Here is a 115,343-nt window from a genome sequence, read left to right on the forward strand (position 1 = left end):
GCCCGGTTACATTCCGAACCCGGAAGCTAAGCCTCACAGCGCCGATGGTACTGCAGGGGGGACCCTGTGGGAGAGTAGGACACCGCCGAACAATTATTAAAAGGTCGGATCCTGAACTTCGGTTCGGGGTCCGGCCTTTTTTTGGTTCGCTTAACGTGTCGTTCACGTCGCCCGCCCAGCATCCCAGGCATGGGAACTGCAGCCATGCTCAGGGCCGCCGGCGTCGGAGTCGGTGACGAGGTCGTCGTACCGGCCTTCGGGAACGTCGAGCTCGCCGGGGCCGTGACCCTGGTCGGCGGGCTCCCCGTGTTCGCCGACATAGATCCGCTGACCTACTGCCTCGACCCGGACGCGGTCGAAGCAGCCATAACCTCGCGTACCGCCGCGGTCGTTGTCGTACACCGCTTCGGACGGCGGGCGGACACCGGGCGGTTGCACGCGCTCGGGCAGCGGCACGGGCTGCTGGTGCTGGAGCAGGGCGAGTCCGAGACGCCGTACGACGAGATGGCGCAGCGCAGGGAACGTGCCGCGTATCTCGACGCCAGACTCAAGGGCGTACGGACGCCGGACGGCGGAGACGGGCACACCTATCAGCAGTACGTCGTGCGCGTTCCGGGGAACGGCCGGCCGGACCGGGACGCGTTCGCCCGTGCCGTACGGGCCAAGGGAGTTGAGTGCCGAGTGCCGGTGAAGACGCCTGTGCACCGGCTGCCGGAGTTCCGTCGCAGCGTCTCGTTGCCGCAGACCGAGCTGGCCGCCGACGAGACGCTCGCGCTTCCCGTGGACGCCTCGCTCACCAAGCGGGAGATGCAGCGCATCGTGTCCGCCTGCAACGCACTCGGCGGACTGCTCCAGCCCGCCTTCTGAACGGTCACCGAACGAGTTTGGGAAGTCGGGCCTGTTCGGGGTACAGTTTCTTCGTCGCTACGGAGGAAACCCCGAAAGCGACAGGCCCCTATAGCTCAGTCGGCAGAGCGTCTCCATGGTAAGGAGAAGGTCAACGGTTCGATTCCGTTTGGGGGCTCACGTAATAAAGGCCCCACCCTTCCGGGTGGGGCCTTTTCTCATGCCTCCCTGCTTCATGCCTCCGTGTGGAATCCCGGCACCCGCATCGCCAGAATCGCCATGTCGTCGGACGGGGCGTCCGACGCGAAGCGTTCCACCGCGCGCATGATGCGCGCCGCCACCGCGCCCGCCGTGAGGCCCGTGCAGGTGGTGAGGACATCGGCGAGGCCGTCGTCGCCCAGCATGCGCGTGCCCTCGCGGCGTTCGGTGACGCCGTCCGTGACGCAGAGCAGCACGTCACCGGGGTCCAGGGTGAGTGTCTCCTCGTACAGCTCCAGATCCTCCATGACGCCCAGGAGGGGCTGTGGTTCGGCCGCCGCCACCACCGTGCCGTCCTGGCGCAGGCGCAGCGGGAGCGGGTGGCCGGCGCAGACGACCTTCAGATCGGCACTGCCGTCCTGCTGCGGGCGCAACTCGCCGTAGAGGAGGGTCAGGAAGCGACTGCGGTCGCCCTCGTCGAGGATCGCGGAGTTCAGGCGCTCCAGTACGGCCGGGCCGCTCAGGCCCTCGCGGGCCAGCAGGCGCAGCGCGTGCCGGGCCAGGCCGGTGACCGCAGCCGCGTTGGGGCCCGTACCGCAGACGTCGCCGATGGCGAAGCCGTACGCGCCCTCGCCGATGGGGAAGACGTCGTAGAAGTCGCCGCCGACCTCGTTGCCCTCGCCGGCCGCGCGGTAGATGACCTCGACCTCGACGCCGTCGATGTGCGGCGTGCCGGGCGGGAGCAGGCTGCGCTGGAGGGCCTGGCTGATGGCCGTGCGCTCCGAGTACAGGCGGGCGTTGTCCAGGGCGAGGGCGGCCCGGCGGCTCAGGTCCTCGGCGAGTTCCAGGATCTCCTGGCGGAAATGCTCGTCGGTGGGCTTGCCGAGGGTCAGCATGCCGATGACGCGGTTGCGGGCCACGAGCGGCAGCACGACCGTCTCGCCGCCGACCGCGCCGGCCGTCGCCAGTGTCGGCCCGATGCCCGAGGACACCTGGCGCGTGGGGCCGCCGGACAGTCCGAGGCTGCGCATGGAGGTGCGCAGGGCGGCCTGGTGGGCGACCTCGGCGGGGGCGGTCCAGACGCGGGCGCCGGGGGTCGGGACCGGGTCCGGCGGCGGGATCTTCGACAACAACGACTTGATGCCGTCGATGAGTTCCTCGTCCTCGTGCAGGACGTAGGACAGGTACGGCTCGGAGGCCTGGTCGGCGATCGTGTACACCGCGCACCAGGTGGCCAGCGTCGGTACCGTCATCTGGGCCATCAGCGCCAGCGTCTGATCGCGGTCCAGGGTGCCGGCCAGCAGGTCGGAGGCTTCGACCAGGAAGCTGAGGGAGCCGCGGCGCAGCCGCTCCAGCTCGCCCAGGCGGGCCGACTCGACGGCCAGGGCGATCCGGTCGGCGGCGAACTGCAGGCGCAGTGCCTCCTCGTTGGAGTACCGGCCGGGTGCCTCCGCGGCGACGCCGAGGGAGCCGGTGAGGCGGCCCTCGACCTTGAGCGGGACCGTGACGACCGAGCGCATGCCGGTACCGGCCAGGAGGGGGACGGCGCCGGGTACGGCCGACAGGTCGTCGTGGACGGCGGGCATGCGCGCGGAGCCGTAGCGGCCCGGGCCGGCTTCGACGGGGACGCGGGCGAAGCGCTGGCGGGCGGAGGGCAGGCCGGTGGAGGCGCGGACCTCCAGCTCGGTCTCGTCGTCGGTGGCCAGGAGCAGGAACGCGGAGTCGGCGTCGAGCATGTCGCGGGCGCGTTCCACCGTGCGCTGCAGCAGGCCGTCGAGGTCGTCCGGGGCGGGCGAGCCGATGAACACCTCGAAGGGGTCGGTGCTCTGCCCGTCGGCGGACTGGGGCTGGTCGGTGGCCGGGACGCGCGACGGCGTCTGCAGGACGGCGCGTTCGTGGTCCCGTACCAGGAGGCAGACGGTGGAGGGCTCTCCGCCGGTGTCGCGGACCCGGAGGTGGGAGGCGTACACCCGGACGACCCGGCCGTCGGCGCCGCGGATGCCGTAGCTGCCCTCCCAGCGCGAGAGCTGGAGCGCCTCGGCGACGCCGGTGCTGGTGCCCGGGGTGTGCGGCCAGGCCGCGAGTTCGGTGAGGGGCTTGCCGATGGCCTCGGCCGCCGGGTAGCCGAAGAGTTCCTCGGCGTCCTCGTTCCAGGCGTTGACGGAGCCCTTCCGGTCGACCTGGAGGACCGCGACGCGCACCCGGCTGTCGGCCAGCGGGAGGAGGTCGGGGGGCAGGGACGGCCCGGCCGTGCGGGTGCCGACCGCGCGTTCGGGCGGGTTGAGCTGGAACCAGACGTTCTTGTGGGTGGGCGTGTAGTCCACGCCCCAGCGGGTGGCCAGGGCCGCGCACAGCTGCAGGCCGCGGCCGCCCTCCCGGTCGGGGCTGCCCATGGTGACGGAGGAGTTCTGGAGGGGGACCTCGCGTTCCGGGTACCGGTCGGAGACCTCGATGCGCACGCCGTCCTCGGTGCGCAGGCACAGCACCTCCGCGTGCGTGCCCGCGTGGACGACCGCGTTGGTCACCAGCTCGCTGGTCAGGACGACCGCGTCGTCGACGATGTCGGCGAAGCCCCAGCCCTGAAGGGTGTCGCGGACGAAGGACCGGGCGGTCGCGACCGACCGCCCGACGGGCTCGAAGCTGGCGGCCGCGCGCGCGGTGATCACAGAACTCCTCGGCCGATTGTCGATATGCACATCTGCGGGGCCGGCCGGCTCGCGCCGCTGCTGCGGCATCAGCTCACCCGTCGGCTGTGGCTCCGGGGGCTGTCCCCCGGGGATCAGTCCGGTGGTCATGGTCTGCGGCCGCCCCTCCGATGCCCGCTCGTGCTCGTGCCACCGCCCAGGCCGGTCGGGACCGGTGTGGCTGGACAGCCGCATGCAAGGTTACTTACCTTCGCCGTCCGAGCGGATGCCGGTCGCCGGTGTTTACCCCCCAGGGTGTGCGGACGATGTGCGAAGCTGCCGAACTGTTATGGCCTGGTTCGGCCGGGGTGAAACACTGGGCAAGCTTCTGATGAAGGTCGGGTCGGCCTGCGTGCGTTCCGTGCGCGGCGGGCAGCAGCCCTTGGTGTGGCCGGATCTCGTCTGGCAGAAATACGCAGCAGTAACCGGTACGCGGAAGTAACCGGTATGCCGATGACCGGCACGCCGGGCCGATGCGGCCGAGCACAGCAGTAACGGTCTACCCCTCCGGGAGGGACACAGTGGAGTCTGGCGCGGCGACGCGGGGCACGAAGACGCGCGCGAAAGGCGGACCGTCCCTGGGCAGGAGCGGCGGCACCACCGCCGTGGACACAGCTGCCCTGAACCGGCTGCTGGCCGCTCTGGTGGCGATGCGTGACGGGAACTTCCGCAAGCGGCTCACGGTGTCCGGGGACGGCGTGATCTCGGAGATCGCGGCCGTCTTCAACGAGGTCGCCGACCGGAATCTGCATCTGACCGGTGAGCTGTCGCGGGTGCGGCGCATGGTCGGGCGTGAGGGAAAACTCACGGAACGGCTGGAGACGGGGGCCTGCGAGGGCTCCTGGGCGACCGCCATCGACAACTCCAACGCGCTGGTCGACGATCTCGTCCGGCCCGTGTCGGAGGTCAGCCGGGTGCTCACGGCGGTCGCCGAGGGCGATCTGTCGCCGCGGATGGAGCTGCGGACACAGGCGCCGGACGGCGGTACGGGGCATCCGCTGCGGGGTGAGTTCCTGAAGGTCGGCCGTACCGTCAACAACCTGGTCGACCAGTTGTCGACGTTCACGGACGAGGTCACGCGCGTGGCCAGCGAGGTCGGCACCGAGGGCAAGCTCGGCGGGCAGGCCCGGGTGCGCGGAATGTCCGGTTCGTGGAAGGACCTGACCGAGTCCGTCAACACCATGGCGGACCGGCTGACCGCTCAGGTGCGGGACATCGCGCTGGTGACCACGGCGGTGGCCAAGGGTGACCTGTCGCGCAAGGTGACCGTCCATGTCGCCGGCGAGATGCTGGAGCTGAAGAACACCGTCAACACGATGGTGGACCAGCTGTCGGCCTTCTCCTCCGAGGTCACGCGGGTGGCCCGGGAGGTGGGCACCGAGGGCATCCTGGGCGGCCGGGCGCAGGTGCCCGAGGTGGCCGGTGTGTGGAAGGAGCTGACCGACTCCGTCAACACCATGGCCGGCAACCTGACCGCCCAGGTGCGCGGGATCTCACAGGTGACGACCGCGGTCGCCAACGGTGATCTGTCCCAGAAGGTGACGGTTCCGGCGCGCGGTGAGGTGGCGCAGCTCGCCGAGACGATCAACCAGATGACCGAGACGCTGCGGATCTTCGCCGACGAGGTCACGCGGGTGGCGAACGAGGTCGGAGCGGAGGGCAGGCTCGGCGGGCAGGCGAACGTGCCGGGCGCCGCCGGTACCTGGAAGGACCTGACGGACTCCGTCAACACGGTCTTCCGGAACCTGACCACGCAGGTGCGCGACATCGCCGCGGTGACGACCGCGGTGGCCAGCGGCGACCTGTCGCAGAAGGTCACCGTGGACGTGGCCGGCGAGATGCTGGAGCTGAAGAACACCGTCAACGGCATGGTGGACCAGCTGTCGGCGTTCGGTGCCGAGGTGACGCGCGTCGCGCGGGAGATCGGGGTCGAGGGTGAGCTGGGCGGGCAGGCGCAGGTGCCGGGCGCGGCCGGTACGTGGAAGGACCTGACGGACTCCGTCAACACCGCATTCCGCAACCTGACCGGCCAGGTGCGCAACATCGCCCAGGTGACCACCGCGGTGGCCAACGGCGACCTGTCCCAGAAGGTCACCGTCGACGTCTCCGGCGAGATGCTCCAGCTGAAGAACACCGTGAACCGGATGGTGGACCAGCTGTCGAGCTTCGCCGATCAGGTGACGCGGATGGCCCGGGACGTGGGTACGGAGGGCCGCCTGGGCGGTCAGGCCCGGGTGGACGGCGTCTCGGGCACGTGGAAGGAGCTGACGGACTCCGTCAACTTCATGGCCGGCAACCTGACGTCCCAGGTGCGGCAGATCGCCCAGGTGACGACGGCCGTGGCGCGCGGTGATCTGTCGCAGAAGATCGACGTCGACGCGCGGGGCGAGATCCTCGAGCTGAAGAACACGATCAACACGATGGTCGATCAGCTGTCCGCCTTCGCCGACCAGGTGACCCGGGTGGCCCGGGACGTGGGTACCGAGGGCCGGCTCGGCGGGCAGGCGCAGGTGCCCGGTGTCGCCGGTGTGTGGCGGGACCTCACCGATTCCGTGAACGGCATGGCCGGCAACCTCACCGCCCAGGTGCGCAACATCGCCCAGGTCGCCACCGCCGTGGCCCGCGGTGACCTCTCGCAGAAGATCACCGTGGACGCGCGCGGGGAGATCCTGGAGCTGAAGAACACCCTGAACACGATGGTCGACCAGCTGTCGTCGTTCGCCCAGGAGGTCACGCGGGTGGCCCGTGAGGTGGGCACCGAGGGCATGCTGGGCGGCCAGGCCGAGGTCCAGGGCGTCTCCGGCACCTGGAAGGACCTCACGCAGTCCGTGAACTTCATGGCGAACAACCTGACGATCCAGGTGCGCAACATCGCCGAGGTCACGACCGCGGTGGCCAAGGGCGACCTGTCCAAGAAGATCACCGTTGACGCGAAGGGCGAGATCCTTGAGCTCGTCACGACGGTCAACACGATGGTCGACCAGCTGTCCAGCTTCGCCGAGCAGGTGACCCGGGTGGCCCGTGAGGTGGGCACCGAGGGCATCCTGGGCGGCCAGGCGCACGTGCCGGGTGTCACCGGTATCTGGAAGGACCTCAGCAACAACGTCAACCTGATGGCCAACAACCTGACCATGCAGGTGCGGAACATCTCCCAGGTGGCGGCGGCGGTCGCCAACGGTGACCTGACGCGTCAGGTGACGATCGAGGCGCGCGGCGAGGTCGCGCAGCTCGCCGACACCATCAACACCATGGTCAAGACGCTGAGTTCGTTCGCCGACCAGGTCACCAAGGTGGCCCGTGAGGTGGGCACGGACGGCATCCTCGGCGGCCAGGCGCATGTACCGGGTGTGGCCGGTACCTGGAAGGACCTCACCGAGTCCGTGAACCAGATGGCGTCCAACCTGACCGGTCAGGTGCGCAACATCGCCATGGTCACCACGGCCATCGCCAAGGGTGACTTGACCAAGAAGATCGACATTGACGCGCGGGGCGAGATCCTCGAGCTGAAGACGACGATCAACACGATGGTCGACCAGCTGTCCAGCTTCGCCGAGGAGGTCACGCGGGTGGCCCGCGAGGTGGGCACCGAAGGGCAGCTCGGCGGTCAGGCACGCGTGCGTGACGTCGACGGCACCTGGCGGGACCTGACCGAGTCGGTGAACGAGATGGCCGGGAACCTGACCCGGCAGGTGCGTGCCATCGCGCGCGTGGCGACCGCGGTGACCCGCGGCGACCTGAACCTGAAGATCGACGTGGACGCGTCCGGTGAGATCCAGGAACTGCAGGACTACATCAACAAGATGATCGCCAACCTGCGCGACACCACGATCGCCAACAAGGAGCAGGACTGGCTCAAGGGCAACCTCGCCCGCATCTCCGCGCTCATGCAGGGCCGCCGGGACCTGGAGGACGTGGCCTCGCTGATCATGAGCGAGCTGACTCCGGTGGTGTCCGCGCAGCACGGCGCGTTCTTCCTCGCGATGCCGCTCATGGAGGGCAAGGACATCGTCGGCGGTGAGGACGACTACGAGCTGCGCATGCTGGGGTCGTACGGCTACTCGATGGGCTCCATGCCGACGTCGTTCCGGCCGGGTGAGGCGCTGATCGGGACGGCCGCCCAGGAGAAGCGGACGATCCTCGTGGACAACGCGCCCAGCGGCTATCTGAAGATCTCCTCCGGGCTCGGCGAGGCGCCGCCCGCGCAGGTGATCGTGCTGCCGGTGCTGTTCGAGGGCAAGGTGCTCGGCGTGATCGAGCTGGCCTCGTTCACCCCCTTCACGCAGATCCAGCGGGACTTCCTCAACCAGATCGCCGAGATGATCGCGACCAGCGTCAACACCATCTCGGTCAACACCAAGACCGAACAGCTGCTGAAGCAGTCGCAGGAGCTGACCGAGCAACTGCGCGAGCGTTCGGCCGAGTTGGAGAACCGGCAGAAGGCGCTGCAGGCGTCCAACGCCGAACTGGAGGAGAAGGCCGAGCTTTTGGCCCGGCAGAACCGGGACATCGAGGTGAAGAACACCGAGATCGAGGAGGCCCGGCAGGTCCTCGAGGAGCGTGCCGAGCAGCTCGCGGTGTCGATGCGCTACAAGAGCGAGTTCCTCGCGAACATGTCGCACGAGCTGCGCACCCCGCTCAACTCGCTGCTGATCCTGGCCAAGCTCCTCGCCGACAACGCCGAGGGGAACCTGTCGCCGAAGCAGGTGGAGTTCGCGGAGACCATTCACGGCGCCGGCTCCGACCTGCTCCAGCTGATCAACGACATCCTCGACCTGTCGAAGGTCGAGGCGGGCAAGATGGACGTCTCCCCGACGCGCATCGCGCTCGTCCAGCTCGTGGACTACGTGGAGGCCACCTTCCGGCCGCTGACCGCCGAGAAGGGCCTGGATCTGTCCGTACGGGTCTCGCCGGAGCTGCCGGCGACGCTGCACACCGACGAGCAGCGGCTGCTGCAGGTGCTGCGGAACCTGCTGTCGAACGCGGTGAAGTTCACCGACTCCGGGTCGGTGGAGCTGGTGATCCGGCCCGCCGGGTCGAATGTGCCGCAGTCCATCCGGGAGCAGCTGCTGGAGGCCGGTTCGCTGACCGACGCGGACGGCGAGCTGATCGCGTTCTCGGTGACGGACACGGGCATCGGCATCGCGGCCAGCAAGATGCGGGTGATCTTCGAGGCGTTCAAGCAGGCGGACGGCACGACGAGCCGCAAGTACGGCGGGACCGGTCTCGGGCTGTCGATCTCGCGGGAGATCGCGCAGCTGCTCGGCGGCGAGATCCACGCGCAGAGCGAGCCGGGCCGCGGCTCGACGTTCACGCTGTATCTGCCGCTGCACCCGAGCGAGCTGCCGCCGCAGGGCTACCAGCAGTCCGTGCCCCCGCTGGAGGCCGGTGAGCTGGTCGCCTCCCAGTCGGAGCGGTCCTCGGAGCTGTCCGCCGTGGAGATCGAGACCCCGGCCGAGGTGAAGTCGTACCGCGACACGCAGAACGGTCCCGCGGCGCTGTTCCGGCGCCGCCGCCGGAGCCTGCCGCGCGGCGAACAGCGGTCCGAGCAGTGGACGGCGATCCCCGAGCAGGAGAGCGCGCCGCAGCCGGCCCGGACGGTGCGGTTCGGCGGCGAGAAGGTGCTGATCGTCGACGACGACATCCGGAACGTGTTCGCGCTCACCAGCGTCCTGGAGCAGCACGGACTGTCGGTGCTGTACGCGGAGAACGGCCGCGAGGGCATCGAGGTGCTGGAGCAGCACGACGACGTGGCGGTCGTCCTGATGGACATCATGATGCCGGAGATGGACGGGTACGCGACGACCACGGCGATCCGCAGGATGCCGCAGTTCGCCGGGCTGCCGATCATCGCGCTGACCGCGAAGGCCATGAAGGGCGACCGGGAGAAGGCGATCGAGTCGGGCGCCTCCGACTACGTCACCAAGCCGGTCGACCCGGACCACCTGCTGGCGGTGATGCAGCAGTGGATGGGCACGGAGTGACGGCGAGGCGCGCGCTGGGCCCGACGAGCGGAGCGGACGTGGACGTCGCGGGAACCTTCGGCGTGCCCGGGGAGTTGTCGGATCACAGGGGCCGTGGACGTGTGGGAATCCCGGATTCCGGGAACCATCCGGGCTGCCGCCGCGTTTCCGTTGCGTGCACAGTGACATCGCGGTGACAGGGTGTGGCGACAGGTGGGGTGCGGCTACGATGACCGGCACAAGGACGGGCGGCGAAAGGGAGTCGTCCCCTGGGGCGGCGCCCGGTGTACCGCCGGGGCGAGGAGGGCGGGCCATGGTGCAGAAGGCCAAGATCCTCCTGGTCGATGACCGGCCGGAGAATCTGCTGGCGCTGGAGGCCATCCTCTCTGCGCTCGATCAGACGCTGGTACGGGCATCGTCCGGGGAGGAAGCGCTCAAAGCACTGCTCACGGACGATTTCGCGGTCATTCTGCTGGATGTCCAGATGCCGGGTATGGACGGTTTCGAGACCGCCGCGCACATCAAGCGGCGCGAGCGGACCCGGGACATCCCGATCATCTTCCTCACGGCGATCAACCACGGCCCGCACCACACCTTCCGGGGGTACGCGGCCGGCGCGGTGGACTACATCTCCAAGCCGTTCGACCCGTGGGTGCTGCGTGCGAAGGTCTCGGTCTTCGTCGAGCTGTACATGAAGAACTGCCAGCTGCGGGAGCAGGCGGCGCTGCTGCGTCTGCAGTTGGAGGGCGGTGGCAAGGGCGCGGTCGGCGGCAAGGAGTCCGCCGGGCTGCTCGCCGAGCTGTCCGCGCGGCTCGCGGCCGTGGAGGAGCAGGCCGAGGCGCTGTCCAAGCAGCTGGACGACGACTCGGCGGACGCGGCCGCGGTGGCCACGGCGGCCCACCTGGAGCGCAAACTCACCGGCCTGCGCCGCGCGCTCGACGCCCTGGAGCCGGGCACGGGTGCCGGTGGTGCCTCCGTACCGGCGCAGAACTGACGTGGGCGCGGGCCACAGTTGCCCATGAGCCTGCGTCAGTTCCGTGCCTCGGTAGGGGCGACACGAACGGGTGAAGCAGTGGGCACACGTGTCCGCGGTCGTCTCCCCCGGTAACCTCACACCCATGGCCTCACGTCCCTCCGCAGCCAAGAAGCCGCCCGCGAAGAAGGCGGCCGCTCCCGCGAAGGCTCCGGCGAAGAAGGCCGTCGCGAAAAAGGCACCGGTCAAGAAGGCGCCCGCCAAGAAGGCGGCGAAGAAGTCCGCGCCGCCGAAGCCGGTCCCGAGCCCCACCGGGGGCGTGTACCGGCTCGTACGCGCCGTCTGGCTCGGCCTCGCGCACGCCGTCGGCGCTGTCTTCCGCGGCATAGGGCAGGGTGCGAAGAACCTCGACCCGGCCCACCGCAAGGACGGCGTGGCGTTGCTGCTGTTCGGCATCGCGCTGATCGTCGCCGCCGGTACCTGGGCCGACCTGAAGGGCCCGGTCGGCGATCTGGTGGAGATCCTGGTCACCGGCGCCTTCGGCCGGCTCGACCTGCTGGTTCCCATACTGCTCGCGGTGATCGCCGTACGGTTCGTCCGGCACCCCGAGAAGCCGGAGGCCAACGGCCGGATCGTGATCGGCCTGTCCGCGCTCGTCGTCGGTGTGCTCGGCCAGGTCCACATCGCCTGCGGCTCGCCCGCCCGCAGCGCCGGCATGCAGGCGATAAGGGACGCCGGCGGCCTCATCGGCTGGGCGGCGGCGACCCCGCTGACGTACACGATGACCGACGTGCTCGCCGTTCCCCTGCTGGTGCTGCTGACGGTCTTCGGTCTGCTCGTGGTGACCGCCACGCCGGTCAACGCCATCCCGCAGCGGTTGCGCGCGCTCGGCGTGAGCCTGGGCGTACTGCGCGACCCGCTGGAGACGGAACTCACCGAGGACGACGAGCGCTACGCCGAACAGTGGCGCGAGGCGCTGCCCGCGCGCCCCCGCAAGCGCTCGAGCGCCCCTCGGGCGTACGACCCCGACGGCGCCGAGGCGGAGGCCCTCTCGCAGCGCCGCGGCCGCCCCCGGCGCTCCGCCGTGCCCCAGCCGGACCCGCAGCGGCAGATGGACGCCGTGGACGTCGCGGCGGCCGCAGCTGCCGCGCTCGACGGTGCCGTCCTGCACGGCATGCCGCCGTCCCCGCTCGTCGCCGACCTCACCCAGGGCGTCAGCGCCGGCGACCGCGAGGACACCACCCCGGTGCCCACGCCCACACCGGTCCCCACGCCGGCCCCCGCGCCCTCGCCGGTCCCGGCCGCGCGCCCCAAGCAGGAGAAGATCGCGTCCGGGTCCGTACCGGACCTCACCAAGAAGGCCCCCGAGGAGCCCCGGGAGCTGCCCGCGCGCGCGGAGCAGCTCCAGCTCTCCGGTGACATCACCTACGCGCTGCCCTCCCTGGACCTGCTGACCCGCGGCGGCCCCGGCAAGGCGCGCAGCGCCGCCAACGACGCCGTCGTCGCCTCGCTCACCCAGGTCTTCACCGAGTTCAAGGTCGACGCCGCCGTCACCGGCTTCACCCGCGGCCCGACGGTCACCCGCTACGAGGTCGAACTCGGCCCCGCCGTGAAGGTGGAGCGGATCACCGCGCTGACCAAGAACATCGCGTACGCGGTCGCCAGCCCCGACGTGCGGATCATCAGCCCCATCCCCGGCAAGTCCGCGGTGGGCATCGAGATCCCGAACACCGACCGGGAGATGGTCAACCTCGGCGACGTGCTGCGCCTCGCGGAGTCCGCCGAGGACGACGACCCGATGCTGGTCGCGTTCGGCAAGGACGTCGAGGGCGGGTACGTGATGCACTCGCTGGCGAAGATGCCGCACATGCTGGTCGCCGGTGCGACGGGCTCCGGCAAGTCGTCCTGCATCAACTGCCTGATCACCTCGGTCATGATGCGGGCGACCCCGGAGGACGTCCGGATGATCCTGGTCGACCCCAAGCGTGTCGAGCTGACCGCCTACGAGGGCATCCCGCACCTGATCACGCCGATCATCACCAACCCCAAGCGGGCCGCCGAGGCGCTGCAGTGGGTCGTGCGCGAGATGGACCTGCGCTACGACGACCTCGCGGCGTACGGCTACCGGCACATCGACGACTTCAACCGCGCGGTGCGCGAGGGCAAGGTCAAGCCGCCCGAGGGCAGCGAGCGGGAGCTGCAGCCGTACCCGTACCTGCTGGTGATCGTGGACGAGCTGGCCGACCTGATGATGGTCGCCCCGCGCGACGTCGAGGACGCGATCGTGCGCATCACGCAGCTCGCGCGCGCGGCCGGCATCCACCTGGTGCTCGCCACCCAGCGGCCCTCGGTCGACGTGGTCACGGGCCTGATCAAGGCCAACGTGCCCTCCCGGCTGGCCTTCGCCACCTCCTCGCTGGCCGACTCCCGGGTCATCCTCGACCAGCCCGGCGCCGAGAAGCTGATCGGCAAGGGCGACGGTCTGTTCCTGCCGATGGGCGCGAACAAGCCGACCCGTATGCAGGGCGCGTTCGTGACCGAGGAGGAGGTCGCGGTCGTCGTCCAGCACTGCAAGGACCAGATGGCGCCGGTCTTCCGGGACGACGTCACCGTGGGGACCAAGCAGAAGAAGGAGATCGACGAGGACATCGGCGACGACCTCGACCTGCTGTGCCAGGCGGCCGAGCTGGTCGTCTCCACCCAGTTCGGGTCCACGTCCATGCTCCAGCGCAAGCTGCGGGTGGGCTTCGCCAAGGCCGGGCGGCTGATGGACCTCATGGAGTCCCGCAACATCGTGGGACCGAGCGAGGGTTCCAAGGCACGTGACGTTCTCGTGAAGCCTGATGAACTGGACGGCGTGCTCGCGCTGATTCGCGGGGAGTCTGAGGGGTAACGCGAAGGGCCGTTCGGCGGAGCACGGTTACGCCGGGCGGTGGGATCGTCGTGACCCACCCGTTAGAGATAGGTGAGCAACCGTTTCCCTTTGTGGTACGTCCAGTTGAGCGAGGGAACAGGTAAGGGTCTCATCCAGGGGTACCTGCCTGTCCAGCCGCCGGAATGTCGGGCCATTCCGATGGCGTACAAAGTCAGACCGCCCGGTTGCCCCACCCTTTCGTACCCCCCCTAGACTGAGCTTCCAGCACAGGTGGCTACACGCTCGAAAGGCGCCCCCGTGTCCATCGGCAACTCCCCTGAAGACGAGCGTTCGTTCCAAGACGAGTCCCAGGAAGCCCGTCCCTCCGTGGGCCGTGCCCTTCAGCAGGCGCGGATCGCGGCCGGGCTCACCGTGGACCATGTCAGCAGTGCCACTCGTGTTCGCATCGCCATCGTGCACGCCATCGAGGCGGACGACTTCGCCCCCTGCGGCGGCGACGTGTACGCCCGCGGGCACATCCGCACGCTGGCCAAGGCCGTCCATCTCGATCCTGAGCCGCTGATCGCCCAGTATGACGCCGAGCACGGCGGCCGTCCCGCGCCCACCCCCGCCGCACCTCTGTTCGAGGCGGAGCGGATCCGTCCCGAGCGGCGCGGACCGAACTGGACCGCGGCGATGGTCGCCGCGATCGTCGTGGTGATCGGCTTCGTCGGGTTCACCGCGTTCAAGGGCGGCGGTGGCGACAGCGACGCCAAGTCGCAGGTCGCCGACGGCGCCACCCCCGCCACCAGCAAGTCCGCCTCGCCCAAGCCCAAGAAGGAGAAGCCCGCCGAGCCGACCGGCGAGCCCACCGACAGCGCCATCGCCGCCGCCCCCCAGGACAAGGTCACCGTCCAGGTCAGCGCGGCGGACGGGCGCAGCTGGATCTCGGCCAAGGACCACAACGGCCGGATGCTCTTCGACGGGCTGCTGAAGAAGGGCCAGTCCAAGACCTTCCAGGACAGCTCCAAGATCAACCTGATCCTCGGTGACGCGGGCGCGATCCAGCTCTACGTCAACGGCAAGAAGATCCAGGACAACTTCCAGCCGGGCGCGGTGCAGCGTCTCACGTACACGAAGGGCGACCCCGAGGCCGGATGAGGCGCCCTTCGGGGGAGCGGATGTGACGGGGTTGGCCAAGATCGGCCAACCCCGTCGACGTGGGGTGTCGGCGAGACAAAGTAGTCTTGAGCCCATGCCTGAACGCCGTACCGTCGCACTCGTCACTCTTGGCTGCGCTCGTAACGAGGTGGACTCCGAGGAGCTCGCAGGCCGTTTGGAGGCGGACGGCTGGCAGCTCGTCGAGGACGCCGCGGACGCCGACGTCGCCGTGGTCAACACCTGCGGCTTCGTCGAAGCCGCCAAGAAGGACTCCGTCGACGCCCTGCTGGAAGCCAACGACCTCAAGGACCACGGCAGAACCCAGGCCGTCGTGGCGGTGGGCTGCATGGCCGAGCGGTACGGCAAGGAACTGGCCGAGGCGCTGCCCGAGGCCGACGGCGTGCTCGGCTTCGACGACTACGCGGACATCTCCGACCGCCTGCAGACCATCCTGTCCGGCGGCATCCACGCCGCCCACACCCCGCGTGACCGTCGCAAGCTGCTGCCGATCAGCCCCGCCGAGCGGCAGGAATCGGCCGCCTCGGTCGCGCTGCCCGGTCACGGCCCGGCCGACCTCCCCGAGGGCGTGGCGCCCGCCTCCGGCCCGCGCGCGCCCCTGCGCCGGCGCCTGGACGGCTCCCCGGTCGCCTCGGTCAAGCTCGCCTCCGGCTGCGACCGGCGCTGCTCCTTCTGCGCCATCCCGTCCTTCCGCGGCTCCTTCATCTCGCGCCGCCCCAGCGACGTGCTGAACGAGACCCGCTGGCTGGCCGAGCAGGGCGTGAAGGAGGTCATGCTGGTCTCCGAGAACAACACCTCCTACGGCAAGGACCTGGGCGACATCCGCCTGCTGGAGTCCCTGCTGCCGGAGCTGGCCGAGGTCGACGGCATCGAGCGGGTGCGGGTGAGCTACCTGCAGCCGGCCGAGATGCGCCCGGGCCTGATCGACGTCCTGACCTCCACCCCGAAGGTCGTCCCGTACTTCGACCTGTCCTTCCAGCACTCCGCGCCGGACGTGCTGCGCGCCATGCGCCGCTTCGGCGACACCGACCGCTTCCTGGAACTGCTGGACACGATCCGCGGCAAGGCGCCCGAGGCCGGCGTGCGCTCCAACTTCATCGTCGGCTTCCCCGGCGAGAGCGAGTCCGACCTCGCCGAGCTGGAGCGCTTCCTGAACGGCGCCCGCCTGGACGCCATCGGTGTCTTCGGCTACTCCGACGAGGAGGGCACGGAGGCGGCGACGTACGACAACAAGCTGGACGAGGACGTGGTAGCCGAGCGCCTGGCCCACATCTCCCGGCTGGCCGAGGACCTGGTCTCGCAGCGCGCCGAGGAGCGCGTCGGCGAGACCGTGCACGTCCTGGTGGAGTCCGTGGACGACGAGGAGGGCGTGTACGGGCGTGCCGCACACCAGGCGCCGGAGACGGACGGCCAGGTGCTGCTCACGAGCGGCGCGGGCCTGAGTGTCGGACGTATGGTCGAGGCGAAGGTGGTCGGCACGGAAGGCGTCGACCTGGTGGCCGAGCCGCTGACCGGCTCGCTCGCGTGTAGTGAGGAGGCGGGCAGATGACCGGAGTCCCGGCATCCGCCGCGGGCGGCTCCTCCGGTGCGCAGGGCGCCCGGGGTTCCGCCGCCGCTGCCGACGGCGTTGCTTCCGAGGTCTCCGGTTCTGCTCCTGGCTCCGACGCGACGACCGACGCGAAGCCCGCGCGCGGCGGGAAGATCGCGGCCGCGGCCGTCAACCAGGCGAGCGTGTGGAACGTCGCCAATCTGCTGACGATGCTCCGGCTCCTCCTGGTGCCCGGCTTCGTGGCGCTGATGCTGGCCGACGGCGGCTACGACCCGGCCTGGCGCTCGCTGGCCTGGGCGGCCTTCGCCGTCGCCATGATCACCGACCTGTTCGACGGGCATCTGGCGCGCACCTACAACCTGGTCACCGACTTCGGGAAGATCGCCGACCCCATCGCCGACAAGGCGATCATGGGGGCGGCGCTCATCTGTCTGTCCGCCCTGGGTGATCTGCCGTGGTGGGTGACGGCCGTGATCCTCGGCCGGGAACTCGGCATCACACTGCTGCGTTTTCTGGTCATCCGCTACGGCGTGATCCCCGCCAGCCGCGGCGGCAAGCTCAAGACGCTCACCCAGGGCGTCGCCGTCGGGATGTACGTCCTGGCGCTGACCGGGTGGCTGGCCACCATGAGGTTCTGGGTGATGGCCGTGGCCGTCGTCCTCACCGTCGCCACCGGCCTCGACTACGTGAGACAAGCCATTGTGCTGCGCAGGCGGGGAATCGCCGAGCGCGCGGCAGCGTTGGAGGAGAAGGAAGCGTGAGTTCCCCGGCCACCGAACTGGTGCGACTACTGACTGTGAGGGGCGAGACCCTTGCTGTCGCCGAGTCCCTCACCGGTGGCCTGGTAGCGGCGGAGATCACGGGTGTGCCCGGAGCGTCCAAGGTGTTCCGGGGCTCGGTCACCGCCTACGCGACGGAACTCAAGCACGAGCTGCTGGGTGTCGACGCCGCCCTGCTGACGCAGCGTGGAGCGGTGGATCCGCAGGTCGCCGGCCAGATGGCGGCCGGGGTACGCAAGGCGCTGGGTGTCGACTGGGGCATCGCGACGACCGGAGTGGCCGGCCCCGATCCGCAGGACGGCAAGCCGGTCGGGACGGTGTTCGTGGCCGTCGACGGGCCGCTCACCGCCCGCCCCGGTTCTGCCGGTGGCGGAAAAGTGGAGGCCCTGCGGTTGAACGGCAGCCGTGCGGAAATTCGTATGGAGAGTGTACGGAGCGTACTCGCAGTGCTTCTGGAGCAGCTTGCGGGCGAACAGACTGGGAATGAGCGGGCACAGGATACGGAACGGAACGGGGGGTTTTGATGTTTGCAGCCCTGAGTGAACACGACATCGCTCCCCGCACGGCCGCGGCGCAAGGCGGTACGGTGGGGCGAGAAGGATGCGGCTACGCGGTCCGAGGAGGGAGCCACCGATGATTCTGCTCCGTCGCCTGCTGGGTGACGTGCTGCGTCGGCAGCGCCAACGCCAGGGCCGTACTCTGCGCGAAGTCTCCTCGTCCGCCCGAGTCTCACTCGGCTATCTCTCCGAGGTGGAGCGGGGGCAGAAGGAGGCTTCCTCCGAACTGCTCTCCGCCATCTGCGACGCGCTGGACGTACGGATGTCGGAACTCATGCGAGAGGTGAGCGACGAGCTGGCGCTCGCCGAACTGGCCCAGTCCGCCACCGAGCCTGTGCCCACGCCGGTCCGTCCGATGCTGGGTTCCGTGTCGGTGACCGGTGTGCCACCGGAACGGGTGACCATCAAGGCGCCCGCGGAGGCGGTGGACGTGGTCGCCGCGTGACGCCGGCGTGCGCGGCTTAGCCACCCGATACGAACGAAGCCCCGGTCGGCTTCCCGGAGAGACCTGGGAAGCCGGCCGGGGCTTTCGCGTTGCCGGTGCCGGGTGGTGCGGTCATGGTGGAGGAACGTGACAGGCGCCCGAGCACCGGAGGAAGCGGATGTACGTCGTGAAGAGCCCGTTGGCCGACGCCGACCTCAAGACCGTGTCCGAGGCGCTGCAGGGCGCCCTCGTCGACCTGGTGGACCTCTCACTGGTGGCCAAGCAGATCCACTGGAACGTCGTCGGTCCCCGCTTCCGGTCCATCCACCTCCAGCTCGACGAGGTCGTCGCCTCCGCCCGCACCCACTCCGACACGGTCGCCGAGCGGGCCTCGGCGCTGGGCGTCCCGCCCGACGGGCGCGCCGCGACGGTGTCCTCCGGCAGCGGCATCAAGACCACTCCGGCCGGCTGGATCAAGGACGGGGACGCGGTCGGGGCGATGGTGGACGCGCTCGGCGCGGTGATCACGCGGATGCGCGGGCGGGTGAACGCGACCGGGGACGCGGACCCGGTGTCGCAGGACATCTTCATCGGGATCACGGCGGATCTCGAGAAACATCACTGGATGTTCCAGGCGGAGCACGCCTGACGCGGCCGACTCCCAGATGACCCAGCCCATCCGCGGGACGGGACCGTCTGCGTCCGTGTGCCCTCCATGCGCCCTCTTGGTGGCCGAGGACACCGATTAGCGTCCGGCAGGAGGTGATGGCGGGCATGGTGGGGCGGATCGTGCGGACGAGGCCGGCAGTGCGCTGGGCGGTTGCTCTCGGATTCGGCGCGGCGTGGTGGTGGGCCGTGCTGCGACTCGCCCTCGGAGAGGGGGCGGGCGTGGTGGAAGGGGCCGTCGCGGCCGGTGGCTGGGGGCTGAGTCTGCTACCGGTGCACTGTGTTCCCAAGGGGAGCGCGGCCGGGGCCGTGCCGCCGGGGCGCCGGGCCGGCGCCCGGCGGACGGGGCACGTCACCACGGCATCACCACGCCTCCGTCCGGGCGGAGAATCCGACGTGTCGTAGAGCCGACGCGTCCGACGCCGGAAACAGCACCGCGTGGGCGACGTACTCCGGCTCACCGATCCGGCCCAGCGGGAGCCGCCCGCGGCGGATGCCGCAGGTGTGCATGGGCGGTCGCCGCGGTCCGTGATCAGCGACGCCGTCCGTGCAGACGCCCGCGTCCCGGTCGGCGCAGTGCACTGTCCCTCCCGCCTCGGCGAGCAGGACGGCGGAGGCCCGCACCGGTGCCGCCGGCGGCTCCGGTGACGAACGTGGGCCCGGTGAGGTCGTACGCCGTGAGGGGCATGGGGGTCGGCACGAGCATCTCGGCCGGGTCGTCCATTGGTGCGGGGTTGCCGAGGCCAGTGGGGAGGCGGTCGGTCCGCGTGGGGCGTCAGACGGTGCGGCGGGGGTAGCGGTCCCGCCATCGCTGGGGTGCTCCCGGTGCCGGGGCGGGGCCCGACTGGCAGGTGGGGCACCAGTACGTGGGCCGGTCCTGAGAGCCGTCGCCCTGGTCGGCCACCCGCACCGAGGTGTGGCAGCGCAGGCAGGGCCGGGGCGCGCGGCCGTACACGAACAGGTCGTGCCGGTGCAGACCCGTGGTCTGCCGGACCGGGCGGTCGCGGTTCATCTCCAGCAGTCTCTGGGCGAGGCCGGGCAGCTTCTCGGCGCGGTCCGCCGGGAGCGCGCCGACCGGCAGCCAGGGCGTCACGCCGAGCAGGAAGCACAGCTCGCTCTTGTAGACATTGCCGATCCCGGCCAGATTGCGTTGGTCGAGCAGGGCCTCGCCGAGCGGGCGGGCAGGGTCCGCGAGAAGGTTGGCCAGGGCGCGCTCCGGATCCCAGTCCGGGCCGAGCAGGTCGGGGCCCAGGTGGCCGACGGCCCGCTCCTCGTCGGCGGTGCGCAGCAGCTCCAGGACCTGGAGGCGGTAGCCGACGGCCATGCGGTCGGCGGTACCGAGGATGGCCCGGATCTGGTGCGCCGGTCCGCCTCGCCAGCGCTCGCCCGTGCCGTACACCTTCCACGACCCCTCCATGCGCAGATGCGTGTGCAGGGACAGGCCGCCCTCGAAGCGGGTGAGCAGGTGTTTGCCGCGCGCGATCGTGTCGATGACCCCGCGGCCGGTGAGGTCGACCGTGGCGTACTTCGGCACCCGGAAGTCGCTGCGGGTCAGTGCCTTGCCCGCGAGGGCCTCGTGCAGCCGCCTCGCGGCCTGCCAGACCGTGTCACCTTCGGGCATGCGTCAAGGGTCCCACGATGGGGTGACAGGGATGCACGGTGCCACTCACGCTCTCAGGCGCATGCCGCGCGGTGTCGCGACGAACCCCGCCGCCTCCAGGAGGGTGCCTATGGGGGAGGTCAGGGCCTGGACGCCGTTGATCCGCTCGACCGTGACCGTGCCGAGGGAGCCCGCGCGGGCGGCCGCGGCCAGAGCCTCGGCGGCCGTACGCAGACGCGGGTCGTCCGTGGCGGCGGTGTCCGGGCCGGCGGGCCAGGCCAGCAGGGTCTTGCCGCCGCGCTCCATGTACAACGTCAGCTCTCCCTCCACCAGGACGACCAGCGAGCCCGCCTTGCGGCCGGGCTTGTGCCCGGCGCCGGTCGGCGGCTCCGGCCAGGGCAGGGCCGCGCCGTAGGCGTTCGCGGGGTCGGCCGCGGCGAGGACCGCGGCACGGGTGTCGGCTGAGGGCGCACGGCCACGGCCGTAGCTCCGGTTCCCGGTCGGGCCGTAGGCGCTGGCCCCGCCTCCTCGGGGGCCGCCGTAGCCGGGGGAGGCGAAGGGGTCGGCGAGATCACGCGGGGATACGTGCTCGCCGTCGGCGGTGGGGTGGTTCGTCGGCGGCCAGCTGAAGTCGCCGTCGAGGCCGGGGTGGGCGAAGCCGCCGTCGGCTCCGTCGAAGGCGCCGGGGGGTGTATGGCCGTGCGGGGTGCCGTCGGTGCCGGTACCGCTCAGGGGGGTGAATGCGTCCGCGAGGGCCGGATCGGTGAAGGCGTCCGGGGGGCCCGGGGTGGTGAAGCCGTTCCCGGGGCCCGGGGCGGGCAGCGTCTCGCCCCGTTCGCGGGCGTTGGACACGGCGCGCAGGCGGTCCACCGCGCCATCCATGGCGAACTGGGCCGCGCCGAGTCCCTCGACCACGTAACCGCGCCTCGCCTGGCCGCTTTCCTCGAACGCCGACAGCACGCGGTACACCGCCGAGAAGCCACCCTCGACACCCTCCGCGGCGACCGCTCCCCGGGTGACCACGCCATGCCGGTCGAGGAGGGTACGGGCCAGCGCGTGCGCGCGCACGGTGGCATCCGGTTCGGTGGCAGGCAGCAGCGACCAGCGCCCGGCGACCGTCGGCGGGCCGGTCCGGGACGCGGTGCGGGCGGCGGCCGTCAGGGAGCCGTAGCGGCCGCGCGGGACGCTGCGCTTGGCGCGGTGGGCCGTCGAGCCCGCCGTACGGCCCGATCCCAGCAGGGAACGCATCGGCGCCAGGGTGTCGTTGGTGAGCCGGCCCGACCAGGCCAGGTCCCACAGCGCGTCGGCCAGTTGGGGGTCGGTGACCTCCGGGTGCGTGGTGGCCCGGACCTGGTCGGCGATCTGACGGAAGAACAGACCGTACCCGCCGGAGAGGGCGTCGAGGACGGACTGGTGCAGCGCGGTCAGCTCCAGGGGGTGCGGTGGCGGCAGCAGCAGCGGGGCCGCGTCGGCCAGATAGAGGGAGACCCAGCCGTCCTTGCCGGGCAGGGCGCCTGCGCCGGCCCACACCACCTCGCCCGCCGCGGTCAGCTCGTCGAGCATCGACGGTGTGTAGTTCGCCACGCGGGAGGGCAGGACCAGCTTCTCCAGCGCGGAGGCGGGCACGGAGGCGCCCTGCAACTGCTCGATGGCGCGCACCAGTCCGTCGACGCCCCGCAGCCCATGCCCCTTGCCGATGTGCTGCCACTGCGGCAGGAACTGGGCCAGCGCGGCCGGTGACACGGGCTCCAGCTCGTGGCGCAGCGCCGCCAGGGAACGGCGGCGCAGGCGGCGCAGTACGGCCGCGTCGCACCACTCCTGGCCGATGCCCGCCGGGTGGAACTCGCCCTGGACGACCCGGCCGTTCGCCGCGAGCCGCTGCAGGGCGCCCTCGGTGACCGCGACGCCCAGACCGAATCGGGCCGCCGCGGTGGCCGACGTGAACGGCCCGTGGGTACGGGCGTACCGCGCGAGGAGGTCACCCAGCGGGTCCTTGACCGGTTCGGTGAACGCCTCGGGGACGCCTACCGGCAGCGCCGTGCCGAGCGCGTCACGCAGCCGGCCCGCGTCCTCGACCGCCGCCCAGTGGTCGGCACCGGCGATGCGGACCTTGATGGCCCGGCGGGCGCCGGCCAGGTCCCGCGCCCACTGCGGGTCCGCGCCCCGCGCGACCAGTTCGGCGTCGGTCAGCGGACCGAGCAGCCGCAGGACGTCGGCGACGCCCTCGACGTCCTTGACCCGGCGGTCCTCGGTGAGCCACTGGAGTTCGCGCTCCAGCTCGGTCAGCACCTCCGCGTCGAGCAGTTCGCGCAGCTCCGCCTGGCCCAGCAGTTCGGCCAGCAGCCGGGAGTCCAGGGAGAGCGCGGCGGCGCGGCGCTCGGCGAGCGGGGAGTCGCCCTCGTACAGGAACTGGGCGACATACCCGAAGAGCAGGGAGCGGGCGAACGGGGACGGCTCCGGGGTGGTGACCTCGACCAGACGCACCTTGCGGGACTCGATGTCGCCCATCAGCTCGACGAGACCGGGGACGTCGAAGACGTCCTGGAGGCACTCCCGGACCGCTTCCAGAACGATCGGGAACGAGCCGAACTCGCTCGCCACCTGAAGCAGTTGCGCCGCGCGCTGGCGCTGCTGCCACAGCGGGGTGCGCTTGCCGGGGTTGCGGCGCGGCAGCAGCAGCGCGCGGGCCGCGCACTCACGGAACCGGGCGGCGAACAGGGCCGAGCCGCCGACCTGGTCCGTGACGATCTGGTCGACCTCGCCCTTGTCGAAGACGGTGTCCGCCGCGCCCACGGGGGCCTGCTCGCTGTCGTACTCGGTGCCGCTCTTCGCCGGCTCCTGGTCGAGCAGGTCCAGGCCCATCAGGTCGGCGTCGGGCAGGCGCAGCACGATGCCGTCGTCGGCGTGCATGACCTGCGCGTCCATGCCGTACCGCTCGGACAGGCGGGCGCCGAGGGCGAGGGCCCAGGGGGCGTGGACCTGGGCGCCGAACGGGGAGTGCACGACCACCCGCCAGTCGCCCAGCTCGTCGCGGAAGCGCTCCACGACGATCGTGCGGTCGTCCGGGACGTGGCCGCAGGCCTCGCGCTGCTCGTCCAGGTAGGACAGCACGTTGTCCGCCGCCCACGCGTCCAGGCCCGCGGCGAGCAGGCGCAGCCGGGCGTCGTCCTTGGACAGCGAGCCGACCTCGCGCAGGAACGCGCCCACCGCGCGGCCCAGTTCCAGCGGGCGGCCCAGCTGGTCGCCCTTCCAGAACGGCAGCCGGCCCGGCACGCCCGGCGCGGGGGAGACCAGGACCCGGTCGCGGGTGATGTCCTCGATGCGCCAGGAACTCGTGCCCAGGGTGAAGACGTCCCCCACCCGGGACTCGTAGACCATCTCCTCGTCCAGTTCGCCGACCCGGCCGCCGCCCTTCTTGGGATCGGAACCGGCGAGGAAGACGCCGAACAGGCCGCGGTCGGGGATCGTGCCGCCGGAGGTGACGGCGAGCCGCTGGGCGCCCGGGCGGCCGGTGACGGTGCCGGCCACGCGGTCCCACACCACGCGCGGGCGCAGTTCGGCGAACGCGTCGGACGGGTAGCGGCCGGCCAGCATGTCGAGGACCGCCGTGAAGGCCGACTCGGGCAGCGAGGCGAAGGGCGCCGCGCGGCGGACCACGGCGAGCAGATCGTCGAACTGCCAGGTGTCCAGGGCGGTCATCGCGACCAGTTGCTGCGCGAGCACGTCCAGCGGGTTCGCGGGCACCTTCAGGGACTCGATCGAGCCCGAGCGCATCCGCTCGGTGACCACGGCCGCCTGCACGAGGTCACCCCGGTACTTGGGGAACACCACACCGGTGGAGACGGCACCCACCTGGTGCCCCGCGCGGCCGACGCGCTGGAGCCCGGAGGCCACCGACGGCGGGGACTCGACCTGCACGACGAGATCCACGGCGCCCATGTCGATGCCCAGCTCCAGACTGGACGTGGCGACCACGGCGGGCAGCCGGCCCGCCTTCAGGTCCTCCTCGACCAGCGCGCGCTGCTCCTTGGAGACCGAGCCGTGGTGCGCGCGGGCGATCACCGGGGGAGCGCCCTGGGCCGCGCCCGAGCCGCCCATCAGCTCGGCGGGGGAGTGGTGCTCGTCCAGGGTCTCGCCGGTCGCACGCTCGTACGCGATCTCGTTGAGCCGGTTGCACAGTCGCTCCGCCAGACGCCGGGAATTGGCGAACACGATCGTGGAGCGGTGGGACTGGACCAGGTCGGCGATCCGCTCCTCCACATGCGGCCAGATCGACGGCCGCTCCCCGCCGTCGGCGGCGTCGGCCGCCGGTGAGCCGCCCAGTTCGCCCATGTCCTCGACCGGGACGACCACCGACAGGTCGAACTCCTTGCCGGACTCCGGCTGGACGATCTCCACCTTGCGGCGCGGGGACAGATAGCGGGCGATCTCGTCGACCGGGCGCACGGTCGCCGACAGGCCGATCCTGCGGGCCGGCTTCGGCAGCAGCTCGTCCAGGCGCTCAAGGGAGAGCGCCAGGTGGGCGCCGCGTTTGGTGCCCGCGACCGCGTGCACCTCGTCCAGGATCACCGTCTCCACGCCCGTCAGCGCGTCACGCGTGGCCGAGGTCAGCATCAGGAACAGCGACTCGGGGGTGGTGATGAGGATGTCCGGAGGCCGCGTGGACAGGGCACGCCGCTCGGCGGCCGGGGTGTCGCCGGAACGGATGCCGACCCGGACCTCCGGCTCGGACAGGCCCAGGCGCACGGACTCCTGGCGGATGCCGGTCAGCGGGCTGCGCAGGTTGCGCTCGACGTCGACCGCGAGGGCCTTCAGCGGGGACACGTACAGCACCCGGCAGCGCTTCTTCGGGTCGGCCGGGGGCGGGGTCGAGGCCAGCTGGTCCAGGGCGGCCAGGAACGCGGCCAGCGTCTTGCCGGAGCCGGTCGGGGCGACCACCAGCACGTCCGAGCCCTGGCGGATGGCCTGCCACGCGCCCGCCTGGGCCGCGGTGGGCGCGGAGAACGCCCCCGTGAACCATCCGCGGGTCGCTGGCGAGAAGCCATCGAGGGCTCGGTGTGCGGAGCTGACCATGCGTCCATCCTGCACCCGGCCACTGACAATCACGCTGACCTGCGCAAACGGCGCGCGTCAGGAGGGGTCGGGAGACGGCCGGGGGACGGCGGGGCGGACAATGGTCGCATGGCGGGTGCAACTGGACGGCGCGAGGACCGACCGAGCCGGGACCGACCGGTGGAGCGGGCACGGCACTGGCGGTACGAGGAACTGCCCGGAGTCGACCTGCTCCAGGCCCGGTACGTCCGCAAGACCTTCGTCCGCCACACCCACGAACACTTCGTGATCGCGGCCATCGCCGACGGCGTGGAGGTCTTCCACCACCACGGCTCCGACGTGTCCGCCGGCGCCGGTACCCTCGCCCTGGTCAACCCGGACACTCCGCACACCGGCCGCGCCGGCGTCCCCGAGGGCTGGCGCTACGGCGCGCTCTACCCGTCGCCCGAGGTCGTCGCCGCGATCGCCGCCGAGACCAGCACCGTCCGGGGCACCCCGGGCTTCGTCAGCCCCGTCCTCGACGACCCCTACACCGTTCGCCTGGTCCACCAGGTGCTCCGCGCAGCCGACGAGGGCAACGCGCTGGCCGCCGACACGCTCTTGCGGGTCGCCGTGACCCGGCTGCTGCGGCTGAACGGCGGCCCGCTGCCGCAGCGGCGGACAAGGACGGCCGGAGCCCGGATCGCCGCACACGCGCGTGCGGTGCTGGAGGAGCGGATGGCCGAGCCGCCGACCCTGGAACGGCTGGCCACCGACCTCGGGACCAGCCCCTTCGCGCTGCTCCGGGCGTTCCGCGACACCTACGGCATGCCGCCGCACACCTGGCTGACCGACGCCCGCGTGCGCCGCGCGCGGCTCCTGCTGGACGCCGGGACAGCCCCCGCCGAGGCGGCCGTCGCCGTCGGCTTCACCGACCAGCCCCACCTCAACCGGCACTTCGCCCGGATCGTCGGCGTGCCCCCGGGGGCCTACCAACGTGAGCGCAAGAACGTACAAGACCTGCGCCGAGGCCCGCCCGTACCGTCCGAGGCGTGACACAGCAGACAGCACTCGCGCACATGACCGCCGACGGAGCGGGAAAACCGGACGCGGCCGTCGTACGGGACGCCCTCGGAGTCGGCGTCGCCGTCGGCCTGTCGGGATTCGCCTTCGGGGTGACCTCGGCCGGCAGCGGACTCGGGCTGCTCCAGACCTGCGCGCTCAGCCTCCTGGTGTTCACGGGCGCCTCGCAGTTCGCCCTGGTCGGAGCACTCGCCGCCGGAGGGAACCCGTTCACCGCCGCCGCGGGAGCCTTCTTCCTGGGCGTGCGCAACGCCTTCTACGGGCTGCGGCTGTCGCAGGTGCTCGCCCTCCCGCGCGCGGTACGGCCCTTCGCCGCCCAATGGGTGATCGACGAGACGACCGCGGTCACCCTGACGCAGCCGACCCGGCGCGCCGCCCGGATCGGCTTCACCGTCACCGGGCTCAGCCTGTACCTGCTGTGGAACCTCACCACGCTGCTCGGCGCGCTGGGGGCCGAAGCCATCGGTGACACGCGCGCGTGGGGGCTGGACGCCGCCGGGCCCGCCGTGTTCCTGGCCCTGCTCGCGCCGATGCTCAAGACGGCCACCGAGCGCGCGGTCGCGGGTCTCGCGGTCCTGCTGGGCCTCGGCCTGCTATCCGTCCTGCCGGCCGGCGTGCCCGTCCTGGTGGCGGCGCTGGCGGCACCGGTCGCGCTGTTCGCCGAGGGCCGGCGCGGCGGTCGTGGACGACAGGACGTGAAGGACGCGCCGGAGACACCGGACGGACCGGAGGAGGACCGGTGAACACCTGGATCGCGATCGCCGCGACCGCCCTCGGCTGCTACGCCGTCAAGCTGGCCGGGCTGCTCGTGCCCGCGGGCGCCATGGAGCGGCCGTTCGTACGGCGGCTCGCCGCCCTGCTGCCGGTCGCCCTCCTCGCCGCGCTCACGGCGCAGCAGACCTTCGCCGACGGGCACACGCTCGTGCTGGACGCGCGGGCCGCGGGGCTCGGCGCGGCCGCCGTGGCGCTGCTGCTGCGTGCGCCGTTCCTGCTGGTCGTCGCGGCGGCCGTGGTGGTGACGGCGGGGGTGCGGGTCGTCGGCGGCTGAGGCGGGGTACCTCAGGCGACGCACGGGTCGGTTTCGGCGGAGGGCGACGCGGCTCGGGCGGCGGACGGGGTCGGTTCGGTTGGGAGCGGGAGCGGGGCGGCTCGGTTCGGTTCGGCTGGGGGACGGGTCGGGCCGGCTGCCGCGCTGGATCGGCTTGGGTCACGGGCAGGGTGGTTCAACACTGGACCGGTTTGGGTCACGGGCAGGATTGGCTCGGGCGGCGAACCGGGTCGGGCTCGGTCGGTGGACGGACCGGCTGCCGTACTGGATCGGCTCGGGTCAGGGCAGGAGTGGCTCAACGCTGGACCGGTTGGGTCACGGACAGGAGTGGCTCGGGCGGCGAACCGGGTCGGTTCGGTCGACGGCTACGGGTGGATCACCCCATGAAGCGGCCGTACGCCCTCAGCGTGCGCAGCGCCTCGATGGTCACCAAAGGGCGTGCCTCCAGCGCGGGGGCCGGTGCCCACTGGCGCCAGCGGATCGGCCAGCCCCCGTCCTCCCGCTGCTCGGCGGCCAGGTGGTCCAGCGAGCGGGCCATCTCGTCGTCCGTGAACCACGCGCGCGCGAGCGACTCCGGGCTCTTGGCGAAGTCGTGCGGGAAGTGATGCTCGCCCGGGGCGTAGCCGGGCGCGACCGGGTACGCCTCGAGATCGTCCGGGTCCAGCGCCGCGAGCCGCTGCTCCCGCACGAGGCGGCCCAGTCGGTCGGCGGCGGCCTCCGCGCGCGGGCGGTCGGGAGCCGAGTCCAGGAAGGCCACGGCGGCCTCCACCTCGTAGGGGTGGGACTTCTCCAGGGACTCCACGGCCTGCCAGCAGAAGTCGGTGGCCCGGAACAGCCAGGCGTGCCACACCTCGTTGCGGTGCAGCAGCCCGACGACCGGGCCGGTGGCCAACAGGTCGCTGGGCGGGTCGTCGAGGACCGGGAGGAACGGCGCGGTGGGATAGCCGCGCTGGCTGGGATGGATCGCCGGCAGGGCGCCGTCCGCGGTGGAGACGGAGGTCAGATAGCGGCACACACGCTCCACCCGCTGCCCGCCGCAGCGTCCGATGGCGTCCAGCACGCGCAGCGCGTGGGCGGTGTGCAGGGGCTGGCTCACGGGTCCGCGCAGATCGGGCTCGAGTGCGTGCCCGTAGCCGCCGTCCTCGTTGCGGTAGGCGTCCAGTGCCGCTTCCACCGCGTCCGGGGTGCCGTGCAGGAAGTGGTACGCGAAGAGGCGCTGCTCCAGCACGCGCGCGGTGAGCCACACGAACTGTTCGGCGCGGAACAGCGGGGAGCGCGCCGGGGGTGCAGGGGGGAGTGGGGAAGCTCCTGATTCGGCCATGCGTCAGACCGTAGGGCGGAAAGCGGTCTCGGCAAGCGGTCCCGGGCGGGGCCCACCCTCAGGGGCGGGATACTGGACTCATGCGGTTGACGGTCTTCTGGCAGCGGATGGCGGAACACTTCGGTCCGGGGTACGCGGACACCTTCGCGCGCGATCACGTCATGTCGGAGCTGGGCGGACGCACGGTGAACGAGGCGTTGGACGCCGGCTGGGAGGCCAAGGACGTGTGGCGCGTGGTCTGCACGGTCATGAACGTGCCGGGGGAGAGGCGTTGACGCAGCAGCGTTGATGCCTTGACCGAAATGCCCCGATCAATCCATGAAGATGTAGAGGATACGGCACTGATCCGTCACGAAGATCACAGGCGCGCGCCTGTTGTCGGCGCAGTCGGCGAGACTGGGCTCTGTGGCACCCACTGACGAGGACACCCAGCCGCCCGCACGGCACGCAGCACCGACCGGTACGACGCCGCCCGACCGCCCGCCGGCCCCAGGCACCGTCGTTCCGGGCGCCCGCATGCCGCGCTGGCTGCCGCGCGCCATGGTGCTCGCGCTCGCGTTGATCGCAGCGTTCCAACTCGGCAGTTGGGCCTTCCACCAGCTGACCGGACTGTTGATCAACATATTGATCGCGTTCTTCCTGGCCCTCGCGATCGAGCCCGCGGTGAGCCGGATGGCCGACCGAGGCATGCGCAGGGGGCTCGCCACATTCCTGGTCTTCCTCGGGTTGACGATCGTCACCGCCGGGTTCGTCACGTTGCTCGGCTCCATGCTCGCCGGCCAGATCATCAAGATGATCGAGGGTTTCCCGGCCTACCTTGACTCGCTGATCAACTGGATCAATCACACCTTCCACACCGAGCTGAGGCGGGTGGACATCCAGGAGGGCCTGCTCCACTCCGACTGGCTGCGCAAGTACGCGCAGAACAGCGCGGCCGGCGTCCTCGACGTCTCCACCCAGGTGCTCGGCGGACTCTTCCAGCTGCTGACGGTCACGCTGTTCTCGTTCTACTTCGCCGCCGACGGTCCCCGGCTGCGCCGTGCCCTGTGCTCCGTCCTGCCGCCCGCACGCCAGGCCGAGGTACTGCGCGCCTGGGAGATCGCCGTCGACAAGACGGGCGGCTATCTCTACTCGCGCGGCCTCATGGCGCTGATCTCCGGAATCGCGCACTACATCCTGCTGCAGGCCCTCGGTGTGCCGTACGCGCCCGTGCTCGGTGTCTGGGTGGGCCTGGTCTCGCAGTTCATCCCGACCATCGGCACGTACCTCGCGGGCGCGCTGCCGATGTTGATCGCGTTCACCGTGAACCCCTGGTACTCGGTGTGGGTGCTGGTCTTCGTCGTGATCTACCAGCAGTTCGAGAACTACGTGCTCCAGCCCAAGCTGACCGCCAAGACGGTCGACATCCACCCGGCGGTCGCCTTCGGCTCGGTCGTCGCGGGCACCGCGCTGCTGGGCGCCGTCGGCGCGCTGATCGCCATCCCCGCGGTGGCCACCCTGCAGGCCTTCCTGGGGGCGTACGTGAAGCGGTACGCCGTCACGGACGACCCCCGGGTGCAGGGGCACCGCGGCAGGGGGCCGGGCGGTCCCGGACTGCTCGTCCGCATGCGACGGCTGCGGTCCGGCAGGCCTGTCACGCCCGACGCGGAGGAGGCGCCGTAGGAACGGCGCGTCTTCCCGCGCGCGGCGCGCGCATCCCACTTGAGGCGGGTGCACGCGTCGACGTGGGGGCGCACGTGTCGATACGGCAGCGGGATACCCGGCATCAACAGGTCAGGGCCGCCCATACGCCGGCTGCCGCGACGGCCGCCGCGTAGCAACCGGTGGCCGCGGCCACGATCCGCCGGCGTGTCCGCACGCTCCAGGGCGTTCGGGACAGCAGCCGGGCCAGCAGGGGCAGGACGAGGACGGCGTGCAGGCTCACGCCGTGCAGCGGCTTGAGCGGGGCCGTCGAGTGATACGCGGCCTCCTGGTGGCCGGTCCGGGTCAGCACGACCCCGCGCGCGATCATCACCGCCCCCGAGACCAGTGCCACCATCAGCAGTGCGAACCCGGAGCGCACCGCGAGCGCCATGCCGACGGGGCCCGCCGGCCGGCGCCGGAAGGACGCGACGGCGAAGACCGTGAGCAGCGCGACCAGCACGCCGCCGCCCACCGCGAGCGTCATGGACACCGCCGTGTCGAAAGGGGTCTGCACGTTCAGGTGCGAGGGCACCCGGCGCCATGCCTGGAGCGTGATGCCGCCGACCTCCACCAGGCAGTCGACGGCGAAGACGAGCAGCAGGGCCGAACGCAGCCGCGCGTCGACCCGCAGGTACGACGTGACCCAGGTGATCGCGATCAGCGTCAGCCCGAAGGAGAGCCCGAACGTGACGGGCTTGCGCCAGGAGACGGGACCGTCCCAGGGACCGCCGTCGACGGCGAACACCACCAGGTGCAGGAGGCCGGACAGGACGAGGAACAGCCCCGTCGCGTGGCAGAGGCGGTCGACGGCACGCTGAATCTTCATGGGCCAAGGCTTCCGGGAGCGGCCCGGCGAGGTCGTCGTCCGCCCGAAGGCACCCGCGGTACGCCACCGGGAGTAGCGGTCCGAGCGCCCCGCTCCGGGCGCGAGGGGTTGCGCTTGACACGAAAATCGAACATCCATTCTTATGGAGGCTCAGGCGAGGCTTTCGGCAGGGGGTTTCGGACCGGTTTGCCGGGAAACGTCCCTCGGTTATCCACAGGCTGGACCTGCGTCGGGGCGCATTGTCAGTGGCAGGCGTTAGCGTCTTTGACGTGAAGCGATCGACTCAAGCAAACCGGGTGGAACCCATGGCAGGAACCGACCGCGAGAAGGCGCTCGACGCCGCGCTCGCGCAGATTGAACGACAATTCGGCAAGGGCGCGGTCATGCGCATGGGCGAGCGGTCGAAGGAGCCCATCGAGGTCATCCCGACCGGGTCGACCGCGCTCGACGTCGCCCTCGGCGTCGGCGGCCTGCCGCGTGGCCGTGTCGTGGAGATCTACGGACCGGAGTCCTCCGGTAAGACGACCCTGACCCTGCACGCCGTGGCGAACGCGCAGAAGGCCGGAGGCCAGGTCGCCTTCGTGGACGCCGAGCACGCTCTCGACCCCGAGTACGCGCGCAAGCTCGGCGTCGACATCGACAACCTGATCCTCTCCCAGCCGGACAACGGCGAGCAGGCCCTGGAGATCGTGGACATGCTGGTCCGCTCCGGTGCCCTCGACCTCATCGTCATCGACTCCGTCGCCGCGCTCGTCCCGCGCGCGGAGATCGAGGGCGAGATGGGTGACAGCCACGTCGGTCTGCAGGCCCGTCTGATGAGCCAGGCGCTCCGCAAGATCACCAGCGCGCTCAACCAGTCCAAGACCACCGCGATCTTCATCAACCAGCTCCGCGAGAAGATCGGCGTGATGTTCGGCTCCCCGGAGACCACGACCGGTGGCCGGGCGCTGAAGTTCTACGCCTCGGTGCGCATCGACATCCGCCGCATCGAGACCCTGAAGGACGGCACGGAGGCGGTCGGCAACCGCACCCGCTGCAAGGTCGTCAAGAACAAGGTGGCCCCGCCCTTCAAGCAGGCCGAGTTCGACATCCTCTACGGCCAGGGCATCAGCCGTGAGGGCGGTCTGATCGACATGGGCGTGGAGCACGGCTTCGTCCGCAAGGCCGGCGCCTGGTACACGTACGAGGGCGACCAGCTCGGCCAGGGCAAGGAGAACGCGCGCAACTTCCTCAAGGACAACCCCGACCTGGCCAACGAGATCGAGAAGAAGATCAAGGAGAAGCTGGGCGTGGGGGTCCGGCCGGAGGAGCCCGCCACCGAGCCCGGCGCCGACGCGGCGGTGACCACTCCGGTCGCCGACGACGCCAAGACGGCGCCCGCTTCGGCTGCCGCCAAGGCCACCAAGCCCAAGGCCGCCGCTGCCAAGAGCTGACCCGTGACACGACGAACCGACTGGGCCGAGTACGAGTACGCCACCCCCGATGCCCCCCGGGGGAGGGGCACCGGGGGTTTCCCGGACTCCGCCCCGGACGGGGACGGTGGACACCGCGACGACGGATACGGCGGGTACGCGAGTGACGGCGGCGCCTACCCGGGGGGCGCGGGCGACGAGCCGTACGGGGGTGGCTCGCCCGGCCGGGGCTCCGGAGGCACCGCCGGACCGCGGGGCGGCCGGGGGCGCGGCCGGCGGCGGCGTGGCTTCGCAGAGGCGCCCGGTGAGGACGAAGGCGCCCCCTCCTCGTCGAGGGCCGAGCAGGGGGAGTCTTCAGGGGACCCGGCTGAGCGGGCCCGGGCGATCTGCCTGCGCCTGCTCACCGGGACCCCACGCACTCGCAAGCAGCTCGCGGACGCCCTGCGCAAGCGGGAGATTCCCGAGGAGGTGGCCGAGGAGGTGCTGTCGCGGTTCGAGGAGGTCGGGCTGATCGACGACGGCGCGTTCGCGGACGCCTGGGTGGAGTCCCGGCACCACGGCCGTGGGCTGGCCCGCCGCGCGCTCGCCCGGGAACTGCGCACCAAGGGCGTCGACTCCGCGCTGATCGACGAGGCTGTGGGCCAGCTCGACTCCGAGCAGGAGGAGGCGACCGCCCGCGAACTGGTCGCCCGCAAACTGCGCGCCACCCGTGGCCTCGACCGGGACAAGCGGCTGCGCCGCCTCGCCGGCATGCTCGCCCGCAAGGGCTATCCCGAGGGCATGGCCCTCCGCGTCGTCCGCCAAGCCCTGGAGGAAGAGGGCGAGGACACGGAGTTCATCGGGGACGCGGACCTCTGAGGGGACGCGCGGACTTCTGACGGCGCCGTGCGTCCGGACCACGCCCGGCCGCCGCACGCCAGGTCGACTCCGGACGCCCGCCTCGTCTCGCGCCGATCCGGGACGGGCACTTCGCGCTGATCCCGGACGTCCGCCCGGCGCCGATCCCGGACGCCCGCCTCGCGTCGCTCCGATCCGGGACGGGCCCCTCGCGCCGACTCCCGACGCGCACCCCGTTCCGGTCCGGGACGCCCGCCTCCCGTCGACCGCGGATGCCCGCCTCCCGTCGACCGCGGACGTGCGCCTTGCGGCGATCCGGGACGGGAACCTCGCGACGAGCTGAGCCGCGTACAACAGCTCACCGGCCGGGCGCCCAGGTCTGGCATGGCCGGCCATGAACGAGACATGGGCTCCGTCCCGTCAGTGGCGGGTGGGGTTAGCCCCCGCAGGAGACGCCGGGTCACCGCAGTGCTCTCGCGCCACCGTACGGGCGAGTCTGTACGCACGCCCCGGACCACGGCACGCATCGCCGAGGCCGGCCGCGCACGGACGCAACCGACGCGTACGACAGAACAGAAGAGAGCCCGCCCCGATGATGCTGCGCTACGCCCTCCGGACAGTCCGTGCCCGCAAGGCCGGTTTTCTCGGCGCCTTCCTCGCGCTGATGTGCGCCGCGGCTCTGATCACCGCCTGCGGCACTCTCCTCGACACCGGCCTGCGCGGCACCATCCGCACCGAGCGCTATGCCGCCGCTCCCGTCATAGTCTCCGGCGACCAGTACGTCCACCGGACCACCGTCAAGCACAAAAAGGGCAGGACCAAGGCCAAACACAAGGCGAAGCCCATCGCCGAGCGCGCGTGGATCCCGGAACGGTTGAGCACCAGACTCGCGCACACCCCCGGCGTGGTCCGGGTCGTCCCGGAACTCACCTTCCTGGCCGAGCCGTTGACCCCGACCGGTACCGGCGGCCGCTGCGCCTACGGGCACGCCTGGGACTCAGCCGCGCTGACGCCGTACCGGCTGACCACGGGCAGGGCGCCCAAGGTCGCCGGTGACCTGGTCGTCGACAGCGACCTCGCCGCACGGGCCCACCTGCGGCCCGGCGACCGTCTCACCGTGCAGTCCACCCAGGCCCCGCGGAGCTACCGGATCATCGGTATCGCCACCCCGGCCACCGCCGTACGCCACCAGACGTCCCTCTTCTTCACCGCCGACGAGGCGCGCCGACTGGCCGCGCACCCCGGGCAGGTCACCGCGTTCGGTGTGCTGCCGGCCAAGAGTGCGGACCCGGAGCGGGTGCGGCAGGCTGTGGTGAAGGCGCTGCACGGCACCACCGCCCAGGTCAGCACCGGTGACGCCCGGGGACCCGTCGAGTTCCTGGACGCGGCCGCCGCCCGGGTCCGGCTGGTCAGCATGGGCGGTGCCATGGGGGGCACCTCGTTGCTCGTGGCCGCGCTCGTGGTCGTCGGCACCTTCGCGCTCACCGTCCAGCAGCGCCATCGCGAACTCGCCCTGCTCCGCGCCCTCGCCGCCACGCCCGGACAGATCCGCAAGCTGCTCGGCCGGGAGGCGCTGATCGTCGGAGCGGTGGCGGGCGCGTGCGGGGCACTGCTGGGGTTGCCGCTGGGCGCATGGCTGCACTCCCGGTTCGTCGCCCTGGGCGCCGTACCCGACACACTGGAGCACACCGTCGGCGTCTTCCCGCCGCTCGCCGCCCTCGCCGCCACCCTGCTCGGCGCCTGGGCCGCGGCCCGGATCGCCTCCCGCAGGGTCACCAGGATCCGCCCGGCCGAGGCCCTGGCCGAGGCCAGGACCGAGCGCACCCGCCCCGCCTGGGGCCGTATCGCCGCCGGGCTGCTGCTCCTCGTCGGCGGAGTCGTCCTCGTCGTCGTCCTCACCTCCCTGCGCACCGAATCGGCCTCGACACCCGTGACGTTCCTCGCCGTCGTCGTGCTGTCCACCTCCGTCGCCCTGCTCGGTCCCCTCCTGGTCAAGGCGGCCGCGCTGCTGCTCGCCGGCCCGCTCCGGCTCACCGGTCACGGCGGCCGCCTCGCCACCGCCAACCTGCGCGGCAACGCCGCCCGTATGGCCTCCGTCGTCACCCCCCTCACCCTGCTCATCGGCATGACCTGCACGGTCCTGTTCGTCCAGTCCACGCTCGGCGACGCCGCCCGCTCCCAGGCCCGCGAAGGCGTCCGAGCCGACTGGGTCGTCTCTGCCCAGGGTCCGGGCGTTCCCGGTGGGGCCGCGCAGCGGCTGCGCGCACGGCACGACACCGTGACCGAAGTGGTCCGCACGACCGTCCGCATCGGCCTCGACAAGTACCCCGCGCAGGGCGTCACCCCGGCCGGCCTCACCCGCACCTGGGACCCCGAGGTCACCGCCGGCGCCCTCGACCGGTTCGCTCCCGGCACCGTGGCCGTCAGTGAACTCGCAGCCGAGCAGCAGCACTTGGAGCCTGGGAGCACAGTGAGACTCACGCTCGGCGACGGCACACCCGTCACGCTCACCGTCGCCGCCGTCTACGCCCGTGGTCTCGGCTTCGGCGACCTAGCTTTCGCCCACGACCTCGTGGCCCGCCACGTCGACAACCCGCTTGCCTCCTCCCTCCTCGTCGTCACGACCCGCACACAGAGACAACTTGCAACTACCCTGCGTGAGTTCCCGGGGTTGCAAATTCTTTCGCCGACCGCCGCCGACGACCTCCAGGCCGACCGGCAGCAGACGAAAGCCGAGGTCAACTACCTCGCCATGGGGCTCGTCCTGGCCTTCACCGCCATCGCCGTCGTCAACACGCTTGCCATGTCGGTCGCGGAGCGTGTCCGGGAGTTCGCCCTGCTCCGTCTCGCGGGAGCCACCCGCCGACAGGTGCTGCGAATGCTGCGCACCGAGGTGCTGTCCGTCCTGCTCCTCGCCACCTCGTTGGGCAGCGCTATCGCCCTCGCCGTGCTCACCGCGTTCAGCCTCGGCATGACCGGCCACGCGGCCCCCACGGTCACGCCTCTGCTCCATGTCACCGTCGTCGCGGTCGCCGGCCTTCTCGCGCTCGTGGCCAGTGCCGTGCCGGGGCGCGTGGCGCTTCGGGTGCGGGCGGTCACGGTGGCCACGGCCAAAGAATGACACCGTGTCATGTACCCCCGTGCCAGGCGACGCTGAGCACGGGGGTTGGTCCGGCTGTCCGACGGGCTCCACCGGCTTCCCGACAGGGCTCGTCCGGTTTGCCGACAGGGCTCTCTCGGCTTCCCGACAGGGCTCCGCCGGCTTTCCGGCAGAAGTCGGCCGGCTCGGTGCACGGCACGGACCCGCCCGGTCACCAAGGACGGCGTCGGCACAGCTCCGGTGTACTGCCCGGCGCATGACCGGACCGCGCACCGCACGGCTCAGGAGGTCACCGGCTCCACCGGCAGCCCCGCCGCGCGCCACGCCTGGAAGCCGCCCACCAGATCCGTCGCCCGGTGCAGGCCCAGTTGGTGGAGGGAGACCGCGGCGAGGCTGGAGGCGTAGCCCTCGTTGCAGATCACCGCGACGCGCAGGTCGTGTCCGGTGGCCTGGGGTGCGCGGTGGCTGCCCTGCGGGTCGAGGCGCCACTCCAGTTCGTTGCGTTCGACGACGAGGGCGCCGGGGATCAGCCCGTCCCGCTCGCGCAGGGCCGCGTACCGGATGTCGACCAGCAGTGCGTCGCCGGTTTGCGCCGCCTCGTGCGCCTCCCGTGCCTCGATGCGCCGGTAGCCCGCGCGCACCCGCTCCAGCAGCTCATCGATGCCGACGGGCGGTTCACCGTTCGCACTCGGTGCCGACTCCCTGGCATCGACATCGACGGGTCGTTCACCCGTCCTGCTCACCGTCGACTCCGCGGTGTCGACGGGTCGTTCACCCGCCGCGCCCAGCGTCGACTCCGTGATTCCAGCGGGCCGTACACCCGCCGGGCTCACGACCGACCCGTCCCCGCCGACCGGACCCTCGTGCGTCGCGCTCACCGTTGACTCCTCGCTGTCCACCAGTGCCCTGCCCATCCTGCCGGTCACTGCCAGTCCTCCGGGCGTTCGACCTGCTCCAGGTGCAGTACCTGACCCGTGCGGCTGTATCGGCGGATCCGCGGCAGCGGCGGGTAGTAGGCGTGGACGGAGATCGCGTGCTGGTCGGGGGACTCGTTGAGCACCTCGTGCACATGGTGGCGGCCGAAGGCGCGGCCCTCCCCGGCGGGCAGCCGGCGTTCGCGGTCGACGCCCTCGGTGAGTTCCAGGGTCTTCCAGCCGTCGGTGGGCAGCCGGGCGGCGAGGGAGTACTCCTTGAGTTCGCCCGAGGCGGTGAGAAAGGCGCCGACCGAGTCGGCGTGGTCGTGCCAGCCGGTGCCGGTGCCGGGCGGCCAGCCGATCAGCCAGGCCTCGCTGCCGCCGGGCCCCTCCAGCCGTACCCAGGTGCGGCCTTCGGGATCGAGCGGGAGAGAGGCGATCAGCTCGGCGTCGGCCGCCGTGCGCCGTACGAAGTCGAGGAGGTCCGCCTGGGTGGGCGCCGAGCCGACGGCAGGGGACACGGACACGGAGGGGGAGGAGACAGACACGTACACCGTCCTGAGGAAGGTTCGCGGAACGGGCGCATGACGGCGCCCGGAAGGAGGGGGTGCGAATTCAGCAGGACGGGCGACACACGCAGCCCGCATAGCGGACGAGGTCCATATGGACCCTCCGCCACAGGCGCACACAGGTGTCGGTCACGATCCGGAGTACAGCACGCTGCCGTACGCCGGTCAATTCACCGTCACCATGTGGACAGAGCGTGACGGGGCTCACGGTCAGCGCGCGCCGGAACCGGCCTCCGCCTCCTGCTTCACCGCGCCGCCCAGCGCGGCCTCGGCCGCCGCGTACAGGTCGGCCGGGCGGACCCCGCTCAACGCGGTCACCAGGTGGCCGTCGGGGCGCACGAGCAGCACACTGTGCGCGGGCGCACCCGGGTAGCTCTCGGCGACCAGCAGCTCGGCGGGGTGCGGCAGCGCGGTCACGGCGGCCGCGAGCCGGGGCATCACCCCGGCGGAGACCCAGTGTTTGCGCTCCCATACCCCCGTACCCGGCGCGATCAGGACGACGAGCAGCGCGCCCCGGCCCAGCCGGTCGCGCAGTTGGACGAAGGAGCCGTCCTCAGCGGTGACCCGTACGTCCGTGACCGGTGCGCCGGGCGGGGTGTCGACCGGGATCTCCGCCTCCAGGGGCGGGGGTGCGAGCGGCGAGTCGGCGTACGTCCCCGGCGCGCCGAGCGTCCCGCGGCCCAGGTGACCGTCCGTGAGCAACCCGTCGTGGCCCCTGGCCGCGCCCGGCACGATGTGGCGCAGCCCGCCCCCACCGCGCAGCACCGGCAGCACCTGGTCGGCGGCGCGCAGCCGGGCGGCGACCACCGCGCGCCGCTCGGCCTGGTAGCTGTCGAGCAGCGCCTCGTGCGGGCCGCGGTGCCAGGCGACGGCCAGCTTCCAGGCGAGGTTGTCGGCGTCCCGCAGGCCCTCGTCCAGCCCCTGGGTGCCGAACGCGCCGAGCAGGTGGGCCGCGTCCCCGGCGAGGAAGACGCGGCCGACGCGCCACCGGCGGGCCAGCCGGTGGTGCACGGTGTGGACACCGGTGTCGAGCAGGTCGTACGCCGGCGTGGAGCCGCCGGTCCAGCCTGCGAGGGTCTCGCGGATCCGGGCCACCAGGATCTCGGGGGTGACCAGCTCCTTGCCCGGCGGCAGCAGCCAGTCCAGGCGCCACACGCCGTCCGGGAGGGGGCGGGCGATCACCTCCCCGGCCGAGGGCCCGGACTGCCGCCACGGCAGCGTCCGATGGAGCAACGCCTGACCCTCCCACGGAAGTTCCGCGCGCAGCGCGGCGACCGCGTGTCGTTCCACCGCGGTGCGGCCAGGGAAGCGGATGTCCTGGAGTTTGCGCACCGTCGAGCGGGTTCCGTCGCACCCGACCAGATAGCTGCCGCGCCACCAGGTGCCCTGAGCGCCCCGGGTGTGCGCGGTGATGCCGGAACGCTCCTGCTCGATCGAGTCGAGGCGGCTGTCCACCACCACCTTCACCAGCGGCTGGTCGTCGATGGCGGCGCGCAGGGCGTGGGTGAGGACGTGCTGGGCGATGTGCAGCGGGGCGGCGGGGGAGGCCTCGTCGAAAACGACCTCACTCATCACCTGCTTGCGCCGCAGCAACCGCCATCCGGCCCAGCGCACGCCGTGCTCACCGAGTGCGACCCCGGTCAGCCGCTCCACGAGGGCGGCTGTGTCCTCGCGCAGCACGACGGTGCGCGCCGGGCGGGGTTCGTCCTTGCCGGGGCCCTCGTCCAGGACGACGGACGGCACCTCCTGCCGGGCCAGGGCCAGGGCCAGCGTGAGCCCGACGGGCCCCGCTCCGACGATGATCACCGGGTCCATGACGCGGCGCCCCCTGCCCGTGACGATGCCCTGACGGAGACAAGTGAACAGGAAGGGGGAGCGGGGTGCACGATCACAGAACGTATGCAACCCATTGGCAGAGTTTGCGTCAAGCGACCGGAGGCAGTGGCGATCATGCCACTGCCTCCGGTCGAGTCATACGACGTGAGTGAGCGTCACTTCCTGGCGCCGCCGAAGTCGCCTACGCCCGCCGCAGTGCCCTCCGGGTCGCCTCCGGTCGCCGCCGTACCCGCGATGTCCGCCACGTCTTGGGCACCGAGCACCGCGCCGGTCGACTTCTTGCGCCGCCGCAGCCGGCCCTCCAGCCAGCTCGCGAACGACGTCAGCGAGAAGTTGATGACCACGAAGATCACGGCTACGACAGTCAGCGAGGCGATGATGTTGCCGTAGTAGCCGGCCATCGTGTTCGCCGAGGCCAACAGCTCGGGGAAGGTGAGCACCGCACCGCCGAGAGCCGTGTCCTTCACGATGACGACCAGCTGGCTGACGATCGCCGGCAGCATCGTGGTGACCGCCTGCGGCAGCAGGATGAGCCGCATCACCTGACCCTTGCGCAGACCGATCGCCACGGCCGCCTCGGACTGGCCCTTCGGCAGGGTGAGGATGCCCGCGCGGACGATCTCAGCGAGCACCGACGCGTTGTACAGCACCAGGCCGGTCACCACCGCGTAGAACGGACGGTCGTCCGAACTGACGTCGGTGTACTGGGCGAAGAGCGCGAGCCCGAAGATCATCAGGACCAGGACGGGGATCGCGCGGAAGAACTCGACCACGACCGCGGCCGGGACGCGCACCCACGCGTGGTCCGACAGCCGGGCTATGCCGAGGACGGCACCCAGGGGAAGCGCGATGACCATGGCCAGCGCCGCCGCCTTCAGGGTGTTCTGCAGACCGGGCCAGATGTACGTCGAGTACGCCTCGGTGCCGCTGAGGAACGGCTTCCACAATGACCAGGCCAGCTGGCCCTTGTCGTCGAGGGCCTTGTACACCCACCACACCACTGCCGCGAGGGCCAGCAGGAAGAGGGCGGTATAGAGGACGTTGCGCCGCTTGGCGCGGGGGCCCTGGGCGTCGTACAGGACGGAACTCATCGCTTCACCGCCATCTTCTTGCCCACCCAGCCGAGGATCAGGCCGGTCGGCAGGGTCAGGCACACGAACCCGAAGGCGATGACCGCCGAGATCACCAGCAGCTGCGCCTCGTTCTCGATCATCTCCTTCATCAGGAACGCCGCCTCCGCCACCCCGATCGCGGCGGCTACCGTCGTGTTCTTCGTCAAGGCGATCAGCACGTTGGTCAGCGGTCCGATGGCCGCGCGGAACGCCTGGGGCAGCACGATCAGGCCCAGCACCTGTGTGAAGCTGAGGCCGATGGCCCGCGCGGCCTCGGCCTGGCCGACCGGCACCGTGTTGATGCCGGAGCGGATCGCCTCACACACGAAGGCCGAGGTGTAGAGGATCAGGCCGAGCACGGCCAGCCGGAAGCCCTGGACCTTGAAGTCGTGCGCACCGAGGGTGATGCCCAGCGTCTGGCTGAGACCGAGCGAGGAGAACAGGATGATCACCGTCAGCGGGATGTTCCGCACGATGTTCACGTAGGCGGTACCGAAACCGCGCATCAGCGGTACCGGGCCCACCCGCATGGCGGCCAGCATGGTGCCCCAGACCAGGGAGCCGACGGCCGACAGCAGCGTGAGCTGCACGGTCGTCCAGAAGGCGCCCAGTACGTCGTAACGTCCTAGAAAGTCGAACACGATCTCCCGCGCTTCCGCGTGTAGGGATGCCCCGGTGCGCCGCCGTCAGGGGCGGCGCACCGGTCGGGCATTGCCTCAGCTCTTGATGTCGCCGATCTTCGGAGCGGGCTCGTTCTTGTAGTTGGCCGGGCCGAAGTTCTTCTTCACGGCCGCCTCCCAGGAACCGTCGGAGACCATCTCCTCCAGCGCCTTGTTGATCTTGGCCTTGAGGTCGCTGCCCTTCTTGACGCCGATGCCGTAGTTCTCGTTGGTCATCTTGAAGCCGCCCAGCTTGAACTTGCCCTTGAACTGGGTCTGGGAGGCGTAACCGGCGAGGATCGAGTCGTCCGTGGTGAGGGCGTCGATGGCGCCGCTCTGCAGGCCGGACAGGCACGCCGAGTAGGTCGGGTACGTCTGCAGGTTCGCCTTCGGGGCCAGCGTCTTCTTGACGTTCTGCGCCGAGGTCGAACCGGCCACGGAACACAGGTTCTTGTTGTTGAGGTCCGCTGGCGACTTGATCTTCGCCTCGTCCGCACGCAGGAGCACGTCCTGGTGGGCCAGCAGGTACGGGCCCGCGAAGTCGACCTTCTGCTGACGCTCCGGGGTGATCGAGTAGGAGGCGGCGATGAACTGGACGTCACCGCGCTGCAGCATGGTCTCGCGGTCGGCGCTCTTCGACTCCTTCCACTCGATCTGGTCCGCGCCGTAACCGAGCTTCTTGGCGACATAGGTGGCCACGTCGACGTCGAAACCGGAGTAGCCCTGCGGGGTCTTCTGGCCGATGCCCGGCTGGTCGAACTTGATGCCGACGGTGATCTTCTTGCCGCCACCGGAGGAGTTGTCGTCGTCCTTCTTGTCGCCGCCGCACGCGGTGGCGGCCACGGAGAGGGCGACGAGGACGGCCGACGCGGCGGTGACCTTGCGGAGCTTCATGCTGAACATCCTTTGAGTGGTGAGGAACGAGGTCCGTCTGGGGGAGCGACCCGGATCGTGCGGGTGCCGGGGCCCGTACCGTCAGTGGTGCAGGATCTTGGACAGGAAGTCCTTGGCCCGGTCGCTGCGCGGGTTGCTGAAGAACTGGTCGGGCGCAGCCTCTTCGACGATCCGGCCGTCCGCCATGAAGACCACGCGGTTGGCAGCCGAACGTGCGAAGCCCATCTCATGGGTGACGACGATCATCGTCATGCCCTCACGGGCGAGCTGCTGCATGACCTCGAGGACCTCGTTGATCATCTCGGGGTCGAGGGCGGAGGTCGGCTCGTCGAAGAGCATGACCTTCGGGTCCATGGCCAGCGCCCGCGCGATGGCGACACGCTGCTGCTGGCCGCCGGACAGCTGGGCGGGGTACTTGTCGGCCTGCGTGCCCACACCGACCCGGTCCAGCAGGGCCCGCGCCTTCTCCTCGGCCTGCTTCCTGTCCGCCTTGCGGACCTTGAGCTGGCCCAGCATGACGTTCTCGAGCACGGTCTTGTGCGCGAAGAGGTTGAAGGACTGGAAGACCATCCCGACGTCCGCCCGCAGCCGGGCCAGTTCGCGGCCTTCGTGCGGCAGGGGCTTGCCGTCGATCGCGATGGTGCCCGAATCGATCGTCTCCAGGCGGTTGATGGTGCGGCACAGCGTCGACTTTCCGGACCCGGAGGGCCCGATGACCACGACGACCTCGCCGCGGGCGATCGTCAGGTCGATGTCCTGGAGCACGTGCAACGCGCCGAAGTGCTTGTTGACGCTCTTCAGGACGACCAGTTCGTCTGACGTGGCCACGTCTTCCTTGGCCACCGATACATTGGTCATCGCTCTCGGGCTCCGTCCTCCTCGGGTTTCCGAGGACAGTAGTGACCGGCTGTGACCTGCGTCATCACATCTGAGGGAGATCTGAGCATCACGATCCGATAGCAATCGGACACATGTCGTAGCACTTGTGACCTGCGTGCGTATCGGCCGGATAACGGAAGCGGTGGGCAACCGGAACTCTCTTGACGCCGTCCTTGTCCATCAGCGTCACTGCCATGGTGCACGGGCGCGTGCACGTCATGACGAGACCGACGACAACCGAGACCGTACGACCGCTGAACCGGAGGGGGCCGCGATGAGACTGCTCCTCGTCGAGGACGACAACCACGTCGCCGCGGCCCTGTCCGCCGTCCTCGCGCGGCACGGCTTCGACGTCACCCACGCGCGCAGCGGCGAGGAGGCCCTGCAGGCACTGGTCCCCGAGGGCGCCGGCTTCGGCGTGGTCCTGCTCGACCTGGGCCTGCCCGACCAGGACGGCTACGAGGTCTGCGGCAAGATCCGCAAGCGCACCAGCATCCCGGTGATCATGGTCACCGCGCGCTCCGACGTCCGCTCCCGCATCCACGGGCTGAACCTGGGCGCCGACGACTACGTGGTGAAGCCGTACGACACCGGCGAACTGCTCGCCCGTATCCACGCCGTCAGCCGGCGCACCGCCCACGAGGACCCGGCCACCGTCGGCGAGAGCGCCCTGCACCTCGGTCCTGTGCGCATCGAACTGCCCACCCGGCAGGTCAGCGTGGACGGTTCGGTGGTCCAACTGACCCGCAAGGAGTTCGACCTGCTCGCGCTGCTCGCCCAGCGGCCGGGGGTGGTCTTCCGGCGGGAACAGATCATCAGCGAGGTCTGGCGCACCAGTTGGGAGGGCACCGGCCGCACCCTGGAGGTGCACGTCGCCTCGCTGCGGGCCAAACTGCGCATGCCCGCGCTGATCGAGACCGTACGCGGCGTCGGCTACCGGCTCGTCGCCCCGGCCGTCTAGCGGGGACGGGTGCGCACACGGCTCCTCCCGCTGCTCATCGTCCTGCTGGCGGCCGTCCTGCTCGCGCTCGGCATCCCGCTCGCCGTCAGCGTGGCCGCCGCCCAGCAGCAACGGGTCGTCGTCGACCGGATCGACGACACGGCACGCTTCGCCGCGCTCGCCCAGTTCGTCACCGACGCACCCGGCGGCTCCCGACGCACCACCGGCGACGAGCGCGGGGAGACCCTGCGCAGCGAACTGGAGAGCTACTACGGCGTCTACGGCATACGCGCCGGTGTCTACTACCGCAACGGCTCGGCGATGGCCAACGCACCCGGCGACTGGTTCGTACCGCGCGCGGGGGAGATGCGGGAGGCATTCGACGAGGCGCTGCTCAGCCGGCGCAGCCACGACCCCCAGCAGGTGTGGCCCTGGCAGCGCAACCAGCTGATCGTCGCGTCGCCGGTGATCCGCGACGGGGACGTCGTGGCGGTCGTCGTCACCGACTCGCCCACCGGGCAGATGCGGTCGCGGATCCTGCGCGGCTGGCTGTTCATCGGGGCCGGCGAGATAGCGGCGATGCTGCTCGCCGTCGGCGCGGCCCTGCGCCTTACCGGCTGGGTGCTCAAACCTGTGCGGGTGCTGGACGCAACCACCCATGACATCGCCACCGGACGCCTCAAGTCCCGGGTCGCGGCCGCCGGCGGACCGCCGGAACTCAGACGGCTGGCCCGCTCGTTCAACGAGATGGCGGACAACGTCGAAAACGTGCTGGAGCAGCAGCGCGCCTTTGTCGCCGACGCCTCGCACCAACTGCGCAACCCGCTTGCGGCGCTGCTGCTGCGCATCGAACTGCTCGCCCTCGAACTCCCCGAGGACAACGAGGAGATCGCCTCGGTCCGCACCGAGGGCAAGCGCCTCGCGCAGGTTCTGGACGACCTGCTCGACCTGGCGCTGGCCGAGCACGCCGAGGCCGACCTCCGGCTGACCGACATCGGCGCCCTGGCCGAGGAGCGGGTGGCCGCATGGTCACCGGTCGCCAGCGCCAAGGGCGTCCGGCTGACCGGCGACTGCCCGCCCACCACTGGGTGGGCCGACTCGATCACCCTGTCCAGCGCGCTGGACGCGGTGATCGACAACGCCGTCAAGTTCACCCCCGAGGGCGGCACGGTCGAGGTCACCGTCTCCGCCGACGGGGACACCTCCACGGTCGTCGTCACCGACACCGGCCCCGGCCTCACCGATGAGGAACTCGCGCGCGTGGGCGACCGTTTCTGGCGCAGCGGCCGCCACCAGAACGTCAAGGGTTCGGGCCTGGGCCTGTCGATCTCCCGCGCCCTGCTCGCCGCCGGCGGCGGCTCGATCGACTACGCCCACCACGAGCCGCGGGGGCTGCGGGTGACGGTCTCGGTGCCGCGGAACACGGAGAGCCGGCAGGTGTCCTAGGGCCCTGTCGGAGCCCTGTCCGAGGCGGACCGGCTACGGCTTCATCGACCGGTAGTAGCGCCGGGCGCCCGCCTGCAGGGGCAGGGGGTCGGTGTAGATGGCGGTGCGCAGGTCGACCAGTTGCGCGGAGTGGACGTGGGCGCCGATGCCGTCGCGGCTCTTGATCACCGTACGCGTCACCCACTCGGTCAGCCGGGGGTCCATGTCCGTGCGGGTCATCAGCAGGTTGGACACGGCGATCGTCGGCACCTGCGTGCCCTGCTGCACGGCCGGGTAGGCGGACTCGGGGATGTTGGTGGCCCGGTAGTAACGCGCCCCCTGCCCCTGGCTGTGCAGCTTGGTGATGAGGTCACCGTCGATCGGCACGAACGTGAAGGCGGACTGCTTCGCGAGCGCGACCAGCCCCTTCGTGGGCAGCCCGCCCGACCAGAAGAAGGCGTCGATCTTCCCCTGCCGCAGCCGTCCGGGCCCGGTGTCTATGCCGTCCGCGACCGGCGTGATGTCCTTCTGCGGGTCGATGCCGGCCGCCCTGAGCACCCGGTCGGCGATCAGCCGCACGCCGGAGTCGGGCAGTCCGGTCGCCACCCGCTTGTGCCGCAGATCCGCGACGTTCCTGATGCCCGAGCCGCGGGGCACGACGAGATGCACGTAGTCGTCGTAGAGCCGGGCCACGCCGCGCAGTCGCCCCGCTCCGCTGCCGTGCCGCAGCTGGTACGTCTCCACCGCGTCGGCCGCCGCGATGGTGAAGTCGGCCTGGCCGGTCGCCACCCGCTGGACGTTCTCCTGCGAACCGGCACTGTTGAGCAGCTTCACCTCCAGCCCTGGCATGTCCTTCGCCAGCTCCGTGCGCAGCCGCTCGCCGTACTCCTGGTAGACGCCCCGGGGCGTACCGGTGCTGAAGACGATCGTCCCGCTCGGCGGCGTCTCGCCGAAGGGCAGCAGCCACCACAGCAGCAGCCCGAGGGCCACGACACCGGCGGCCGAGCTCTGCAGCGCCCGGCGCCTGCTGATTCGGGAGAACACCTTGGACATGCGGCGATCCTGCCAGGCGACGCGCGCCGGTGACCAGGACCGGGGTCGTACCGGGATCCGGCCGCGGCCGGCGGGCGTTGTCAGTGGCGGCCGTTAGAGTCGGCGCATGAGCACTTCGCCCGCCGACCTCGTCCGTGAGTTCCACCTCGCCTTCGGCCTCGACGCCCGCAGCACGCCGAGTGAGGTGTCCCCCGCACTGGCCGCCCACCGCGGGGAGCTGCTCGCCGAGGAGGCCGCGGAGGTCGCCGAGGTCGCGGTCGAGGGCCCGCTGGACCGGCTCGCGCACGAGCTGGCGGACGTGGTCTACGTGGCGTACGGCACGGCACTGGTCCACGGCATCGACCTCGACGAGGTGATCGCCGAGATCCACCGCGCCAACATGAGCAAGCTCGGCCCGGACGGACAGGTCGTCCGCCGGGCCGACGGCAAGGTCCTCAAGGGGGAGCACTACCGGGCGCCGGACGTGTCGGCGGTACTGCGCCGCCAGGGGTGGATACCGGGCGGCGCAGCCTGACACCTGCCCCGGCGCTGTCACCGTGGTGAGGTCCGGCGCGCGAACATGGACAGCTGGAGCCGCGGGGTGCCGGACAGGTCGACCCCGCCGTACACGGCCGCTCTTATGTCGGAGTAATGGGTGGCAAATCGGTCGCAACGGCGGTAGGCGGAGGGCCTTCCGGGAGCGCCTACCCTTGAGGGCATGACCAGCAGCAGCGACCGGAGCCCCGCAGTGGACGTTCAAGCCCCCAAGAGCTACGAGATCCGCACCTACGGGTGCCAGATGAACGTCCACGATTCCGAGCGATTGTCCGGGCTGCTCGAAGAGGCCGGGTACGTGCGGGCGCCCGAGGGGTCGGACGGGGACGCCGATGTCGTCGTCTTCAACACGTGCGCCGTGCGGGAGAACGCCGACAACCGGCTGTACGGCAACCTCGGCCGGCTCGCCCCGAAGAAGGCCTCACGGCCCGGCATGCAGATCGCGGTCGGCGGCTGCCTCGCGCAGAAGGACCGCGACACCATCGTGAAGAAGGCGCCCTGGGTGGACGTCGTCTTCGGCACGCACAACATCGGCAAGCTGCCCGTCCTGCTGGAGCGCGCCCGCGTCCAGGAGGAGGCACAGGTCGAGATCGCCGAGTCGCTGGAGGCCTTCCCGTCCACCCTGCCGACCCGGCGCGAGAGCGCGTACGCGGCCTGGGTGTCGATCTCCGTCGGCTGCAACAACACCTGCACCTTCTGCATCGTCCCGGCCCTGCGCGGCAAGGAGAAGGACCGCCGTCCCGGCGACATCCTCGCCGAGGTGGAGGCGCTGGTCGCCGAGGGCGTCTGCGAGATCACGCTGCTCGGCCAGAACGTCAACGCCTACGGCTCCGACATCGGCGACCGCGAGGCCTTCAGCAAACTGCTGCGCGCCTGCGGGAAGATCGAGGGCCTGGAGCGCGTCCGCTTCACCTCGCCCCACCCGCGCGACTTCACCGACGACGTGATCGCCGCCATGGCCGAGACGCCCAACGTCATGCCGCAGCTGCACATGCCGCTGCAGTCCGGCTCGGACACCGTCCTGAAGGCGATGCGCCGGTCGTACCGGCAGGAGCGTTACCTCGGGATCATCGAGAAGGTCCGTGCCGCCATCCCGCACGCCGCGATCACCACCGACATCATCGTCGGCTTCCCCGGTGAGACGGAGGAGGACTTCGAGCAGACCCTCCACGTCGTCCGCGAGGCGCGCTTCGCGCAGGCCTTCACCTTCCAGTACTCCAAGCGCCCCGGCACCCCGGCCGCGACCATGGACAACCAGATCCCCAAGGAGGTCGTCCAGGCACGTTACGAGCGGCTCGTCGCCCTCCAGGAGGAGATCTCCTGGGAGGAGAACAAGAAGCAGGTCGGCCGCACCCTGGAGCTGATGGTCGCCGAGGGCGAGGGGCGCAAGGACGGCGCCACCCACCGCCTCTCCGGCCGCGCCCCCGACAACCGCCTGGTCCACTTCACCAAGCCGGAGCAGGAGGTGCGCCCCGGTGACGTGGTCACCGTCGAGGTGACCTACGCCGCCCCGCACCACCTCCTCGCCGAGGGGTCCGTCCTCGACGTGCGCCGCACGCGCGCGGGCGACGCCTGGGAGAAGCGCAACGCCGCCGAGGCCGCCAAGCCGGCCGGCGTCATGCTGGGCCTGCCGAAGGTCGGCGTACCGGCGCCGCTGCCGGTCGCCACGGGCAGCGGCTGCGGCTGCGACTGACCCGCCACGGCCGGTCTTCGGACGCGACGGACCGGCCCTGGCGGACTCCTTGTCGACAAACGCAACACGGGGGAGGACGAGCCGATGGCTCGATGGGCGCTGCTGCTCGACAGACCGCCCGGGGAGGGGCCGTACCGCAAGCAGTACGAGCTGATGGCCACGATCGACGGCGAGCGCGAGGAGGCCGAGGCGCGGTTCGCGGAACTCGTACGCCTGTACCAGCCCCGGCACCCGATGTATCCGGTGCGGATGCGCCGGTACCGCACGGGTGACGGCTGGATGCTGATCGGGGACGGCTCCTCCGGCGGCGTCTTCACGTACCACTTCCTCTTCACCGAGCTGGAGTGGGACTCCGGACCGATCGCCTACTGACGGCGTACCCTGCCGATCATGCTTGTCGCCGCCGCAGTCTGCCCCTGCCCACCCCTGCTCGTGCCCGAGATCGCCGCCGGTGCGGCACCCGAACTGGACGCCGCGCGCGCGGCGTGCACGGACGCGCTCGGTGTGCTCGCCGCCGCCCGCCCTGACCTGCTGGTGGTCCTCGGGCCCGCCGAGCAGAGCGGGCGCGGACCGTTTCCGCAGGGCACCCCGGGTTCCTTCCGCGGGTTCGGGGTCGACCTGGACGTCCGCCTGGGCCGTGCCACGGACGCCGCCGCCCCCGAGCGCGAGCTACCGCCCTCCCTGGCCGTCGGTGCCTGGCTGCTGGAGCGGACCGGCTGGGCGGATGCTCCGATCGAGGGGCTCGGCATCGGGGAACCGCTCGCGCCCGAGCGGTGTATCGAAGTCGGAAGGGAGATCGGCGCCCGGGCCGCGCGGGTGGCGCTGCTGGTGATGGGAGACGCCAGCGCGTGCCGCACGGCCAAGGCGCCGGGTTACCTGGACGAGCGGGCGGCACCCTTCGACGCGGAGGTCGCGCGGGCGCTGGGCGCGGCGGACCTGGCGGCCGTCCAGGCACTGGACGCGGAGCTGGCGTACGAGCTGAAGGCCTCGGGCCGTGCCCCCTGGCAAGTCCTGTCCGGCGCCGCCGAGGGCGCGGACCTCAGCGGCGCCCTGCTGTACGAGGACGCGCCGTACGGCGTGGGGTACCTGGTCGCCACCTGGTCCTAGGCCTGGGACCTGGCCGCGGTGGGGGCGTCGACGCGCGCTCTGCCGGGGGCGGAAACGGCGGACGTCCGGGAGCGGTTTCCGCTCCGCGGCCGTCCGCCGATCACCGTGCCTCAAGGTCATCACCGTGCAGGTGGAGCGATCACTGTGCCGTTGTGGCGGACACATTTCCGTTGAGGCGACCATCCTGCCGTTCTGAGGACCAGGGACCTCACGACCCTGTCGTCAGGAAGTCGGCGGTGGTCCCTCGGGCCGGGTGGGAGCCGTCGGGTCGCCGGGAGTCGCCCCAGGGCCCGGGCCTTCCTTGTGCGCGAGGCGGTCCATCGCGTGCTTGGCCTTGCCCGTGCCCGCGTGGATCTTGTCGCTGTACTTGCCCTTGGTCCGCTCGTCGACGACCTTCGCGGCCTTGTCGATGCCGTGCTGCACCTTGCCCCCGTGCTGCTGCGCGAGGTGCGCCATCTTGTCCTTGGCCGGGGCAAGCTTGCTCTTCATGTTGTCCATCAGACCCATGGTCCACCTTCCCTCGCGGGACAGTTACCTGCGGGCGCCGTCGCCGGCCTCGTTGTCGGCGGCCCCCTCGGCGGACTGCTGCTTGGGGATGTCGGCGCTGCCGGACGCGTCGTCGCCCGAACGGGCCTCTGCCCGTGCCGTCAGGTCCTCGCACCCGTCCTCGGCCGCATCCTTCGCCTCCGCCGACTTCTCCTCTGCCGACTTCGTCTCCCCCGACTTCGACTCCGCCGGCTCCGCGGCCTCCGCCTCGGCTCCCTCCGCCTCCGAGCCGGCCTGCGCCTCGGCGGCCGAGGCCTCCTGAGTCGTCTTCGACCTGCCGAGGAGTCGTGCAAACACGCCCATATCCACTCCATACGGTACTCGTGCGGGCGAATTCCCGCGTCACCCCGTGCGTCAGGTTGCGCCGCCCGGGTCACCGCCTCCGGCACTCCGGCAGGCGGCGCTTCGCCTCGGGCAACGACCCGGGTCCTGCACCGTCACGTAACTCGTTCGAGACCGCGTCCGCGGGTTTGCGAGACTGGTGCGGTGAGCAGCGCACCCCTCGCCCCCCGCGTCATCGCCGTAGTCGGTCCCACCGCGGCCGGCAAGTCCGATCTCGGTGTCTTCCTGGCCCAGCAGCTCGGCGGCGAGGTCGTCAACGCCGACTCCATGCAGCTGTACCGGGGGATGGACATCGGCACCGCCAAGCTGACGCCCGAGGAGCGCGGCGGCGTTCCACACCACCTGCTGGACATCTGGGACGTGACGTTCACCGCGTCGGTCGCCGAGTACCAGAAACTGGCCCGCGCGCGGATCGACGCGCTGCTCGCCGAGGGGCGCTGGCCGATCCTGGTCGGCGGCTCCGGTCTGTACGTCCGCGGAGCCGTCGACAACCTGGAGTTCCCCGGCACCGACCCCGAGGTCCGGGCCCGCCTGGAGGAGGAGCTGGCGCTGCGCGGCTCCGGTGCGCTGCACGCCCGCCTGGCCGCCGCAGATCCCGAGGCCGCCCGCGCGATCCTTCCCAGCAACGGCCGCCGTATCGTCCGGGCCCTGGAAGTGATCGAGATCACCGGCCAGCCCTTCACCGCGAACCTGCCCGGGCACGACTCCGTCTACGACACCGTCCAGATCGGGGTCGATGTGGCCCGTCCGGAACTGGACGACCGCATCGCGCGCCGGGTCGACCGGATGTGGGACGCGGGCCTGGTGGACGAGGTGCGTGCCCTGGAGGCGCGGGGACTGCGTGAGGGGCGTACGGCGGCGCGCGCGCTGGGTTACCAGCAGGTGCTCGCGGCGCTCGCCGGGGAGTGCACCGAAGCGGAGGCGCGGGCCGAGACCGTACGCGCCACCAAGCGCTTCGCGCGCCGCCAGGATTCGTGGTTCAGGCGGGATCCCCGGGTGCACTGGCTGAGTGGGGCCGTGGCGGACCGCGGGGAACTTCCGCAGCAGGCCCTGGCGTTGGTCGAACGACCGGTTACAGCCTGATCACGTGATGGCATCGGGATGCGTCGCCGGTCATCGCGGCCTTCGGTGCCGTGCCATCATCGAGCTTCGATCGACCAAGTGGAGCCTAGTTGGGAGGGCGCGTGGCGATGGAGGCCGGCCCTCGCGACACCGCACGAAGTGCCGAGCACGTCACCACCGACGGTGACGAACCGGGCCAGGCCGGGAACCCTCTGGCCGACGACGGACCCGAGGAGACGCCGGGCGGCGTGACCGCCGACGGACCGACGCCGGAGGAGATGTACCCGGGCGGGCCGGAGGTCGAGGTCGAGCTGCGCCCGCAGCGCCGACTGCGCATCTGGCAGCTCGCCCCGATCGTGGGACTCTCCGCCGTCGGCTCCCTGATGTTCGCCTTTCCGCTCGCCTTCGACTTCGGGGACAGCGGCGCCGTCATCGCCATGCTCGGCCTGCTGATCTGCTCCTGCGCCGCGGGCTGGGGCATGATGGCCGCCCGCCGAGTGGGCTACACCTGGCCCGGCCTGCCCCCGCGCGGCTCCGGACGCCGCCCCGACTGGCGGGTCGTGCTCGGCTACGTCCTGCTGGTGGCCGTCGTGGTCGTCCTCGCCGTCTGGCGAGTAGCAAGGCTCCGCTGAAGCACCCGGACAGGGCGCTGGGAACTGCGCGCTCAACCCCCACCGACCAGCGCCGTCCCACTGCTCGCGCCGCCCGCCCCACCCCCTGCCTCCCCTCCGCCTCCCAGCGGAACGCTCCCGTACGATCGAGGAATGAGCACGCGGATCGCCTTCCTCAAGGGTCACGGCACCGAGAACGACTTCGTGATCGTCCCGGACCCCGAGAACGCCCTCGACCTGACCCCGGCCGCCGTCGCCGCCCTGTGCGACCGCCGGGCCGGCATCGGCGCTGACGGCGTGCTGCACGTGGTGCGGTCCGCCGCGCACCCCGAGGCCGCGCAGATGGCCGCCGAGGCGGAGTGGTTCATGGACTACCGCAACAGCGACGGCTCGATCGCCGAGATGTGCGGCAATGGCGTCCGTGTGTTCGCGCGCTACCTCCAGCACGCCGGACATGTGGCTGAAGGGGACCTCACGATCGCCACGCGCGCGGGCGTGCGGACCGTCCACATCGCGAAGGACGGTGACGTCACCGTCGGCATGGGCAGCGCCCGCCTCCCCGAAGGGGACGTCACGGTGAGCGTCGGCGAGAACAGCTGGCCCGCGCGGAACGTGAACATGGGCAACCCGCACGCGGTCGCCTTCGTGACCGACCTCGCACAGGCGGGCCGCCTGCTCGACCCGCCGCCGGTCAGCCCGGCGGACGCCTACCCGGACGGGGTGAACGTCGAGTTCGTCGTCGACCGCGGCCCGCGCCACGTCGCCATGCGCGTGCACGAGCGCGGCTCCGGCGAGACCCGCTCCTGCGGCACGGGCGCGTGCGCCGTCGCCGTGGCCGCCGCCCGGCGCGACGGCGACGACCCGGCCGTCACCGGCACCCCGGCGACGTACACCGTCGACGTGCCCGGCGGGCGCCTGGTCATCACCGAGCGGCCCGACGGCGAGATCGAGATGACCGGGCCCGCCGTGATCGTCGCCGAGGGCGAGATCGACGCCGAGTGGCTGGAAAACGCCCTCCGCTGAACCGGAGGAAGCAGGCGTACGGCGGCCCCGCACGCCCCGGAACAGCGCGTTCCCGTGGCAGGGGTCGTTCGAAACCGCGGGCGAGACCAGGGCATGTGGCGTAAACCCTAAACCTCATTCTCGTCGCTCGAATGGGTGATCCGTTTCACGCTCGGCGAGAGGCGGTCGGTCGCGCCTGGTGGGCTCGATAGCATCAAGCACCGGCACGGACGGGGGAACGTCGCCAATCCCTGAGCCGCGTACGCCCTGGGGCCCCGTCCGCCGGTCCACGAGCCGGAGGTGCCCATGAGTGCGGAGGCCACGAACCCTGCGACCCCTGGTCCGGTAGCGCCCACAGCGCCACAGGCGCTCACCGCGTCCGTGGCGCCCGCGGCGGCCCGCAGGAAGTCGCGGCCCCGGATCGACCTGCGCCGGCTCGGCCGGGCCGCGCTGCTCGGCCCCGCCGTCCGTGGTAGGCTGCCCGACGCCATCAGCCACGTCGTGGAAGCGCACCGCGCCCACCACCCCGACGCGGACCTCGAACCCCTGCGCCGGGCCTACGTCCTCGCCGAGTCCTCGCACCGCGGCCAGATGCGCAAGAGCGGCGAGCCGTACATCACGCACCCGCTCGCCGTGACCCTGATCCTCGCCGAACTCGGCGCCGAGACCACGACCTTGACGGCCTCGCTGCTCCACGACACCGTCGAGGACACCGACGTGACGCTGGAACAGGTGCGGGAACAGTTCGGCGAGGAGGTTCGTTACCTCGTCGACGGTGTCACGAAACTGGAGAAGGTCGACTACGGGGCCGCCGCCGAGCCCGAGACCTTCCGCAAGATGCTCGTCGCCACCGGCAGCGACGTGCGCGTGATGTCGATCAAGCTCGCCGACCGCCTCCACAACATGCGCACCCTCGGCGTGATGCGCCCCGAGAAACAGGCGCGGATCGCCAAGGTCACCCGTGACGTCCTCATCCCGCTCGCCGAACGCCTCGGTGTGCAGGCCCTCAAGACCGAACTGGAGGACCTGGTCTTCGCCATCCTCCACCCCGAGGAGTACGAGCACACCAGGGAACTCATCGCCGAGAACGCCGCACGGCAGGGCGATCCCCTCGCCGAGGTCGCCGACGAGATGCGCGGCGTGCTGCGCGATGCCGACATCCAGGCCGAAGTCCTCATCCGCCCGCGGCACTTCGTCTCCGTCCACCGCGTGGCCCGCAAGCGCGGACGACTGCGCGGCGCCGACTTCGGCCGCCTGCTGGTGCTGGTGAACGAGGACGCCGACTGCTACGGCGTCCTCGGCGAACTGCACACCTGTATGACGCCGGTCGTCTCGGAGTTCAAGGACTTCATCGCCGTACCGAAGTTCAACCTGTACCAGTCGCTGCACACCGCCGTCGCCCGCCCGGACGGCCAGGTCGTCGAAGTCCTCATCCGCACGCACCAGATGCACAAGGTCGCCGAGGCCGGAGTCGTCGCCCTCGGCAACCCGTACGCCCCCGGGGCCGACGATCCCGTGGACGGCGAGCGCGCCGATCCCACCCGCCCCGGCTGGCTCTCCCGCCTCCTCGACTGGCAGGAGGCCGCCCCCGACCCCGACACCTTCTGGTCCACGCTGCGCGAGGACCTCGCCCAGGACCGCGAGATCACCGTCTTCCGTCCCGACGGCGGCACCCTCGGCCTGCCCGAGGGCGCCACCTGCGTGGACGCCGCGTACGCGCAGTACGGCGAGGACGCGCACGCCTGCATCGGCGCCCGCGTCAACGGCCGACTCGCCACCCTCAGCACCGTCCTCAAGGACGGCGACACCGTCCAGCTCCTGATGGGCCAGGACCCCGCCTCCGAGCCCTCCCGCGAGTGGCTGGAGCACGCCCACACCCCGGCGGCGCGCATCGCCATCCAGCGCTGGCTGGCGACCCACCCGGGCGGCGGTGCCGGAACCGAGGAGGAGGGCGACACCCGTCCCGACCCCGCCGATGACACCGCCTCCGCGCGCCCCACGGACAGCGCCGCCGACAGCACCCCGGCCGCGCGTCCCCGTGGCGCCGACGTCCTCGCGGACCGGCCCGGGGTGCCCGTACGGCTCGCCGGGTGCTGTACGCCCGTGCCTCCGGACGAGATCACCGGCTTCACGGTGCGCGGAGGAGTGGTGACCGTGCACCGCGTGGGGTGTGCCGCGGTGGCGCACATGAAGAGCCGAGGGCGCGCGGAGATCGGCGTGCGCTGGGGAGACACCGCCGCGTGCCGCGTCACGCTCGTCGCTGAATCGTTCGGCCGCCCCCATCTCCTCGCCGACCTCACCGAGGCGATCGCCCTGGAGGGCGCAGAGATCGTCTCCGCCACCGTCGAACCGCCCAGCCAGCAGCGGGTGCGTCACACGTACACCCTCCAGCTCGCCGACGCGGCTCACCTCCCGGCCCTGATGCGCGCCATGCGTGACGTGCCCGGGGTCTACGACGTGAGCCGGGCCCAGCACCAGGCGCCGGCCTCCTGAGGGGTGCTGGACGGAGAGAGGCTCGGCGTCTTGAGGGCTGCTGCATGTAGCGATGGGCGGGAGGCCGCTCGTCGTCCTGGAGGCTGCGGGTGTAGCGATGCGCGGGAGGCTGACCGGCGTTCGGGAGGCTGCTGGGTATAGCGATACTCAGGAGGCGCCCTGGGCTCCTGAGGCCGCTGGGTGGTAGATGCCCGGGATGCGGCAGGGGGACCGTGGTGGTGAGCAGAAGGCCCCCGCGCCCCCACCCGTTCGGGTGGGTCGGGCGCGCGTCGCCGCCGTAGCGCGGGCAGGCCCTGGTAGCGGTGGTCCATGCTGCTCACCCCACGCCCCCGGGCCCGCACCCGGGTCTCCCGGCAGCGGAAGGCGGCCCTGCTCGCCTCCGCCGTCTCCGTCTGCCTCCTCGCCGCCGCAGCCCCGGCCGAGCCCCTGGGCGTCGGCGACCGGCTCTACCCGCACCTGGGCAATCCCGGCTACGACGTGGCCTCGTACGACCTGTCCTTCTCCTACCCCGGTACCAACGACAAGCCGTTGCAGGCCGTCACCACCATCGACGCCTGGACGACCGCCGACCTGGACCGCGTGAACCTCGACTTCGCGCACGGCACCGTCCAGTCCGTCGAGGTCGACGGACGCCCCGCGGACTTCACCAGCGCCGGCGAGGACCTGGTCGTCACCCCGGAACACTCCCTGCACCGGGGCATCTGGACCCGCATCACCGTGCGGCACACCAGTGACCCCGTCCCCGGCAAGGACCAGGAGGGCGGCTGGGTGCGCACCTCCGACGGCCTCGCCATGGCGAACCAGGCCGACGCCGCCCACCTGGTCTTCCCGTGCAACGACCACCCGTCCGACAAGGCGCTGTTCACCTTCCGCATCACCGCGCCGAACGGCTACACCGCCGTAGCCAACGGTCTGTCCGCCGGAGCGGAGCGAGTCGGGCGCACCACCACCTGGACCTACCGCACCCAGCACCCCATGGCCACCGAACTGGCCCAGGTGTCCATCGGCCGGTCCACGGTCGTGCACCGCGACGGCCCGCACGGCCTGCCGGTCCGCGACGTCGTGCCCAGCGCCGACCGCAAGGCCCTCGAGCCGTGGCTCGCCAAGACGCCCGGCCAGATCGCCTGGCTGGAGAGCAAGGTCGGCCGGTACCCGTTCGAGACCTATGGCGTGCTCACGGCGCAGGCGTCCACCGGCTTCGAACTGGAGACGCAGACACTCTCGCTCTTCGAGAGGGACCTGTTCACCAAGCCCGCCTACCCCAAGTGGTACGTCGAGTCGGTCATGGTCCACGAGCTGTCCCACCAGTGGTTCGGCGACAGCGTCAGCCCCCGCACCTGGTCCGACGTGTGGCTGAACGAGGGGCACGCCACCTGGTACGAGGGGCTGTACGCCGAGGAGACGGCGCACCGGCCCATGGAGGAGCGCATGAAGGCCGCCTACGGCGCCTCCGACCGCTGGCGGGAGGCCGGCGGCCCGCCCGCCCGGCCCAAGCCGCCCGCCCCCGGCCAGAAGATCGGCATCTTCCGGCCGAACATCTACGACGGCGCCGCGCTCGTGCTCTACGCCCTGCGGCAGGAGATCGGCCGGCCGGCCTTCGAGCGGCTGGAACGGCTCTGGGTCCAGGAACACCGGGACTCCACCGCCACCACCGCCGACTTCGTCCGGCTGGCGTCGGCGGTCGCCGCCCGCGATCTGAGCGGCTTCTTCCAGGCCTGGCTGTATGGCGAGAAGACCCCGCCGATGCCCGGACACCCGGACTGGAAGCCGCTGGCGCCGAACCAGCCCACCAAGGCGCGCACCCACCGATAACCCCGTGACGAGACGGGGCGTCCCGTGCGACCATCTTCAGGTCGGCGCGACACGGGACGCGGGAATCTCCCGGGGTACTCGTACGTTGCACATGACGAGCGGTCCAGGTGACCGCCCACCGACGCCGCAAAGGCATTCCCATCGACGTAAGGATCCAATGACCTCCTCTTCTTCCCCTTCCCAGGACACCAAGCGCCTCGCGCACACCTATCCCGAGGGTCTTCGGGCCGATGCCCTGATGGAAGAGGACGTCGCCTGGAGCTACGAGATCGACGGCGAGCGGGACGGCGAGCAGTTCGACCGCTCCGAGCGCGCGGCTCTGCGCCGCGTCGTGGGCCTGTCCACCGAGCTGGAGGACGTCACCGAGGTCGAGTACCGCCAGCTCCGCCTGGAGCGGGTCGTGCTCGTCGGAGTGTGGACCACGGGAACCGCGCAGGACGCCGACAACTCCCTCGCGGAGCTCGCCGCCCTTGCGGAGACCGCGGGCGCGGTCGTGCTCGACGGCGTCATCCAGCGCCGCGACAAGCCCGACGCGGCCACCTACATCGGCTCCGGCAAGGCCGCCGAGCTGCGGGACATCGTCCTCGAAACGGGCGCGGACACCGTCATCTGCGACGGTGAGCTCAGCCCCGGCCAGCTGATCCAGCTGGAGGACGTGGTCAAGGTCAAGGTCATCGACCGTACGGCCCTGATCCTGGACATCTTCGCCCAGCACGCCAAGTCCCGAGAGGGCAAGGCGCAGGTCGCCCTCGCGCAGATGCAGTACATGCTGCCGCGACTGCGCGGCTGGGGTCAGTCGTTGTCCCGGCAGATGGGTGGCGGTCGCGGCGGCCTCGCCACACGTGGTCCCGGTGAGACCAAGATCGAGACGGACCGGCGACGGATCCGCGAGAAGATGGCCAAGATGCGCCGGGAGATCGCGGAGATGAAGACCGGCCGCGAGGTCAAGCGCCAGGAGCGCCGACGCAACAAGGTGCCGTCCGTCGCCATCGCGGGCTACACCAACGCCGGCAAGTCCTCCCTGCTCAACCGCCTCACGGGCGCCGGCGTCCTGGTCGAGAACGCCCTGTTCGCGACCCTGGACCCGACCGTCCGCCGCGCGGAGACCCCGAGCGGGCGCCTGTACACGCTGGCGGACACCGTCGGCTTCGTCCGGCACCTGCCGCACCACCTGGTCGAGGCCTTCCGCTCCACCATGGAGGAGGTCGGCGACTCCGACCTGATCCTGCACGTGGTGGACGGCTCGCACCCCGACCCCGAGGAGCAGCTGGCCGCCGTGCGCGAGGTGATCCGGGACGTCGGCGCCACCGGCGTACCCGAGATCGTCGTGATCAACAAGGCGGACGCGGCCGACCCGCTGGTCCTCCAGCGGCTGCTCAGGGTCGAGAAGCGCTCCCTCGCCGTCTCGGCCCGCACCGGCCAGGGCATCGAGGAACTGCTCGGCCTGATCGACAACGAGCTGCCCCGCCCCTCGGTCGAGATCGAGGCGCTCGTCCCGTACACCCACGGCAAGCTCGTCGCCCGCGCCCACACCGAGGGCGAGGTGATCTCCGAGGAGCACACCGCGGAGGGCACCCTGCTCAAGGCCCGGGTGCACGAGGAGCTGGCGGCGGACCTGGCGCCCTACGCACCGGTCTCCGCGGCCTGACCCACGGCACCACGAAGGCCCGCCACCCCGCGACGGGGTGGCGGGCCTTCGCCGTGCCCACGCGAGCGGCTCTACCGCCCGGCGAACTTCTTGCTCACCGAGTCGTACACACCCTTGGCCACGTCACCCAGCCGGGGACCGGCCAGCCAGCCCGAACTCACCGGGCCGATGGACGTGTTGGACACCAGCGCCGGCTTGCCGTCCGCGCCCGTCTCCACCCAGCCGCCGCCGGAGGAACCACCGGTCATCGTGCAGCCGATCCGGTACATCGTCGGGTCCGACTCGTTGATGGACAGCCGGCCCGGCTTGTCCTGGCACTGGTACAGCAGCTGACCGTCGTACGGAGCCGCCGCCGGGTACCCGGACGCCGTGATGCTCTTCACCTTCGGCACGGCCGGCGCGTCGAAGTTCACCGGCAGCGCCCCGCCGACCGTCTCCTCCAGCGACTTGCCGCCACCGCCCTGCTCCGGCGTCACATGGATGACCGCGAAGTCGTACGAGGCGCCGTTGCCGCCGGTCGAGCCGCCCTGGTCGATCCACTGCTGGGAGGTCTGCGCCGCGTCGGCCCACCAGACGCCGTACGGAGCGACCTCGGCCCTGCTGGCGCCCTCCAGCTGCGCGGCCGACTTGCCGGCGTTGTTGTACGACGGCACGAAGGCGATGTTGCGGTACCAGCCGCCGCTCTTGCCGGCGTGTACACAGTGACCCGCCGTCCAGAGCATGTTGGACTTGCCCGGATGCGCCGGGTCCTGCACGACCGTCGCCGAGCAGACCATGGTGCCCTCGGGCGAGTCGAAGAACAGCTTGCCCGAGGTGGCCGCGCTGGTGTGGTACGGCGGCGCGACGGCCTGTGCCTTCACCGGCTGCGGCGTCGGGTCCGTGACGCCCTGGTCACCGGAGATGTCGTTGTCGTCGACGCCCTTGTCCGGGTCGTCGGCGTCCCGCATCCGGTCCGGGTTCCACAGGCCTTTGATGATCGGGTTGATGAAGTCGTTGGCCTCGCGCAGCCAGTCTTCCCTGTTCCAGTTCTTCCAGGCGCCGTTCTTCCACTTGTCGATGTCGATCCCGTGCTCCTTGAGCCTCTCCTTGAGGTCGTCCGGGATCTGGATCTTGCCGTCGCCGGAGCCCGCCGCGGTCGCGGTGGCGGTCGGCCGGCCGTCTGCCTTGTCGTCGCCGTTGCAGGCGGTGGCGGTCAGCGCCAGCGCCGAGACGAGGGCGACCGCCGCCAGCGTGGGGGAGGTACGGCGGCTGCCCCTCCCTCGCCGAACGGTGAACGACGGCCGTATGGATCGCATGCTCTTGACTCCCCCTGCTGTGAAGGAACTCGGCGCTTCGGCCCCGGCACCGGCACGGAACTCAGGGGGAGTTCAGGCCGGTCTCGTGGCTCTTTGGGAACGGGACCACACACTATGCGCTCGCTGTGGGGGAGTTCCGACGGAACGGCAACGGTTTCGCTACGAGCTGTCTGACCTGGCCCTCTTCCCGGCTGGCCGGCGCGCGCATGCGGATCGATGTCGGGAAACCGCGCCGACGGCGCCGGCTGTGCGTCGGTCGGCGGAACGGGGCGTCGGGGAAGGAGCAGGGGACTCCCCGCCGGCGGGCCGCTTCACCGCAGGGTCTCCGCCGCGGGGCAGCACACCGAGGGCCTCACGCCGGGGCGGCTCGACACCCCGGCCGCCGCTGACGTGGAGGGGCGCAAGGACGACATCCACGGGCGCGAGGAGTGAGGCCGCACCGCCCGCTGCCCTGAGGCGAACGGGCTCGCACCGAAGCACCCCCCCACTCCGTGGGGGGTGAACAGTGCCGATCGGCAAGGGTCTCGGCATGGCAACGATCTCGAAGCGACCCGTAACCCGGTGGACGGTCCGCGGTTGGTAGCAGTGGGGCCTGCTGCCTGTGCCCGGTCCCGGGGATCAACTCGCCTCTGGAGAAGCGGGAGGACAGCGAGCCGTGGCCGTGACCGAGTCGGTGGCTGAAGGGGCGTACGGGGGAGCACCTGCCGCTCACGAGGGCATCCTGAGACGCCAGTCGGCGCGCGAATCCTCGGCGCGCACCTATGCGCGCGCCCTGCCCATCGTGCCGGTTCGGGCCCGCGGGCTCACCATCGAGGGTGCCGACGGCCGCCGTTACCTCGACTGCCTCTCCGGTGCCGGCACACTCGCCCTCGGCCACAACCACCCGGTCGTGCTGGAAGCCATCCGCAAGGTCCTCGACTCCGGCGCCCCCCTTTCCGTCCTCGACCTCGCGACCCCCGTCAAGGACGCCTTCATCACCGAGCTGTTCCGCACGCTGCCACCCGGCCTCGCCGACCGCGCCCGGGTCCAGTTCTGCGGACCGGCCGGCACCGACGCCGTCGAGGCAGCCCTGAAGCTCGTCCGGGCCGCGACCGGCCGCACCGGCATCCTCGCCTTCACCGGCGCCTACCACGGCATGACCGCCGGTGCGCTGGCCGCCTCCGGTGGCGCCCGCGACGTCCAGGTCACCCGCCTGCCCTACCCGCAGGACTACCGCTGCCCCTTCGGCACCGGCGGCCCCCGCGGCGCCGAACTCGCCGCCCGCTGGACGGAGTCCCTCCTCGACGACCCCAAGTCGGGCGTACCGCTGCCCGCCGGGATGATCCTCGAACCCGTCCAGGGCGAGGGCGGGGTGATTCCCGCGCCGGACGACTGGCTGTGCCGTATGCGGCAGCTCACGGCGGACCGCTCCGTCCCGCTGATCGCCGACGAGATCCAGACCGGAGTCGGCCGGACCGGTGCCTTCTGGGCCGTCGACCACAGCGGCATCACCCCCGACGTCATGGTCCTGTCCAAGGCCATCGGCGGCAGCCTGCCCCTCGCCGTGATCGTCTACCGCGACGATCTCGACGTCTGGCAACCCGGCGCCCACGCGGGCACCTTCCGCGGCAACCAGCTCGCCATGGCCGCCGGCACCGCCACCCTCACCTACGTCCGCGAGAACGGCCTCGCCGCCCGAGCCGCCGACCTCGGCTCCCGGATGCTGAACCGACTCCGGGAGTCCATCGGGGACCTCCCATGTGTGGGCGAGGTGCGGGGTCGGGGGCTGATGATCGGGGTCGAGCTGGTGGAACCGGAGACGGACGGAGCAACCCCCGACGGGATGCCCGCCACCGGCGACCGCCCAGCGGTGGCGGACGACCTGGAGTCCGTCCGAATCCCGCGCCCGGCCGCGCCCGAACTCGCCGAGGCCGTCCAGCGCGAGTGCCTCCAACGCGGGCTGATCGTCGAACTCGGCGGCCGTCACGCGGCCGTGGTCCGGTTGCTCCCTCCGCTGACGCTCAGCGACGAGCAGGCGGCAGCGGTCCTCGACCGCCTGACGGACGCGGTGGCAGCGGTGGCCCGCGACCACCTGGACCACCGCACGCACCACCGACGACACCACGGCCCTGCCCGGCGCGCCGACTGAAAGCCGCACACACGCCGCCCGGCCCCCGCAACCGGCACCAGCCCCGCGGCCACGACCAGGTCCCCTCTCACCTGCACCTTCCGCCAAGGACGCCCGGCCGACGCCGCATCCCAGTGACAACCCCACAGCCGTCTCGTACACGCGCGCCCTCCCCACCGGCACGGCCCTCGACCCGCCCCGGCAGCCGTCGGCCACGAGGGAACGGCCGCCAGGTGGACGACAGGAATGGCTCGCACCACCCCATCCCCAGCCCCAGGAGCCGCCATGAACGACACGCCCACTCCCGACGGCCGCTCCGGTGCTCCCGACGAACAGGGAGATTCCGGCGCCTCGAACTCTCCGGTCCCGCTCGCCGACTCGTTTCCCCAGCAGAAGCGGCGGAACATGTCACTCACCCGGCTGACGGAGCCGGGCGCCGACCCGCTGGACGATCCCGACCCCGGCACCGCCGCCCAGGCCGCCGCCGTGGAGAACCTGCTGCGCTGCTGGGTACGAGAGACCGACCTCGCCGCTCCCGCTTCCGGCACCCTCCACATTCCGCTGCCCGCCAGCTGCACCTCCCTGACCGTTCCGGTCCGCTACTGGTCCCTGACCGGCTGGCACCGTTTCGGACCACCGCACTTCACCGGAGCACCCGAGGACGCCCCACCTGTCGACGCCGTCACCCTCGCGGCTCTCCTCACCAGGGAAACCGCGCCGAAGGACACTCCTCCTTACGATGCCGTCACCCTTCCGGCGCCGCTCACCAGGGAAACCGCCGTTGCCCCCGGCAGCACCTCCCGCACCTCGGACTCCACTGCCACCGAGGCCACCGCCACCGGCCCCACTTCCGCTGGGCCGACCGCCGTCGGCCACGGTGACGGCGGCGACCTCGTGGCGAGGGTGGTCGACTCCCTGCGCCGTACCGTGACTTTCATCCGCGACCGGCGCGCACACCCCGCCGACGCCCCCGACCTCTTCCTCGGCGCCGAGCAGGCACTCCTCCTCGGGCACCCTCTGCACCCGACGCCCAAGAGCCGGGAAGGACTGACGGAGGCCGAAGCCCGCCTGTACTCACCGGAGCTACGCGGCTCCTTCCCCTTGCACTGGATGGCTGTCGCCCCCTCTCTGCTCGCCACCGACTCGGCCTGGACCGAACGCGGTCGTCCCGTCCCCGCCGGCCACCTCACCCGACGCCTCGCCGGAACCGCACTGTCCCTGCCCGACGGTTACGCCGCCCTGCCGCTGCACCCTTGGCAGGCACGCCAGGCGCGGTACCGCGAACCCGTCGCCGCTCTCCTCGACTCCGGGCTCCTCCGCGATCTCGGCCCCGCCGGTACGCCCTGGCACCCCACCTCCTCCGTCCGCACCGTCCACCGAACCGGGGCACCCGCGATGCTCAAACTGTCGCTGGGGCTGCGCATCACCAACTCCCTCCGCGAGAACCTGCGCAAGGAACTCCATCGCGGAGTGGAAGTGCACCGACTGCTGCGCGCGGGCCTGTTCAAGCAGTGGCAGGCCGTCCACCCCGGCTTCGGCATCGTCCGCGACCCCGCCTGGCTCGCCGTCGACGGCCCGGACGGGCTGCCGGTGCCCGGGCTGGACGTGGTGGTCAGGCACAACCCGTTCACCCCAACGGACGACGTCGGCTGCGTCGCCGGACTCGTCTCTCCCCGCCCCCTCGCCGAGCAGCAACCCACCTCCGCGCTCGAGCAGGGCGCTTGGTCCATGCGGTCCCGGCTGAGTCAGCTCGTGGCGGGGCTCGCCGCACGCACCGGCCGACCCGTGGGCGCGGTCGCCACGGAGTGGTTCCTGCGGTACCTCGAACAGGTCGTCCGTCCCGTGCTGTGGCTGGACAGCGAGGCCGGAATCGCCCTCGAAGCCCACCAGCAGAACATCCTGCTCCTGCTGGACGGCGACGGCTGGCCCGCCGGCGGCCGCTACCGCGACAACCAGGGCTACTACTTCCGCGAGTCCCGGCGCGCCGAACTGGCTGCCCGGCTGCCCGGGATCGGCGAGCGGAGCGACACCTTCGTCACCGACGAGGTCACCGACGAGCGCTTCGCCTACTACCTCGCCGTCAACAACGTGCTCGGCCTGATCGGTGCGTTCGGCTCCCAGCGCCTGGCCGACGAGCGATTGCTCCTCGCGGCCTTCCGTCGCTTCCTCACCGACCTTGCCTCGGGCCCCGGCGCCCTGCGCACGTCCCTCCCCGGCCACCTGCTCGACTCACCCGTGCTGCGTTGCAAGGCCAACCTGCTGACCCGGCTGCGCGGCCTCGACGAGCTCGTCGGCCCGGTCGACACCCAGTCCGTCTACGTCACCATCGCCAACCCCCTTCTTTCCTGAGCGTGGAGCTTCTCCACCAGCGACCCGCCCCTCTTCCCGTACTTCCGAGGACCATGACCCACTCCGTCTCCTGAGAGGAGCGCACCATGCCTCCCACCGACGCGAACGCCCCCTCCGGCCCCGCCCCGTCCCGTCCCGGCCGCACCGGCCCTCGGGCGGACTTCGCCGGCGCCCGACACGGCGTGTTCAGCCAGTTCACCGTCGAGGACGACGACGCGGACAGCGAGGACACACTGGATCTGCACCTCCCCTCCGAGTACGTCGCCCTCTTCACCACGGGGACGCCCGGCCTCCTCGACCGACCCCACACCTGGGGGCCGGTGGCCAGCCCCGTCGGCTCGTTCCACTTGGTACCCGTACGCGTCGAGCGTGACCTGCCGCTGATCCATGGCTGGATGAACGACCCCGCCGTCGCGGAATTCTGGGACCTGGCCGGGCCCCGGAACCGGACGGAGGACCACCTGCGGGCCCAGCTCGAAGGCGACGGGCGCAGCGTTCCGTGCCTGGGGGTGCTGGACGGCACCCCGATGAGCTACTGGGAGATCTACCGGGCCGACCTGGACCCGATGGCCCGGCACTATCCGGCCCGCCCGCACGACACCGGAATCCACCTCCTCGTCGGAGGTGCCGCGGACCGGGGACGTGGCCTGGGATCTGCCCTCCTCAGAGCCGTGGCCGACCTCGTCCTCGACCGGCGCCCCGCATGCGCACGTGTCGTAGCCGAACCCGATCTTCGCAACACCCCCTCCATCGCCGCGTTCCTGAGCGCCGGCTTCCGGTACGCGGCCGAGGTGGACCTGCCGAACAAGCGGGCCGCCCTCATGGTCCGGGACCGAATCCTGCGCCGTGCGCTGTAGCGCCGGGTGACGACGCTTTCACATCTGGTACACCGCCCGGCTCGATTCGGTTCCCACTCGATCCACGGCGTCGAACGGCCCTCCCACCACCCGCGCCCCACGCCACTCATGCGCCCGACCCACCCACCTCACCCTCCCCCTACCACCGCACCAGGAGCCCGGCCGTGATCCCGCCCCCTGTCCCCGCCGTGATCGCCCGTTTGTCAGTGCCGGGCCGTAGGGTGGTCGGGCTATGACGAAGCCCCCACTCTCCGAACTCCTGCACGCCGCTGTCACTGCCGTCGGCGGCACGGAGCGCCCCGGCCAGGTGACCATGGCCGAAGCGGTCGCCGAGGCGATCGACGACGGATCCCACCTGCTGGTCCAGGCCGGCACCGGCACCGGTAAGTCGCTGGGCTACCTCGTGCCCGCGCTCGCGCACGGAGAACGGGTGATCGTCGCGACGGCCACGCTCGCCCTGCAGCGACAGCTCGTCGAGCGCGACCTGCCCCGCACGGTCGACGCCCTGCACCCCCTGCTGCGCCGCCGCCCGGAATTCGCGATGCTCAAGGGCCGGTCGAACTACCTGTGCCTGCACCGCCTGCACGAGGGCATGCCGCAGGACGAGGAGGAGGGGCTGTTCGACCAGTTCGAGGCCGCCGCGCCCACCAGCAAGCTGGGCCAGGACCTCCTGCGGCTGCGGGACTGGGCGGACGAGACCGAGAACGGCGACCGGGACGATCTCACCCCAGGCGTCTCCGACCGCGCCTGGGCGCAGGTGTCGGTGTCGTCACGGGAGTGTTTGGGCGCGTCCAAGTGTGCGTACGGCGCCGAATGCTTCGCGGAGATGGCCCGCGAGCGTGCCAAGCTCGCCGAGGTCGTGGTCACCAACCACGCGCTGCTGGCCATCGACGCCATCGAGGGTGCCCCGGTGCTGCCACAGCACGAGGTGCTGATCGTGGACGAGGCGCACGAACTCGTCTCCCGGGTCACCGGCGTCGCCACCGGCGAACTCACGCCCGGTCAGGTCAACCGCGCTGTGCGTCGCGCCGCCAAGCTCGTCAACGAGAAGGCGGCCGATCAGCTCCAGACGGCCGCCGAGGGCTTCGAGCGGCTGATGGAGCTGGCCCTGCCGGGCCGTCTCGAGGAGATCCCGGAAGATCTCGGCTATGCCCTGATGGCGCTGCGGGACGCCGCCCGTACGGTCATCTCCGCGATCGGCGCGACGCGTGACAAGTCGGTTCAGGACGAGGACGCGGTGCGCAAGCAGGCGTTGGCCTCGGTCGAGACCGTGCACGACGTGGCGGAGCGGGTCGTGAACGGCTCGGAGTGGGACGTCGTCTGGTACGAGCGGCACGACCGCTTCGGTGCCTCCCTGCGGGTCGCCCCCATGTCCGTCTCGGGGCTGCTCAGGGAAAAGCTCTTCGCGGACCGCAGCGTCGTCCTCACCTCGGCGACCCTCAAGCTCGGCGGCGACTTCAACGGCGTCGGCGCCTCCCTGGGGCTCGGCCCCGAGGGCGCGGAGGGCGAGGATCTGCCGCAGTGGAAGGGCGTCGACGTCGGCTCGCCCTTCGACTACCGCAAGCAGGGCATCCTGTATGTCGCCAAGCACCTGGCCCGCCCCGCGCGTGACGGCGAGCGCGGCGACATGCTCGACGAGCTGACGGAGCTGATCCAGGCGGCCGGCGGCCGCACGCTCGGACTGTTCTCGTCCATGCGGGCGGCCCAGCTCGCCGCGGAGGAGCTGCGCTCCCGCATTCCCGAGTTCCCGATCCTGTTGCAGGGGGAGGAGACACTCGGCGAGCTGATCAAGAACTTCGCGGCCGACCCGAAGACCTGCCTCTTCGGCACTCTGTCGCTGTGGCAGGGCGTCGACGTGCCCGGCCCCAGCTGTCAGCTGGTCGTCATGGACAAGATCCCGTTCCCGCGCCCCGACGACCCACTGATGAGCGCGCGCCAGAAGGCGGTCGAGGACGCGGGCGGCAACGGTTTCATGGCGGTGGCAGCCACCCATGCGGCCCTGCTGATGGCCCAGGGCGCCGGTCGCCTCGTCCGCGCGTCGGGCGACCGGGGCGTGGTCGCCGTACTGGATCAGCGTCTGGCCACGGCGCGGTACGGCAGCTATCTCAAGGCGTCACTGCCCGACTTCTGGTACACGACGGACCGTGACCAGGTCCGCAAGTCGCTCGCGGCGATCGACGCAGCGGCGAAGCAGGCGGAGGCGGAGCAGGCAGCGCGGGAGTGATCGCGGGGGGGGGGGGGGGGGGCGGGGCGGCGCGGCGGCCCCGCCCCCCCCCCCCCCCCCCCCCCCCCCCCCCCCCCCCCCCCCCCGCGACACGCAACCGTCCAGGCCCACAACCCCGCAGGGTGCGTGGGCCCGGAGGACATACGCAGGGCCCCGGAACCGGCGCAGGGGTCCCGGGGCCCGGTCAGGGAGCGGGTCGGCCGAGCCGCCCGCCGCGGCCGTCACACGCGCCGCAGCACGGCGACGACCTTGCCGAGGATGGTCGCATCGTCGCCGGGGATCGGCTCGTAGGCCGAGTTGTGCGGGAGGAGCCAGACGTGGCCGTCCTCGCGCTTGAAGCGCTTGACGGTGGCTTCGCCGTCGAGCATGGCGGCGACGATGTCGCCGTTCTCGGCGACCGGCTGGCGGCGGACGGTGACCCAGTCACCGTCGCAGATCGCGGCCTCGATCATGGAGTCGCCGACGACCTTGAGCACGAAAAGTTCGCCGTCACCGACGAGCTGGCGGGGGAGGGGGAAGACGTCCTCGACGGACTCCTCCGCGAGGATCGGGCCACCGGCGGCGATACGGCCGACGAGCGGCACGTACGACGCGGCGGGCTTGCCGGCGGTGTCCGTGGGCTGCACGGTCACGGCCTGGTCCGAGCCGCGCACCTCGTAGGCGCGCGGGCGGTGCGGGTCGCGGCGCAGGAAGCCCTTGCGCTCCAGTGCCATCAGCTGGTGCGCGACCGAAGACGTGCTGGAGAGGCCGACCGCCTGGCCGATCTCGCGCATCGACGGCGGGTAACCTCGCCGCTGCACTGAGTCCCTGATGACCTCGATCACCCGGCGTTGCCGGTCGGTGAGTCCGGAACTGTCCGCCCGGATGCCTGGAGGTCGGCCCGGCAGGGAGCGCTTGTGTCCCTCGGGATTCGTGGCTTCGTTCATCGCGTGTACCGGCTCGACTCGGCCCTGGGAGCGGTCCTGGGCAGTGATGGTGGCACTGTCTGCGGTGGTGGTCACGTCGGCCCCTCTCGATGGTCTCCCTGCTGGACAACGGTAGTTGCTTTCGAAAGGTTGCGCCAAACACACGTTCGAGTGAAAAAGTGCGATTCACCTGCCGCGATCATGTGTCTGGGTGTATGGCTAACGCGGCACCAAGCGGACAAAAGTGCCCATTGTTGTACTCTTCACCGCCGGGGGCTGCCGGCCTCGTGGGCCGCGTCCCCAGTCTGCCATCCGGAATCCGGTCCGCCGGGAACCGGGCCCCTTCTGCGCCGGAGTCCCACGCGTCCTCCGTGCGGCGCCCACGGTATCTCCGTAAGTGCCACAGCGGTACGACTCTGCGTCCGCGTGTTCGGGCGGGTCGCCCTCGACGACCGGGGGCGATCGTTTCGTGACGACACGCGATTTTGCCTCTATGTATGAGCCGATCCCCACATCTAGTGGTTGGATGGCTACAGCAGCCCACAAGTTGTGGTCCCCCGGGTCTGAGATGGCTCAGCGATCGCCTATGCTTAGGGCTGCTTCGCGGGGCTCATGGGGTTCGGCGAGGCCTTTGAGTCTGCTGTGAGGAGGGTTGGAGATCATGCACTGCCCCTTCTGCAGGCACCCCGACAGCCGTGTGGTCGACAGTCGTACGACCGACGACGGCACGTCGATCCGCAGGCGCCGCCAGTGCCCTGACTGCTCCCGTCGTTTCACGACCGTGGAGACGTGCTCGCTCATGGTGGTCAAGCGGTCCGGAGTCACCGAGCCTTTCAGTCGTACCAAGGTCATCAATGGCGTGCGCAAGGCATGCCAGGGGCGGCCTGTCACCGAGGACGCACTCGCCCAGCTCGGCCAGCGGGTCGAGGAGGCGGTGCGGGCCACCGGAAGCGCCGAGCTGACCACCCACGACGTGGGGCTGGCCATACTCGGCCCGTTGCAGGAGCTCGACCTCGTCGCATATCTGCGATTCGCCTCCGTCTACCGGGCGTTCGACTCGCTCGAGGACTTCGAGGCCGCCATCGCGGAACTGCGGGAGGCCACGCGAGGCCCCGCCGCGGACGACGAAGACGCGGGAGCGGGGAGCCAGGAAGGCGAACGCGGGCCCGGCGGGACCGACCAGGTCCCTGTGCCCGCGCACGCCGCCGACTGACCGGCGGGCCGGAAACCGGGAGGAGCCCCGGGTTCCGGCCGGGAGGCGGCGATCGAAGACCTGTTGCGGGCGGCAGCTGAGGGTGCCCGCGACACAAGACAGAACATGTGCCACGGAACAAACGCGGCACTTCAGGGCGTTTTTGCCCGTACAGGGAGGCGGCATGACAGAGACGGCGAGCGGTCCGGCACGAGGTTCCCGAGCCAAGGGCGCCAAGGCGACCAAGGGGCTGCGTATCGAGCGCATCCACACCACCCCGGGCGTGCACCCGTACGACGAGGTGACGTGGGAACGCCGTGACGTCGTCATGACCAACTGGCGCGACGGCTCGGTCAACTTCGAGCAGCGTGGCGTCGAGTTCCCCGACTTCTGGTCGGTGAACGCGGTCAACATCGTCACCAGCAAGTATTTCCGGGGCGCCGTCGGCACCCCGCAGCGCGAGGTCAGTCTGAAGCAGCTGATCGACCGCATCGTGAAGACGTACCGGAAGGCCGGTGAGGACTACAAGTACTTCGCCTCGCCCGCCGACGCGGAGATCTTCGAGCACGAGCTGGCCTACGCCCTCCTGCACCAGATCTTCAGCTTCAACAGCCCGGTCTGGTTCAACGTCGGCACCCCGCAGCCCCAGCAGGTCTCCGCCTGCTTCATCCTGTCCGTCGACGACTCCATGGAGTCGATCCTCGACTGGTACAAGGAAGAGGGCATGATCTTCAAGGGCGGCTCCGGCGCCGGCCTGAACCTCTCCCGCATCCGCTCCTCCAAGGAGCTGCTCTCCTCCGGCGGCAACGCCTCCGGCCCCGTCTCCTTCATGCGGGGTGCCGACGCCTCCGCCGGCACCATCAAGTCGGGTGGCGCCACCCGCCGCGCCGCCAAGATGGTCGTGCTCGACGTCGACCACCCCGACATCGAGGACTTCATCGAGACCAAGGTCAAGGAAGAGGAGAAGATCCGTGTCCTGCGCGACGCGGGCTTCGACATGGACCTGGGCGGCGACGACATCACGTCCGTCCAGTACCAGAACGCCAACAACTCGGTCCGCGTCAACGACGAGTTCATGACGGCGGTCGAGACGGGCGGCAAGTTCGGCCTGCGCGCCCGGATGACCGGTGAGGTCATCGAGGAGGTCGACGCCAAGGCGCTCTTCCGCAAGATCGCCGAGGCCGCGTGGGCCTGCGCCGACCCGGGCATCCAGTACGACGACACCATCAACAACTGGCACACCTGCCCCGAGTCCGGCCGGATCACCGCGTCGAACCCGTGCAGCGAGTACATGCACCTGGACAACACGTCCTGCAACCTGGCCTCGCTGAACCTGATGAAGTTCCTGAAGGACGACTCCAAGGGCCACCAGTCCTTCGAGACCGAGCGCTTCCAGAAGGTCGTCGAGCTGGTCATCACCGCGATGGACATCTCGATCTGCTTCGCGGACTTCCCGACCCAGAAGATCGGTGAGAACACGCGCGCGTTCCGCCAGCTCGGTATCGGCTACGCCAACCTCGGCGCCCTGCTGATGGCCACCGGCCACGCCTACGACTCCGACGGTGGCCGCGCCCTGGCCGGCGCCATCACCTCCCTGATGACGGGCACGGCCTACCGCCGCTCCGCCGAGCTGGCCGCCGTCGTCGGCACCTACGACGGCTACGCCCGCAACGCCGACGCCCACAACCGCGTCATGAAGCAGCACGCCGACGCCAACGGCACGGCCGTCCGCATGGACGACCTGGACACCCCGGTGTGGGCCGCCGCCACGGAGGCCTGGCAGGACGTGCTGCGCCTCGGTGAGAAGAACGGTTTCCGTAACTCCCAGGCGTCCGTGCTCGCCCCGACCGGCACCATCGGTCTGGCGATGTCCTGCGACACCACCGGTGTCGAGCCCGACCTCGCCCTGGTGAAGTTCAAGAAGCTCGTCGGCGGCGGCTCGATGCAGATCGTCAACGGCACCGTCCCGCAGGCCCTGCGCCGCCTGGGCTACCAGGAGGAGCAGATCGAGGCGATCGTCGCCCACATCGCCGAGCACGGCAATGTGATCGACGCCCCCGGTCTCAAGCAGGAGCACTACGAGGTGTTCGACTGCGCCATGGGCGAGCGCGCCATCTCCCCGATGGGCCACGTCCGCATGATGGCCGCGATCCAGCCGTGGATCTCGGGCGCCATCTCCAAGACGGTCAACATGCCGGAGACGGCGACCGTCGAGGAGGTCGAGGAGATCTACTACGAGGCCTGGAAGCTCGGCGTCAAGGCGCTCGCGATCTACCGTGACAACTGCAAGGTCGGGCAGCCTCTCTCCGCCAAGAAGAAGGAGGACGAGAAGGCCCAGATCACCGAGAAGGCCGAGGAGACGATCCGTACCGCGGTCGAGAAGGTGGTCGAGTACCGCCCGGTCCGCAAGCGCCTGCCCAAGGGCCGCCCGGGTATCACCACGTCCTTCACGGTCGGCGGCGCCGAGGGCTACATGACCGCCAACTCCTACCCGGACGACGGTCTCGGCGAGGTCTTCCTGAAGATGTCGAAGCAGGGTTCGACCCTCGCGGGCATGATGGACGCCTTCTCCATCGCCGTCTCCGTCGGTCTGCAGTACGGCGTGCCGCTGGAGACGTACGTCTCGAAGTTCACCAACATGCGCTTCGAGCCGGCCGGCATGACGGACGACCCGGACGTGCGGATGGCGCAGTCGATCGTCGACTACATCTTCCGCCGCCTGGCGCTGGACTTCCTGCCCTTCGAGACGCGCTCCGCGCTCGGCATCCACTCCGCCGAGGAGCGCCAGCGTCACCTGGAGACCGGCTCCTACGAGCCGGCCGAGGACGAGGTCGACGTCGAGGGCCTGGCCCAGTCGGCGCCGCGCGCCCAGGAGCTGAAGGCGGTCGCCACGCCGAAGGCCGAGCCCGAGGTGGCCAAGCCCGCCCCGAAGCAGGCCCACACCAGCGCCGAGCTGGTGGAGATGCAGCTGGGCATCCAGGCCGACGCCCCGCTGTGCTTCTCCTGCGGTACGAAGATGCAGCGGGCCGGTTCCTGCTACATCTGCGAGGGCTGCGGCTCGACCAGCGGCTGCAGCTGATGACACGAGGCTCATGAGGTAAGGGGCGCCGGCAAGAGCCGGCGCCCCTTACTTGTAGGCGACCACGGGGTTCACGGCCGGTGTCCCCTGCCCATGATCCGGGTGAAGGCCGCCGGGTCCTCGTCGAATCCGTGCAGACCGGGACGGAACGTCCACTCGCCGGAGTCGTCGCGTACGAACTCGGCGAACGTCGCGGCGGTCGCCCCGAGGACCGAACCGAAGTCGTCCTCGGCGAGCACGGTGTAGCCCTCCCGGATGCGCATGGCCGGATTCAGGACGTGGGCGAAGGTCCTGTGCCCAGAGCGCTGCTGGATGACGACACCCACCACCACGCGCGCGTAGCGACCGTCGAGACGGTCCAGCTCGAGTGTCATGACCTCGTCCCAGCCGAAGCCCTTGCCGTCCGTGCTGTCCCGGTCGAGGAGGATCGTGCCATCCGGCGAACGGCTGTCGAAGTGCACCAGATAGGCCGGAGCCCCGTACGGGTCTGCGGACAAGAAGGTCGCTGCGACGATGTCGAGATCGGTGGGCGGCTGACCCGCCGGACTGGGATCCCACTTGAGCGCGACCTCGACCTTGCGGATTCCCTTGCTGAAGCCGGTCACCAGGCTTTCCCTTCCCCCTGAAGATCCCTCACCCCCAACTCCCGCGGAGTCAGGCCTGCTTGTCCATCGTGCCACGCGCGCGGGGGCGCACGCGCGGGCGATCTCCACCGGAGCGTGACCGACGCCACGCCCGCTGGCCTTACGATGGCGCGGTGCTGGTCAAGTGGATTCGCTGCACCGTGGTGGACCGCCGCGGCTTCGAGCGGGGGCAGCGGAAATGGGCGGGGCTTCTGGGGGAGCCGGGTTTTCGGGGACAGGGCGGGGGCTGGAGCCGGCAGCGGCAGGGGGTGGCGCACATCTTCGCCTTCTGGGAGAGCCGCGCCTTCTACGACTCCTTCATGGCCCGCTCCCACGACCGCCTGGCGGCCGCCCAGTCCGGCACGTTCAAGGACGCCCAGGTCAAACTCTTCGAGTACCGCTTCGACGTGAAGACGGGTTTCGAGCCGCGGTTCACCGACGCCGATCTGATCCGGGTCGCCCTGTGCCAGGTGCACGAAGAACGCGTGGAGCACTTCACGCTCATGCAGGAGAAGGTCTGGAACCCCGCGATGGCCGGTTCGCCGGGCATGATCCGCGGCATGTTCGCCGAGGCGCCCGAGCCGGAGTTCTTGATCCTTTCGATGTGGCGGTCGGCGGCCGAGCACGGCAAGTACCGCACCGAGCGCATCGAACGCCTCGCCCTGCGAGCCCAGACAGAAGCGGATGTCGCCGCGCTCTCGGGGGACATCGTGGACCTGGAGCCGTCCTGGACGGTCTGAGCCCGGCGCGGATGGGTTTGAAAATCAAATGCACCACCTGGATGTGCCGCACGGGTGTCCGCCAAGCACACCAGACGCTGGATTCGTGTGACCTACGCCGTATGAAGCCCTTACGAGTGCTCGACTTGCCCCCGCTCGATCTAGGGTTTTGGCATGGCACGACCACGGCGCATCGTCCTTGTCCGGCACGGCGAGTCAACCGGGAACATTGACGACTCCGTGTACGAACGCGAGCCCGACCACGCCCTCGCACTGACCGAGCGCGGCCGGCTGCAGGCCGAGGAGACCGGCGAGAGGCTCCGGGAGATCTTCGGCCGGGAGCGCGTCAGCGTGTACGTGTCCCCGTACCGTCGTACGCACGAGACGCTCCAAGCCTTCCACCTCGACCCCGACCTCATACGCGTCCGCGAGGAGCCCAGGCTGCGCGAGCAGGACTGGGGCAACTGGCAGGACCGTGACGACGTGCGCCTGCAGAAGGCCTACCGCGACGCCTACGGGCACTTCTTCTTCCGGTTCCCGCAGGGAGAGTCCGGTGCCGACGTGTACGACCGGGTCGGCGGTTTCCTGGAGAGCCTCTTCCGCAGCTTCGAGGACCCGGACCATCCGCCGAACGTTCTCCTGGTGACGCATGGCCTCGCGATGCGACTGTTCTGCATGCGCTGGTTCCACTGGACGGTCGCGGAATTCGAGTCGCTGTCGAATCCCGGGAACGCCGAGATGCGGATGCTCGTTCTGGGGGAGGACGGCAAGTACACACTCGACCGGCCCTTCGAGCGCTGGCGTGAGCCGGTGCCGTACTGGGTCAGCGGATAGAGTGGCAGAGCGATGACCGCTGACTCCTCTTCCCTCGGGCGCCTGGAGCGCGCCCTGGCGAGCCTGCGCGGACTGGCCGTGGGGGACGCCCTGGGCTCCCAGTACTTCGTGCCGGTGAACTACCCCCTGCTGAAGCGACGTGAGCTGCCGGCGGGCCCCTGGCAGTGGACGGACGACACCGAGATGGCCTGCTCCGTGGTCGCCGTTCTCGCCGCGCACCAGCGCGTCGACCAGGATGCGCTGGCCCGCTCCTTCGCCGAGCACCATGACTTCGACCGGGGCTACGGACCTGCGGTCAACCGGCTGCTGCGCCTGGTCCGGGAGGGTGAGGACTGGCGTGAGCTGGCCGCCGGGCTCTTCAACGGACAGGGGTCCTGGGGCAACGGCGCGGCGATGCGGATCGCTCCTCTGGGTGCCTGGTACGCGGACGATCCGGAGCAGGCCACCCATCAGGCCGAGATCTCGGCGTATCCCACGCACCAGCACCGGGAGGCCGTGGTCGGGGCCATGGCCGTCGCCGCGGCCGCCGCACTGGCCGGCTCGCCGGGCGGGCCGCCCACCCCCGAGGCGCTGCTGGACGGAGTCATCGCCCTGGTGCCCAAGAGCGCGGTCGGCCAGGGCCTGCGCCGCGCCCGTGACATGCTCGACTACGGCGATGCGGCCACCGTCGCGGCTGTCCTGGGGTGCGGGCGGCGGACGACGGCCCACGACACCGTCCCCTTCGCCGTGTGGTCCGCCGCGCGGAGCCTCGGTGACTTCGAGACGGCGTTCTGGACGACCGCCCAGGTGGGTGGGGACGTCGACACGACCTGCGCCATCGTGGGCGGCGTGCTCGCCTCTGGTAAGGCGGGGGCGCCGCCCACGGAATGGGTCGAGCGGACCGAGGCACTGCCGGAGTGGGTGCCCACGGGCCTCTGAAGGGGCGGTACGCGGGCGCCCGTACGTCGGTCCGGTCCCCGCGCTGACTCCTTGGCCCGCGCTGCTCCGAGTCCCTGACCGGCACTGATGTCCGGCCGTGTCGACCGGTGCGTAAACTCTCCGTGCTCGGCGGGAACTCTCCGTGACCGCCGCCCGTTCTTCGTGTATCCGCGGCAGGTCGTTCCGGCGTCGGGGCCGGGCGGAGAGGCGGGCATTGGTGTCTGAGGGGGTGTGCGATGGCTTCGGTGTGGCTGGGTCTGCTGCTGGTTCCCGTTCTGGTTGTGCTGTCGTCACGGGCGGTCGCGGTGCGGCCGGCCGGAGCGCCGCATGTGCCCTCTGGGCCCGGGCAGCGGTCCGGCCGGCCGTGGCTCCGCGCGGCTCGGGGCGGGTCAGCCGATGCCCGGGCCCGCTATGCCGGCGAGGGAGTCGAGATCGCTCTTGCGGACCCTGATCACCAGCCAGGCGGTGAGGAAGGCCAGAGCGGCCATCGCGGCAGCGGGGACGAAGGCGGTGGAGATACCGTGCGCGAGGACCTCGTGCCCCCAGGGCGCGGGCAGCTGGTGCGTCTTGGCGAACTGTGCCTTCTGCTCAGGCGAACCCTCGGCGAGGAACTTGGGCAACTGCTTCTCCGCCTCGTCCTTCCCGGCCGAGCCGAAGACGGTGGTCAGGATGGACAACCCGAGCGAACCGCCCACCTGCTGCGTGGCGTTGAGCAAGCCGGAGGCCGCGCCCGCCTCATGCTGGGCGACACCGGTGACGGCGGTCACGGTGGCCGTCACGAAGTTCAGGCCCATGCCGAGGCCGAACACCAGCATCGGGCCCAGGACCCCGCCGACATAGGAGCTGTCGGGCCGGATGAAGGTCTGCCACACCAGCCCGATCACCACGAGCGCCGAGCCGACCACCATGAACGGCTTGGGGCCGAACGTGGGCAGGAAGCGCTGGGACACGCCCGCGCCGACCGCGATCGCGACCGTCACCGGGAGGAAGGCCAATCCGGCCTTGATGGCGCTGTAGCCGAGGACGTTCTGCACGAACAGCACTATGTAGAAGAACATGCCGAACATCGCCGCGGCCAGGCACAGCATGATCACGTAGGTGCCCCAGCGGTTACGGTCGGCGAACATCCTGAGCGGGGTGATCGGCTCTTTCGCCCGCTTCTCCGTGAAGACGAAGGCCAGCAGCAGCACCACGGCCGCGACGAACGAGCCGATGGTGAGGTCGTCCCGCCAGCCGTCCTCCGCGGCGCGGATGAACCCGTAGACCAGCAGTGCCATACCTGCCGTCGAAGTCACCGCACCGGCGATGTCGAAGCGTCCGGGATGCCGCTGGGACTCAGTGATGTACAGCGGTGTGAGCGCCGCGATCAGTACGCCGATGGGCACGTTGACGAACAGCACCCACCGCCAGTCGAGCCAGTCGGTGAGCATGCCGCCCGCGAGCAGCCCGATGGCCCCACCGCCCGCGGAGACGGCGGCGAACACGCCGAAGGCCCGGTTGCGTTCAGGGCCTTCGGGGAAGGTCGTGGTGATCAGTGCCAGCGAGGTCGGGGACGCGATCGCGCCCCCGACGCCCTGCAGGGCGCGTGCGGCCAGCAGTTGCCAGGGTTCCTGGGCGAGGCCGCCCAGCAGCGAGGCGAAGGTGAACAGCAGGATGCCGGTCATGAACACCCGGCGGCGGCCGAGGATGTCACCGGCCCGCGCGCCGAGCAGCAGCAGTCCGCCGAAGGTGAGCGTGTAGGCGCTGACCACCCAAGTGAGATCGGTGGTACTGAACTTGAGCGCGTCTTGAATGTGCGGGAGCGCGATGTTCACAATCGTCGCGTCGAGTACCACCATGAGTTGGCAAGCCGCGATGACGGTGAGTGCGATGCCGGGATGCCCCTCCCGTCGGGCAGCGCCCGGTTTCTGGTGTTTGAGCAGCTGAGAGGTCGTCACTATGGGTCCCCCATAAAGGCATTAGTGAACGCTCGCGTTCACTGTCGCGTCCACGGTAGTGAGTCCCCAACAGTGAACGCAAGCGTTCACTTAATCGCGCGCCCCGCATCGCGTCCCCCTGTTGCTGCTGCGTGGCGCCCCCCGTTGCCCCGGAACCCCCGCTTCCCATGCATGCTGGAGAAAAACAGATGGCTACCTCGCGCTGGACGGCCTCCCCTGCCAGGACGGCTCCCCCTCGCCGGCGTGGTGCGGTGCTGGAGCGTGCGATCCTGAACGCCGCTCTGGAACAGCTCGGCGAGGTCGGCTGGAAGGGTCTGACCATGGAAGGCGTCGCGGCCGGCGCCCAGACCGGCAAGGCCGCGGTCTACCGCCGTTGGCCCTCCAAGGAGGATCTCGTCGCGAACGCGCTGGAGGCCGGGCTGCCTCGGGTCGAGACGGCCCCGGACCTCGGGAGCGTTCGCGAGGATCTCCTCGCCCTGTGCCGGCAGGTGCGGCAGATCATGTACTCCGCCCCCGGTGCCGCTCTGCGCGCAGTCCTTCACGAGTGCGATCAAGTGCAAGCGGAGCGCTTCCAGGGCGTGATCGTGGGAGGGGTGGTGGAGCCGACCGTCAAGCTGCTCCGCGACGTCATCACCCGAGGTATAGAGCGAGGTGAGGTCCGCGCGGACGCGGCGAACGGCTATGTCTTCGATGCCGTCCCGGCCATGATGATGTACCGCTCGAAGGTGTGCGCAAGCGAATGGAGCGATCGAGAACTCGAGGGGATGGTCGACCAGCTGATGCTCCCGCTGCTGCGTCGCCACGGGGGCTGACCGCTCAGGTCGGCGATCTTGGTACTGGTCCGGCGACCGGGGTGTCGCGTGACGATCCCGGCGGCGTACCCTAAGGGCGCCATGCCGTACGAACCGCCTACTCACACCGTCGAGCGCTCCCTGCGCGCCACGACCGGAGCGAAGGTCATTGCCGGTGTCGACGAGGTGGGGCGCGGCGCCTGGGCCGGACCCGTCACCGTCTGCGCGGCGATCACCGGCCTGCGCCGCCCGCCCGAGGGCCTCACCGACTCCAAACTACTGACGATCAGGCGGCGTACGGAACTGGCCGAGATCCTGCGGACATGGGTGACGGCCTACGCGCTGGGGCATGCTTCCCCCGAGGAGATCGACGACCTGGGGATGACGGCGGCGCTGCGGCTCGCCGCAGTCCGTGCCCTGGATGCTCTGCCGATCCGCCCCGACGCCGTCATCCTCGACGGGAAGCACGACTATCTCGGTGCCCCGTGGCAGGTGCGCACGGTGATCAAGGGTGACCGTTCGTGCGTGGCCGTCGCGGCGGCGTCGGTGATCGCCAAGGTTCAGCGCGACAAAATGATGGCCGAACTGGGTATCGACCATGCAGACTTCGCCTTTGCGGACAACGCCGGGTATCCGTCGCCCGTGCACAAGGCCGCACTGGAGGAGCGGGGGCCCACCCCGCATCACCGGTTGTCGTGGGCGTATCTTGATGCGTTGCCTCAGTGGCGGCACCTCAAGAAGGTCCGCAGCTGGGTGGACGGAGGCGTTCCGGAAATCGAGGGTCAGCTCGGCTTCGATTTCTGACGATTCCGCTCGCACTGATGTGCCACCCGGTCATCCGCGCCGCACCAACGTTTGATAAAAATCAGCTCATGCCTCTCATTCCCGAGGAGCCTCAGATTCACGAGAGTGCCCAGGGTCCCCGCGCCACTCCGGCCAGCGGCCGCACCGCGCCGACCCCCCGCCCCGTACCCGGCCCCCGCCCCGCGGCTCCGTCGCGCCCCGGTCGTCCCGGCCCTTTGCGGCCCACGCCGCCGGTGCAGCGCACGCCGCGTGACGTGGCTCCGGCCAAGCCGGGCCCGTCCGGCCCGGCCGCTCCCGCCGCACCTACGGCGACGGCGAGTCCCCAGATCCAGCTGATCCCGGCCTCTGCCGAGGGCGCGCTCGACGCCGCGGAAGAGGCGGTGGACCTGCTCCTGGACTCGGGTCGCGCCCCCGGCGACGTGCTCGTGCTCACCACCGGTGCCCAGCACCCGTGGGCCGAGCACGAACTGTCCTTCGGTGAAGCCTCCTACTGGGCCCAGCACGACGCCGGCGACGACGTCTTCTACGCGGACGCCACCATCGCCGCGCGCGCCGCGTCCCGCCCCGTGGTCGTCGTGGCCGTCAACGGAGGCCCCGCATCCGCCGCTGCCGCCGCCCTCCCGCTGGCCCACTCCCGGGCCGGTGCGCTGCTGATCGTCTGCGGCGACCCGCAGCAGATCAACTCGGTGCTGGGCGCCGGCGTCTGAGCCGCGTACGGCGGCTCGGGGCACCGGGCTGACGTAGGAGCCGCGCCGAGGGTTTCCGCACGGTGCGGTATGTGGCGTACTCGCAGGTCCTGGCGTGCTCGGACGGCCGGCGGCTGCCTCACCCGTGGGGCATCTCTCGGCCAGTCCGGCGGGCCGGCAGCGAGCAGCGGTGGCAAGCGGACCGGCCCAGGTCGCCGCACCGGGACCCGCCGAGGCCGCGCCCTGAGCCGTACCCGCGTAGCCGTACGGAGAGCACTGAGAGTGGATCTCGTACGGCCGCGGGGCGCATCCAGGAGCCGACCTGTGCTGCTCGGCGCCCCGATCACGCGCGCCCCCGGTGTGGCGGTCAGATGCCGGCTTTCCTCCCGTGCGCAGGTCGGCGGCGCCGATGGCCGCACTGTACCGGTGCCGCGCTCCTCAACGTGCTGCAGCGCGGCGCAGTACTTCGGAGACCGGGCCGCCGGTGCGGGGAGTGAGTGGCGGGGACTCCGACATGGCGAAGGACTCCGGCTCGGAGTGAGCGTTGGGCCGGCGTCCGCCGCGTCCCTCGCCGAGCACCTGCCAGCCTTCGTGAGTCAGCGTGATGTACGCCCCGCACCGCAGCCCGTGCAAGGTGCAGGCGTCGCGCAGCCCCCACATCCAGGCCCCGTCCTCCTCCGTCCAACGCCCGTCTCCCTCACGGCAGTACAGCAGTACGGCCGTACGGACGGGGGTGCGGCGCCGTAGGTCGTGCGGAATGACCCGGCGCAGCTGGTCCAGGAGCGCGTTGCGGAACATCCAGCCGTCGGCCAGGACGGGACGGCGGGTGAACGAGGCGCTGGCACGCAGCCTCTCGTCCGGATCGAGTACGGCCACGATCGCCGTGGACGGCTGCGGGTGATGGCGGGCGTGCAGCCCGCTGACGACCTCACGGGGGTTGCGCAGCAGGGGGATTCCGGCGGCAGCCCACTCCGCCGGCTCGAGCAGGCGACTGGCGGAGGCGGCGGACGCGGACGTCGACAACGAGGCCGCCGAGGACGAGGCGAATCCGAAGGTCACGTTCCTCCCTTCGGCTACGCGCCCATACTGCGGGCGAGGTCGGATTCGGGGGAGCGCGCACCGCAGCGAAGCCCAACCGGAGCAGGGACCAGCCGTGCGGGGAGCGGATCTCAATTCTTCCTGCCGAACTACAAAGCGGCAACGAGCAATTGGCGTCACCGCCGGTTATCTGGTGGTGCGGGGTTTATATCCCTACCCACCGGGCGGGCCGATGACGCCTGAGGCGCCGGGTCACGTCACGTTCCGTTGTCTCCGGCGGTCGCGGGGTCATCCCTGGACGGCGAGGACCAGTGGCAACACCCCCCGCGCACCGGACCTCCTGAGCAGGCGGGCCGCGACCGCGAGCGTCCAGCCCGTCTCCGTGAAGTCGTCGACCAACAGGACGGGCCCCTGAGCCTCGGCGAGCGCCGACGCGAGGGCGGGCGGCACCGTCAACGCGCCGTCGAGGGCCTTGAGCCGCTGCGCGCTGTTGCTGCGCGGCACCCGGGGCACCTCGTCGGCGTATTCCACGGAGCCGAGCAGCGGAAGCCGGCCGATCTCGGCGATCCGGGCACCCAGGGACTGGATCAGCCGGGGCCGGGTGCGCGAGGCGATGGTGACCACACCCACCGGCCGGGCCTGCGCATCGGACCCGCCGGAGGCCCAGCCGCCGGGTCCCCTGGCCCAGTCGGCCAGCACGTCGACCACGGCTCGCGCCACGTCGTCCGGCACGGGCGCATCCGGTGTCCGGGGCGCGAAGAGGGGGCGCAGCCGATTGCCCCAGCCGATGTCCGACAGCCGCCCCAGAGCCCGTCCCTGCGACGCCTGTTCACCGGCCGGGATGCGGCCCTTGAGATCGATGCCGATGGCCGGCAGGCCGGTCGGCCACATCCGCCGGGGGTCCACCTCCACTCCCGCACGGCCCAGGTCGCTCCGTGCGGCGTCCAGTGCCGCCGTGGACATGTCGGCGGTGAAACGCGGGCCCGCGCAGTTGTCGCAACGGCCACACGGTTTGGCGCCCTCGTCGTCCAGCTGGCGCTGCAGGAACTCCATCCGGCACTCCGAGGTGGACGCGTACGCACGCATCGCCTGCTGCTCGGCCGCGCGCTGCCGGGCGACCCAGTCGTAGCGCTCGGCGTCGTACGACCAGGGCTGTCCGGTCGCGATCCAGCCGCCCTTGACCCGCCGCACCGCCCCGTCCACGTCGAGGACCTTCAGCATGGTCTCCAGCCGTGAGCGGCGCAGCTCGACGAGGGGCTCCAGCGCGGGCAGCGACAGGGCTCCGTCCGCCCGGGCGAGGACGTCCAGGGTGCGTCGGACCAGGTCCTCGGAAGGGAAGGCCAGCGAGGCGAAGTACTCCCAGATCGCCTCGTCCTCCTTGCCCGGCAATAGCAGTACCTCGGCGTGCTCGACGCCACGGCCGGCCCTGCCCACCTGCTGGTAGTAGGCGATGGGGGAGGAGGGCGAGCCGAGGTGGACCACGAAACCGAGATCGGGCTTGTCGAAACCCATACCGAGCGCGGAGGTGGCGACCAGGGCCTTCACCCGGTTGGCGAGCAGATCGTCCTCGGCCTGTTGCCGTTCGGCGTTCTCCGTCTTGCCCGTGTACGAGGTCACGATGTGCCCGCGCTGCCGCAGGAAGGCGGTGACCTCCTCGGCGGCGGCCACGGTGAGCGTGTAGACGATGCCCGATCCCGGCAGGTCGTCGAGATGGTCGGCGAGCCAGGCCATCCGGTGCGCGGCGTCCGGCAGACGCAGCACGCCGAGGCTCAGGCTCTCCCGGTCCAGCGGCCCGCGCAGTACCAGGGCGTCCGAAGTGCCGCCGGTGCCCAGCTGCTCGGCGACATCGGCGGTGACCCGCGCGTTGGCCGTCGCGGTGGTGGCCAGCACGGGGACGCCGGGCGGGAGGTCGGCGAGCATGGTGCGCAGCCGGCGGTAGTCGGGACGGAAGTCGTGGCCCCAGTCGGAGATGCAGTGGGCCTCGTCCACGACCAGTAGCCCGGTCGCCGCGGACAGCTTGGGCAGGACCTGATCGCGGAAGTCGGGGTTGTTCAGGCGCTCCGGGCTGACGAGCAGGACGTCCACCTCGCCGGCCGCGATCTCGCCCTGGACGGCTTCCCACTCCTCGGTGTTCGCGGAGTTGATCGTCCGTGCGTGGATACCGGCCCGGCCCGCGGCCTCCACCTGGTTGCGCATGAGGGCGAGCAGCGGCGAGACGATCACCGTGGGCCCGCTTCCTCTGGCCCGCAGCAGCGAGGTCGCCACGAAGTACACCGCGGACTTGCCCCATCCCGTGCGCTGCACGACCAGGGCCCGGCGCCGGTCGGCGACCAGCGCCTCGATCGCCCGCCACTGGTCCTCGCGCAGCCGTGCCGTGCCCGTGGCATCCCCGACGAGCCGGGCGAGGACGGCGTCGGCCTGGGCCCGGAGGTCCGCGTTGCTCGTGTGCTCCATGCGGTCCATACAACAGGACGGGACCGACATCCGGGCGGCCGCGGGCCACGGCTGTGGACAACCGAGACGGTCTTGTCGTGTCCCTGATTCGACTTATCCACAGACTCAAGCGGAGTCTCAAGATCCGCGAGATCGTCTGCGCATGACGAATCACAGCGAAACGACCGGACCCTTCGAAAACAGCGACCTCTCGGGACGGGAGCCGTCGACCGCAGCGTCCGCACACGACACGCAGGTCACCCTGCGCACCCCGGCCGAGCTGGCCGACGCCCTGCCCTACCTGCTCGGCTACCGCCCGGAGGACAGCATGGTGCTGGTCGCCCTCCACGACCGCGAAGGCAAGGGCAGGTTCGGAGGGCGGGCCAGGCTCGGCATCCCCGCGAGCGAGGAGGACTGGGAGGCGGCCGCACGACAGCTGGCGCATGGACTGGTGACCGGCAGCGAGCGGCGCGGCGCCCGGCCGGAGCAGATGGTGGCCTACGTCTGCCAGGAACCGGCCCCGGGCGAGTCGGGCCGGGACGTCAAACGCCGACTCGAGAGGCTCGCCCACGTGCTGCGCGTCGAGTGCGGCAACCTCGACGTGCCGGTCATCGAGGCACTGTGCATCTCGGACGGCCGTTTCTGGAGCTACTGCTGCCCGATCGAGGGCTGTTGTCCCGAGGACGGCTCGCCGATGGGCCTGCCCGGCACCTCCGTGCTGGCCGCCGCCGCCACCTACGCCGGCATCCAGGTCCGCGGCACCCTCAGGGAGCTGCGCGCCAGGCTGCAACCCTGGGAGACCACCGCGGCGCTGGAGCAGGAGATCGCGCTGGACGCGGCCGGCATGGCCCTGGTGCCCCGCATCCTGGACGAGGCGACCCGCGCGGACGTCGCGGAGGAGACCCTCGCCCTCGCCGAGCGCGTCATCCGCCGCTTCGCCGCAGCGGCGCCGGTGTCCGGCGCGCATCCTGCCGACCTGCGCGACGACGACCTGCTCGGCCATGACGAGGCGGCGACGCTCGTTCTCGGACTCCAGGACCGCACGACCCGTGACCGCGCGGCCGCATGGATGGAGGGCGAGGACGCGGGCCCGGCCCTACGGCTCTGGCGCGCCCTGGCTCGCCGCTGCGTCGGCCCCTACGGTGAGCACGCCGCCGCCCCGCTGACGCTGGCCGGCTGGGTCGCCTGGTCGACGGGCGACGAACTGGAGGCCCGTGAGGCACTGGCCATGGCACTGGGCGCGGACCCCGATTACCTCTTCGCCCGCCTGCTGCACCAGGCCTGCAACGAGGGCCTGGACCCGGAGGCGATCCGTCACTGCCTGCGCGCCGAACGCTCGGGACGGGCGCCGGTGGAGACCGTGGAGGATGTCCGACCGGTGACGGAGCCGGCTCGGACCGAGCCTGCCGAAGCTGCGGCCGTGGCGCCCGGATCCGGTGCGCCGACGACGGACGATCACGGTGGCGAACCGGGCCCGGGGACGCGTCCGCGCCGACGTCGCCGAGTGCGGTCCACGGACGGCGGCGACGGGCTTCACGCCGTTCGGCCCACCGGCGGCCGGCGGCGGCCCACCGGCTCCCGTCCCCGACCGTCGGCCACCGAACCCTCACGGCCCGGCACCCGGGCCACGGGCGGCACCCGCAGGTGTGCGGCGGACGCACCCGACGACACGCCCAGTGGCGCCCCGATGAGGAGCGGTCACCGCGAGCAAGAGGGGGACGACGGATGAGCGCGGGATGCCGCCCGGACGGACACGTACCTGTCCGCGCAGCGCAGACCGGGCGGCTCGGGAGCGCGCTGACAAAGATCGCCGCCGCATCGCCAAGCCGCCATTCGGTCGGCTTCCCCGGAGCGAACCGTGACCCCGACGAGTCCCCCTCCGTTCACCTGAGTGGCGGAACGCCTGGACGGGCCGTGCCGCCGCACGACCCTTGTCCCCCGGGGTGCCCCAACGGCCGCTCAGCACGTCCGAGGCGCACCGAGCGCAGAAGAAGCGACCCCATGCACCAGCAGCCGACTCCGCCCGCAGCCGAAGACGAACGTCCGCCCTGGGACAGGCGTGAGCCGTTCCCGACCAGCGGTGCCGACCCGTCCGCACCGGAGACCACCGGTGTCTCGCCGGCGCCGTCTTCGGGCCGGCGTCCCCAGGCCTCGGCCACCCATGGCAACCCCCCGTCCCCGGTCCCCGCCGGAGCCCGTCGACCTGCCCCACCCCCTCCGGCCCGCACCGCTCCAGGCCCCCGCCCGGCGCCCGAGTTGCCGCCCACGCACACCGCGCTGGTCTGTGTCGCTCTGCCCGGCCTCGCCATCTCCGGCGAGCTGGGACAACTGTCCGGACGGGGACTGGACGGCTTCTACCGTGGCGGCAGACGCCTGCTCTCGCGGTGCCAGGTGCGCGTGGCCGGCCGCGAACCCCTGGCCGTGCAGGCCAGGATGACCGGAGCCGACAGCGCCCGCTTCGTGGGGACGCTGCGCGTCTCCCAGGCACCGGGACCCGACCCCGATGTGCTCGTCGAGCGGACGCGCCACGCCGCCGGCACCGAACGGATCACACTGCGCAACGCCACTCTGCGGCACCTGCGCCTGCCCGTCGAGGTCGCCCTCGGTACAGACCTCGCGGAACTCGGCACCATCGCCTCCGGCCGTGCGGGCCCCGAACTCCCCGCCACGGTCCGCGACTCGGGCCTGCGCTGGGCCACGGCCGGCGCCGCCGCCTGCGTCACCGCCGACCCGCCACCCTCCGACGCCCTGGCGTCCGCCGGGCTGCTGCGCTGGGAGCTGGACCTGCCACCGAGCGGGACGGCAGTCGTCGAACTCAGGGTGCGACCCGACGGCGCGGGTCCGCTGCGGGCCGCGGGGCATGCCGCGACCAGCCCACTCGCACCTGCCCGCGCGGCCGGTGACGATCCCCGGGTGGCCCCCCTGCTGCACGCGGCCGTCGCCGACCTCCAGGCGCTGCTCCTGCGCGACCCCGCGCACCCTGCCGACGTCTACCTCGCCGCCGGTGCGCCATGGCGCTGCGGACTGTCCCCCGGCGAAGCCCTCGCCGCCGCCCGCATGACCCTGCCCCTGGGCACCCGCCTCGCCGCCGGCACGCTGCGCACTCTGGCCCGCACCCAGCTCCCGGGCCCTGGACCCCAGGCCGGCATGATCCCGGGGCCACGACGCGACGCCGGCCCGCTCCTCCCACCTGGCTGCACGGGAACGGAGGCCACGCTGCTCTTCCCCGTCCTGCTCGCCGAGGCCCGCCGCTGGGGACTTCCCGAGCGGGAGACGCAGGAACTGCTGCCCGCGGCCGAACGCTGCCTGACCTGGCTGCGCGCCACCGTCGGCGACGGCACCTACCTCCACGACCCGCGAGCCGCGGGGCCGGCCCGCTGCGAGACTCAGGCCCACGCGTACCGCGCGGCGCTGCTGGGCGCCGATCTCCTCGACGCCTGCGCCAGACCGGGCGCCACGGAGTTGCGGCAGTGGGCGGAGACCATGCGGTCCGCCTTCCGGATCGACTTCTGGCTCGAGGACCACGGCGGCGGCCGTCCCGCCGCGGCCCTGTCGCCGGACGGCCGCCCCGTGCCGCACTTGGGCTCCACCGCAGTCCACCTGCTCGACACCGGGCTGCTCGGCTCCGGCCGGCTCGCTCCGGGCCTGCTGGACAAGGTGCAGACCGAACACCTCGCCAGGCTGTTCGGCGGCCCCGCCATGGACGCGGGCTGGGGGCTGCGGGGTCTTGGCACCAAGGAGGCGGGACACAACCCGTTCGGCCACCGCAGCGGAGCCGTGCGGGTCCACGAGAGCGCGCTCGCCGTCGCCGGACTGGCCGCCGCCGGTTACGAGAAGGAAGCCGCCGGCCTGCTGAGAGGGCTGCTGGAAGCAGCGGCACACTTCGACCACCGGCTGCCCGAGATGTTCGCCGGCGAACAGCGTGCCGCCGGCAGTGCTCCCCTCCCGCATCCGGCGGCCTGCCGACCTGCGGCCACCGCCGCGGCCTCGGTGGTGCTGATGCTCACCGCTCTCGCTGGTATCCGCCCCGACGCCCCCGCCCGCACGGTCACCCTGCGCCCGGTGCCGAGTGCCCCGCTCGGAGAACTCGGCCTGACGGGGCTGCGCGTCGCCGGCGCCCCCTTCGCCGTGCGGATCAGCCGGCTGGGACTCGCCATGGTCGAGGAGGCTGCGGACGGCCTGCAACTCGGCGTGTGACCCCGGGCAACGGGCAGCGTGACCTCGTACGACGCGACGGCCACGACGTACAGGAGCCGGCCCTGCGCCCCGGACCGGAGTGAAGCGGAACCACGACCGGTGCGGCCGACGAAGGGAGTGTTTATCGTCAGGCAGACGACTATGATCGCCGCATGCCCTACGACCCGTCAGCCTTTCCGCCCTTCGCCGTCACCGTGGACCTGGTCGTGCTGACCGTGCGCCGCCATGCGCTGTGCGCGCTGGCGGTACGCCGCGGCGAGCCCCCCTTCCAGGGGCGCTGGGCGTTGCCCGGCGGCTTTGTACGGGCCGACGAGGACCTGTCCCAGGCGGCGGCGCGTGAGCTGGCCGAGGAGACCGGGCTGCGTGCCCACGATCCCTCGGTCCCGGCCCAGGACAACGGTGCCCATCTCGAGCAGCTCGCCACCTACGGCGATCCCAAGCGGGATCCGCGCATGCGCGTGGTCAGCGTCGCGCACCTCGCACTGGCGCCCGACCTTCCTCCGCCACGCGCGGGAGGCGACGCCAGCAACGCGCGCTGGGCACCGGTGGAGGAACTGCTTCAGCAGGGCGGTTACGGCCGCGACGGTGAGCCCGTGGCACCCCTCGCGTTCGACCATGCCCAGATCCTCTCCGATGGGGTGGAGCGGGCTCGGTCCAAGATCGAGTACTCGTCGCTGGCCACCGCGTTCTGCCCGCCCGAATTCACCGTCGGAGAGCTGCGCCGGGTGTATGAGGCGGTGTGGGGTGTTGCCCTCGACCCGCGCAACTTCCACCGCAAGGTCACCGGAACCCCCGGGTTCCTCGTCCCCACCGGAGGTACGACCACCCGCCAGGGCGGCCGGCCGGCCCAGCTCTTCCGGGCCGGCGGCGCCACCCTGCTCAATCCCCCGATGCTGCGCCCCGAGGTCTGAGGCGCAGCGCGGGGACCCCTGCGGCACCAGGTAGGCCGGCGTGTGAGCCGGGTCCCGGTTCCATCGAACGGCGGACACGGAGACGGCGGTCAGCGCGGCACTCGGTAATAGATCGCGCTATACACCAAAAATCCGGACATAGCGCGCTATCTTGCTGCAGGTGATCCAGGCCTTCGGACTGACCAGCAACCCCCGCAAGGCGCACCCGCCCGCCGTCGACGACGTCTCCTTCGAGGCGCGCGCCGGGCATGTCACCGCGCTCCTCGGCGGCTCCGGCGCGGGCAAGACGACGGCGCTCAGACTGATGCTCGAGCTCCAACCGGGACGAGGTATCACCTACTTCCGAGGACGGCCCCTCCACCAGATCGCCCATCCCTCGCGGGAAGTCGGCGTGCTCCTCGGTGACGTGCCCGGTCACCCGGCGCGCTCGGTCCGCGGCCACCTGCGGATGCTGTGCGCCTCGGCCGGAGTTCCCGCACGGCGCGCCGACGAGGTCCTCGAAGTGGTCGGCCTCGTCAGCCTCCGCGAGGAGTGCCTCGGCACGCTGTCGCGCGGCATGGACCGCAGACTCGGCCTGGCCTGCGCCCTCCTGCCCGACCCCCACACCCTCGTCCTGGACGAACCAACCGACGGTCTCTCCGCCCGTGAGGCGCAGTGGCTGCACAGCATGCTGCGCGCCCACGCCCACCACGGCGGCACCGTGCTGTTCACCACGGCCGACCCCAAGGAGGCCGCGCGCACGACCGACCGGGTCGTCACCCTCGACGGCGGCAGACTCGTCGCCGATCAGGAGGCCAAGGAGTTCGCCCGCACCCGGCTCCGCCCGCGCGTGGCCGTCCGCAGCCCTCACGCGGCGCGCCTCGCGGCCGTGCTCACCAAGGAGGCCCGTGCCGCCCGCCGGTCCGTAGAGGTCGTACGCGAGGACGGCAACCGCCTTTCGGTGTACGGCAGCACGACCGCCGACATCGGCGAGACGGCGTTTCGCCACGGCATCCTTGTCCACCAACTGGCCGACGAGGTGGGAGACATGGGCCCGGGTGCCGGTGCCGTGCCGGGAAGCGAGACGGAGGCCGACGGCGCGGGGCCGGCTCAGCGCGAGTCGCCCGTATCGGACTCACCTGCGGCGGCCCAGGAGCGAGCCCCCTCGGACGCCTGCCCGGCGGAGCGGGACGCTGCCGAGCCTGACTTCTCTTCGGAGGACAACTTCTCTTCGGAGGAGAGGGAGCAGGCAGTGGCGGACGGGCCGCCGATGGACCACGGACAGACCGCGTCCGGCTCGTCGGCGCCGGAACCGGCCCGTGCCACGCTGGGCCGCTCGTCCGTGGAGCAGAGTCGAGCCGCTGTGGACGTACCGATGGTGGACCGGGAGCACGCGGAATCCGCCTTGCCGACGGCTGACTGGGAGACCGCGCGGCTCGGCCTGCCGACGACGCAGCCAGACGGCGCGGATCGTGCCGCGTCGGCGACGGAGTCCCACAGCGCGGAGTGTGGCTCGTCGGCGACGGACACAAGCACCTCGGCACTCGAGGTGTCCCGCTCACTGCTCGATGCGTCCCAGCCGGAGCAGGAGACGCCGGCGTCAGACGGCGCGTCGGGGGAGCGGGGCGTCACGGTGTCAGGCGTCCCGGGGGACGAGCGTGATTGCGGCCCAGAGGGCCTCTCGGCGCCGGACCATGCCGTGGCCCGCCTCTCCGCGGACCAGGCAGCGTGGACCGTACCGGCCGACGAAGACCGGACCGTGTCCGGGGCCGGCGCATCCGAGCGCACGCGGACCGGCCACGGCGAGCGGTCGTCGCTCGGGGAAGACCCCGGCCACGCGTCCGCGCCGGAGCACTCGGAGATCACCGCCCCGGACGAGAGTGCGTCGTCGGCCACAGCGGTTCCCGGTACCGGCGAAGTGGCGGCTCATGATGTCGTCGGCGTCGGTGGTGAGGCAGCTCCGGCCAAGGTGGCCGCGGAGGCCGACGGCAGCCGGTCCGCCGAGGCGACGGCCGCGTCGAGCACCGGCCAGGCCAGGGTCTCGGCGTCCGTGGAAGCGCAGACCGGCAGCGCGAGCAGCGCCTCGGCGGGCATCCCCGTCACCCGAACCCGCCTCCCTGGCGCCAGGAATCCCGTCGCCAGGGATCCGGGCACCAGCAAGCCGGAGCCCAGCCGCGCCGTACGTCCGGAGGGTGGGCACACGGTCGATACCCTCTCCCCCCTCCCACCCCCCATCTCCGTCCGCCCCGCCCGCACCCCCCTCCGCCCCCTGTGTTACGAGATCCGGCGCGCCACCGGAATCGGCACCGGCTTCCTGACCTGTGGTGCCGTGCTGGTGGTGTCCGCGCTCACGGCCGTGGTGCTGGCCCGGATCGGCCATACCCCGCAGGCGCGGCTGTTCGCGGCGTGGCCGCGGGAGCTACCGCTGCCACCCGCGGCGTTCGCGGCGGGGCTGCTCGGTGCGCTGGCCTTCGGGGACGAGTTCCGCTACCCCGCCCTGGCCGCGGACCGCGGCACCGTGCCCCGCCGACTGGGGCTGCTGACCGCGAAACTGCTCGTCTCCGGAGCCACCGCGCTGCTGCTGGCCTTCCTCACCGTGGGCTGCGACGCCGAAGTGCTCTATCTCGTCTACGGACGGGAGCTGACCCAAGTTCCCGCGGACTGGCTTTCCGTGACCGCGAGTTGGTTCGGGCTGGTCGTCGGCTGCGCCTGGGCCGGTGTGCTGGCGGCCGGAGTGTTCCGGTCCACCACGGCGGGCCTGGCCGCCGTCCTCGCCGTACCCGTCCTCGTCGTACCGCTCGTGCAGAAGGCGTTGCAGGGTTCCGGTATGCGGATGGCGGCCGGCTTGCCGATGCGGATGCGGGAGGTGCTCCTGCTGCAGTGGCCCTTCGGAGGGGAGCGCTATCTGCTCGCGGCGGTGCGGGTTCTCTCCCAACCCGTGGGCGGAGCACTGCTGTTGGCTTTGGGGGGACTGCTCTGCGCGTATCTGTTCGCGACGCTGCGCGCACGGGTCCGATGACGACTGTCCGAGCGATTCCGGTCCCGCTGTGCGCACAACTCCCCGCAGAAAGCCCATTTCTTTCCGATAAGGCGTCAATTGCGATGGCGTGAGCGATCACCCTTTCGTGTGCTTTTCACCAAAGACCTCAAGGGAGTTGGAGACGGCGCCGACAAAGGATCCGTGAGTACCCTTGCGCACACCATGATGACCGCCGCCCGCTCCGCAGACTCAGGTCTGACCGGCCCGGGCGATCTCGACCGCTATCCCTACGCCGAGGCCCCGGTGGCCGACCGCGTCGGAGCGCCCTCCTGGGACGGCGCGGACCCGGAGCTGGGCCGTGTCGGCCGGCGTGCCGCGGGCAGCCGCGGACGCGGGCTGCACGGCCAACTCGTTCAGCAGCTGGGGCAGATGATCGTCTCCGGCGACCTGGGCGCGGACCGCCCGCTGGTGCCCGAGGAGATCGGCCAGCGCTTCGAGGTCTCCCGCACCGTCGTCCGCGAGTCCCTCCGCGTCCTCGAGGCCAAGGGCCTGGTCAGCGCCCGCCCGAACGTCGGCACGCGCGTGCGTCCCGTCAGCGACTGGAACCTCCTCGACCCGGACATCATCGAGTGGCGGGCCTTCGGGCCCCAGCGCGACGACCAGCGCCGCGAGCTCAGCGAGCTGCGCTGGACGATCGAGCCGCTCGCCGCTCGCCTCGCCGCCGGGCACGGGCGCGAGGAGGTGCAGCAGCGCCTCTGCGACATGGTCGAGATCATGAGCCACGCCATGGCGCAGGGCGACGCCCTGACCTATTCGCGGGCCGACAACGAGTTCCATGCCCTGCTCATCCAGATCGCCGGCAACCGCATGCTCGAGCACCTGTCCGGGATCGTCTCGGCGGCCCTACAGGTGTCGGGCGGTCCGGTCACCGGGTGTGACCGGCCGAACGAGGCGTCCCTCGCGCAGCACGCGCGGATCGTCGACGCGCTCGGCACCGGAGACGGCGCGGCGGCGGAGGCGGCCATGCGCCAACTGCTCACGGTCCACCCCGAGGTGGAGCGCGTAGTTCCCGCTCCGCGCGAGCACTGACCCGCGACGAGGCGGTTCGGTCGCCGGTGTGCGACGTCCTCGTGGTTCTCATAGCCGCGCTGGACCGGTTCTCGTGGCCGCGCCGGGCCCGGGTACCGGACCCCGCCGGACCCGCCGGATCCCCTGGAGTCCGGCGGGTCCGGCGGTGCGACGGGCCGCGGTGGTGCTGATCGCGGCCGGGTGTGTCATCGCAGCTGACCCCTTCTGCCCCTATCTGATCGCTTTTGAACGCTTACGGGGTGTGACTCGGGCCACGCAGATTGGGCGTAACGCTCGTGGGAACAGCGCGATGACCTAAGAGGTGACAGCCGCGGAGGGAATACGGACGCCATGACAGGCGCTGTGCATCTTCCCGGCCCCCGCCCGCGCCGTCGGCCCATCCCCAGGCCGGTGGTCGGCTCCTGTCCGCAGTGGACGGTGCCGGAAGCCGTTTTCCAACGTTCCGAGAGGTTGTTCGTGTCGGCCAGCACATCCCGTACGCTCCCGCCGGAGATCGCCGAGTCCGTCTCTGTCATGGCGCTCATTGAGCGGGGAAAGGCTGAGGGGCAGATCGCCGGCGACGATGTGCGTCGGGCCTTCGAAGCTGACCAGATTCCGGCCACTCAGTGGAAGAACGTACTGCGCAGCCTCAACCAGATTCTTGAGGAAGAGGGTGTGACGCTGATGGTCAGTGCCGCAGAGCCCAAGCGCACCCGCAAGAGCGTCGCAGCGAAGAGTCCGGCGAAGCGCACCGCCACCAAGACGGTCGCGGCCAAGGCGGTGACCACCAGGAAGGCCACCGCCACCACGGCCGCCCCTGCCGCGCCCGCCGCCCCGGCCGCGGGCGATTCCGCCGAGGAAGCCGCAACCGCGAAGAAGGCCGCCGCCAAGAAGACGACCGCGAAGAAGGCGGCCGCCAAGAAGACCGTCGCGAAGAAGACGGCCGCCAAGAAGACCACGGCGAAGAAGGACGACGTCGAGATCCTCGAGGACGAGGTCCTCGAGGACACCAAGGTCGCCGACGAGCCCGAGGGAACCGAGAGCGCCGGATTCGTCCTGTCCGACGAGGACGAGGACGACGCGCCCGCGCAGCAGGTCGCCGCGGCCGGCGCCACCGCCGACCCGGTCAAGGACTACCTGAAGCAGATCGGCAAGGTCCCCCTGCTCAACGCCGAGCAGGAGGTGGAGCTGGCCAAGCGCATCGAGGCGGGTCTGTTCGCCGAGGACAAGCTGGCCAACGCCGACAAGCTCGCCCCGAAGCTCAAGCGCGAACTGGAGATCATCGCCGAGGACGGCCGCCGCGCCAAGAACCACCTCCTGGAGGCCAACCTCCGTCTGGTGGTCTCCCTGGCCAAGCGGTACACCGGCCGCGGCATGCTCTTCCTGGACCTCATCCAGGAGGGCAACCTCGGTCTGATCCGCGCGGTGGAGAAGTTCGACTACACCAAGGGCTACAAGTTCTCCACGTACGCCACCTGGTGGATCCGCCAGGCGATCACCCGCGCCATGGCCGACCAGGCCCGCACCATCCGTATCCCGGTGCACATGGTCGAGGTCATCAACAAGCTCGCGCGCGTGCAGCGCCAGATGCTCCAGGACCTGGGCCGCGAGCCCACCCCGGAGGAGCTGGCCAAGGAGCTCGACATGACCCCGGAGAAGGTCATCGAGGTCCAGAAGTACGGCCGTGAGCCCATTTCGCTGCACACCCCGCTGGGTGAGGACGGCGACAGCGAGTTCGGTGACCTCATCGAGGACTCTGAGGCCGTCGTCCCCGCCGACGCCGTCAGCTTCACGCTCCTGCAGGAGCAGCTGCACTCCGTTCTGGACACCCTGTCCGAGCGCGAGGCCGGCGTCGTCTCCATGCGGTTCGGTCTCACCGACGGTCAGCCGAAGACCCTCGACGAGATCGGCAAGGTGTACGGCGTGACGCGTGAGCGCATCCGCCAGATCGAGTCCAAGACCATGTCGAAGCTGCGCCACCCGTCGCGTTCCCAGGTGCTGCGCGACTACCTCGACTAGGTCGCGGTCGTACGACGGCGAAGGCCCGGATCCCCGTGCGGGGAGCCGGGCCTTCGTGCTGCGAACGGCGGCGGCCTGGATGACTCTGGGTGTCCCAGGAGGACCCCAGAGTGAGGAGGCTGCATGCGCCGTTCCGTTGCCCGGGCACTGATCCGGCCGCTGGCCCTGGCCGCCACGATGACCGCCATACCCTTGGCGAGCGCGGCCCCGGCGGCCGCCGACAGCGTGGTCGTCGGGGGATTTCCGATAGATGTTTCTCAGGCTCCGTGGACGGTGGCGCTGTCCAGCCGTGACCGGTTCGGAGGTACACGGGCGGGCCAGTTCTGCGGTGGTGTGGCGATCACGCGGACCGCGGTCCTCACCGCGGCCCACTGCATGACCGAGGAGGCCCTGGGCGCCCCACCCGACCGCGTGCGTGACCTGAAGGTCATCGCGGGCCGCACGGACCTGCTGTCGAGTGAGGGTGACGAGGTCACCGTACGGGATGTCCGCGTCAACCCCGGGTACGACAGCGCGACCAACTCCGGCGACTTCGCCGTCCTCATGCTCGCCGAGGCGCTGCCGCAGAGTGCGGTCATCGCCATGGCGGCTGCGGGGGACCGGGCCTACAGGCCCGGTACCGAGGCCCTGGTCTCCGGATGGGGCGACACGACCGGCGGGGGCGCCTACACGCGCCGGCTCCACGCCGCACGCGTGCGCGTGCTGCCCGACGATCTCTGCGTCGACGCCTATCCGGGCGGACCGGACGGCGTCTACCGGGCCGGCACGATGCTCTGCGCCGGTGAGGTCGCCGGCGGGCCGGACGCCTGCCAGGGGGACAGCGGTGGCCCGTTGGTGGCCGGTGGGCGGCTGATCGGGCTCGTCTCATGGGGGAGTGGCTGCGGGCGGCAGGGAAGCCCCGGCGTCTACACGCGCGTCTCCGAGGTCCTGCGGGCGCTCAAGGCGAGCGCAGCGGCCGGATGAGGCCGTACAGGCGCATCTGAGGCCCTGCACTCGGGCATGAGCACGGGCGGCCGCTCCTGGAGAGGAGCGGCCGCCCGTTCACCGGCCTGTGCCGGGGCTGGCTCGTCGTGTGTGCGAGATTCAGCGCTCTTCTTCCGAAGACGTGTTGGGAACGGACGTCAGCCGCTCCGTCTCGTCCTGTATCTCAGCGGCGATCTTCTTGAGTTCCGGCTCGAACTTGCGCCCGTGGTGGGCGCAGAAGAGCAGCTCTCCGCCGCTGAGCAGGACCACGCGCAGGTATGCCTGGGCGCCGCAGCGGTCGCAGCGATCGGCGGCCGTCAGTGGGCTCGCGGGGGTCAGAACAGTAGTCACGTCGCCTCTTCTCTAGCTCGACGAGCTGTCGTACCAGGGTCAACATCCAACCAGCCCGAAAACGTTCCCGCTCGTGGCTTTTCCTCGAAAAAATCTTTCCGGGCGGCTGTCTGCTGCCGGTTGGCGGCGAATGTGCCGTAGTGCGTGTCTCAGTGCTTACGGTTTCGCGCTGTCTTGTGTCTCGGTCCTCCCGGCCGGGTTGCCGGTTGTTCATGAGGACGTGCCCGGAGCCTAAATGGTTCATGCCTCGAATGGAACGTGATGTGTGCTTCACTCCATCGAGGGATCGAACACGCATGCGAGTCTGGACTAGTCTGTGTTCCCGACGAGGGTGGCGTTACACCGGCTCTACCAGGCCTCGGTACCCTCTGAGCGGCGACCGAAGCCGCCCCCTTACCCAAAAGGGGGCTACCTGAAATTCAGCGAGGAGCGAACCGCGTGACCGCCGATACGTCCGTGCCGTCCACAGCGCTGCTGGCAGGAGCAGACCGCGACGGTTCCAACTACACCGCGCGGCACCTGCTCGTCCTCGAGGGTCTCGAGGCCGTGCGCAAGCGCCCGGGCATGTACATCGGCTCGACCGACAGCCGCGGTCTGATGCACTGCCTGTGGGAGATCATCGACAACGCAGTGGACGAGGCCCTCGGCGGCTACTGCGACCACATCGAGGTGATCCTCCACGACGACGGCTCCGTGGAGGTGCGTGACAACGGCCGCGGCATCCCCGTGGACGTGGAGCCCAAGACCGGCCTGTCCGGCGTGGAGGTCGTCATGACCAAGCTCCACGCGGGCGGCAAGTTCGGCGGTGGCTCCTACGCCGCCTCCGGCGGCCTGCACGGCGTCGGTGCCTCCGTGGTCAACGCCCTCTCCGCCCGTCTCGACGTCGAGGTGGACCGAGGCGGCCATGTGCACGCCATCAGCTTCCGGCGCGGAGTGCCGGGCGCCTTCGCGGGGAACGGCCCGGACGCCAAGTTCGAGGCCGAGAGCGGGATGCGCAAGACCAAGAAGGTCCCCAAGACCCGCAGCGGCACGCGTGTGCGCTACTGGGCCGACCGGCAGATCTTCCTCAGGGACGCCAAGCTCTCCCTGGAGAACCTGCACCAGCGCGCCCGCCAGACCGCGTTCCTCGTGCCCGGCCTGACCATCGTCGTCCGTGACGAGTTCGGCCTCGGCGAGGGCGGCAGCAAGGGTGAGGAGTCGTTCCGCTACGACGGCGGCATCAGCGAGTTCTGCGAGTACCTGGCGAACGACAAGCCGGTCTGCGACGTCCTCCGTTTCTCCGGGCAGGGCTCCTTCAAGGAGACCGTCCCGGTCCTGGACGAGCACGGCCAGATGACGCCCAAGGAGGTCACCCGCGAGCTGGGCGTCGACATCGCACTGCGCTGGGGCACGGGCTACGACACCACGGTCAGGTCCTTCGTCAACATCATCGCCACCCCCAAGGGCGGCACCCACGTCGCCGGCTTCGAGCAGGCTCTCACCCAGACCCTCAACGATGTCCTGCGCGCCAAGAAGCTGTTGCGCGTGGCCGAGGACAACATCGTCAAGGACGATGCGCTGGAGGGCCTCACCGCCGTCGTCACCGTGCGCCTGGCCGAACCGCAGTTCGAGGGGCAGACCAAGGAGGTCCTCGGCACCTCGGCGGCCCGCCGGATCGTGAACCAGGTGGTCATGAAGGAGCTCAAGGCCTTCCTGACCGCCACGAAGCGTGACGCGGCCGCCCAGGCCCGGGTCGTCATGGAGAAGGTGGTCGCAGCCGCTCGTACCCGTGTCGCGGCGCGCCAGCACAAGGACGCCCAGCGGAGGAAGACCGCCCTGGAGTCCTCGTCCCTGCCGGCCAAGCTCGCCGACTGCCGCAGCGACGACGTCGACCGCAGCGAGTTGTTCATCGTCGAGGGCGACTCCGCACTCGGTACGGCAAAACTGGCGCGGAACTCCGAGTTCCAGGCACTGCTGCCGATCCGGGGCAAGATCCTCAACGTGCAGCGGTCGTCGGTGACCGACATGCTCAAGAACGCCGAGTGCGGCGCGATCATCCAGGTCATAGGAGCGGGCTCGGGCCGTACCTTCGACATCGAGCAGGCCCGCTACGGCAAGATCATCATGATGACCGACGCCGATGTGGACGGCTCCCACATCCGCTGCCTGCTGCTCACGCTGTTCCAGCGCTACATGCGGCCCATGGTCGAGGCCGGCCGTGTCTTCGCCGCGGTGCCGCCCCTGCACCGCATCGAGATCGTCCAGCCGAAGAAGGGCCAGGACAAGTACGTCTACACGTACTCCGACCGTGAGCTGCGCGACAAGCTGATGGAGTTCCAGAGCAAGGGCATCCGGTACAAGGACTCCATCCAGCGCTACAAGGGTCTGGGCGAGATGGACGCCGACCAGCTGGCCGAGACCACGATGGACCCGCGCCACCGCACGCTGCGCCGCATCAACCTCTCCGACCTGGAGGCTGCCGAACAGGTCTTCGACCTGCTCATGGGCAACGACGTGGCACCCCGCAAGGAGTTCATCTCCAGCTCGGCGGCGACACTGGACCGCTCGCGCATCGACGCCTAGCCGCTGCGTCGGGCTGCGGCCGACCGCGGATCGCTGCAGGGCGGCCCGGTCGGACGCGCCCTGAGCCGGGGCGGGCGCTGACCGAGCTGTCGGCGGTGCCCGTCCTGGCGAGTGTCTCTCCTGGCGGCGGTCGGGCCGTTCGGGCGTCCGCCGGGAACGGCGGCGGCGGGCGTGGGGTCGACGGTGACTGGCAGTCCGTGCTTGCCGGTGGTGCGTCGGCCGGGAGCGGTGGTGGACTGTGCTGCCGCCTGCCGCCTGCCGCCTGCCGCCTGCCGCCTGCCGCCTGCCGCCTGCCGCCTGCCGCCTGCCGCCTGCCGCCTGCCGCCTGCCGCCTGCCGCCTGATGGCCGTGCATGTGGTGGAGGCGGTGGAGTGTTGCGGCCTCCCGCCGCCGGACGGCCGTGACTGCGGCACCCGGCACGGCCCCAAGGCCGTGCGCGTACCCCACCGTCCTGTCGCTGTTGCCTGGCACCGGTCGACGGGGGTCCCCCGGCCCCTTCGGCCCCGGACCGACTGGGCCCCGTACCCGTGATCTTCGGACGATCGGGGCGCCCCGCACCCTTCGTTCTCCGGACGATCGGGGCCCGCGCATCTCGTGACCCCCAGCCGACCGGTCAGCCCGCGTCCCTCTTGATCCCCGGCCGACCAGGCTGCCCCCACCTTTCGGTCGCCGGCCGACCGGCTCCCCGCACCTCGGCGGGACCCGGTGGCTCCATCCCTGGGTGACTCCGTTGGCTCCACCCCTGGGTGGAGACGGGCCACTCAGTGATTCCACCCGTGATCCACCCCGGCTCCGATCTCGTGACTTGCGAATTTCCGTAGCTTCGAAGGCGTCGGCAGCACTCGCTTCCGGCACTACCTCTCGCTCACGGAGGCTCTGATGTCCGGGCTCGTCAACGCGCTCATGATCGTGGCCGTCGTCGCCGTCGTGATCGTGCGGCAGTTCCGCGCCCGCGCGATCGACACGGACCGGCGCTGGTGGCTGCTGCCCGTGATCCTCGCAGTCGTCGCGCTGCGCGAGCCCGGCATCCTCGACACTCACCACCGCGCAGGATCCGCCGCACTGCTCGCCATGGAACTGCTGACAGGCCTGGCCACCGGTGCCGGCTGGGCCTGGACCACCCGCGTCTGGACGGCTCCGGACGGCGTCGTATGGACCAAGAGCACCAGGGCGAGCGTCGCCGTGTGGGTCGGAGGCATAGCCCTGCGGGTCGGTGTCTACGCCGTCGGCTCCGCACTCGGCGTCCGCCAGGACAGCGCCGCCCTGATGCTCGGTCTCGCCGGCACCCTGCTGGTCCGCGGCGGGATTCTCGTCTGGCGGGCACAGTCGCTCGGCGTCATGAGCCGACCCGCCCCGGCGTACGGTGCGACGAGTCGTTGTTCCCCGCGCTGCGGGCCGGCGCGCGGGGTTACCTGACCAAGGACGCGGGCGGCGACGAGATCGTGCGGGCCGTGCAGAGCGTGCTGTCGGGGGACGCGGGGCTGTCGCCGAGCATCCAGCGCCGTTTGCTGGAGCGGCTCTCACAGCCCGAGCCCGAACCGGCGGCCGCCCAGGCGTCCGACGGGCTGACCGCGCGCGAGACCGAGGTCCTGGTGCTCATCGCCGAAGGCCTCAGCAACCAGGAGATCGCTCGCACTTTGCATGTCTCCACCGCGACCGTGAAGACACACATCAACAACCTCTTCGCCAAGACAGGCCTCAAGGACCGGGCCCAGGCAGTGCGTTATGCCTACAGCAAGGGGCTGGTGCGACCGCCCGCCCGGTGAATCACCTTATGGGGTGAAGGCGAGGGGAAGAAGAGTCGGGGATCTTCCCGATCTGTCCATCCTTGGGCATGCAGTCAAGCAACGATCGTTCCCGCGGAACCGGGGACGGTCCCGAGAGTGCGCCCGAGCACCAGGAAGACCACGGCGCGCCCGCCCGCGACGTGACGTACGACGACCCTTGGTACGACGCGCTGGCCTCCGGCTGGGGCGAACTGGACGGCACGGGCAGGCCGGCACCGGCCGTTCCGTCCGCTCGCCGGGAGGGGAGCGGAACAGAGGTCCGCGCCCGGGACGTGTACGTCGAGGTGCAGCGCAGCGCGGCCTTCCAGGAGGTGCGCAGCCGGTACCGGCGGTTCGTGGTGCCCGGAGTGATCGTCTTCCTCGTCTGGTACGTGGCATACGTGGTCCTGGCCACGACCGCGCCCGGATTCATGGCGCGGCCGGTGGCCGGGGCGGTGAACGTGGGCATGCTCGCGGGGCTCGGGCAGTTCCTCAGCACCTTCCTGCTCACCTGGGCCTACTCCCGGCATGCTCGGCTGCGTCGGGACCGGGCCGCGCTGGAGCTGCGCTGGGACACGCAGGAACTGAGCCGCGGCGCGCGGGGAGGTGCCGTGTGACGGGTGGCCATCAGACTCTGGCGCTGCTGCTGTTCAGCGGTTTCGTGGCCGTCACCCTCGGGATCACGACCTGGGTGAGCCGCAGGCGGCACGGCTCGGCGGAGGAGTTCTACGCGGGCGGGCGGCTGTTCACCCCGATGGAGAATGGTTTTGCCATCGCGGGCGACTACATGTCGGCGGCCTCCTTCCTCGGAGTCACGGGGCTCATCGCGCTCTATGGCTACGACGGGATGCTCTACGTGGTGGGCTTCCTCGTGGCGTGGCTGGTCGTGCTGTTCCTGGTGGCCGAACTGGTCCGCAACTGCGGGCGGTTCACGCTGGCCGACGTGGTGGCGGCGCGGATGAGCGAGCGTCCGGTGCGGATCGCCGCGGGGACGTCCTCGGTCACGGTGTCCGTTCTGTATCTGGTGGCGCAGATGGTCGGCGCGGGCAGCCTGGTGGCGCTGCTGCTGGGGCGGACGAGCGGCGCGGCCCAGGCCTGGACGGTCATCGGGGTCGGCGCGCTCATGGTGATCTATGTGTCGTTGGGAGGGATGCGGGCCACCACCTGGATCCAGATCGTGAAGGCGGTTCTGCTGCTCAGCGGGACGATCGCCCTGACCGCGCTCGTCCTGGTCCGCTTCCACGGGGACGTCGGCCGGCTGCTAGCCACGGCCGCGGGGCGCAGCGGTCATGGGAACGCGTTCCTGGCACCGGGCCTCGCGTACGGCGGGAGCTGGACCGCCCGCCTCGACTTCATCAGCCTCGGGCTCGCACTCGTGCTGGGCACGGCGGGGCTGCCGCACATCCTGTCCCGCTTCTACACCGTGCCCACAGCCCGGGCCGCCCGTCGCTCCGCGGTCTGGTCCATCGGCCTGATCGGCGGCTTCTATCTGATGACGCTCGTCCTGGGGTTCGGGGCGGCGGCCATCGTGGGGCCCGATGCCGTGCGCGGTTCGAACGCGGCCGGGAACACGGCGGTGCCCCTGCTCGCCCTCGATCTGGGCGGCGGTGCGGGCTCCACCGGCGGAACGGTTCTGTTCGCGGTCGTCGCCGCCGTCGCCTTCGCCACGATCCTCGCGGTCGTCGCCGGCATCACGCTCGCCTCCTCCGCCTCGGTGGCCCACGACCTGTACGCGTCGCTGCGGCGGTCGCACGGCAAGGTGCGCAGCGAGGTGGCGGTGGCACGGTTCGCGGCCGTCGGCATCGGTGTCGTCGCGATCGCGCTCGGTCTGCTGGCCCGTGACCTGAACGTCGCCTTCCTCGTCGGTCTCGCCTTCGCGGTTGCCGCGTCGGCGAACCTCCCGGTGCTGCTCTACTCGCTGTTCTGGCGCGGCTTCACCACACGCGGCGCGGTGTGGGCCGTGTACGGAGGGCTGCTCCCGGCGCTCGGGCTCGTGCTGCTGTCCCCGGTGGTGTCCGGCAGTCCGGGCTCGCTGTTCCCCGCGGTCGACTTCCAGTACTTCCCGTTGCAGAATCCGGGCCTCGTCTCCATTCCGCTCGGCTTCCTGGCCGGCTGGCTGGGCACGGTCACCTCGGACGAGGTCGCGGACGAGGCCAAGTACGCCGAGACGGAGGTGCGGTCGCTGACCGGGGCCGGGGCGGTGTAGCGGGCGGGTTCTCAGAACCGGCCGTGATCTCCGCGTCTGAGGGGCAACTGCATCCGGTGGAGCGGGCCCCCGACCGCTACGGCGCCACCCACGCGTACCGGTGCTCCGGGCGGCCCGTGTCACCGTACTTGAGGGAGAGCCGGAGGCGGCCCGCCTGTTCCAGGTGGCGGAGGTAGCGCTGGGCCGTGGAGCGGCTCAGGCCGGTCCGTGCGGCGACCTCATGGGCCGACAGCGGATGGCCGGCGCGGTGCAGGACACCGCAGATCAGGTCCGTCGTGGGCTCCGAGTGGCCGCTCGGCAGGCCGGGCGCGGACGGCACGGGGGCGGTCCGCAGCGCTCCGTAGATCCGGTCCACCTGCTCCTGGCCCGTCAGGCCCCGGCCACCCACCCGGTCGACGGTGCGACGCAGCGCGGCGTAGGAGTCGAGGCGGGCGCGCAGTGCGGCGAAGGTGAACGGTTTGACCAGGTAGTGCAGGGCGCCGAGGCGCATCGCCTGCTGGACGGTCGTCACATCACTGGCCGCGGTGATCATGATGACGTCCGTGCCGTGGCCCTGTTCCCGCATGCGGTGGACGAGTTCGAGGCCGGTCCGGTCCGGCAGGTAGTGGTCGAGAAGGACCAGATCGATCCCGCCGCGTTCGACGGCGGCCAGGGCCTGGGCGGCGCTGTGCGCGCGGGCGGTCACCCGGAAGCCGGGAACCTTCCCCACGTACTTGGCGTTTATCTCTGCGACGCGGAAGTCGTCGTCCACCACCAGGACGTCAATCATCGGGCCTCTCCTTCAAGGCCGACGAGCGGTGAGCCCGTGTTTCGGCTCCGCAGTTGTAGCGCGAGCAAAATGAGCACAACAGGCTCTTGCAAGCAAAAGAACGGCTTGCGCTCACAAGACTCCTGCCGTGGCCGGGGCCACACCTACCGTCCCGGGCCATGAGCGCACACACCAGCCCCGCCATCGAGCTGCGGGGCGCGAGCAAGACCTTCAGGACCCCGTCCGGGGGACTGCACACGGCCGTGCGCGGCCTGGACCTCACCGTGCGGCGCGGCGAGTTCGTGGCCGTCGTAGGACCGACCGGCTGCGGCAAGTCCACCACCCTGACCCTGGTCAGCGGCCTGGAGGAGCCTACCGAGGGCGAGGTGCTGGTGGCCGGGGAGCCGGTCGCCGGCGTCGGCGACAAGGTCGGCTTCGTCTTCCAGCAGGACGCCACCTTCCCGTGGCGGACGGTGCTGTCGAACGTCATGGCCGGCCCGCGCTTCCGGGGGGTGCCCAAGGCGGAGGCCAGGCAGAAGGCCCGTGAATGGCTGGCCCGGGTCGGGCTCACCGCCTTCGAGGACCGCTATCCGCACCAGCTCTCCGGCGGTCAGCGCAAGCGCGTCGCCCTCGCCGCCACCTTCGTCAACGACCCCGAGATCCTGCTGATGGACGAGCCGTTCTCGGCCCTCGACGTGCAGACCCGGGCGCTGATGTCCGACGAACTGCTGGAGCTGTGGGAGGGCACGGGCGCCTCCGTCGTCTTCGTCACCCACGACCTGGAGGAATCCATCGCGCTGGCCGACAAGGTCGTCGTGATGACCGCCGGACCCGCGACCGTGAAGCAGGTCTTCGACATCGACCTGCCCCGGCCGCGCAAGGTCGAGTCGGTGCGCCTGGAGCCGCGGTTCATCGAGATCTACCGCGAGATCTGGGAGTCCCTCGGCGAAGAGGTCCGCATCACCCGCGAGAGAGGTGCCGCCCATGTCGCCTGAGGTTCTCAGCACGCCGGTCGTCGACACCGCCAAGGTCCCCGATCGCGCGCGGACCCGCGCCCAGGCGGCCCGCCGGCGCAAGGCGCTCGTGACCGTCGCGCGGGTGCTGCTCCTGGTGGCCGTCCTCGGCCTGTGGGAGGGGCTGTCCCGGGCGAAGGTCATCGACCCGTTCAACTTCTCGATGCCCTCGAAGATCTGGGACCAGATCTGGACCTGGGTGACGCACGGGACCGCGCTCGGCTCCCTGGGCGAACAGATCTGGTACACGCTCTACGAGGCACTGCTCGGCTGGGTCATCGGTGTGGTCGCCGGGGTGCTTCTCGGCATCGCCCTCGGGCGGATCACCTTGCTCGCCGAGGTCCTTGGTCCCTACATCAAGGTGCTCAACTCGATCCCCAGGATCGTGCTCGCGCCCATCTTCCTGATCTGGTTCGGGCTCGGGCCCTCGTCCAAGGTCGCCTCCGCCGTGGTGCTCGTCTTCTTCCCGGTGTTCTTCAACGCCTTCCAGGGCGCCCGGGAAGTGGACCGCAACCTCGTGGCCAACGCCCGCATCCTGGGCGCGAGCGACCGCAGGGTGACCCTCCAGGTGGTCATCCCGTCGGCCACCTCCTGGATCTTCACCAGCCTCCACGTCAGCTTCGGCTTCGCGCTCATCGGCGCCATCGTCGGCGAGTACATCGGCGCGACCAAGGGCATCGGCCTGCTCGTCGCGCAGTCGCAGAACACCTTCAACGCGGCCGGCGTCTACGCCGCGATGGTCATCCTCGCGGTCGTGGCCCTCGTCGCCGAGGGGCTGCTGACCTTCGCCGAGCGGCGCATCTTCCGCTGGAAGCCGACCGGCTCCGACAGCTGAACCCCACCCCCGCTCTCCCCGCACCGCCCTCTCACAAGGACGTGAACCACCATGCGCAAGACCGCCAGATACGCCTCCCTGGCCGCCGCCGGACTGCTCGCCCTCACCTCGCTCACCGCCTGCGCCGACGACGCGGCCAGTTCCACCGCCGACACCGGCAGCGGCGGCGGCAAGGGCGAGTCCGTCAAGATCATGGTCGGCGGCCTGGACAAGGTCATCTACCTGCCCGCGATGCTCACCCAGCGCCTCGGTTACTTCCAGGCGGAGGGTTTGAACGTCCAACTCCTCAGCGAGCCCGCCGGAGTCCAGGCCGAGACCGCGCTCGTCTCCGGTCAGGTGCAGGGAGCGGTCGGCTTCTACGACCACACCCTCGACCTCCAGGTGAAGGGCAAGTCGGTCGAGTCCGTGGTGCAGTTCTCGCACGCGCCGGGCGAGGTGGAGGTCGTGTCGGCCGAAGCGGCGGACGATCTCACGTCCCCCGAGGACTTCAAGGGCCGCAAGCTCGGCGTGACCGGTCTCGGTTCCTCGACCGACTTCCTCACCAAGTACCTGGCGGTCAAGAACGGCGTGAAGGTCAGCGATTTCACGCCGGTCGCGGTCGGGGCCGGCCCGACGTTCATCGCGGCGCTCCAGAAGGGCGCGATCGACGGCGGCATGACCACCGACCCGACCGTCGCGACGATCCTGGACAAGAAGGCGGGCAAGATCCTCATCGACATGCGCACCCCCGAGGGGTCGCAGCAGGCGCTGGGCGGCCCGTACCCGTCGTCCAGTCTGTACATGCAGACGGACTGGGTGAACGGACACAAGGACACCGTCCAGAAGTTGGTCAACGCATTCGTCAAGACGCTCAAGTGGATGTCCACCCACAGCGCCGACGAGATCGCGGCCAAGATGCCCGCCGACTACTCCCAGGGCGACAAGGCGCTGTACACGCAGGCCGTCAAGAGCACGCTGCCGATGTTCACCGACGACGGCGTGATGCCCCAGGGCGGCCCCGAGACCGTCGAGAAGGTGCTCAAGGCGTTCAACCCCAACATCCAGAACGCGAAGGTCGACCTGAGCAGGACGTACACGACCGAGTTCGTCGAGGCCGCCGGGTAGACACGGGCCCGCTCAGGCGCGGGTCGCCCACACGTAACGGTGTTCGGGGCGGCCCGCGTCGCCGTACTTGAGGGTCAGCCGGGCCCGTCCGGTGCGCTCCAGGAGCTTCAGGTAGCGCTGGGCGGTCTGCCGGCTCACCCCCGTCCGCTCGGCGATCTCCTGGGCGGACAGCGGCCCTTCGGCGTTCATCAGCGCCTGGCGCACCAGCTCGGCCGTGGTGGGGGAGTGTCCCTTGGGCAGCTCCGGTTCCGACGGGGCGGACAGGGCGCCGAAGATACGGTCCACCTGTGCCTGTTCGGCCTCGCCGCCGCCGTCCAGGGTGCGTCGCAGCTCGGCGTACGCCTCCAGCTTGGCCCGCAGGCCGGCGAAGGCGAACGGTTTCACCAGGTACTGCAGCGCCCCGTGCCGCATGGCGGCCTGGACGGTCGACACGTCCCGCGCCGCCGTCACCATGATCACGTCGGTCTGGTGGCCGCGCCGGCGCATCTCCCGCACGACCGCGAGCCCCGTGTCGTCGGGCAGATAGTGGTCCATGAGCACCAGATCGAGCAGCGGCAGGGCCTCCACCTGACGCAGCGCCTCCGCCGCGTTGTGCGCCTCGCCGGCCACGTGGAACCCGGGCACCTTCTCGACGTAGGCGGCGTTGACCCGGGCCACCCGGGTGTCGTCGTCCACGACCAGGACCTCGATCATCGCGTCTCCTCCTCGGCGGTGGCCGGGACGTTCGCAGAGGCCGCACCGGACCCGGTGAGGGCCGGTTCCAGCCCCGGTTCGGTCAGCGCCTCGGGCAGGACCACGGTGAACTCGGCACCGCCGCCGTCCGCCGCGTCCACGGCCGCGCTCCCGCCCTGGCGTTCGGCGAGCCGGCGCACCAGGGACAGCCCGATGCCCCGCTTGCCGTGCGCGGGCGGCTTCTTGGTGGACCACCCATCGGTGAAGATCAACTCCCGCTGGTCCGCCGGGATCCCGGGCCCGGTGTCCCGCACCCTGAGGACGACCGTACGGCCCTCCGTGCGCAACTCGACCTCCACGCGCGCGTGCGGGGTGCCCGCGACCGCGTCGAGGGCGTTGTCCACGAGGTTGCCGACGACCGTGACCAGACCCCGCGGATCGATCAGCCGGTCCGGGAGCCGGGTGCCCTCCGACACCCACAGGGCGACCCCGCGCTCGGCCGCCACGGTCGCCTTGCCGACGAGCAGCGCGGCCAGCAGCGGGTCCTGGATCTTCTCGGTGACCTGCTCGGCGGTCACCCGGTGGTCGCCGACCACCTCGCCGACGAACTCCACCGCGTCGTCGTACATCTCCAGTTCCAGCAGCCCGAGCAGCGTGTGCATGCGATTGGCGTGCTCGTGGTCCTGGGCGCGCAGGGCGTCGATCAGCCCGCGCGTGGAGTCCAGTTCCCGCCCCAGCTGCTCCAGTTCGGTGCGGTCGCGCAGGGTGGCCACGGCGCCGCCGTCGTCGGTGGGCATGCGGTTGGCGACCAGGACGCGCTGACCGCGCACGGTGAGCAGATCGGTGCCGGCCACCCGGCCGGCCAGCACGTCCGTCGTACGGCCCTCGCCGAGCGCCGCGTCGGGGGTCTGCCCGACCGCCTCGTCGCCGATGCCGAGCAGCCGCCGTGCCTCGTCGTTGAGCAGGCGGATACGGCCGCCGCGGTCGAGGGCGACCACCCCTTCCCGGATGCCGTGCAGCATCGCCTCGCGCTCCGCGAGCAGCGCCGAGATGTCGGAGAAGGCCAGGTCCCGGGTCTGCCGCTGGACCCTGCGGGAGATCAGCCAGGCGGCCAGGGCGCCCACCGCGAGGGCCCCGCCGGCGTAGGCGAACAGCCCGGGGATGGCGCTGATCAGCCGCGCCCGCACGCTGTCGTAGGCGATGCCGACCGAGACGGCCCCGACGATGCGGTGATCGGCGTCGTACAGCGGTACCTTGCCGCGCGCCGAGCGCCCCAGGGTGCCCTTGTCGATCTCCATGACCTCCCGGCCGGCCAGGGCGTCGCTGGGGTCGGTGGAGACACGCCGGCCGATCTCCGAGGCCGTGGGATGCGACCAGCGCACCCAGTTCCGGTCCAGCACCACGATGTACTCGGCGTGGGTGGCCCGCCGGATCCGTTCCGCCTCCCGCTGCACCGGGCCGTTCCTGGTCGGCGGGGTGGTGCGGACACCGTCGGAGATCTGCGGGTCCTGGGCGGTGGTCTCGGCGATGGCCAGCGCGCGCCGCATCGCTTCCTGGTCCAGCTGCTTGCTCAGCGGCGCGAGGAACAGCCCGGTCGCGAGCACCGCGACCCCCGCGGCGATCGCCACCTGCATCAGCAGCACCTGCGAGAACACCCGCCGCGGCAGACCGAGGCGCAGACGGCGTGCGCGGGGAGTGGGGCTCATACTCATGACGGTACGTGTCGGGAGTCCGGGCGCCCCAGAGGGTGTGGTACGGATCTCTTGACCGTTCTTGATCCACCGATCAACCGTTGACCGGACCGGCGGCTCACCTTGACGAGCCGGACGGGCGGGCGCCGCTCAGCTCGCCAGCGCCGTCGGCCGCACCTCGCGCACCGCCACCACATCCATCCGTGCGGGCGTCCCCAGCACCTCCGCGCCGCAGCTCTCCGGGCGAGGCGGCAGCGACGCCCCCTGCGCCACGGTGACCTGCCAGCGGCGGCCGTCGGCGTGGCCGACGGTGACCTGCCAGCGCGGAGCCGCGCCGTCGGTCCGCAGGACACGCAGCACGCCCGCCCGGTACTCGTCCGCGGCGGACCGGACGGCCAGCTCGGCCGCCTGGCCGGGCCGTTCCCAGGCGGAGCACCCGCGGCACCCCTCGACGACCACGCGCCCTTCCCGGACCCCGTGCAGGGCCTCCTTGACGGTGTGCGCCTCGGCGCGGCCGTACGCGTAGCCGTACGGCAGGACGAGCACCGTCGGCGAGAAGCGATGTCCACCCAGATGGGTGACCTCCCAGATCCCGCGTACTCCCGAGGCGGCCAGCTCCGAGGCGAGGGGGCGGCCCAGGAGGGCACAGCAGCGGTCCCGCTTGCCGTTGGTGCACACGAGCGCGAGCGGGTCGCCGCGGTGCGGGCGGCCGCCGAGAGCCGCGCCGAAGGAACGATGGTCGCCCGCACCGAGTGCGGCGAAGTCGAGCTCCAGCAGCCGCCGCGGATCGCGGGTGGTGGCGCCGTGCAGCCACACGTGTCCCGGAACGGTGTGGGCGGCGTACACGTGCCGGAGCGCGGGCGTGCCGGGGTCGGCATGGCGGCCGGGGCGCCGGATGAGCGCGATGCGCACTCCGGTTCCCTCGGCGGCGGCCTCCAGGGCCCGGCCCAGCGCGGGGTCCAGGTGGCTGGAAGTGAGCGCCTTGGCACCCCACGGTCCGGGCTGCTCCAGCAGCAGCCACGTCGTCGCCGTGGCAGCCGTGCCGGGAACGGGCTCGTCGAGGCTCCGGGAGACGGTCGCGCACCTACTCACAGAGGTGAGCCTAACCTGACTGCCCGCAGGCCGACTTCCGGGCGTGCCGTGTCCTACTCCGGCAGGGGCTGCGGCGGCCGGGGACCGACGTAATGACCGCTGGGTCGCATACGCAGCGGGCGCTCGCCGTACTCCTCCAGGGCGTGCGCGATCCAGCCCGCCGTCCGGGCGACGGCGAAGATCGTCTCGCCGGCCGTGGCCGGCATGCCGCAGGATGCGGTGAACACCGCCAGGGCCAGGTCGACGTTGGCGTGCAGGGGGGTGTGCCGGGCTGCCGTGGCGACGATGTCGCGGGCGGCCAGCAGGGCGGGCTCCGCGCGCGGGACCTGTTCCAGGAGGCGGAAGAGTACGCGCGCGCGGGGGTCCTCACCCGGGTAGAGCCGGTGGCCGAGACCGGGGATGCGGCGACCCGCGCGCAGTTCGTCGGCGATCACCGGTACCGCCGTGCCCTGGTCGAGCACGTCGAGCAGCAGCCGGTGGGCCAGGCCGCTGGCGGCGCCGTGCAGCGGGCCCTCCAGGACGCCGAGACCGGCCGACACGGCCGCGTAGGCGTGCGCGCGTGCCGAGGCTGCGACCCGGACGGCGAGGGTGGAGGCGGCCAGGTCGTGGTCGGCGAGCAGGGCCAGCGCGGTGTCCAGGACGCGGAGGGACGCCTCGTCGGCGGGGCGGCCGGTCAGCCGGCCCCACAGGCGGTGGGCCAGCGGGCCGTCGTCCCGGTGACCGTGCAGGGCCGGCGGGAGCGCCGCGACGAGCGTGGGGATGAGGAGGCGGGCGGTGTTCAGCACGGCCTCTTCGGAGAGGTCGAAGCGCAGCGGGTCCTCGGCCGCCGCGGCGATCGCCGCCACCCTCAGCCGGTCGGCGGGGGAGGCGTGCTCGGACAGGGCGTCCACCGCGCGGCGGGCGACCTCGACGGTGGTCCCGGGCGCGCAGAAGGTGATGCCCGGGGTCAGCCGGCCCGTCCACAGCCACTCCGCGACCTCCTCGTAGGAGTGCCGGGTGGCCAGCTCGACGGCGTCCACACCGCGGAAGAAGTACCGGTCCTTCTCGATCAGCGTGATGCGGGTCCGGACCGACAGCTCGCTCCCGGAGCCCGGACTTCGGGCCGCCTCGCGCCGGTTGCGGCGGGCGAGTGCCTCCACCTCCTTCGCCTCGAAGGTGCTGGCCCGGCCGCCGGGTTCGCGTCTGCTGCTGAGCAGGCCGCGACTCACGTACGCGTACACCGTCTCGGGCTTCACGCCGAGCGCCTCGGCGGTCTCCTTGGTGGTCAGCCGTCCCCCGGGGCGGCGGGGAGCGGGGTCGTGATCGCGCATGGGGGTCACCGTAGTCGCCTCTGCACACCTTGATAGCCATATATTGATTGGATCAACATTGACAAGAAATGAGTCAAGCATGGACAGTCGGATCGAGTCCAGGGAGGAGAACCATGGCCATCAACAGGACCGCCACCCCCCTCATCGACGCACCGCGGGGTCTCGCGGGTGTCGTCGTCACCGAGACCCGGATCGGTGACGTACGGGGGCGGGAGGGCTTCTACCACTACCGCCAGTACTCGGCCGTCGAACTCGCGCGGACCCGCGGCTTCGAGGACGTCTGGCATCTCCTGGTCCACGGGCGGCTCCCGGACGCGGAGCGCCGCGCCGCCTTCGCCGCCGAGACCGCGGCGCTGCGGCGGCTGCCCGGCGACGTGCGCGCGGCGCTGCCGGCGATCGCCGCGGCGAGCCGTGTCTCCGGCCCACTGGCCGGACTGCGTACGGCCCTGTCGCTGCTGGGTGGGGCACAAGGACTCCGGCCGGTGTACGACATCGACGCCGACCGGCGGCGGGCCGACACCGTGTCCGTCTGCGCGGTCGTCCCCACGCTGCTCACCGCGCTGTACCGGCTCGGTCAGGGACTCGAGCCGGTCGAGCCGCGTGAGGACCTCCCCTACGCGGCCAACTACCTGTACATGTTGACGGGTTCGGAACCCGACCCGCGCCGGGCGCGTGCGGTCGAGCAATACCTGATCTCAACCATTGACCATGGATTCAATGCGTCAACCTTCACCGCGCGGGTCATCGCGTCCACGGGTGCCGACGTTGCGGCCTGCCTGACCGGTGCGGTTGGCGCGCTGTCCGGACCGCTGCACGGAGGTGCGCCCAGCCGGGCCCTGGACACGCTGGACGCGATCGGCACGCCGGACCGGATCGACCCCTGGATCCGGGAGCGGGTGCTCGCCGGTGACCGGATCATGGGCTTCGGGCACGCCGTCTACCGCACCGAGGACCCCCGTTCGCGGATGCTGAGGGAGATAGCCCTGTCCTTCGGTGGCCCGCGCGTGGCCTTCGCGGTGGAGGTCGAGCGCCGGGTCGAGGCGATCCTCGCCGAGTTCAAGCCCGGCCGCGAACTCCACACGAACGTCGAGTTCTACGCCGGGGTGGTCATGGAACTGTGCGGTCTGCCCCGCGAGATGTTCACGCCCACCTTCGCGGCCGCGCGGGTGGTGGGCTGGAGCGCCAACATTCTCGAACAGGCGTCCGACCCGAAGATCATCCGGCCGGTGGCCCGGTACGTCGGACCGGAACCGCAACTCTCGGTACCCGCACCGGCCTGAGCCGAGCGCGCAGAGCGGTCCGGTCCCGTGCCCACCCGGCTCCGGACCGCGAGCGTGCGAGACGTCGGGAACCTCCGCCTCGGCGCGCAGGAGCGCCTCGCGCTCCCCGGCTCACCCGGGCGCACCGAGACGCGCACGATCTGCACCCGGATCCCGGTCCATGCCTGGCCGGGCAGTGGCTGTCCTCGTGGCGACGCCGCGACTCCTCCCGCTCGTATCCTGGTCGCGCAGTCGAAGCTCGTCCGTGCGCCGGGTCGCGAGCCGGTGTGCGCTTGCGCGTGAGAGAGGTCGCCCGTTGGGGAACAGCCTGGACAGCAGCCGTGGTCCGCAGCAGATCCCGGTCGTCGTACTCGCCGGTTTCCTGGGCTCCGGGAAGACCACGCTCCTCAACCACCTGCTGCACCGCAGCGGGGGCAGCCGCATCGGGGCGATCGTCAACGACTTCGGGGCCATCGAGATCGACGCGATGGCCGTGGCCGGCGCTCTCGGCGACTCGACCGTCTCGCTCGGCAACGGCTGCCTGTGCTGTGCCGTCGACGTGAGCGAACTGGACGCCTACCTGGACCGGCTGGCCGCGCCCGCCGCCGGCATCGACGTGATCGTCATCGAGGCGAGCGGGCTCGCCGAGCCGCAGGAACTCGTGCGGATGGTGCTCGCCAGCGAGCATCCCGGCATCGTCTACGGCGGTCTCGTCGAGGTCGTCGACGCCGCCGAGTTCGACGACACGCGTGCGCAGCACCCCGAAATCGACCGGCACCTCGCCCTCGCCGACCTGGTCGTCGTCAACAAACTCGACCGCGCGGACGACGCCGACCGGATCCTCGGGCTCGTCCGCTCGCTCACCGACCGCGCCGCCGTCGTCCCCGCCACCTACGGCCGCATCGACCCCGAGTTCCTCTTCGACTGCAGGCCGAGCGCGGAGCGCATCGGACAGCTGTCCTTCGACGACCTGCACGACCACGGCGCACACGAGCACGCCGGGCACCTGCACACCGGCTACGACAGCCTGTCCTTCGCCTCCGACGTGCCGATGGAGCCCCGTAGGCTCATGCGGTTCCTGGACAGCCGGCCCCAGGGGCTGTACCGGATCAAGGGATATGTCGACTTCGGTCCGTACGACCCGCTCGGCCGGTACGCCGTGCACGCCGTCGGCCGGTTCCTGCGCTTCTACCCCGAGCCCTGGACGCCCGCCGACGCCCGCCTCACCCAGCTCGTGCTGATCGGCTCCGGAATCGACGCCGGCGCCCTCGGCAAGGAACTCGAGGCGTGCAGGAACGACGCCCCGCACACCGACGAGCACGGTATGTGGGGCGTCCTGCGTTACGTGCAGGGGCCGCGGGAAACGGACCCGGAGGAGGCCGGTCCGGACGAGGCGGACCTCGAGGATCCGCCCGCCTGGATCACCGACCAGGGCACCGACTAGAACACCGGCCCCGCGACCACCGACACCGTCTTGGGCAGCGAGGTGCCAGAGCCGTCCCGGCGCGGGTCCAGCTCCGGCAGCTCCGCCGGGGTGCCGTTCTTCTGCGCCGCGAGCGCGGGAACCGGGCCCGCCCAGGCCAGCGACAGGCAGTCCTCGCCCTTGAGGAACCGCTGGCAGCGCACGCCGCCGGTGGCCCGGCCCTTGCGCGGGTACTGGTCGAACGGCGTCAGCTTGGCCGTCGTCTGCACGGAGTCGTCCAGCGTGCCGCGCGAGCCCGCCACCGTGAAGACCACGGCGTCGACGGCCGGGTCCACCGCCGTGAAGGAGATGACCTTCGCGCCCTCGGCGAGCTTGATGCCCGCCATGCCGCCCGCCGGGCGGCCCTGCGGGCGGACGATCGAGGCCTGGAAACGCAGCAGCTGCGCGTCGTCCGTGATGAACACCAGGTCCTCCTCGCCGGTGCGCAGCTCCACCGCGCCGACGATCCGGTCACCCTCCTTGAGCGTGATGACCTCCAACTCGTCCTTGTTGGACGGGTAGTCGGGCACCACACGCTTGACGACACCCTGCTCCGTGCCGAGCGCCAGACCCGGCGACGACTCGTCCAGCGTGGCCAGGCAGACCACCGTCTCGTCGTCCTC

Annotated in this window: 87 protein-coding genes, 1 tRNA gene, 1 rRNA gene and 1 pseudogene (1 of these 90 running past the window's edge); 61 read left to right on the forward strand and 29 right to left on the reverse strand. The window is 71.2% G+C overall.

Going from position 1 to position 115,343, the window contains the following annotated elements:
* The 3 genes from rrf to ACGFRF_RS31580 all read left to right on the forward strand — a co-directional run.
* A 5S ribosomal RNA gene (rrf, locus tag ACGFRF_RS31570) occupies positions 1-91 on the forward strand; the annotation flags it as partial.
* Between the two features lie 113 nt (positions 92-204).
* On the forward strand, positions 205-867 hold the full coding sequence (locus tag ACGFRF_RS31575; protein ID WP_393746072.1) for a DegT/DnrJ/EryC1/StrS family aminotransferase: 663 nt from the start codon (positions 205-207) through the stop codon (positions 865-867).
* Positions 868-951: 84 nt separating this feature from the next.
* Positions 952-1,024: transfer RNA gene (locus ACGFRF_RS31580), tRNA-Thr, on the forward strand.
* Positions 1,025-1,079: 55 nt separating this feature from the next.
* On the opposite strand, the gene ACGFRF_RS31585 is transcribed toward ACGFRF_RS31580, so the two are convergent.
* The gene (locus tag ACGFRF_RS31585) at positions 1,080-3,839 is read right to left on the reverse strand and encodes a SpoIIE family protein phosphatase (protein ID WP_393745802.1); all 2,760 of its coding nucleotides are present in this window, start codon (positions 3,837-3,839) and stop codon (positions 1,080-1,082) included.
* A gap of 410 nt (positions 3,840-4,249) precedes the next feature.
* Here ACGFRF_RS31585 and ACGFRF_RS31590 point away from each other — a divergent pair, with 410 nt between their 5' ends.
* The 9 genes from ACGFRF_RS31590 to ACGFRF_RS31630 all read left to right on the forward strand — a co-directional run bounded on the left by ACGFRF_RS31590 (position 4,250) and on the right by ACGFRF_RS31630 (position 18,652).
* On the forward strand, positions 4,250-9,709 hold the full coding sequence (locus ACGFRF_RS31590) for a HAMP domain-containing protein (protein WP_393745804.1): 5,460 nt from the start codon (positions 4,250-4,252) through the stop codon (positions 9,707-9,709).
* A gap of 292 nt (positions 9,710-10,001) precedes the next feature.
* Positions 10,002-10,682, forward strand: coding sequence for a two-component system response regulator (locus ACGFRF_RS31595; protein ID WP_393745806.1), 681 nt, complete (start codon positions 10,002-10,004; stop codon positions 10,680-10,682).
* Positions 10,683-10,806: 124 nt separating this feature from the next.
* Positions 10,807-13,554 (forward strand): DNA translocase FtsK, encoded by a 2,748-nt coding sequence (locus ACGFRF_RS31600; protein WP_393745808.1) that lies wholly within the window; start codon positions 10,807-10,809, stop codon positions 13,552-13,554.
* Between the two features lie 279 nt (positions 13,555-13,833).
* Positions 13,834-14,676, forward strand: coding sequence for a helix-turn-helix domain-containing protein (locus ACGFRF_RS31605; protein ID WP_393745810.1), 843 nt, complete (start codon positions 13,834-13,836; stop codon positions 14,674-14,676).
* A 94-nt stretch (positions 14,677-14,770) separates the two neighbouring features.
* On the forward strand, positions 14,771-16,243 hold the full coding sequence (gene rimO, locus ACGFRF_RS31610) for a 30S ribosomal protein S12 methylthiotransferase RimO (RefSeq protein WP_393745812.1): 1,473 nt from the start codon (positions 14,771-14,773) through the stop codon (positions 16,241-16,243).
* Positions 16,240-17,004, forward strand: coding sequence for a CDP-diacylglycerol--glycerol-3-phosphate 3-phosphatidyltransferase (gene pgsA, locus ACGFRF_RS31615; protein ID WP_393745814.1), 765 nt, complete (start codon positions 16,240-16,242; stop codon positions 17,002-17,004). The genes rimO and pgsA overlap by 4 nt, the downstream gene beginning before the upstream one ends.
* Positions 17,001-17,546, forward strand: a complete 546-nt coding sequence (locus ACGFRF_RS31620) for a CinA family protein (RefSeq protein ID WP_393745816.1) — start codon at positions 17,001-17,003, stop codon at positions 17,544-17,546. Before pgsA ends, ACGFRF_RS31620 begins: the two co-directional genes overlap by 4 nt.
* Before the next feature lie 109 nt (positions 17,547-17,655).
* A complete protein-coding gene (locus ACGFRF_RS31625; protein ID WP_393745818.1) occupies positions 17,656-18,024 on the forward strand; it encodes a helix-turn-helix domain-containing protein in 369 nt (122 codons plus the stop codon).
* A gap of 157 nt (positions 18,025-18,181) precedes the next feature.
* The gene (locus tag ACGFRF_RS31630; RefSeq protein ID WP_393745820.1) at positions 18,182-18,652 is read left to right on the forward strand and encodes a Dps family protein; all 471 of its coding nucleotides are present in this window, start codon (positions 18,182-18,184) and stop codon (positions 18,650-18,652) included.
* A gap of 792 nt (positions 18,653-19,444) precedes the next feature.
* Here ACGFRF_RS31630 and ACGFRF_RS31635 read toward each other — a convergent pair.
* Positions 19,445-20,290, reverse strand: a complete 846-nt coding sequence (locus ACGFRF_RS31635; protein ID WP_393745822.1) for an Fpg/Nei family DNA glycosylase — start codon at positions 20,288-20,290, stop codon at positions 19,445-19,447.
* 45 nt (positions 20,291-20,335) lie between these two features.
* The gene (locus ACGFRF_RS31640) at positions 20,336-25,342 is read right to left on the reverse strand and encodes an ATP-dependent helicase (protein ID WP_393745824.1); all 5,007 of its coding nucleotides are present in this window, start codon (positions 25,340-25,342) and stop codon (positions 20,336-20,338) included.
* A gap of 108 nt (positions 25,343-25,450) precedes the next feature.
* Here ACGFRF_RS31640 and ACGFRF_RS31645 point away from each other — a divergent pair, with 108 nt between their 5' ends.
* From ACGFRF_RS31645 to ACGFRF_RS31655, 3 genes are read left to right on the forward strand one after another with little or no spacing between them, the layout of a single operon-like run.
* Positions 25,451-26,356 carry an AraC family transcriptional regulator gene (locus ACGFRF_RS31645; RefSeq protein WP_393745826.1) on the forward strand — a complete coding sequence of 302 codons (906 nt, stop codon included), beginning with the start codon at positions 25,451-25,453 and terminating at the stop codon, positions 26,354-26,356.
* Positions 26,353-27,126, forward strand: a complete 774-nt coding sequence (locus ACGFRF_RS31650; RefSeq protein ID WP_393745828.1) for an AzlC family ABC transporter permease — start codon at positions 26,353-26,355, stop codon at positions 27,124-27,126. Before ACGFRF_RS31645 ends, ACGFRF_RS31650 begins: the two co-directional genes overlap by 4 nt.
* On the forward strand, positions 27,123-27,431 hold the full coding sequence (locus tag ACGFRF_RS31655; RefSeq protein ID WP_393745830.1) for an AzlD domain-containing protein: 309 nt from the start codon (positions 27,123-27,125) through the stop codon (positions 27,429-27,431). Before ACGFRF_RS31650 ends, ACGFRF_RS31655 begins: the two co-directional genes overlap by 4 nt.
* A 376-nt stretch (positions 27,432-27,807) precedes the next feature.
* Here the strand turns inward: ACGFRF_RS31655 and ACGFRF_RS31660 are convergent, their stop codons facing one another.
* Positions 27,808-28,752 carry a hypothetical protein gene (locus ACGFRF_RS31660; RefSeq protein WP_393745832.1) on the reverse strand — a complete coding sequence of 315 codons (945 nt, stop codon included), beginning with the start codon at positions 28,750-28,752 and terminating at the stop codon, positions 27,808-27,810.
* An 80-nt stretch (positions 28,753-28,832) separates the two neighbouring features.
* On the opposite strand from ACGFRF_RS31660, the gene ACGFRF_RS31665 reads away from it, so the two are divergent.
* Both ACGFRF_RS31665 and ACGFRF_RS31670 read left to right on the forward strand, forming a co-directional pair.
* A complete protein-coding gene (locus tag ACGFRF_RS31665; RefSeq protein ID WP_393745834.1) occupies positions 28,833-29,027 on the forward strand; it encodes a DUF3046 domain-containing protein in 195 nt (64 codons plus the stop codon).
* A 130-nt stretch (positions 29,028-29,157) separates the two neighbouring features.
* Positions 29,158-30,414, forward strand: coding sequence for an AI-2E family transporter (locus ACGFRF_RS31670; protein ID WP_393745836.1), 1,257 nt, complete (start codon positions 29,158-29,160; stop codon positions 30,412-30,414).
* A 103-nt stretch (positions 30,415-30,517) separates the two neighbouring features.
* Here ACGFRF_RS31670 and ACGFRF_RS31675 read toward each other — a convergent pair whose 3' ends face one another.
* Positions 30,518-31,261 (reverse strand): hypothetical protein, encoded by a 744-nt coding sequence (locus tag ACGFRF_RS31675; RefSeq protein WP_393745838.1) that lies wholly within the window; start codon positions 31,259-31,261, stop codon positions 30,518-30,520.
* Positions 31,262-31,566: 305 nt separating this feature from the next.
* Between ACGFRF_RS31675 and recA the strand changes: the two genes are divergently transcribed.
* From recA to ACGFRF_RS31690, 3 genes are all read left to right on the forward strand, one after another.
* Positions 31,567-32,694 (forward strand): recombinase RecA, encoded by a 1,128-nt coding sequence (gene recA, locus ACGFRF_RS31680; protein ID WP_393745840.1) that lies wholly within the window; start codon positions 31,567-31,569, stop codon positions 32,692-32,694.
* A gap of 3 nt (positions 32,695-32,697) precedes the next feature.
* On the forward strand, positions 32,698-33,531 hold the full coding sequence (recX, locus tag ACGFRF_RS31685) for a recombination regulator RecX (protein WP_393745842.1): 834 nt from the start codon (positions 32,698-32,700) through the stop codon (positions 33,529-33,531).
* 571 nt (positions 33,532-34,102) lie between these two features.
* The gene (locus ACGFRF_RS31690) at positions 34,103-36,631 is read left to right on the forward strand and encodes an ABC transporter permease (protein ID WP_393745844.1); all 2,529 of its coding nucleotides are present in this window, start codon (positions 34,103-34,105) and stop codon (positions 36,629-36,631) included.
* Positions 36,632-36,891: 260 nt separating this feature from the next.
* On the opposite strand, the gene ACGFRF_RS31695 is transcribed toward ACGFRF_RS31690, so the two are convergent.
* From ACGFRF_RS31695 to ACGFRF_RS31730, 8 genes are all read right to left on the reverse strand, one after another.
* Positions 36,892-37,272, reverse strand: a complete 381-nt coding sequence (locus ACGFRF_RS31695) for a rhodanese-like domain-containing protein (protein WP_393746074.1) — start codon at positions 37,270-37,272, stop codon at positions 36,892-36,894.
* A gap of 260 nt (positions 37,273-37,532) precedes the next feature.
* The gene (locus ACGFRF_RS31700; protein ID WP_393745846.1) at positions 37,533-38,072 is read right to left on the reverse strand and encodes a cysteine dioxygenase; all 540 of its coding nucleotides are present in this window, start codon (positions 38,070-38,072) and stop codon (positions 37,533-37,535) included.
* 67 nt (positions 38,073-38,139) lie between these two features.
* Positions 38,140-38,187: a hypothetical protein gene (locus tag ACGFRF_RS31705; protein WP_309506048.1), complete on the reverse strand. Its 48-nt coding sequence runs from the start codon at positions 38,185-38,187 to the stop codon at positions 38,140-38,142.
* Between the two features lie 116 nt (positions 38,188-38,303).
* Positions 38,304-39,908, reverse strand: coding sequence for an FAD-dependent monooxygenase (locus ACGFRF_RS31710; RefSeq protein WP_393745847.1), 1,605 nt, complete (start codon positions 39,906-39,908; stop codon positions 38,304-38,306).
* Between the two features lie 176 nt (positions 39,909-40,084).
* Positions 40,085-41,020 (reverse strand): amino acid ABC transporter permease, encoded by a 936-nt coding sequence (locus ACGFRF_RS31715; protein WP_393745849.1) that lies wholly within the window; start codon positions 41,018-41,020, stop codon positions 40,085-40,087.
* On the reverse strand, positions 41,017-41,682 hold the full coding sequence (locus ACGFRF_RS31720; protein ID WP_393745851.1) for an amino acid ABC transporter permease: 666 nt from the start codon (positions 41,680-41,682) through the stop codon (positions 41,017-41,019). The genes ACGFRF_RS31715 and ACGFRF_RS31720 overlap by 4 nt, the downstream gene beginning before the upstream one ends.
* Positions 41,683-41,757: 75 nt before the next feature.
* On the reverse strand, positions 41,758-42,594 hold the full coding sequence (locus tag ACGFRF_RS31725) for a glutamate ABC transporter substrate-binding protein (RefSeq protein ID WP_393745853.1): 837 nt from the start codon (positions 42,592-42,594) through the stop codon (positions 41,758-41,760).
* 81 nt (positions 42,595-42,675) lie between these two features.
* Positions 42,676-43,452 carry an amino acid ABC transporter ATP-binding protein gene (locus ACGFRF_RS31730; RefSeq protein ID WP_393745855.1) on the reverse strand — a complete coding sequence of 259 codons (777 nt, stop codon included), beginning with the start codon at positions 43,450-43,452 and terminating at the stop codon, positions 42,676-42,678.
* A 295-nt stretch (positions 43,453-43,747) separates the two neighbouring features.
* On the opposite strand from ACGFRF_RS31730, the gene ACGFRF_RS31735 reads away from it, so the two are divergent.
* A complete protein-coding gene (locus ACGFRF_RS31735) occupies positions 43,748-44,434 on the forward strand; it encodes a response regulator transcription factor (RefSeq protein ID WP_393745857.1) in 687 nt (228 codons plus the stop codon).
* Positions 44,435-44,443: 9 nt separating this feature from the next.
* Entirely contained in the window at positions 44,444-45,859 is a 1,416-nt protein-coding gene (locus ACGFRF_RS31740; RefSeq protein ID WP_393745859.1) for a sensor histidine kinase, read from the forward strand.
* A gap of 33 nt (positions 45,860-45,892) precedes the next feature.
* Here the strand turns inward: ACGFRF_RS31740 and ACGFRF_RS31745 are convergent, their stop codons facing one another.
* Positions 45,893-46,891 (reverse strand): TAXI family TRAP transporter solute-binding subunit, encoded by a 999-nt coding sequence (locus ACGFRF_RS31745; RefSeq protein WP_393745861.1) that lies wholly within the window; start codon positions 46,889-46,891, stop codon positions 45,893-45,895.
* Between the two features lie 106 nt (positions 46,892-46,997).
* On the opposite strand from ACGFRF_RS31745, the gene ACGFRF_RS31750 reads away from it, so the two are divergent.
* The 4 genes from ACGFRF_RS31750 to ACGFRF_RS31765 all read left to right on the forward strand — a co-directional run bounded on the left by ACGFRF_RS31750 (position 46,998) and on the right by ACGFRF_RS31765 (position 50,225).
* Entirely contained in the window at positions 46,998-47,405 is a 408-nt protein-coding gene (locus tag ACGFRF_RS31750) for a MazG nucleotide pyrophosphohydrolase domain-containing protein (protein ID WP_393745863.1), read from the forward strand.
* Between the two features lie 183 nt (positions 47,406-47,588).
* Positions 47,589-49,118 (forward strand): tRNA (N6-isopentenyl adenosine(37)-C2)-methylthiotransferase MiaB, encoded by a 1,530-nt coding sequence (gene miaB / locus ACGFRF_RS31755; RefSeq protein WP_393745865.1) that lies wholly within the window; start codon positions 47,589-47,591, stop codon positions 49,116-49,118.
* A gap of 84 nt (positions 49,119-49,202) precedes the next feature.
* The gene (locus ACGFRF_RS31760) at positions 49,203-49,490 is read left to right on the forward strand and encodes a hypothetical protein (protein WP_393745867.1); all 288 of its coding nucleotides are present in this window, start codon (positions 49,203-49,205) and stop codon (positions 49,488-49,490) included.
* Between the two features lie 18 nt (positions 49,491-49,508).
* Positions 49,509-50,225: a class III extradiol dioxygenase subunit B-like domain-containing protein gene (locus ACGFRF_RS31765; protein ID WP_393745869.1), complete on the forward strand. Its 717-nt coding sequence runs from the start codon at positions 49,509-49,511 to the stop codon at positions 50,223-50,225.
* A 222-nt stretch (positions 50,226-50,447) separates the two neighbouring features.
* Here ACGFRF_RS31765 and ACGFRF_RS31770 read toward each other — a convergent pair whose 3' ends face one another.
* Positions 50,448-50,732: an antitoxin gene (locus tag ACGFRF_RS31770; protein WP_393745871.1), complete on the reverse strand. Its 285-nt coding sequence runs from the start codon at positions 50,730-50,732 to the stop codon at positions 50,448-50,450.
* Between the two features lie 24 nt (positions 50,733-50,756).
* A complete protein-coding gene (locus ACGFRF_RS31775; protein ID WP_393745873.1) occupies positions 50,757-51,074 on the reverse strand; it encodes a hypothetical protein in 318 nt (105 codons plus the stop codon).
* A 183-nt stretch (positions 51,075-51,257) separates the two neighbouring features.
* Between ACGFRF_RS31775 and miaA the strand changes: the two genes are divergently transcribed.
* The 6 genes from miaA to hflX all read left to right on the forward strand — a co-directional run bounded on the left by miaA (position 51,258) and on the right by hflX (position 59,741).
* Positions 51,258-52,196 (forward strand): tRNA (adenosine(37)-N6)-dimethylallyltransferase MiaA, encoded by a 939-nt coding sequence (gene miaA / locus ACGFRF_RS31780; protein WP_393745875.1) that lies wholly within the window; start codon positions 51,258-51,260, stop codon positions 52,194-52,196.
* Between the two features lie 107 nt (positions 52,197-52,303).
* Complete coding sequence (locus ACGFRF_RS31785) at positions 52,304-52,807, forward strand: hypothetical protein (protein WP_393746076.1); 504 nt, start codon at positions 52,304-52,306, stop codon at positions 52,805-52,807.
* A gap of 132 nt (positions 52,808-52,939) precedes the next feature.
* A complete protein-coding gene (dapF, locus tag ACGFRF_RS31790; protein ID WP_393745877.1) occupies positions 52,940-53,809 on the forward strand; it encodes a diaminopimelate epimerase in 870 nt (289 codons plus the stop codon).
* Positions 53,810-54,094: 285 nt separating this feature from the next.
* The gene (locus tag ACGFRF_RS31795; RefSeq protein WP_393745879.1) at positions 54,095-56,281 is read left to right on the forward strand and encodes a RelA/SpoT family protein; all 2,187 of its coding nucleotides are present in this window, start codon (positions 54,095-54,097) and stop codon (positions 56,279-56,281) included.
* 309 nt (positions 56,282-56,590) lie between these two features.
* The gene (locus ACGFRF_RS31800; protein WP_393745881.1) at positions 56,591-58,093 is read left to right on the forward strand and encodes a M1 family metallopeptidase; all 1,503 of its coding nucleotides are present in this window, start codon (positions 56,591-56,593) and stop codon (positions 58,091-58,093) included.
* A 157-nt stretch (positions 58,094-58,250) separates the two neighbouring features.
* Positions 58,251-59,741, forward strand: a complete 1,491-nt coding sequence (gene hflX, locus ACGFRF_RS31805) for a GTPase HflX (protein WP_393745883.1) — start codon at positions 58,251-58,253, stop codon at positions 59,739-59,741.
* 71 nt (positions 59,742-59,812) lie between these two features.
* Here the strand turns inward: hflX and ACGFRF_RS31810 are convergent, their stop codons facing one another.
* Positions 59,813-61,036 carry a trypsin-like serine peptidase gene (locus ACGFRF_RS31810; RefSeq protein ID WP_393745885.1) on the reverse strand — a complete coding sequence of 408 codons (1,224 nt, stop codon included), beginning with the start codon at positions 61,034-61,036 and terminating at the stop codon, positions 59,813-59,815.
* Between the two features lie 655 nt (positions 61,037-61,691).
* Here ACGFRF_RS31810 and ACGFRF_RS31815 point away from each other — a divergent pair.
* The 4 genes from ACGFRF_RS31815 to ACGFRF_RS31830 all read left to right on the forward strand — a co-directional run bounded on the left by ACGFRF_RS31815 (position 61,692) and on the right by ACGFRF_RS31830 (position 68,573).
* A complete protein-coding gene (locus ACGFRF_RS31815; protein ID WP_393745887.1) occupies positions 61,692-63,164 on the forward strand; it encodes a diaminobutyrate--2-oxoglutarate transaminase family protein in 1,473 nt (490 codons plus the stop codon).
* 264 nt (positions 63,165-63,428) lie between these two features.
* Positions 63,429-65,492, forward strand: a complete 2,064-nt coding sequence (locus ACGFRF_RS31820; protein ID WP_393745889.1) for an IucA/IucC family protein — start codon at positions 63,429-63,431, stop codon at positions 65,490-65,492.
* Between the two features lie 86 nt (positions 65,493-65,578).
* Positions 65,579-66,349: a GNAT family N-acetyltransferase gene (locus tag ACGFRF_RS31825; RefSeq protein WP_393745891.1), complete on the forward strand. Its 771-nt coding sequence runs from the start codon at positions 65,579-65,581 to the stop codon at positions 66,347-66,349.
* A gap of 232 nt (positions 66,350-66,581) precedes the next feature.
* Positions 66,582-68,573 carry an ATP-dependent DNA helicase gene (locus ACGFRF_RS31830; protein WP_393745893.1) on the forward strand — a complete coding sequence of 664 codons (1,992 nt, stop codon included), beginning with the start codon at positions 66,582-66,584 and terminating at the stop codon, positions 68,571-68,573.
* A 221-nt stretch (positions 68,574-68,794) separates the two neighbouring features.
* Here ACGFRF_RS31830 and lexA read toward each other — a convergent pair whose 3' ends face one another.
* Positions 68,795-69,574 carry a transcriptional repressor LexA gene (lexA, locus tag ACGFRF_RS31835; RefSeq protein WP_333772146.1) on the reverse strand — a complete coding sequence of 260 codons (780 nt, stop codon included), beginning with the start codon at positions 69,572-69,574 and terminating at the stop codon, positions 68,795-68,797.
* Between the two features lie 565 nt (positions 69,575-70,139).
* Between lexA and nrdR the strand changes: the two genes are divergently transcribed.
* Together nrdR and ACGFRF_RS31845 are read left to right on the forward strand one after the other, a co-directional pair.
* Entirely contained in the window at positions 70,140-70,691 is a 552-nt protein-coding gene (nrdR, locus tag ACGFRF_RS31840) for a transcriptional regulator NrdR (RefSeq protein WP_393745895.1), read from the forward strand.
* Between the two features lie 163 nt (positions 70,692-70,854).
* Entirely contained in the window at positions 70,855-73,749 is a 2,895-nt protein-coding gene (locus ACGFRF_RS31845; protein ID WP_393745897.1) for a vitamin B12-dependent ribonucleotide reductase, read from the forward strand.
* A 71-nt stretch (positions 73,750-73,820) separates the two neighbouring features.
* Here ACGFRF_RS31845 and ACGFRF_RS31850 read toward each other — a convergent pair whose 3' ends face one another.
* On the reverse strand, positions 73,821-74,354 hold the full coding sequence (locus ACGFRF_RS31850; RefSeq protein ID WP_393745899.1) for a TerD family protein: 534 nt from the start codon (positions 74,352-74,354) through the stop codon (positions 73,821-73,823).
* Between the two features lie 152 nt (positions 74,355-74,506).
* Between ACGFRF_RS31850 and ACGFRF_RS31855 the strand changes: the two genes are divergently transcribed.
* From ACGFRF_RS31855 to ACGFRF_RS31865, 3 genes are all read left to right on the forward strand, one after another.
* Complete coding sequence (locus ACGFRF_RS31855) at positions 74,507-75,112, forward strand: YdbC family protein (RefSeq protein ID WP_393745901.1); 606 nt, start codon at positions 74,507-74,509, stop codon at positions 75,110-75,112.
* Between the two features lie 153 nt (positions 75,113-75,265).
* On the forward strand, positions 75,266-75,925 hold the full coding sequence (locus ACGFRF_RS31860; RefSeq protein WP_393745903.1) for a histidine phosphatase family protein: 660 nt from the start codon (positions 75,266-75,268) through the stop codon (positions 75,923-75,925).
* A 12-nt stretch (positions 75,926-75,937) separates the two neighbouring features.
* A complete protein-coding gene (locus tag ACGFRF_RS31865) occupies positions 75,938-76,843 on the forward strand; it encodes an ADP-ribosylglycohydrolase family protein (RefSeq protein ID WP_393745905.1) in 906 nt (301 codons plus the stop codon).
* Between the two features lie 389 nt (positions 76,844-77,232).
* Here the strand turns inward: ACGFRF_RS31865 and ACGFRF_RS31870 are convergent, their stop codons facing one another.
* A complete protein-coding gene (locus ACGFRF_RS31870; protein ID WP_393745907.1) occupies positions 77,233-78,780 on the reverse strand; it encodes an MFS transporter in 1,548 nt (515 codons plus the stop codon).
* A 188-nt stretch (positions 78,781-78,968) separates the two neighbouring features.
* On the opposite strand from ACGFRF_RS31870, the gene ACGFRF_RS31875 reads away from it, so the two are divergent.
* From ACGFRF_RS31875 to ACGFRF_RS31885, 3 genes are all read left to right on the forward strand, one after another.
* The gene (locus tag ACGFRF_RS31875; RefSeq protein ID WP_393745909.1) at positions 78,969-79,592 is read left to right on the forward strand and encodes a TetR/AcrR family transcriptional regulator; all 624 of its coding nucleotides are present in this window, start codon (positions 78,969-78,971) and stop codon (positions 79,590-79,592) included.
* A gap of 81 nt (positions 79,593-79,673) precedes the next feature.
* Positions 79,674-80,375: a ribonuclease HII gene (locus ACGFRF_RS31880; protein WP_393745911.1), complete on the forward strand. Its 702-nt coding sequence runs from the start codon at positions 79,674-79,676 to the stop codon at positions 80,373-80,375.
* A gap of 68 nt (positions 80,376-80,443) precedes the next feature.
* A complete protein-coding gene (locus ACGFRF_RS31885) occupies positions 80,444-81,082 on the forward strand; it encodes a hypothetical protein (protein ID WP_393745913.1) in 639 nt (212 codons plus the stop codon).
* Between the two features lie 417 nt (positions 81,083-81,499).
* Here ACGFRF_RS31885 and ACGFRF_RS31890 read toward each other — a convergent pair whose 3' ends face one another.
* Both ACGFRF_RS31890 and ACGFRF_RS31895 read right to left on the reverse strand, forming a co-directional pair.
* Positions 81,500-82,120, reverse strand: coding sequence for a hypothetical protein (locus ACGFRF_RS31890; protein ID WP_393745915.1), 621 nt, complete (start codon positions 82,118-82,120; stop codon positions 81,500-81,502).
* Between the two features lie 267 nt (positions 82,121-82,387).
* Entirely contained in the window at positions 82,388-84,553 is a 2,166-nt protein-coding gene (locus ACGFRF_RS31895; RefSeq protein ID WP_393745917.1) for a RecQ family ATP-dependent DNA helicase, read from the reverse strand.
* Between the two features lie 142 nt (positions 84,554-84,695).
* Between ACGFRF_RS31895 and ACGFRF_RS31900 the strand changes: the two genes are divergently transcribed.
* The 7 genes from ACGFRF_RS31900 (at position 84,696) to ACGFRF_RS31930 (ending at position 96,649) form a co-directional block, all read left to right on the forward strand.
* Positions 84,696-86,261, forward strand: a complete 1,566-nt coding sequence (locus tag ACGFRF_RS31900) for a DUF4192 domain-containing protein (RefSeq protein ID WP_393745918.1) — start codon at positions 84,696-84,698, stop codon at positions 86,259-86,261.
* Between the two features lie 527 nt (positions 86,262-86,788).
* Positions 86,789-88,729: a glycogen debranching N-terminal domain-containing protein gene (locus tag ACGFRF_RS31905; RefSeq protein WP_393745920.1), complete on the forward strand. Its 1,941-nt coding sequence runs from the start codon at positions 86,789-86,791 to the stop codon at positions 88,727-88,729.
* A 152-nt stretch (positions 88,730-88,881) separates the two neighbouring features.
* Complete coding sequence (locus ACGFRF_RS31910) at positions 88,882-89,640, forward strand: NUDIX domain-containing protein (RefSeq protein WP_393745922.1); 759 nt, start codon at positions 88,882-88,884, stop codon at positions 89,638-89,640.
* 160 nt (positions 89,641-89,800) lie between these two features.
* Complete coding sequence (locus ACGFRF_RS31915) at positions 89,801-92,638, forward strand: ATP-binding cassette domain-containing protein (RefSeq protein ID WP_393745924.1); 2,838 nt, start codon at positions 89,801-89,803, stop codon at positions 92,636-92,638.
* Positions 92,639-92,800: 162 nt separating this feature from the next.
* Entirely contained in the window at positions 92,801-93,688 is an 888-nt protein-coding gene (locus ACGFRF_RS31920; RefSeq protein WP_393745926.1) for a FadR/GntR family transcriptional regulator, read from the forward strand.
* Positions 93,689-94,144: 456 nt separating this feature from the next.
* Positions 94,145-95,686, forward strand: a complete 1,542-nt coding sequence (locus tag ACGFRF_RS31925) for an RNA polymerase sigma factor (RefSeq protein ID WP_393745928.1) — start codon at positions 94,145-94,147, stop codon at positions 95,684-95,686.
* Between the two features lie 123 nt (positions 95,687-95,809).
* Positions 95,810-96,649, forward strand: a complete 840-nt coding sequence (locus tag ACGFRF_RS31930; protein ID WP_393745930.1) for a serine protease — start codon at positions 95,810-95,812, stop codon at positions 96,647-96,649.
* Between the two features lie 120 nt (positions 96,650-96,769).
* On the opposite strand, the gene ACGFRF_RS31935 is transcribed toward ACGFRF_RS31930, so the two are convergent.
* The gene (locus ACGFRF_RS31935) at positions 96,770-97,000 is read right to left on the reverse strand and encodes a hypothetical protein (protein ID WP_070023007.1); all 231 of its coding nucleotides are present in this window, start codon (positions 96,998-97,000) and stop codon (positions 96,770-96,772) included.
* 438 nt (positions 97,001-97,438) lie between these two features.
* Here ACGFRF_RS31935 and ACGFRF_RS31940 point away from each other — a divergent pair, with 438 nt between their 5' ends.
* The 5 genes and pseudogenes from ACGFRF_RS31940 to ACGFRF_RS31960 all read left to right on the forward strand — a co-directional run bounded on the left by ACGFRF_RS31940 (position 97,439) and on the right by ACGFRF_RS31960 (position 103,534).
* Positions 97,439-99,562, forward strand: coding sequence for a type IIA DNA topoisomerase subunit B (locus ACGFRF_RS31940; protein ID WP_393745932.1), 2,124 nt, complete (start codon positions 97,439-97,441; stop codon positions 99,560-99,562).
* A gap of 879 nt (positions 99,563-100,441) precedes the next feature.
* On the forward strand, positions 100,442-100,978 hold the full coding sequence (locus tag ACGFRF_RS31945) for a DUF1453 domain-containing protein (RefSeq protein WP_393745934.1): 537 nt from the start codon (positions 100,442-100,444) through the stop codon (positions 100,976-100,978).
* A pseudogene (locus tag ACGFRF_RS31950) lies at positions 100,930-101,328 on the forward strand (DNA-binding response regulator); the annotation flags it as partial. The gene ACGFRF_RS31945 and the pseudogene ACGFRF_RS31950, both read left to right, overlap by 49 nt.
* 68 nt (positions 101,329-101,396) lie before the next feature.
* Positions 101,397-101,945: a DUF485 domain-containing protein gene (locus tag ACGFRF_RS31955; protein ID WP_393745936.1), complete on the forward strand. Its 549-nt coding sequence runs from the start codon at positions 101,397-101,399 to the stop codon at positions 101,943-101,945.
* Positions 101,942-103,534: a cation acetate symporter gene (locus ACGFRF_RS31960; RefSeq protein ID WP_393745938.1), complete on the forward strand. Its 1,593-nt coding sequence runs from the start codon at positions 101,942-101,944 to the stop codon at positions 103,532-103,534. Before ACGFRF_RS31955 ends, ACGFRF_RS31960 begins: the two co-directional genes overlap by 4 nt.
* A gap of 76 nt (positions 103,535-103,610) precedes the next feature.
* On the opposite strand, the gene ACGFRF_RS31965 is transcribed toward ACGFRF_RS31960, so the two are convergent.
* The gene (locus ACGFRF_RS31965) at positions 103,611-104,303 is read right to left on the reverse strand and encodes a response regulator (RefSeq protein ID WP_393745940.1); all 693 of its coding nucleotides are present in this window, start codon (positions 104,301-104,303) and stop codon (positions 103,611-103,613) included.
* Positions 104,304-104,461: 158 nt separating this feature from the next.
* On the opposite strand from ACGFRF_RS31965, the gene ACGFRF_RS31970 reads away from it, so the two are divergent.
* From ACGFRF_RS31970 to ACGFRF_RS31980, 3 genes are read left to right on the forward strand one after another with little or no spacing between them, the layout of a single operon-like run.
* Positions 104,462-105,277 carry an ABC transporter ATP-binding protein gene (locus ACGFRF_RS31970; protein WP_393745942.1) on the forward strand — a complete coding sequence of 272 codons (816 nt, stop codon included), beginning with the start codon at positions 104,462-104,464 and terminating at the stop codon, positions 105,275-105,277.
* On the forward strand, positions 105,267-106,130 hold the full coding sequence (locus ACGFRF_RS31975) for an ABC transporter permease (protein ID WP_393745944.1): 864 nt from the start codon (positions 105,267-105,269) through the stop codon (positions 106,128-106,130). The genes ACGFRF_RS31970 and ACGFRF_RS31975 overlap by 11 nt, the downstream gene beginning before the upstream one ends.
* A gap of 51 nt (positions 106,131-106,181) precedes the next feature.
* Entirely contained in the window at positions 106,182-107,234 is a 1,053-nt protein-coding gene (locus ACGFRF_RS31980; RefSeq protein ID WP_393745945.1) for an ABC transporter substrate-binding protein, read from the forward strand.
* 12 nt (positions 107,235-107,246) lie between these two features.
* Here the strand turns inward: ACGFRF_RS31980 and ACGFRF_RS31985 are convergent, their stop codons facing one another.
* The 4 genes from ACGFRF_RS31985 to ACGFRF_RS32000 all read right to left on the reverse strand — a co-directional run bounded on the left by ACGFRF_RS31985 (position 107,247) and on the right by ACGFRF_RS32000 (position 111,999).
* Entirely contained in the window at positions 107,247-107,927 is a 681-nt protein-coding gene (locus tag ACGFRF_RS31985) for a response regulator (protein ID WP_393745946.1), read from the reverse strand.
* The gene (locus tag ACGFRF_RS31990) at positions 107,924-109,612 is read right to left on the reverse strand and encodes an ATP-binding protein (RefSeq protein WP_393745947.1); all 1,689 of its coding nucleotides are present in this window, start codon (positions 109,610-109,612) and stop codon (positions 107,924-107,926) included. Before ACGFRF_RS31990 ends, ACGFRF_RS31985 begins: the two co-directional genes overlap by 4 nt.
* A 135-nt stretch (positions 109,613-109,747) precedes the next feature.
* Positions 109,748-110,689, reverse strand: coding sequence for a sucrase ferredoxin (locus tag ACGFRF_RS31995; protein ID WP_393745948.1), 942 nt, complete (start codon positions 110,687-110,689; stop codon positions 109,748-109,750).
* Between the two features lie 53 nt (positions 110,690-110,742).
* Complete coding sequence (locus ACGFRF_RS32000; protein WP_393745949.1) at positions 110,743-111,999, reverse strand: citrate/2-methylcitrate synthase; 1,257 nt, start codon at positions 111,997-111,999, stop codon at positions 110,743-110,745.
* 113 nt (positions 112,000-112,112) lie between these two features.
* On the opposite strand from ACGFRF_RS32000, the gene ACGFRF_RS32005 reads away from it, so the two are divergent.
* Positions 112,113-113,279, forward strand: coding sequence for a citrate synthase/methylcitrate synthase (locus ACGFRF_RS32005; protein WP_393745951.1), 1,167 nt, complete (start codon positions 112,113-112,115; stop codon positions 113,277-113,279).
* A gap of 295 nt (positions 113,280-113,574) precedes the next feature.
* Positions 113,575-114,702 (forward strand): CobW family GTP-binding protein, encoded by a 1,128-nt coding sequence (locus ACGFRF_RS32010; protein WP_393745953.1) that lies wholly within the window; start codon positions 113,575-113,577, stop codon positions 114,700-114,702.
* Here ACGFRF_RS32010 and ACGFRF_RS32015 read toward each other — a convergent pair.
* Positions 114,699-115,343: the 3' end of a DNA topoisomerase (ATP-hydrolyzing) subunit A gene (locus ACGFRF_RS32015; protein ID WP_393745955.1), read on the reverse strand. It continues 1,815 nt past the right edge of the window; 645 of the gene's 2,460 nt are visible here — the last part of the coding sequence; the start codon falls outside the window, past its right edge; it ends in the stop codon at positions 114,699-114,701. The genes ACGFRF_RS32010 and ACGFRF_RS32015 overlap by 4 nt on opposite strands.

Source organism: Streptomyces sp. NPDC048521 (assembly GCF_043199855.1).
Classification (GTDB): domain Bacteria; phylum Actinomycetota; class Actinomycetes; order Streptomycetales; family Streptomycetaceae; genus Streptomyces.

Excerpts from the sequence above, each read along its gene's own strand:
- ACGFRF_RS31575 (WP_393746072.1), top strand. The coding sequence starts at position 205 with ATGCTCAGGGCCGCCGGCGTCGGAGTCGGTGACGAGGTCGTCGTACCG.
- ACGFRF_RS31585 (WP_393745802.1), bottom strand. The coding sequence starts at position 3,839 with ATGACCACCGGACTGATCCCCGGGGGACAGCCCCCGGAGCCACAGCCG.
- ACGFRF_RS31595 (WP_393745806.1), top strand. The coding sequence starts at position 10,002 with ATGGTGCAGAAGGCCAAGATCCTCCTGGTCGATGACCGGCCGGAGAAT.
- ACGFRF_RS31600 (WP_393745808.1), top strand. The coding sequence starts at position 10,807 with ATGGCCTCACGTCCCTCCGCAGCCAAGAAGCCGCCCGCGAAGAAGGCG.
- rimO (WP_393745812.1), top strand. The coding sequence starts at position 14,771 with ATGCCTGAACGCCGTACCGTCGCACTCGTCACTCTTGGCTGCGCTCGT.
- pgsA (WP_393745814.1), top strand. The coding sequence starts at position 16,240 with ATGACCGGAGTCCCGGCATCCGCCGCGGGCGGCTCCTCCGGTGCGCAG.
- ACGFRF_RS31625 (WP_393745818.1), top strand. The coding sequence starts at position 17,656 with ATGATTCTGCTCCGTCGCCTGCTGGGTGACGTGCTGCGTCGGCAGCGC.
- ACGFRF_RS31630 (WP_393745820.1), top strand. The coding sequence starts at position 18,182 with ATGTACGTCGTGAAGAGCCCGTTGGCCGACGCCGACCTCAAGACCGTG.
- ACGFRF_RS31635 (WP_393745822.1), bottom strand. The coding sequence starts at position 20,290 with ATGCCCGAAGGTGACACGGTCTGGCAGGCCGCGAGGCGGCTGCACGAG.
- ACGFRF_RS31640 (WP_393745824.1), bottom strand. The coding sequence starts at position 25,342 with ATGGTCAGCTCCGCACACCGAGCCCTCGATGGCTTCTCGCCAGCGACC.
- ACGFRF_RS31645 (WP_393745826.1), top strand. The coding sequence starts at position 25,451 with ATGGCGGGTGCAACTGGACGGCGCGAGGACCGACCGAGCCGGGACCGA.
- ACGFRF_RS31660 (WP_393745832.1), bottom strand. The coding sequence starts at position 28,752 with ATGGCCGAATCAGGAGCTTCCCCACTCCCCCCTGCACCCCCGGCGCGC.
- ACGFRF_RS31665 (WP_393745834.1), top strand. The coding sequence starts at position 28,833 with ATGCGGTTGACGGTCTTCTGGCAGCGGATGGCGGAACACTTCGGTCCG.
- ACGFRF_RS31675 (WP_393745838.1), bottom strand. The coding sequence starts at position 31,261 with ATGAAGATTCAGCGTGCCGTCGACCGCCTCTGCCACGCGACGGGGCTG.
- recA (WP_393745840.1), top strand. The coding sequence starts at position 31,567 with ATGGCAGGAACCGACCGCGAGAAGGCGCTCGACGCCGCGCTCGCGCAG.
- ACGFRF_RS31690 (WP_393745844.1), top strand. The coding sequence starts at position 34,103 with ATGATGCTGCGCTACGCCCTCCGGACAGTCCGTGCCCGCAAGGCCGGT.
- ACGFRF_RS31710 (WP_393745847.1), bottom strand. The coding sequence starts at position 39,908 with ATGGACCCGGTGATCATCGTCGGAGCGGGGCCCGTCGGGCTCACGCTG.
- ACGFRF_RS31715 (WP_393745849.1), bottom strand. The coding sequence starts at position 41,020 with ATGAGTTCCGTCCTGTACGACGCCCAGGGCCCCCGCGCCAAGCGGCGC.
- ACGFRF_RS31725 (WP_393745853.1), bottom strand. The coding sequence starts at position 42,594 with ATGAAGCTCCGCAAGGTCACCGCCGCGTCGGCCGTCCTCGTCGCCCTC.
- ACGFRF_RS31730 (WP_393745855.1), bottom strand. The coding sequence starts at position 43,452 with ATGACCAATGTATCGGTGGCCAAGGAAGACGTGGCCACGTCAGACGAA.
- ACGFRF_RS31735 (WP_393745857.1), top strand. The coding sequence starts at position 43,748 with ATGAGACTGCTCCTCGTCGAGGACGACAACCACGTCGCCGCGGCCCTG.
- ACGFRF_RS31745 (WP_393745861.1), bottom strand. The coding sequence starts at position 46,891 with ATGTCCAAGGTGTTCTCCCGAATCAGCAGGCGCCGGGCGCTGCAGAGC.
- ACGFRF_RS31750 (WP_393745863.1), top strand. The coding sequence starts at position 46,998 with ATGAGCACTTCGCCCGCCGACCTCGTCCGTGAGTTCCACCTCGCCTTC.
- miaB (WP_393745865.1), top strand. The coding sequence starts at position 47,589 with ATGACCAGCAGCAGCGACCGGAGCCCCGCAGTGGACGTTCAAGCCCCC.
- ACGFRF_RS31760 (WP_393745867.1), top strand. The coding sequence starts at position 49,203 with ATGGCTCGATGGGCGCTGCTGCTCGACAGACCGCCCGGGGAGGGGCCG.
- ACGFRF_RS31765 (WP_393745869.1), top strand. The coding sequence starts at position 49,509 with ATGCTTGTCGCCGCCGCAGTCTGCCCCTGCCCACCCCTGCTCGTGCCC.
- ACGFRF_RS31770 (WP_393745871.1), bottom strand. The coding sequence starts at position 50,732 with ATGGGTCTGATGGACAACATGAAGAGCAAGCTTGCCCCGGCCAAGGAC.
- ACGFRF_RS31775 (WP_393745873.1), bottom strand. The coding sequence starts at position 51,074 with ATGGGCGTGTTTGCACGACTCCTCGGCAGGTCGAAGACGACTCAGGAG.
- ACGFRF_RS31785 (WP_393746076.1), top strand. The coding sequence starts at position 52,304 with ATGGAGGCCGGCCCTCGCGACACCGCACGAAGTGCCGAGCACGTCACC.
- dapF (WP_393745877.1), top strand. The coding sequence starts at position 52,940 with ATGAGCACGCGGATCGCCTTCCTCAAGGGTCACGGCACCGAGAACGAC.
- ACGFRF_RS31795 (WP_393745879.1), top strand. The coding sequence starts at position 54,095 with ATGAGTGCGGAGGCCACGAACCCTGCGACCCCTGGTCCGGTAGCGCCC.
- ACGFRF_RS31800 (WP_393745881.1), top strand. The coding sequence starts at position 56,591 with ATGCTGCTCACCCCACGCCCCCGGGCCCGCACCCGGGTCTCCCGGCAG.
- hflX (WP_393745883.1), top strand. The coding sequence starts at position 58,251 with ATGACCTCCTCTTCTTCCCCTTCCCAGGACACCAAGCGCCTCGCGCAC.
- ACGFRF_RS31810 (WP_393745885.1), bottom strand. The coding sequence starts at position 61,036 with ATGCGATCCATACGGCCGTCGTTCACCGTTCGGCGAGGGAGGGGCAGC.
- ACGFRF_RS31820 (WP_393745889.1), top strand. The coding sequence starts at position 63,429 with ATGAACGACACGCCCACTCCCGACGGCCGCTCCGGTGCTCCCGACGAA.
- ACGFRF_RS31825 (WP_393745891.1), top strand. The coding sequence starts at position 65,579 with ATGCCTCCCACCGACGCGAACGCCCCCTCCGGCCCCGCCCCGTCCCGT.
- ACGFRF_RS31830 (WP_393745893.1), top strand. The coding sequence starts at position 66,582 with ATGACGAAGCCCCCACTCTCCGAACTCCTGCACGCCGCTGTCACTGCC.
- nrdR (WP_393745895.1), top strand. The coding sequence starts at position 70,140 with ATGCACTGCCCCTTCTGCAGGCACCCCGACAGCCGTGTGGTCGACAGT.
- ACGFRF_RS31845 (WP_393745897.1), top strand. The coding sequence starts at position 70,855 with ATGACAGAGACGGCGAGCGGTCCGGCACGAGGTTCCCGAGCCAAGGGC.
- ACGFRF_RS31860 (WP_393745903.1), top strand. The coding sequence starts at position 75,266 with ATGGCACGACCACGGCGCATCGTCCTTGTCCGGCACGGCGAGTCAACC.
- ACGFRF_RS31865 (WP_393745905.1), top strand. The coding sequence starts at position 75,938 with ATGACCGCTGACTCCTCTTCCCTCGGGCGCCTGGAGCGCGCCCTGGCG.
- ACGFRF_RS31875 (WP_393745909.1), top strand. The coding sequence starts at position 78,969 with ATGGCTACCTCGCGCTGGACGGCCTCCCCTGCCAGGACGGCTCCCCCT.
- ACGFRF_RS31880 (WP_393745911.1), top strand. The coding sequence starts at position 79,674 with ATGCCGTACGAACCGCCTACTCACACCGTCGAGCGCTCCCTGCGCGCC.
- ACGFRF_RS31885 (WP_393745913.1), top strand. The coding sequence starts at position 80,444 with ATGCCTCTCATTCCCGAGGAGCCTCAGATTCACGAGAGTGCCCAGGGT.
- ACGFRF_RS31895 (WP_393745917.1), bottom strand. The coding sequence starts at position 84,553 with ATGGAGCACACGAGCAACGCGGACCTCCGGGCCCAGGCCGACGCCGTC.
- ACGFRF_RS31900 (WP_393745918.1), top strand. The coding sequence starts at position 84,696 with ATGACGAATCACAGCGAAACGACCGGACCCTTCGAAAACAGCGACCTC.
- ACGFRF_RS31910 (WP_393745922.1), top strand. The coding sequence starts at position 88,882 with ATGCCCTACGACCCGTCAGCCTTTCCGCCCTTCGCCGTCACCGTGGAC.
- ACGFRF_RS31930 (WP_393745930.1), top strand. The coding sequence starts at position 95,810 with ATGCGCCGTTCCGTTGCCCGGGCACTGATCCGGCCGCTGGCCCTGGCC.
- ACGFRF_RS31945 (WP_393745934.1), top strand. The coding sequence starts at position 100,442 with ATGTCCGGGCTCGTCAACGCGCTCATGATCGTGGCCGTCGTCGCCGTC.
- ACGFRF_RS31955 (WP_393745936.1), top strand. The coding sequence starts at position 101,397 with ATGCAGTCAAGCAACGATCGTTCCCGCGGAACCGGGGACGGTCCCGAG.
- ACGFRF_RS31965 (WP_393745940.1), bottom strand. The coding sequence starts at position 104,303 with ATGATTGACGTCCTGGTGGTGGACGACGACTTCCGCGTCGCAGAGATA.
- ACGFRF_RS31970 (WP_393745942.1), top strand. The coding sequence starts at position 104,462 with ATGAGCGCACACACCAGCCCCGCCATCGAGCTGCGGGGCGCGAGCAAG.
- ACGFRF_RS31975 (WP_393745944.1), top strand. The coding sequence starts at position 105,267 with ATGTCGCCTGAGGTTCTCAGCACGCCGGTCGTCGACACCGCCAAGGTC.
- ACGFRF_RS31980 (WP_393745945.1), top strand. The coding sequence starts at position 106,182 with ATGCGCAAGACCGCCAGATACGCCTCCCTGGCCGCCGCCGGACTGCTC.
- ACGFRF_RS31985 (WP_393745946.1), bottom strand. The coding sequence starts at position 107,927 with ATGATCGAGGTCCTGGTCGTGGACGACGACACCCGGGTGGCCCGGGTC.
- ACGFRF_RS31990 (WP_393745947.1), bottom strand. The coding sequence starts at position 109,612 with ATGAGCCCCACTCCCCGCGCACGCCGTCTGCGCCTCGGTCTGCCGCGG.
- ACGFRF_RS32000 (WP_393745949.1), bottom strand. The coding sequence starts at position 111,999 with ATGCGCGATCACGACCCCGCTCCCCGCCGCCCCGGGGGACGGCTGACC.
- ACGFRF_RS32005 (WP_393745951.1), top strand. The coding sequence starts at position 112,113 with ATGGCCATCAACAGGACCGCCACCCCCCTCATCGACGCACCGCGGGGT.